The 115010-nt window shown below is 72.7% G+C and carries 112 protein-coding genes, 2 pseudogenes and 2 riboswitches (2 of these 116 running past the window's edge); of the genes and pseudogenes, 48 read left to right on the top strand and 66 right to left on the bottom strand.

Annotated features, from left to right (window positions below; all coding sequences use genetic code 11):
• Together OG218_RS19260 and OG218_RS19255 are read right to left on the bottom strand one after the other, a co-directional pair.
• A protein-coding gene (locus OG218_RS19260) for an adenosine deaminase (RefSeq protein WP_328294837.1) crosses the window boundary here: on the bottom strand, window positions 1–523 show its start. Its footprint begins 587 nt before the window's first position; the window shows 523 of its 1110 coding nt (coding positions 1–523); its start codon is at window positions 521–523; its stop codon lies off the left edge, out of view.
• A gap of 16 nt (window positions 524–539) precedes the next feature.
• The gene (locus OG218_RS19255) at window positions 540–1106 is read right to left on the bottom strand and encodes a helix-turn-helix domain-containing protein (protein WP_328294836.1); all 567 of its coding nucleotides are present in this window, start codon (window positions 1104–1106) and stop codon (window positions 540–542) included.
• A 39-nt stretch (window positions 1107–1145) separates the two neighbouring features.
• Here OG218_RS19255 and OG218_RS19250 point away from each other — a divergent pair, with 39 nt between their 5' ends.
• Complete coding sequence (locus tag OG218_RS19250; RefSeq protein ID WP_328294835.1) at window positions 1146–1676, top strand: GNAT family N-acetyltransferase; 531 nt, start codon at window positions 1146–1148, stop codon at window positions 1674–1676.
• On the opposite strand, the gene OG218_RS19245 is transcribed toward OG218_RS19250, so the two are convergent.
• Window positions 1591–2547, bottom strand: coding sequence for a DMT family transporter (locus tag OG218_RS19245; RefSeq protein ID WP_328294834.1), 957 nt, complete (start codon window positions 2545–2547; stop codon window positions 1591–1593). The genes OG218_RS19250 and OG218_RS19245 overlap by 86 nt on opposite strands.
• 72 nt (window positions 2548–2619) lie before the next feature.
• Here OG218_RS19245 and OG218_RS19240 point away from each other — a divergent pair, with 72 nt between their 5' ends.
• Genes OG218_RS19240 through OG218_RS19230 form a run of 3 tightly spaced genes read left to right on the top strand, consistent with a single transcriptional unit; the run spans window position 2620 to window position 5935 of the window.
• Entirely contained in the window at window positions 2620–3510 is an 891-nt protein-coding gene (locus OG218_RS19240) for a LysR family transcriptional regulator (protein WP_328294833.1), read from the top strand.
• A 33-nt stretch (window positions 3511–3543) separates the two neighbouring features.
• Window positions 3544–4926, top strand: a complete 1383-nt coding sequence (locus OG218_RS19235; RefSeq protein ID WP_328294832.1) for an MFS transporter — start codon at window positions 3544–3546, stop codon at window positions 4924–4926.
• Between the two features lie 43 nt (window positions 4927–4969).
• Window positions 4970–5935 (top strand): dioxygenase family protein, encoded by a 966-nt coding sequence (locus OG218_RS19230; RefSeq protein WP_328294831.1) that lies wholly within the window; start codon window positions 4970–4972, stop codon window positions 5933–5935.
• Here the strand turns inward: OG218_RS19230 and OG218_RS19225 are convergent.
• The 10 genes from OG218_RS19225 to OG218_RS19180 all read right to left on the bottom strand — a co-directional run bounded on the left by OG218_RS19225 (window position 5922) and on the right by OG218_RS19180 (window position 16474).
• Window positions 5922–6608, bottom strand: a complete 687-nt coding sequence (locus OG218_RS19225; protein WP_328294830.1) for a YidC/Oxa1 family membrane protein insertase — start codon at window positions 6606–6608, stop codon at window positions 5922–5924. The two genes, OG218_RS19230 and OG218_RS19225, sit on opposite strands and share 14 nt — an antisense overlap.
• Window positions 6609–6664: 56 nt before the next feature.
• Window positions 6665–6973, bottom strand: coding sequence for a hypothetical protein (locus OG218_RS19220; RefSeq protein ID WP_328294829.1), 309 nt, complete (start codon window positions 6971–6973; stop codon window positions 6665–6667).
• A 26-nt stretch (window positions 6974–6999) separates the two neighbouring features.
• Window positions 7000–8286: a thymidine phosphorylase gene (locus OG218_RS19215; protein ID WP_328294828.1), complete on the bottom strand. Its 1287-nt coding sequence runs from the start codon at window positions 8284–8286 to the stop codon at window positions 7000–7002.
• Window positions 8283–8693, bottom strand: a complete 411-nt coding sequence (locus tag OG218_RS19210) for a cytidine deaminase (protein ID WP_328294827.1) — start codon at window positions 8691–8693, stop codon at window positions 8283–8285. The genes OG218_RS19215 and OG218_RS19210 overlap by 4 nt, the downstream gene beginning before the upstream one ends.
• A complete protein-coding gene (locus OG218_RS19205) occupies window positions 8690–9985 on the bottom strand; it encodes an ABC transporter permease (protein ID WP_328294826.1) in 1296 nt (431 codons plus the stop codon). The genes OG218_RS19210 and OG218_RS19205 overlap by 4 nt, the downstream gene beginning before the upstream one ends.
• Window positions 9982–11199, bottom strand: a complete 1218-nt coding sequence (locus OG218_RS19200; protein ID WP_328294825.1) for an ABC transporter permease — start codon at window positions 11197–11199, stop codon at window positions 9982–9984. Before OG218_RS19200 ends, OG218_RS19205 begins: the two co-directional genes overlap by 4 nt.
• A complete protein-coding gene (locus OG218_RS19195; RefSeq protein WP_328294824.1) occupies window positions 11196–12716 on the bottom strand; it encodes an ABC transporter ATP-binding protein in 1521 nt (506 codons plus the stop codon). The genes OG218_RS19200 and OG218_RS19195 overlap by 4 nt, the downstream gene beginning before the upstream one ends.
• A gap of 37 nt (window positions 12717–12753) precedes the next feature.
• On the bottom strand, window positions 12754–13848 hold the full coding sequence (locus OG218_RS19190; RefSeq protein ID WP_328294823.1) for a BMP family lipoprotein: 1095 nt from the start codon (window positions 13846–13848) through the stop codon (window positions 12754–12756).
• Window positions 13849–13991: 143 nt separating this feature from the next.
• Window positions 13992–15239: an amidohydrolase gene (locus OG218_RS19185; protein WP_328294822.1), complete on the bottom strand. Its 1248-nt coding sequence runs from the start codon at window positions 15237–15239 to the stop codon at window positions 13992–13994.
• A gap of 50 nt (window positions 15240–15289) precedes the next feature.
• A complete protein-coding gene (locus tag OG218_RS19180) occupies window positions 15290–16474 on the bottom strand; it encodes a mannose-1-phosphate guanylyltransferase (RefSeq protein ID WP_328294821.1) in 1185 nt (394 codons plus the stop codon).
• 297 nt (window positions 16475–16771) lie between these two features.
• On the opposite strand from OG218_RS19180, the gene sdhC reads away from it, so the two are divergent.
• The 5 genes and pseudogenes from sdhC (at window position 16772) to OG218_RS19160 (ending at window position 20364) form a co-directional block, all read left to right on the top strand.
• A complete protein-coding gene (gene sdhC / locus OG218_RS19175; RefSeq protein ID WP_328294820.1) occupies window positions 16772–17191 on the top strand; it encodes a succinate dehydrogenase, cytochrome b556 subunit in 420 nt (139 codons plus the stop codon).
• 11 nt (window positions 17192–17202) lie between these two features.
• Entirely contained in the window at window positions 17203–17679 is a 477-nt protein-coding gene (locus tag OG218_RS19170) for a succinate dehydrogenase hydrophobic membrane anchor subunit (protein ID WP_328294819.1), read from the top strand.
• A gap of 13 nt (window positions 17680–17692) precedes the next feature.
• Window positions 17693–19034: pseudogene (locus OG218_RS19165) on the top strand (FAD-binding protein); the annotation flags it as partial.
• A gap of 83 nt (window positions 19035–19117) precedes the next feature.
• A pseudogene (locus tag OG218_RS26700) lies at window positions 19118–19525 on the top strand (succinate dehydrogenase/fumarate reductase flavoprotein subunit); the annotation flags it as partial.
• Complete coding sequence (locus OG218_RS19160) at window positions 19525–20364, top strand: succinate dehydrogenase iron-sulfur subunit (protein WP_328294817.1); 840 nt, start codon at window positions 19525–19527, stop codon at window positions 20362–20364. The pseudogene OG218_RS26700 and the gene OG218_RS19160, both read left to right, overlap by 1 nt.
• Before the next feature lie 54 nt (window positions 20365–20418).
• On the opposite strand, the gene OG218_RS19155 is transcribed toward OG218_RS19160, so the two are convergent.
• Window positions 20419–20985 carry a Uma2 family endonuclease gene (locus OG218_RS19155; RefSeq protein WP_328294816.1) on the bottom strand — a complete coding sequence of 189 codons (567 nt, stop codon included), beginning with the start codon at window positions 20983–20985 and terminating at the stop codon, window positions 20419–20421.
• A 196-nt stretch (window positions 20986–21181) separates the two neighbouring features.
• On the opposite strand from OG218_RS19155, the gene OG218_RS19150 reads away from it, so the two are divergent.
• Both OG218_RS19150 and OG218_RS19145 read left to right on the top strand, forming a co-directional pair.
• The gene (locus tag OG218_RS19150; RefSeq protein WP_328294815.1) at window positions 21182–22843 is read left to right on the top strand and encodes an ABC1 kinase family protein; all 1662 of its coding nucleotides are present in this window, start codon (window positions 21182–21184) and stop codon (window positions 22841–22843) included.
• Between the two features lie 130 nt (window positions 22844–22973).
• Window positions 22974–23879: an NADP-dependent oxidoreductase gene (locus OG218_RS19145; RefSeq protein WP_328294814.1), complete on the top strand. Its 906-nt coding sequence runs from the start codon at window positions 22974–22976 to the stop codon at window positions 23877–23879.
• A 75-nt stretch (window positions 23880–23954) separates the two neighbouring features.
• Here the strand turns inward: OG218_RS19145 and OG218_RS19140 are convergent, their stop codons facing one another.
• The 4 genes from OG218_RS19140 to OG218_RS19125 all read right to left on the bottom strand — a co-directional run bounded on the left by OG218_RS19140 (window position 23955) and on the right by OG218_RS19125 (window position 28191).
• Window positions 23955–24950 (bottom strand): TauD/TfdA family dioxygenase, encoded by a 996-nt coding sequence (locus tag OG218_RS19140; protein WP_328294813.1) that lies wholly within the window; start codon window positions 24948–24950, stop codon window positions 23955–23957.
• A 97-nt stretch (window positions 24951–25047) separates the two neighbouring features.
• Window positions 25048–26307, bottom strand: coding sequence for a formaldehyde dehydrogenase, glutathione-independent (fdhA, locus tag OG218_RS19135; RefSeq protein ID WP_328294812.1), 1260 nt, complete (start codon window positions 26305–26307; stop codon window positions 25048–25050).
• 49 nt (window positions 26308–26356) lie between these two features.
• Entirely contained in the window at window positions 26357–27739 is a 1383-nt protein-coding gene (locus OG218_RS19130; RefSeq protein ID WP_328294811.1) for an MFS transporter, read from the bottom strand.
• Window positions 27736–28191 carry a MarR family winged helix-turn-helix transcriptional regulator gene (locus OG218_RS19125; RefSeq protein ID WP_328294810.1) on the bottom strand — a complete coding sequence of 152 codons (456 nt, stop codon included), beginning with the start codon at window positions 28189–28191 and terminating at the stop codon, window positions 27736–27738. The genes OG218_RS19130 and OG218_RS19125 overlap by 4 nt, the downstream gene beginning before the upstream one ends.
• 62 nt (window positions 28192–28253) lie before the next feature.
• On the opposite strand from OG218_RS19125, the gene OG218_RS19120 reads away from it, so the two are divergent.
• The gene (locus OG218_RS19120) at window positions 28254–28883 is read left to right on the top strand and encodes an MBL fold metallo-hydrolase (RefSeq protein ID WP_328294809.1); all 630 of its coding nucleotides are present in this window, start codon (window positions 28254–28256) and stop codon (window positions 28881–28883) included.
• A gap of 44 nt (window positions 28884–28927) precedes the next feature.
• Here OG218_RS19120 and OG218_RS19115 read toward each other — a convergent pair whose 3' ends face one another.
• The 4 genes from OG218_RS19115 to trpS all read right to left on the bottom strand — a co-directional run bounded on the left by OG218_RS19115 (window position 28928) and on the right by trpS (window position 31982).
• Complete coding sequence (locus OG218_RS19115) at window positions 28928–29155, bottom strand: SCO4848 family membrane protein (RefSeq protein WP_328294808.1); 228 nt, start codon at window positions 29153–29155, stop codon at window positions 28928–28930.
• A 21-nt stretch (window positions 29156–29176) separates the two neighbouring features.
• Window positions 29177–30253, bottom strand: a complete 1077-nt coding sequence (locus tag OG218_RS19110) for a YihY/virulence factor BrkB family protein (protein ID WP_328294807.1) — start codon at window positions 30251–30253, stop codon at window positions 29177–29179.
• 164 nt (window positions 30254–30417) lie between these two features.
• Complete coding sequence (locus tag OG218_RS19105; protein WP_328294806.1) at window positions 30418–30930, bottom strand: 2'-5' RNA ligase family protein; 513 nt, start codon at window positions 30928–30930, stop codon at window positions 30418–30420.
• A 38-nt stretch (window positions 30931–30968) separates the two neighbouring features.
• The gene (trpS, locus tag OG218_RS19100; RefSeq protein ID WP_380259474.1) at window positions 30969–31982 is read right to left on the bottom strand and encodes a tryptophan--tRNA ligase; all 1014 of its coding nucleotides are present in this window, start codon (window positions 31980–31982) and stop codon (window positions 30969–30971) included.
• 135 nt (window positions 31983–32117) lie between these two features.
• On the opposite strand from trpS, the gene OG218_RS19095 reads away from it, so the two are divergent.
• The 5 genes from OG218_RS19095 to OG218_RS19075 all read left to right on the top strand — a co-directional run bounded on the left by OG218_RS19095 (window position 32118) and on the right by OG218_RS19075 (window position 37692).
• Window positions 32118–34139 (top strand): beta-galactosidase, encoded by a 2022-nt coding sequence (locus OG218_RS19095; RefSeq protein ID WP_328294804.1) that lies wholly within the window; start codon window positions 32118–32120, stop codon window positions 34137–34139.
• Window positions 34139–34927 carry a DeoR/GlpR family DNA-binding transcription regulator gene (locus tag OG218_RS19090; RefSeq protein WP_328294803.1) on the top strand — a complete coding sequence of 263 codons (789 nt, stop codon included), beginning with the start codon at window positions 34139–34141 and terminating at the stop codon, window positions 34925–34927. The genes OG218_RS19095 and OG218_RS19090 overlap by 1 nt, the downstream gene beginning before the upstream one ends.
• Window positions 34928–34956: 29 nt before the next feature.
• Window positions 34957–36057 carry a galactose-1-phosphate uridylyltransferase gene (gene galT / locus OG218_RS19085; RefSeq protein WP_442906530.1) on the top strand — a complete coding sequence of 367 codons (1101 nt, stop codon included), beginning with the start codon at window positions 34957–34959 and terminating at the stop codon, window positions 36055–36057.
• A complete protein-coding gene (gene galK / locus OG218_RS19080) occupies window positions 36054–37274 on the top strand; it encodes a galactokinase (protein WP_328294801.1) in 1221 nt (406 codons plus the stop codon). The genes galT and galK overlap by 4 nt, the downstream gene beginning before the upstream one ends.
• A gap of 175 nt (window positions 37275–37449) precedes the next feature.
• Window positions 37450–37692, top strand: coding sequence for a hypothetical protein (locus OG218_RS19075; protein WP_328294800.1), 243 nt, complete (start codon window positions 37450–37452; stop codon window positions 37690–37692).
• Window positions 37693–37709: 17 nt separating this feature from the next.
• On the opposite strand, the gene OG218_RS19070 is transcribed toward OG218_RS19075, so the two are convergent.
• Together OG218_RS19070 and OG218_RS19065 are read right to left on the bottom strand one after the other, a co-directional pair.
• The gene (locus OG218_RS19070; protein WP_328294799.1) at window positions 37710–38357 is read right to left on the bottom strand and encodes a response regulator transcription factor; all 648 of its coding nucleotides are present in this window, start codon (window positions 38355–38357) and stop codon (window positions 37710–37712) included.
• Window positions 38358–38373: 16 nt separating this feature from the next.
• The gene (locus OG218_RS19065) at window positions 38374–39555 is read right to left on the bottom strand and encodes a sensor histidine kinase (protein ID WP_328294798.1); all 1182 of its coding nucleotides are present in this window, start codon (window positions 39553–39555) and stop codon (window positions 38374–38376) included.
• A gap of 132 nt (window positions 39556–39687) precedes the next feature.
• On the opposite strand from OG218_RS19065, the gene OG218_RS19060 reads away from it, so the two are divergent.
• Complete coding sequence (locus OG218_RS19060) at window positions 39688–40152, top strand: hypothetical protein (protein WP_328294797.1); 465 nt, start codon at window positions 39688–39690, stop codon at window positions 40150–40152.
• Window positions 40153–40154: 2 nt separating this feature from the next.
• Here OG218_RS19060 and OG218_RS19055 read toward each other — a convergent pair whose 3' ends face one another.
• Genes OG218_RS19055 through OG218_RS19040 form a run of 4 tightly spaced genes read right to left on the bottom strand, consistent with a single transcriptional unit; the run spans window position 40155 to window position 43648 of the window.
• Window positions 40155–40892, bottom strand: a complete 738-nt coding sequence (locus OG218_RS19055; RefSeq protein ID WP_328294796.1) for an ABC transporter permease subunit — start codon at window positions 40890–40892, stop codon at window positions 40155–40157.
• The gene (locus OG218_RS19050; RefSeq protein WP_328294795.1) at window positions 40889–41827 is read right to left on the bottom strand and encodes an ABC transporter ATP-binding protein; all 939 of its coding nucleotides are present in this window, start codon (window positions 41825–41827) and stop codon (window positions 40889–40891) included. The genes OG218_RS19055 and OG218_RS19050 overlap by 4 nt, the downstream gene beginning before the upstream one ends.
• Complete coding sequence (locus OG218_RS19045) at window positions 41824–42708, bottom strand: hypothetical protein (protein ID WP_328294794.1); 885 nt, start codon at window positions 42706–42708, stop codon at window positions 41824–41826. Before OG218_RS19045 ends, OG218_RS19050 begins: the two co-directional genes overlap by 4 nt.
• A complete protein-coding gene (locus OG218_RS19040; RefSeq protein ID WP_328294793.1) occupies window positions 42701–43648 on the bottom strand; it encodes an ABC transporter ATP-binding protein in 948 nt (315 codons plus the stop codon). The genes OG218_RS19045 and OG218_RS19040 overlap by 8 nt, the downstream gene beginning before the upstream one ends.
• Before the next feature lie 82 nt (window positions 43649–43730).
• On the opposite strand from OG218_RS19040, the gene OG218_RS19035 reads away from it, so the two are divergent.
• Window positions 43731–45035: a dihydrolipoyl dehydrogenase family protein gene (locus OG218_RS19035; RefSeq protein ID WP_328294792.1), complete on the top strand. Its 1305-nt coding sequence runs from the start codon at window positions 43731–43733 to the stop codon at window positions 45033–45035.
• A gap of 17 nt (window positions 45036–45052) precedes the next feature.
• On the opposite strand, the gene OG218_RS19030 is transcribed toward OG218_RS19035, so the two are convergent.
• From OG218_RS19030 to OG218_RS18980, 11 genes are all read right to left on the bottom strand, one after another.
• Complete coding sequence (locus OG218_RS19030) at window positions 45053–45889, bottom strand: hypothetical protein (RefSeq protein WP_328294791.1); 837 nt, start codon at window positions 45887–45889, stop codon at window positions 45053–45055.
• Window positions 45886–46659 carry a heavy metal-binding domain-containing protein gene (locus OG218_RS19025; RefSeq protein ID WP_380162218.1) on the bottom strand — a complete coding sequence of 258 codons (774 nt, stop codon included), beginning with the start codon at window positions 46657–46659 and terminating at the stop codon, window positions 45886–45888. The genes OG218_RS19030 and OG218_RS19025 overlap by 4 nt, the downstream gene beginning before the upstream one ends.
• An 85-nt stretch (window positions 46660–46744) precedes the next feature.
• A complete protein-coding gene (locus tag OG218_RS19020; protein ID WP_328294789.1) occupies window positions 46745–47623 on the bottom strand; it encodes a heavy metal-binding domain-containing protein in 879 nt (292 codons plus the stop codon).
• A gap of 106 nt (window positions 47624–47729) precedes the next feature.
• A complete protein-coding gene (locus tag OG218_RS19015) occupies window positions 47730–48875 on the bottom strand; it encodes a bifunctional 2-methylcitrate synthase/citrate synthase (protein ID WP_328294788.1) in 1146 nt (381 codons plus the stop codon).
• 16 nt (window positions 48876–48891) lie between these two features.
• Window positions 48892–49803, bottom strand: coding sequence for a methylisocitrate lyase (gene prpB / locus OG218_RS19010; protein WP_328294787.1), 912 nt, complete (start codon window positions 49801–49803; stop codon window positions 48892–48894).
• A gap of 9 nt (window positions 49804–49812) precedes the next feature.
• A complete protein-coding gene (locus tag OG218_RS19005) occupies window positions 49813–51330 on the bottom strand; it encodes an MmgE/PrpD family protein (RefSeq protein ID WP_328294786.1) in 1518 nt (505 codons plus the stop codon).
• Window positions 51327–52010, bottom strand: coding sequence for a GntR family transcriptional regulator (locus tag OG218_RS19000; RefSeq protein WP_328294785.1), 684 nt, complete (start codon window positions 52008–52010; stop codon window positions 51327–51329). Before OG218_RS19000 ends, OG218_RS19005 begins: the two co-directional genes overlap by 4 nt.
• A gap of 61 nt (window positions 52011–52071) precedes the next feature.
• Window positions 52072–52896: an exodeoxyribonuclease III gene (locus OG218_RS18995; RefSeq protein ID WP_328294784.1), complete on the bottom strand. Its 825-nt coding sequence runs from the start codon at window positions 52894–52896 to the stop codon at window positions 52072–52074.
• Window positions 52897–52993: 97 nt separating this feature from the next.
• Window positions 52994–53881, bottom strand: coding sequence for a bifunctional methylenetetrahydrofolate dehydrogenase/methenyltetrahydrofolate cyclohydrolase (locus OG218_RS18990; protein WP_328294783.1), 888 nt, complete (start codon window positions 53879–53881; stop codon window positions 52994–52996).
• Entirely contained in the window at window positions 53878–55176 is a 1299-nt protein-coding gene (gene glyA / locus OG218_RS18985; protein ID WP_328294782.1) for a serine hydroxymethyltransferase, read from the bottom strand. Before glyA ends, OG218_RS18990 begins: the two co-directional genes overlap by 4 nt.
• A gap of 245 nt (window positions 55177–55421) precedes the next feature.
• Entirely contained in the window at window positions 55422–56555 is a 1134-nt protein-coding gene (locus OG218_RS18980; protein WP_328294781.1) for an isochorismate synthase, read from the bottom strand.
• Between the two features lie 24 nt (window positions 56556–56579).
• Between OG218_RS18980 and purU the strand changes: the two genes are divergently transcribed.
• Window positions 56580–57437 (top strand): formyltetrahydrofolate deformylase, encoded by an 858-nt coding sequence (gene purU / locus OG218_RS18975; RefSeq protein ID WP_328294780.1) that lies wholly within the window; start codon window positions 56580–56582, stop codon window positions 57435–57437.
• A 19-nt stretch (window positions 57438–57456) separates the two neighbouring features.
• Here the strand turns inward: purU and yidD are convergent, their stop codons facing one another.
• The gene (gene yidD / locus OG218_RS18970; RefSeq protein WP_328294779.1) at window positions 57457–57759 is read right to left on the bottom strand and encodes a membrane protein insertion efficiency factor YidD; all 303 of its coding nucleotides are present in this window, start codon (window positions 57757–57759) and stop codon (window positions 57457–57459) included.
• An 80-nt stretch (window positions 57760–57839) separates the two neighbouring features.
• Here yidD and OG218_RS18965 point away from each other — a divergent pair, with 80 nt between their 5' ends.
• Window positions 57840–58655 (top strand): PrsW family intramembrane metalloprotease, encoded by an 816-nt coding sequence (locus OG218_RS18965; protein WP_328294778.1) that lies wholly within the window; start codon window positions 57840–57842, stop codon window positions 58653–58655.
• Here the strand turns inward: OG218_RS18965 and corA are convergent.
• Window positions 58633–59763 (bottom strand): magnesium/cobalt transporter CorA, encoded by a 1131-nt coding sequence (gene corA / locus OG218_RS18960; RefSeq protein WP_380158251.1) that lies wholly within the window; start codon window positions 59761–59763, stop codon window positions 58633–58635. The two genes, OG218_RS18965 and corA, sit on opposite strands and share 23 nt — an antisense overlap.
• Window positions 59764–59897: 134 nt before the next feature.
• On the opposite strand from corA, the gene OG218_RS18955 reads away from it, so the two are divergent.
• Entirely contained in the window at window positions 59898–60947 is a 1050-nt protein-coding gene (locus OG218_RS18955; RefSeq protein WP_328294776.1) for an iron-siderophore ABC transporter substrate-binding protein, read from the top strand.
• 3 nt (window positions 60948–60950) lie between these two features.
• On the opposite strand, the gene OG218_RS18950 is transcribed toward OG218_RS18955, so the two are convergent.
• From OG218_RS18950 to OG218_RS18940, 3 genes are all read right to left on the bottom strand, one after another.
• Window positions 60951–61640 (bottom strand): tyrosine-protein phosphatase, encoded by a 690-nt coding sequence (locus OG218_RS18950; RefSeq protein ID WP_328294775.1) that lies wholly within the window; start codon window positions 61638–61640, stop codon window positions 60951–60953.
• Window positions 61637–62629 carry a nucleoside hydrolase gene (locus OG218_RS18945; protein ID WP_328294774.1) on the bottom strand — a complete coding sequence of 331 codons (993 nt, stop codon included), beginning with the start codon at window positions 62627–62629 and terminating at the stop codon, window positions 61637–61639. Before OG218_RS18945 ends, OG218_RS18950 begins: the two co-directional genes overlap by 4 nt.
• A 93-nt stretch (window positions 62630–62722) precedes the next feature.
• A complete protein-coding gene (locus tag OG218_RS18940) occupies window positions 62723–63937 on the bottom strand; it encodes an NADP-dependent isocitrate dehydrogenase (RefSeq protein WP_328294773.1) in 1215 nt (404 codons plus the stop codon).
• Window positions 63938–64053: 116 nt separating this feature from the next.
• On the opposite strand from OG218_RS18940, the gene OG218_RS18935 reads away from it, so the two are divergent.
• The 4 genes from OG218_RS18935 (at window position 64054) to OG218_RS18920 (ending at window position 69806) form a co-directional block, all read left to right on the top strand.
• A complete protein-coding gene (locus OG218_RS18935) occupies window positions 64054–65658 on the top strand; it encodes an acyl-CoA carboxylase subunit beta (protein ID WP_328294772.1) in 1605 nt (534 codons plus the stop codon).
• Window positions 65655–65906, top strand: coding sequence for an acyl-CoA carboxylase subunit epsilon (locus tag OG218_RS18930; protein WP_328294771.1), 252 nt, complete (start codon window positions 65655–65657; stop codon window positions 65904–65906). Before OG218_RS18935 ends, OG218_RS18930 begins: the two co-directional genes overlap by 4 nt.
• A 109-nt stretch (window positions 65907–66015) precedes the next feature.
• A complete protein-coding gene (locus tag OG218_RS18925) occupies window positions 66016–67155 on the top strand; it encodes a metallophosphoesterase family protein (protein WP_442906529.1) in 1140 nt (379 codons plus the stop codon).
• Complete coding sequence (locus tag OG218_RS18920; protein WP_328294769.1) at window positions 67152–69806, top strand: AAA family ATPase; 2655 nt, start codon at window positions 67152–67154, stop codon at window positions 69804–69806. The genes OG218_RS18925 and OG218_RS18920 overlap by 4 nt, the downstream gene beginning before the upstream one ends.
• Here OG218_RS18920 and idi read toward each other — a convergent pair.
• From idi to sfnG, 3 genes are all read right to left on the bottom strand, one after another.
• Window positions 69763–70308: an isopentenyl-diphosphate Delta-isomerase gene (idi, locus tag OG218_RS18915; RefSeq protein ID WP_328294768.1), complete on the bottom strand. Its 546-nt coding sequence runs from the start codon at window positions 70306–70308 to the stop codon at window positions 69763–69765. The two genes, OG218_RS18920 and idi, sit on opposite strands and share 44 nt — an antisense overlap.
• Before the next feature lie 19 nt (window positions 70309–70327).
• On the bottom strand, window positions 70328–71134 hold the full coding sequence (locus OG218_RS18910; RefSeq protein ID WP_328294767.1) for an N-acetylmuramoyl-L-alanine amidase: 807 nt from the start codon (window positions 71132–71134) through the stop codon (window positions 70328–70330).
• Window positions 71135–71280: 146 nt separating this feature from the next.
• A complete protein-coding gene (gene sfnG / locus OG218_RS18905) occupies window positions 71281–72426 on the bottom strand; it encodes a dimethylsulfone monooxygenase SfnG (protein ID WP_328294766.1) in 1146 nt (381 codons plus the stop codon).
• Window positions 72427–72435: 9 nt separating this feature from the next.
• Window positions 72436–72519: riboswitch (SAM riboswitch) on the bottom strand.
• Window positions 72520–72688: 169 nt separating this feature from the next.
• Window positions 72689–72799, top strand: a riboswitch (SAM riboswitch).
• 167 nt (window positions 72800–72966) lie between these two features.
• Here sfnG and OG218_RS18900 point away from each other — a divergent pair.
• The 3 genes from OG218_RS18900 to OG218_RS18890 are packed head-to-tail and all read left to right on the top strand — an operon-like array spanning window position 72967 to window position 75624.
• Complete coding sequence (locus OG218_RS18900; RefSeq protein WP_328294765.1) at window positions 72967–73962, top strand: methionine ABC transporter ATP-binding protein; 996 nt, start codon at window positions 72967–72969, stop codon at window positions 73960–73962.
• Window positions 73959–74720, top strand: coding sequence for a methionine ABC transporter permease (locus tag OG218_RS18895; RefSeq protein ID WP_328294764.1), 762 nt, complete (start codon window positions 73959–73961; stop codon window positions 74718–74720). Before OG218_RS18900 ends, OG218_RS18895 begins: the two co-directional genes overlap by 4 nt.
• Window positions 74710–75624 carry a MetQ/NlpA family ABC transporter substrate-binding protein gene (locus tag OG218_RS18890; protein ID WP_328294763.1) on the top strand — a complete coding sequence of 305 codons (915 nt, stop codon included), beginning with the start codon at window positions 74710–74712 and terminating at the stop codon, window positions 75622–75624. Before OG218_RS18895 ends, OG218_RS18890 begins: the two co-directional genes overlap by 11 nt.
• An 89-nt stretch (window positions 75625–75713) precedes the next feature.
• On the opposite strand, the gene OG218_RS18885 is transcribed toward OG218_RS18890, so the two are convergent.
• Genes OG218_RS18885 through purN form a run of 3 tightly spaced genes read right to left on the bottom strand, consistent with a single transcriptional unit; the run spans window position 75714 to window position 78195 of the window.
• Window positions 75714–75998, bottom strand: a complete 285-nt coding sequence (locus OG218_RS18885) for a DUF3017 domain-containing protein (protein ID WP_328294762.1) — start codon at window positions 75996–75998, stop codon at window positions 75714–75716.
• 22 nt (window positions 75999–76020) lie between these two features.
• Complete coding sequence (gene purH, locus OG218_RS18880) at window positions 76021–77601, bottom strand: bifunctional phosphoribosylaminoimidazolecarboxamide formyltransferase/IMP cyclohydrolase (RefSeq protein WP_328294761.1); 1581 nt, start codon at window positions 77599–77601, stop codon at window positions 76021–76023.
• An 18-nt stretch (window positions 77602–77619) separates the two neighbouring features.
• Window positions 77620–78195 carry a phosphoribosylglycinamide formyltransferase gene (gene purN / locus OG218_RS18875; RefSeq protein WP_328294760.1) on the bottom strand — a complete coding sequence of 192 codons (576 nt, stop codon included), beginning with the start codon at window positions 78193–78195 and terminating at the stop codon, window positions 77620–77622.
• Between the two features lie 47 nt (window positions 78196–78242).
• Here purN and OG218_RS18870 point away from each other — a divergent pair, with 47 nt between their 5' ends.
• Window positions 78243–78998, top strand: a complete 756-nt coding sequence (locus OG218_RS18870; protein ID WP_328294759.1) for a VOC family protein — start codon at window positions 78243–78245, stop codon at window positions 78996–78998.
• Here the strand turns inward: OG218_RS18870 and OG218_RS18865 are convergent, their stop codons facing one another.
• From OG218_RS18865 to OG218_RS18850, 4 genes are all read right to left on the bottom strand, one after another.
• Complete coding sequence (locus OG218_RS18865; RefSeq protein ID WP_328294758.1) at window positions 78999–80246, bottom strand: cell division protein PerM; 1248 nt, start codon at window positions 80244–80246, stop codon at window positions 78999–79001. It abuts the gene before it with no gap.
• 120 nt (window positions 80247–80366) lie between these two features.
• On the bottom strand, window positions 80367–81266 hold the full coding sequence (gene sucD, locus OG218_RS18860) for a succinate--CoA ligase subunit alpha (protein WP_328294757.1): 900 nt from the start codon (window positions 81264–81266) through the stop codon (window positions 80367–80369).
• 3 nt (window positions 81267–81269) lie between these two features.
• Window positions 81270–82442, bottom strand: coding sequence for an ADP-forming succinate--CoA ligase subunit beta (gene sucC, locus OG218_RS18855; protein ID WP_328294756.1), 1173 nt, complete (start codon window positions 82440–82442; stop codon window positions 81270–81272).
• 392 nt (window positions 82443–82834) lie between these two features.
• Window positions 82835–83347, bottom strand: a complete 513-nt coding sequence (locus tag OG218_RS18850; RefSeq protein ID WP_328294755.1) for a hypothetical protein — start codon at window positions 83345–83347, stop codon at window positions 82835–82837.
• Window positions 83348–83468: 121 nt separating this feature from the next.
• Here OG218_RS18850 and OG218_RS18845 point away from each other — a divergent pair, with 121 nt between their 5' ends.
• From OG218_RS18845 to OG218_RS18835, 3 genes are read left to right on the top strand one after another with little or no spacing between them, the layout of a single operon-like run.
• The gene (locus OG218_RS18845; RefSeq protein ID WP_328294754.1) at window positions 83469–84887 is read left to right on the top strand and encodes an aldehyde dehydrogenase (NADP(+)); all 1419 of its coding nucleotides are present in this window, start codon (window positions 83469–83471) and stop codon (window positions 84885–84887) included.
• Complete coding sequence (locus OG218_RS18840) at window positions 84884–86551, top strand: dihydroxyacetone kinase subunit DhaK (RefSeq protein ID WP_328294753.1); 1668 nt, start codon at window positions 84884–84886, stop codon at window positions 86549–86551. The genes OG218_RS18845 and OG218_RS18840 overlap by 4 nt, the downstream gene beginning before the upstream one ends.
• Window positions 86552–86560: 9 nt before the next feature.
• Window positions 86561–87490: an NAD-dependent epimerase/dehydratase family protein gene (locus tag OG218_RS18835; RefSeq protein WP_328294752.1), complete on the top strand. Its 930-nt coding sequence runs from the start codon at window positions 86561–86563 to the stop codon at window positions 87488–87490.
• A gap of 9 nt (window positions 87491–87499) precedes the next feature.
• Here the strand turns inward: OG218_RS18835 and OG218_RS18830 are convergent, their stop codons facing one another.
• Entirely contained in the window at window positions 87500–88126 is a 627-nt protein-coding gene (locus tag OG218_RS18830; protein WP_328294751.1) for a helix-turn-helix domain-containing protein, read from the bottom strand.
• Window positions 88123–89553, bottom strand: coding sequence for an APC family permease (locus OG218_RS18825; RefSeq protein WP_328294750.1), 1431 nt, complete (start codon window positions 89551–89553; stop codon window positions 88123–88125). Before OG218_RS18825 ends, OG218_RS18830 begins: the two co-directional genes overlap by 4 nt.
• 223 nt (window positions 89554–89776) lie before the next feature.
• Here OG218_RS18825 and OG218_RS18820 point away from each other — a divergent pair, with 223 nt between their 5' ends.
• The 7 genes from OG218_RS18820 (at window position 89777) to OG218_RS18790 (ending at window position 96858) form a co-directional block, all read left to right on the top strand.
• A complete protein-coding gene (locus OG218_RS18820; RefSeq protein WP_328294749.1) occupies window positions 89777–91288 on the top strand; it encodes an APC family permease in 1512 nt (503 codons plus the stop codon).
• Window positions 91285–93267, top strand: a complete 1983-nt coding sequence (locus tag OG218_RS18815) for a primary-amine oxidase (RefSeq protein WP_328294748.1) — start codon at window positions 91285–91287, stop codon at window positions 93265–93267. Before OG218_RS18820 ends, OG218_RS18815 begins: the two co-directional genes overlap by 4 nt.
• Window positions 93264–93728, top strand: coding sequence for a hypothetical protein (locus tag OG218_RS18810; RefSeq protein ID WP_328294747.1), 465 nt, complete (start codon window positions 93264–93266; stop codon window positions 93726–93728). The genes OG218_RS18815 and OG218_RS18810 overlap by 4 nt, the downstream gene beginning before the upstream one ends.
• Window positions 93725–94423, top strand: coding sequence for a GNAT family N-acetyltransferase (locus OG218_RS18805; RefSeq protein WP_328294746.1), 699 nt, complete (start codon window positions 93725–93727; stop codon window positions 94421–94423). The genes OG218_RS18810 and OG218_RS18805 overlap by 4 nt, the downstream gene beginning before the upstream one ends.
• 84 nt (window positions 94424–94507) lie before the next feature.
• On the top strand, window positions 94508–95128 hold the full coding sequence (locus OG218_RS18800; protein WP_328294745.1) for an L-threonylcarbamoyladenylate synthase: 621 nt from the start codon (window positions 94508–94510) through the stop codon (window positions 95126–95128).
• Window positions 95129–95317: 189 nt separating this feature from the next.
• Window positions 95318–95584, top strand: coding sequence for a GlsB/YeaQ/YmgE family stress response membrane protein (locus OG218_RS18795; RefSeq protein WP_328294744.1), 267 nt, complete (start codon window positions 95318–95320; stop codon window positions 95582–95584).
• A gap of 5 nt (window positions 95585–95589) precedes the next feature.
• Window positions 95590–96858, top strand: coding sequence for a cation:proton antiporter (locus OG218_RS18790; RefSeq protein ID WP_328294743.1), 1269 nt, complete (start codon window positions 95590–95592; stop codon window positions 96856–96858).
• Window positions 96859–96878: 20 nt separating this feature from the next.
• On the opposite strand, the gene OG218_RS18785 is transcribed toward OG218_RS18790, so the two are convergent.
• Together OG218_RS18785 and OG218_RS18780 are read right to left on the bottom strand one after the other, a co-directional pair.
• A complete protein-coding gene (locus OG218_RS18785; RefSeq protein ID WP_328294742.1) occupies window positions 96879–97361 on the bottom strand; it encodes a DUF427 domain-containing protein in 483 nt (160 codons plus the stop codon).
• Between the two features lie 26 nt (window positions 97362–97387).
• Window positions 97388–98242: a LysR family transcriptional regulator ArgP gene (locus OG218_RS18780; RefSeq protein WP_328294741.1), complete on the bottom strand. Its 855-nt coding sequence runs from the start codon at window positions 98240–98242 to the stop codon at window positions 97388–97390.
• A 71-nt stretch (window positions 98243–98313) separates the two neighbouring features.
• Here OG218_RS18780 and OG218_RS18775 point away from each other — a divergent pair, with 71 nt between their 5' ends.
• Window positions 98314–98916: a LysE/ArgO family amino acid transporter gene (locus OG218_RS18775; RefSeq protein ID WP_328294740.1), complete on the top strand. Its 603-nt coding sequence runs from the start codon at window positions 98314–98316 to the stop codon at window positions 98914–98916.
• On the opposite strand, the gene OG218_RS18770 is transcribed toward OG218_RS18775, so the two are convergent.
• Genes OG218_RS18770 through OG218_RS18750 form a run of 5 tightly spaced genes read right to left on the bottom strand, consistent with a single transcriptional unit; the run spans window position 98894 to window position 103877 of the window.
• Window positions 98894–99856, bottom strand: coding sequence for an N-acetylglucosamine kinase (locus OG218_RS18770; RefSeq protein ID WP_328294739.1), 963 nt, complete (start codon window positions 99854–99856; stop codon window positions 98894–98896). The two genes, OG218_RS18775 and OG218_RS18770, sit on opposite strands and share 23 nt — an antisense overlap.
• Window positions 99853–100740, bottom strand: a complete 888-nt coding sequence (locus OG218_RS18765) for a carbohydrate ABC transporter permease (RefSeq protein WP_380162222.1) — start codon at window positions 100738–100740, stop codon at window positions 99853–99855. The genes OG218_RS18770 and OG218_RS18765 overlap by 4 nt, the downstream gene beginning before the upstream one ends.
• Window positions 100741–100745: 5 nt before the next feature.
• Window positions 100746–101675 carry a carbohydrate ABC transporter permease gene (locus OG218_RS18760; protein WP_328294737.1) on the bottom strand — a complete coding sequence of 310 codons (930 nt, stop codon included), beginning with the start codon at window positions 101673–101675 and terminating at the stop codon, window positions 100746–100748.
• Complete coding sequence (gene ngcE / locus OG218_RS18755) at window positions 101672–103078, bottom strand: N-acetylglucosamine/diacetylchitobiose ABC transporter substrate-binding protein (RefSeq protein ID WP_328294736.1); 1407 nt, start codon at window positions 103076–103078, stop codon at window positions 101672–101674. The genes OG218_RS18760 and ngcE overlap by 4 nt, the downstream gene beginning before the upstream one ends.
• 31 nt (window positions 103079–103109) lie before the next feature.
• A complete protein-coding gene (locus tag OG218_RS18750; RefSeq protein ID WP_328294735.1) occupies window positions 103110–103877 on the bottom strand; it encodes a sugar isomerase domain-containing protein in 768 nt (255 codons plus the stop codon).
• A 226-nt stretch (window positions 103878–104103) separates the two neighbouring features.
• On the opposite strand from OG218_RS18750, the gene OG218_RS18745 reads away from it, so the two are divergent.
• A complete protein-coding gene (locus OG218_RS18745) occupies window positions 104104–105015 on the top strand; it encodes a MurR/RpiR family transcriptional regulator (protein ID WP_328294734.1) in 912 nt (303 codons plus the stop codon).
• Window positions 105012–106364 carry an alpha-L-fucosidase gene (locus OG218_RS18740; RefSeq protein ID WP_328294733.1) on the top strand — a complete coding sequence of 451 codons (1353 nt, stop codon included), beginning with the start codon at window positions 105012–105014 and terminating at the stop codon, window positions 106362–106364. Before OG218_RS18745 ends, OG218_RS18740 begins: the two co-directional genes overlap by 4 nt.
• A gap of 32 nt (window positions 106365–106396) precedes the next feature.
• Here the strand turns inward: OG218_RS18740 and OG218_RS18735 are convergent, their stop codons facing one another.
• Window positions 106397–106789: a PPOX class F420-dependent oxidoreductase gene (locus OG218_RS18735; RefSeq protein WP_328294732.1), complete on the bottom strand. Its 393-nt coding sequence runs from the start codon at window positions 106787–106789 to the stop codon at window positions 106397–106399.
• A gap of 2 nt (window positions 106790–106791) precedes the next feature.
• On the opposite strand from OG218_RS18735, the gene OG218_RS18730 reads away from it, so the two are divergent.
• The 3 genes from OG218_RS18730 to OG218_RS18720 are packed head-to-tail and all read left to right on the top strand — an operon-like array spanning window position 106792 to window position 108866.
• On the top strand, window positions 106792–107700 hold the full coding sequence (locus OG218_RS18730; RefSeq protein ID WP_328294731.1) for an acetamidase/formamidase family protein: 909 nt from the start codon (window positions 106792–106794) through the stop codon (window positions 107698–107700).
• Window positions 107701–107704: 4 nt separating this feature from the next.
• The gene (locus OG218_RS18725) at window positions 107705–108067 is read left to right on the top strand and encodes a hypothetical protein (protein WP_328294730.1); all 363 of its coding nucleotides are present in this window, start codon (window positions 107705–107707) and stop codon (window positions 108065–108067) included.
• 55 nt (window positions 108068–108122) lie between these two features.
• Complete coding sequence (locus OG218_RS18720; protein ID WP_328294729.1) at window positions 108123–108866, top strand: alpha/beta fold hydrolase; 744 nt, start codon at window positions 108123–108125, stop codon at window positions 108864–108866.
• On the opposite strand, the gene pcrA is transcribed toward OG218_RS18720, so the two are convergent.
• Window positions 108838–111180: a DNA helicase PcrA gene (pcrA, locus tag OG218_RS18715; RefSeq protein WP_328294728.1), complete on the bottom strand. Its 2343-nt coding sequence runs from the start codon at window positions 111178–111180 to the stop codon at window positions 108838–108840. The two genes, OG218_RS18720 and pcrA, sit on opposite strands and share 29 nt — an antisense overlap.
• 105 nt (window positions 111181–111285) lie before the next feature.
• Here pcrA and OG218_RS18710 point away from each other — a divergent pair, with 105 nt between their 5' ends.
• Window positions 111286–111867 (top strand): TetR/AcrR family transcriptional regulator, encoded by a 582-nt coding sequence (locus OG218_RS18710; protein WP_328294727.1) that lies wholly within the window; start codon window positions 111286–111288, stop codon window positions 111865–111867.
• A gap of 1 nt (window position 111868) precedes the next feature.
• Window positions 111869–114061, top strand: a complete 2193-nt coding sequence (locus OG218_RS18705) for an MMPL family transporter (RefSeq protein ID WP_328294726.1) — start codon at window positions 111869–111871, stop codon at window positions 114059–114061.
• A gap of 118 nt (window positions 114062–114179) precedes the next feature.
• Here OG218_RS18705 and OG218_RS18700 read toward each other — a convergent pair whose 3' ends face one another.
• Window positions 114180–115010 carry the 3' portion of an aminoglycoside phosphotransferase family protein gene (locus tag OG218_RS18700; protein WP_328294725.1) on the bottom strand. Its footprint extends 126 nt past the window's final position, so only the last 831 of its 957 coding nucleotides appear in the window; its start codon lies beyond the right edge, outside the window; the stop codon is at window positions 114180–114182.

The following is a 115010-nucleotide window of genomic DNA, read 5'->3' as shown; positions in this document are numbered from 1 at the left end:
CGCGGTGGCGCAGGGCGAGTTCGGCGATCTCGAGGCCGCGGTCGGCGTGCCGCATGGCGGTGACGAGGGTGCCGACCCGGATCGGCGTGCCCGCCTCGGCGGCGAGCTGCTCACCGCGGCGCATGCCCTCCTCGACGGCGACGACGACCTCGTCGAGGCTGAGGCCGCCCTGCAGGTGCTGCTCGGGGGCGTAGCGCAGCTCGCCGTAGACGACGCCGTCGGCGGCGAGGTCGAGGACGGCCTCGGTCGCGACCCGGGCCAGCGACTCGGCGTCCTGCATGACGGCGACGGTGTGGTCGAAGGTCTCGAGGTAGCGGACCAGCGTCCCGGAGTCCGCGGCGTCGCGGAACCAGGCACCGAGCTCCTCGGGGTCGGTGGTCGGCAGCCGGTGCCCGTTCGCGGCGGCGATCTCGACGATGGTCGCGGGCCGCAGCCCGCCGTCGAGGTGGTCGTGCAGCGACACCTTCGGCAGGGCGCGGAGGCGCTCGATGGTCGGGGGGGTGGTGCTCTCGGGAGTGCTCACCCCCCGATCGTGCCAGTCACGCACGGACCAGGCAGACCAGGTAGCGGCACGCGTCGTCGGAGTCGTTGACGTAGGCGCAGTCCTGCGCCGGCCCGAGTCGCAGGCAGTCCCCGGGGCCGAGGTCGTGGACCTGAGGGCCCTCCTCGAACCGCAACCGGCCGGCGAGGACCCAGACCTGGTGGTGGGTGCCGGCGTAGGTGGCGGCCGGGAACCCGATCCGCGCCCCCGGCGGCAGGTCCACCTCGATGAGTTCCAGCGGTCCGCCCGTGCCGGAGGTGACCGCGCGCCGGACGTAGCCGGTGGCCGGGTCCGTCCAGACCGGTTGCTCGTCACGGCGCGCGACCTGGCGCTCCTCCCCCTCCGCGCGCGCGACCAGTTGCGACAGCGTCAGCCCCAGCGCCCCCGCCAGTCGCCCCAGCAGGACCGCGGTCGGTTGGGCCGCACCGCGTTCCACCTTGGCGATCATCGCGCGGGAGACCCCGGACGCGTCCGCGAGCGCCGCGACCGAGAGCCCGCGGGCGCTGCGGACCGAACTCACCGTCCGGGCCAGGGAGTCCGCGAGGGACGTCGAGGGGTCAGCCATGCTGGATACCATAGTCACTGATGTGCGTACGATCGTCACATGCCTGAGCGTGTGATCCGCCCTGCGAGCGTCGCCGACGCGGCGGCCTGCGCCGCCGTCTACGCGCCCTACGTCCGCGACACCGCGATCACCTTCGAGCGGGAACCCCCCGACGCGGCCGAGGTGGCGCACCGGATCGAGAGCTACCGGGAGCGTCACGCCTGGCTGGTCCTCGAGGACGCGGGGGTGGTGACCGGCTACGCCTACGCCTCCCCCTACGCCGCCCGGGCCGCCTACGACTGGTCGTGCGAGGTGAGCGTCTACCTCGCGCCCGGCCTGCGCCGCAGCGGCGCCGGCCGGGCGCTCTACGGCGAGCTGTTCGCGACGCTGCGGGCGCGGGGTTTCCGGATGCTCGTGGCCGGCGTGACGCTGCCCAACGAGGCGAGCCTCGGCCTGCACCGGGCGCTGGGCTTCGAGGAGGTGGGCACGTTCCGGGGCATCGGGTTCAAGCTCGACCGGTGGTGGGACGTGGTCCGTCTGCAGCGACCACTGGGTGCGGGCCCGGCGGGGGTTCCGGAACCGCTGTCCTGACCCGGGCGAGGCGTTCCACGCGCTGACCCCAGGCCGTCCCGGCGAGGATGAGCACCGCCCCGAGCGCCCCGAGCGGGCCGAGCAGCTCACCGCCGAGCACGACCCCCACGAGCACGGCGAACAGGGGCTCGGTGCCGAGCAGCAGGCTCGCCCGCGCCGCCGACGTCCGGCGCACGGCCCAGCTCTGGGCCAGGAAGGCGAACACGCTGCAGCCCAGGGCGAGGTAGGCGATCCCCGCCCACTGCCCGGGCGAGGCGTGCGCCACCGCGCGGGACACCCCGCCCGGGTCCAGCACCGTGAACAGCACCGCCCCCAGCGCGGTCTGGACGAAGGTCAGCCCTCGCAGGTCCAGGTCGCGGGTGCGGGTGACCCGGCCGATGGCCGTCACGTGGGCGGCGCGGACGACGGCCGCCGCGAGGACCAGCAGGTCGCCGTGGTTCGGTACCCGGAACCCGCCGCCCCCGACGAGCAGGGCGACCCCGACGACGGCGACCAGGGCCGCCGCGAAGAACGCCGGCGGCAGCCAGGAGCGGCGCACGATCCCCTCGAACCCCGGGGTGAGCAGGATCGTCAGCGAGATCAGCAGACCGGCGTTGGTCGCGCTCGTCCCGGCGACGCCGTAGGTCTCGAGCGCGAGGATCGCCGCCTGCGAGAGCCCGAGGAGGACGCCGCAGCGCAGCTCCTCGCGCCCCAGCCGCGCGCGGGTCACGGCGACGACGACGGCGAGCGCCACCGCGGCCCCCGCGTAGCGCAGCGCGAGCAGGGGCAGGACCCCGGCGACGTCGAGGAGGACCTTGGCGGCGAGGTAGCTGGAGCCCCAGACGACGGCCACCCCCAGCAGGAGCAGGTCGACCCGGCGATCACGTGTCACGTGTCGATGGTCGGTGGTCGCAACAGTTCAGTCCAGACCCCAGTTGCTCACGGCAGGATTTAGCATCGCTTCATGGACGTGCGTCAGCTGACGATCCTGCGCGAGCTCTCCGAGCGGGGCAGCCTGGTGGCGGTGGCTCGTGCGCTGCACGTCACCCCGTCGGCGGTGTCGCAGCACCTGACGGCGCTGCAACGCACCTGCCCGACCCCCCTGACCGAGAAGCGCGGCCGGCGGCTGGCCCTGACCCCCGCGGGCGAGGCGCTCGCGGCGGCCGCGGTGGACGTCGCCGCGGCCCTGGACCGGGCGAACCGCGCCGTCGAGGACCACCTGGAGTCCCTCGACACCCCGGTCGCCGTCTGCGCGTTCAACTCCGTGGGGCTGGCCTGGTTCGGCCCGTTGCTGCGGGAGCTGAACGGTGCCCCACCCCTGCGCTGCACCGACGAGGACGTCGCCCAGCAGGACTTCCCGGGCCTCGTCGCCGACTACGACGTCGTCATCGCCCACCGTCCCGAGGCCGGTCCGCCGTGGCCGACCCGGCGGCTGCGCGTGGTGCCGCTGCTCACCGAACCGCTGCACGTCGCGCTCGCGGCGGACCACCCCCTCGCCGCGCGCGAGCGGCTCACCGTCGCCGACGTCGCGGACGAACGGTGGATCTCGGTCCACGAGGGTTTCCCGCTGGCCGGTGCGCTCGACGTCGTCGCCGCGGCGGCCCGCCGACCCCTCGACGTCGTCCACCGCATCAACGAGTTCTTCGTGTCGGCCGCGGTCGTGGCCTCGGGCGACGCACTGGCCCTGCTGCCGGCCCTGACCTCGCGGGCCGAACCCGGGGTGGTCCTGCGTCCCCTGGCCGACCTCACGCTCAACCGGCGCATCGACGCCCTGCTGCGCCCGGAGGCCCTGGCCCGTCGCGGGGTCGGGACCGTGCTCGACGCCCTGCGCGGACTGGCCACCCGGAGCGCTTGAGCTCCAGTGCGCTGGAGCACCTAACGTGACGACGTGACCACGAGCACCACCGCCACCCCGACCGCAGGGATCTTCTCCCGCACCTACCTGATCACCACCCTCGGGACGACGGCACTGGTGTTCCTGTCCGCCTTCGAGAGCCTCGCGGTGACCACCGTGATGCCCGTCGTGAGCGCCGACCTGGGCGGTCGCGGCGAGTACGCGACGGCGTTCGCCGCGACGCTCGCGGCGAGCGTCCTGGGGATGGTCGCCGCCGGGGGCTGGGCCGACCGGCGTGGCCCGGGGAAGCCGCTGCTGGCGGCGATCACGGTGTTCGCCGCCGGGCTGCTGGCGGCTTCCCTGGCCCCGACCATGGAGTTCTTCGTCGCGGCCCGGTTCCTGCAGGGGCTGGGGTCGGGCGGGATCAGCGTGACCCTGTACGTGACGGTCGCCCTGGTGTTCCCCCCGGCGTTGCGGCCGGCGGTGTTCGGGGCGTTCGCCTCGGCGTGGGTGCTGCCCTCCCTCGTCGGCCCGTTCCTGGCCGCGCTGGTGGCGCAGACGTTCGGCTGGCCGTGGGTGTTCTCCGGCGTCCTCGTCCTCGTGCTGGTCGCCGCGTCCGCGGTGCTGCCCGCCCTGCTGCGGGTCCCGGCCGCGGAAGGGTCCCGGGAGCCGTTGCCGCGCAGTCGCTTCGTCGCCGCCACCGGGGTGGCGGTGGCCGTCGTGGCGGTGAGTTCCGCGGGGGCCACCGGTCCCTGGCGGTGGCTGGTCGCCGCGGTCGCCCTCGGCGTGCTGGTCGTCGCGGTCCGCCCGCTGTTGCCGTCGGGAACCCTCACGGCCCACCGGGGACTCCCCGCGACGGTGCTGCTGCGCGGTCTGCTGGCCGCGACGTTCTTCAGCACCGAGGTCTACCTGCCGCTGATGCTGCACGAGAGGTTCGGGCTCCCGCTCTGGCTCGCGGGGGCGACGCTGACCGTCGCCGCGATCGCCTGGGCCTCGGCCTCGGCCGTCCAGGGCCGCCTCGGGCCGCGGCTCCCGCACGCGCGCGCCGTCCGGATCGGCACCGTCCTGCTGCTGGTCGGCGTCGTCGTCCAGGCCGTCGTCGCCGCGGTCACCCCAGGGGACGTCGTCGCCGGCGTGGCGTCCGCCCTGGGCTGGGCCTGCGCCGGGGCCGGGATGGGACTGGGTTTCCCCCGCACCACCGTCCTCGTGCTGGAGCAGTCGCCCACCGGCCAGGAGGGCGCGGGGTCGGCGGCGCTGACGATCTCCGACGCCGCCGGCGGCGGCACGGCGATGGCCTTGACCGGTCTGGTCTTCGCCGCCCTGGGCGCCGTCTCGGCGTGGGCGGGGTTCGCCGGGACCCTGACCGTGTGCGTCGTCTTCGCCGTCGTGGCCCTGCTCGTCGCCCGCCGGGTGCACGGTTCACAGGAAGCGCACTGACGCAGCACCGGATCCTCCTCGGTGGGCCCCCGACGGTGGAGGCATGAAGAACAACCTCCCCAGCTACGAGGGTCGTCCGCTCCCCCGCCCCGACGAGGACGTCGACGACCAGGGCCTCGCCTTCGACCTCACGACGATGATCGGCCGTCGTCGCGCGCTGGGGCTGCTGGGCCTCGGGGCCACCGGGCTCACCCTCGCCGCCTGCGGGAGCGACGACACCGCCGCGGCCGACACCACCACGAGCTCCTCGAGCGCCACCTCCGGCACGCTCACCGAGATCCCCGACGAGACGGCCGGCCCCTACCCGGGCGACGGCTCGAACGGCCCGGACGTCCTCGAGCAGAGCGGGGTCGTGCGCAGCGACATCCGGTCCAGCTTCGGGTCGAGCACGACCACCGCCGAGGGGGTGGCGATGACCCTGACCCTCAGCGTCGTCGACCTGGCCGGCGGGAACGTCCCGTTCGAGGGGGTGGCGGTCTACGTCTGGCACTGCGACCGCGACGGCGAGTACTCCCTCTACGCCGACTCCCTCACGAACGAGAACTACCTGCGTGGGGTCCAGGTCGCCGACGCCGACGGGAACGTGACCTTCACCAGCATCTACCCGGCCTGCTACTCCGGACGCTGGCCGCACGTCCACTTCGAGGTCTACCCGAGCGTCGACGACATCACGGACGTGGCGAACTGCATCGCCACCTCCCAGGTCGCGATGCCGGCCGGGGCGAACGAGGCGGTCTACGCCACCACCGGCTACGAGCAGTCGGTGAGCAACCTCGCCCAGGTGAGCCTGGACAGCGACAACGTCTTCGGCGACGACAGCGGCGCCACCCAGACGCCGACGTTCAGCGGGAACGTCACCAGCGGCTACGCCGTCGCGCTGACCGTCGGCGTCGACACGACGACGGAACCGACGGCGGGAACCATGGCCGGCAACGGGTCGGACACCTCCGGTCACCCCGACGGCGCCGGGGGTGGCGGAACCCCACCGACGATGGCTAGCGCCGCCTGACGAGCTGCCGGGCGATGAGTTGCTGGCCCGCCGTCCACGCCCCGGAGGTGGCCCAGTAGATCAGGACACCGATCGGGAAGTGCGCCGCCGAGAACACCACGACGACGGGGATCGCCACCAGCAGCGAGGTGGGGGTGGCGACCCCGGTGCTGCTGGCCCGCATCGTGACCACCTGCAGCGCAGCGGTCAACAGCAGCAGGACGACGGCGACGACCGTGGTCGCGGGGTCGGGGTCCTGGGTCAGGACCCCCGCCAACGGTGCCCCCGCCAGGGTCGCCGACCCGAACGAGGCGAGGGTGTCGCCGGATTCCAACGTCAGGGTGAGCGCGAGGAACACCGGCGACTGCAGCAACCCCGGCAGGCAGCCACCGAGGGGGTTCACCCCGGCGTCGCGGTGCAGGGTCGTGACCTCGCGCTGCATCGCCTGTCGCGAGGCCACGTCGGTGCGGCCGCGGTAGCGCTCCTGGACGGCGAGGACCTGCGGTCGCAGTGCGGCGGAACGGAGGGCGGACCGTTGCTGTGCCACGAACAACGGCAGCAGCAGGGTCCGGGCCAGGACGACGAGTCCGACGATCGCCAGCGGCCAGGGGGCGCCGAGGTCGTGCAGGTGGAGCAGGACGAAGGTGACGGCGTCCTCGACGGGACGCAGGATCGAGTGCAGGGTGTCGAGCACGGGGAACTCCGGAGGTCGCGGGAACGGGAGGCGTCGACTCCCGTGCGCGCGTCAGCTCAGCACGGGAGCGCGAGGACTCCGGGTGCCCGGGGCTGCGGGTTCCCCACCGCGGCCGGTGCGTTCTGCGGCAACGTGTCCGCGGGTTCGAGACGGGTCACCGGCGGCGACGGGATCACCGCGGCCAGCAGTTCGGCCACGACCCCCCGCAGGACGAGGAGGCCGACCACGACGCTCGAGGCGACCGCGACCGCGGTCCCCAGCAGCAACTGCTCGGACCCGCCCGCGAGGAGCAGGGCCGAGAGCAGCAGGGGCAGCACGATCAGCGCGGTCGAGAACCGCGCCGTCAGCTCCTGCTGCCCACCCACGCTCGCCACCCTACCCACGGCAGAGGTCAGGCGGTGATGCGTTCGTGGACCAGCGGAACCGTCGCGGGTTCGGCGGCCGAGACCGTGAAACCCCCGTCGAGGGCCTGCGTGGCCCAGTCGAAGCGGTCCGGGGTGTCGGTGTGCAGGGTCATGAGGCGCTGACCGGCGCGCACCCGGTCCCCGCGCACGGCGTGCAGCTCGACCCCCGCCCCGGCCTGCACGGCCTCCTCCCGGCGCGAGCGTCCCGCGCCGAGGCGCCAGGCGGCGACCCCGACGGCCAGCGCGTCGACGTCGAGGAAACCGTCGGCCGGCGCCAGCACGTCCTGGGTGTGCGCGGCGACCGGGAGGGGCGCGTCCGGGTCGCCGCCCTGGGCCGCGATCATCCGCCGCCAGGAGTCCATGGCGCGGCCGTCGGCGAGGGCGTCCGCGGGGTCCACCGCGTCGAGCCCGACGGCGGCGAGCATCTCGCGCGCCAGCACCAGGGTGAGCTCGACGAGGTCGGCCGGTCCTCCCCCGGCGAGCACCTCGAGGGACTCCCGGACCTCCAGCGCGTTGCCCGCCGTCCGGCCCAGGACCGTCGACATGTCGGTGACTACGGCGACCGTCCGCACCCCGGCGTCGGTGCCGAGCTCGACCATCGTGCGGGCCAGTTCGAGCGACTGCCCGAGTTCCTTCATGAAGGCGCCGGAGCCGGTCTTCACGTCCAGGACGAGGGCGCTGGTCCCCTCGGCGATCTTCTTGCTCATGATGGAGCTGGCGATGAGCGGGATGGCCTCGACGGTGCTGGTGACGTCGCGCAGGGCGTAGAGCTTCTTGTCCGCCGGGGCCAGGTCGCCCGTCGCCGCGCAGATCACGGCGCCGACGTCGACGAGCTGGTCGCGGATCTCGGCCAGGGTGAGCGAGGCCCGCCAGCCGGGGATCGCCTCGAGCTTGTCCAGGGTCCCGCCGGTGTGGCCGAGCCCACGACCGGACAACTGCGGGACGGCCGCGCCGCAGGCCGCGACGAGCGGCGCCAACGGCAACGTGACCTTGTCGCCGACCCCGCCCGTGGAGTGCTTGTCGACGCTGGGCCGGGGCAGGTCGGTGAAGTCGAGCCGGCTGCCCGAGTCGATCATCGCGTTCGTCCAGCGCGAGACCTCGGCGCGGTTCATCCCGTTGAGCAGGATCGCCATCGCCAGCGCGGACATCTGCTCCTCCGCGACCACCCCGTGGGTGTAGGCGTCGACGACCCAGTCGATCTGCGCGTCGGAGAGGACGCCCTTGTCGCGCTTGGTGCGGATGACGTCGACGGCGGCGAACTGCTGCTGGCTCACGGCTGGGCCTTCCGGGCGGGGTCGGTCAGGTCGTGCGGGCCGAACGCGTCGGGCAGCACCTGGGTCATCGGGACCACCCCGCGCGGGGAGTCGACGAGGAGGTCCGGTCCGCCGAACTCGTAGAGCAGCTGCCGGCACCGTCCGCACGGCATGAGGACGTTGCCCGCGCCGTCGACGCAGGCGAAGGCGACGAGCGTGCCGCCGCCGGTCATCTGCAACTGCCCGACCAGCGTGCACTCGGCGCACAACGTGACGCCGTAGGAGGCGTTCTCCACGTTGGCCCCGGACACGATCCGCCCGTCGTCGACGAGGGCGGCCGCGCCGACGGGGAAGTTCGAGTACGGCGAGTAGGAGTGCGCGAGCGCTTCGCGCGCGGCGGCCCGCAGGAGGTCGAAGTCAGGGTTCACGACGGGTACGGCTCCCCGGAGGCGGCGGGCGGACGGACGCGGCCGACGAAACCGGCGACGGCCAGGATCGTGGCGAGGTAGGGCAGCATCGAGAGGAAGCTCGAGGGCACGGTCCCCGGCGCGGTGATGATCCCGACGAGGGTCTGCAGCGCGGCGAAGAACCCGAACAGCAACGACGCCCCGACGGCACCCTTGGGGCTCCACCGGCCGAAGATGACGGCGGCCAGGGCGATGAACCCCTTGCCGGCCGACATGTTCTCGGTGAACGGCCCGATCGTCCCGATGGAGAGGTAGGCCCCGGCGAGACCGGCGATGCCCCCCGCCACCACGACGTTGACGTAGCGGACCCGCAGCACCGGGATGCCGACCGTGGCGGCCGCCTTGGGGTGCTCACCCACGGCCCGGGTGCGCAGTCCCCAGCGGGTGCGGAACAGGACGACCTGCAGCGCGACGATGACGACGTACATGGCGTAGACGAGGACGTTGGCCTGGAACAGCAGCGGCCCGAGCACGGGGATCTCGGCCAGGCCGGGGATCCGGACCGGGGAGAGCACCCCCGGGGAGTTGAAGCGCTGCGCGTCGGTCTGCATGAGCGCCTTGTACGCCCACCCCGTGAAACCGAGGGCGGCCGCGTTCAGAACGACCCCGAGGATCACCTGGTTCACCCGGTAGCGGATGGCGAAGACCGCCAGCAACCATCCGACGACGGCCCCGGCCAGCACCGCACCGACGACCCCGGCACCGAGGTTGCCGGCCATCGAACCGACGAGGGCACCGGCGAAGGCACCGGTCAGCATCTGCCCCTCGATGGCCACGTTCACGACACCGCTGCGTTCGCCGAGCACCCCGGCGAGGGCGCCGAGGATGAGCGGGGTGGCGAGGAAGACCGTCTGCTGGAGCAGCTTGACGACGTCCATCGACTGCGAGGACGCCCCGGACATGACCCAGCAGAGGAACGCGAGCACGAAGCACAGCAACGTGACGGCGATGACGACGGGACTGCGCCGCGCCCGGAAACCCCGCGCGAGCTGGTACAGCCCGAGCAGGACGACGACGACGCCCAGGACGACCGGCGTCAGCGTCCCGGGGACGGTGAGGTCGGGGAGTTCGACGGCCGAGCCGCCACCGAAGCGGAAGGTGGCGTCGGCCGCACCGGAACCGACCCCCCAGCCGAGGACCGTCACCAGACCGACGAGCACGAGCAGGGCTCCGGTGAGGACCCGTCGGCGCAGGCTGACGGGGGGTTCGACGCGCGCCAGTTCGACGACGGGCGCAGGGATCTCGACGCTCATCGGGTCCACCCTCCGGCCAGTTCCGAACCGACCCCGGCGCCACCGCCGGACTTCAGGCGGAACACCGCCCGGACCAGCGCCGGCGCGGCGATGAAGAGCACGACGAGGGCCTGCAGCACCCCGACGAGGTCGACGGGGACGCCGGTGGAGGACTGCATCTGCACCGACCCGGCCCGCAGACCGCCGAACAGGACGCCGGCCGCGATGACGCCGTAGGGGTTGTTGCGTCCCAGCAGCGCGACGGTGATGGCGTCGAAGCCGATGTTCCCGGCGACGCTGCTGGTCACGCTGCCCGTGACGCCGAGGACCTGCGTCGCGCCGGCGAGGCCCGCGAGGCCACCGGCCAGCGCCATGGACACGATCTGCAACCGACCGACGGGCATCCCGGCCGTGCGGGCCGCGTTGGGGTTCGCCCCCACCGCGCGCAGGCGGAACCCGAGGCGGGAGCGCTCGAAGAGCCACCACACGAAGACGGACGCGAGGACCGCGAGCACCAGGCCCAGGTTCACCCGCAGCGAGGAACCCAGCAGCGGCGGGAGTTCCGCGTTCGCGGCGACCTGCTCGGAGATGGCCTGCCCGTAGGGCGGGCGCTGGAAGCCGTGGACGCTGAGCAGGTAGTTCAGCAGGTTGATGGCGACGTAGTTCAGCATGATCGTCGTGATGACCTCGTGGGCGCCGGTCCGGGCCTTGAGCAGACCGACGACCCCACCCCAGACCAGTCCCCCGACGATCCCGCCCACCAGCGCGACCACCAGGTGCAGCACCACCGGCAGGTCCAGGGTGAAGCCCAACCAGGCGGCGAGGACCGCACCGAGGATGATCTGGCCCTGGGCGCCGATGTTGAACAACCCGACCCGGAAGGACAGCGCGACGGCGAGTCCGGCCAGGATCAGCGGGGTGGCGTTGACGAGCGTCTCGGAGAGCGGCCGCAACGCCGCGATCCCGGAGAAGCTCGGGTTGTAGACGGCCCCCTGCAGCAGCGCGACGTAGGCGTCGCGGACGGAGTACCAGACGTTGGAGAACAGGTCCCAGGGGTAGCTGAAGAAGTACCCCGCGCTGGCCCGGGTCGCTTCGTCACCGATGGCGATGAGCACCGCACCGACGAGAAGGGCACCGACGACGGCGAACACCGTCACCAGCCAGCTGCCACCCCAGTACAGGCGCCGTCGCCGCACCGGACCGTCGTCCCGGACGGTTTCCTTCTCCAACGTCACGACTGCCCTCCGGCGGGTTCGATGTGGGCGCCGGCCATCAGCAGACCCAGTTCCTCCTGCGTGGCCTCGGGGCCGACCTCGCCCGCGATCCGGCCGCGGTAGAGCACGACGATGCGGTCGGCCAGCGCCCGCACCTCGTCGAGTTCGGTCGAGACCAGCACCACGGCCGCACCGCGGTCGCGTTCGGCCACGATCCGCTGGTGCACGAACTCCTGGCTCCCGACGTCGACCCCGCGGGTCGGCTGCGCGACGACGAGCAGCTTCAGCTCGCGCGACATCTCCCGGGCCAGGACGACCTTCTGCTGGTTCCCGCCCGACAGCGTCGAGGCCGCGGCCTGCGGCGAGGGGGTCCGGATGTCGAACTCGCTGATCCGGTCGTCCGCGTTGCGCCGCACCGCGTCCCGGTCGACGGAGGGCCCGCTGGCGAAGGCGGGTGAGTCGACGAGGTCGAGGACGAGGTTCTCGGCGATGCTGAACGACCCGACGAGACCGTCGTGCAGGCGGTCCTCGGGGACGTAGCCGACGCCGAGGGCCAGGACGTCGGCGATGTCGCGCCCGGTGGTGTCGACGCCGGTGATGCGCAGCGATCCGGACTCGATGCGTTGCAGGCCGACGATGCTGCGGGTCAGTTCGGTCTGCCCGTTCCCGTCGACACCGGCGATCGCGAGGACCTCCCCGGCGCGCACGTCGAGGTCGATGCCGTCCAGCAGGACCGTCCCGGACGGGTCGACGACCCGCACCGAGGACATCGTCAGGACGCTCTCCCCGGGTTCGGCCGCAGCCTTCTCGACCCGCAGGCGCACCTCGCGGCCCACCATCAGCGCGGCGAGCTCCTCCGGCGACGCGCTGGGCGACGCCTCCCCGACGACCTTGCCGCGGCGGATGACGGTGATGCGGTCGGCGACGGCCTTGACCTCGCGCAGCTTGTGGGTGATGAAGACGATCGACGTCCCGGCGTCGGCGAGCTCGCGCATGACGCGCATGAGGTCGTCGGTCTCGGCCGGGGTGAGCACGGCGGTGGGTTCGTCGAGGACGAGGACCTTCGCGTCGCGCAGCAGGGCCTTGACGATCTCGACGCGTTGCTGGACGCCGACGGCGAGGTCGGCGACGAGGGTGTCGGCGGGGATCGCCAACCCGAACCGCTGCGAGGTCTCCTCGACGCGCTTGCGGGCCCGGCGCCGGTCCAGGAAACCCCCGCCGGTGGTGAGCTCCGCGCCGAGCACGATGTTCTCGGTGGCCGTGAACGTCGGGACGAGCATGAAGTGCTGGTGCACCATGCCGATCCCGGCGGCCATGGCGTCGCCCGGGGAGGTGAACTCCACGGGTTTCCCGTCGACGAGGATCTGGCCCTCGTCCGGGGTGTACAGGCCGTAGAGCACGTTCATCAACGTGCTCTTGCCGGCCCCGTTCTCGCCCAGCAGGGCGTGGATCTCACCCTCGCGGACGACGAGGTCGATGGAGTCGTTGGCGACGAGGGGCCCGAAGCGCTTCGTGATGCCCTTGAGTTCCAGTTGCACCTGCGGGTCGTTCCCCTCGTCGCCGTCGAACTCGCTGTCAGCTGGCCTTGATGGCGTTCGGCGAGGTGATCTCGATGCTGCCGTCGATGATGCCCTTCTTGACCGTGTCCAGCTCGGACTTGAGGTCCGCCGGGACCTGCGCGTCCCACTGGTTGAACGGCGCCAGGCCCGTGCCGTCGTTCTTGAGGTTCCCGACGTAGGCACCGGTCGGGACGGACCCGGAGGCCGACTTCGTGATGTAGTCGTTCACCGCGTCGGTGAGGTTCTTCGTCACCGAGGAGATGAAGTACTTGCAGTACTGCTCGGCGCTGACGCAGCCGTCGGTGTCGACCCAGATGAGGTTCAGCGAGCCGCCCGCGGCCTCGGCGGCCGCCCCCGCCCCCAGACCGGACTGGCCGGCGACGGGCATGACGATGTCGGCGCCCTGGGCGGCCATCGTCTCGGTGATCGAGCGGCCCGCGGCCTGGTCGACGAAGGAGTTCGAGAAGGTACCGGCGGAGGGGTTCTTCTCGTCCCAGCCGATGACCTTGACGGACTTCCCCTTCTGCTGGTTGTAGTACTGCACGCCTTCCCAGAAGCCGTCCATGTAGATGGTGACCGGCGGGATGTTCAGGCCGCCCCAGGTACCGACGGTGCCCGTCTTGGTCATCCCGGCAGCGAGGTAACCACCGAGGAACCCGCCCTCGGCGGTGTTGTACTCGAACCCGTAGACGTTGTCGGCGACGGGCGAGGAGTCGATCTCGGCGAACTTCTGGTCCTTGTTCTGCTCCGCGACCTCCTTGACGGCGTCCGACATGAGACCGCCGACGGCGACGATCGAGTCGCACTTGTTGCCGACCTCGGTGGTCAGGTTCGGGACGTAGTCGGCGTCGCTGTTGGAGGCGACGTAGCCGATCTCGATGTCCGGGTTCGCCTTGTTGGCGGCCTTGAAGCCGTCGTAGGAGGACTGGTTGAACGAGCGGTCGTCCACGCCACCGGTGTCGAGCACCATGCAGGCCTTGAACTTGGCGCCGCCGGCGCTGCTCGCGTCACCCGATCCCGTCGCGGCGTCCGGCCGACTACCGCAGGAGGCCAGCATCAGGGCGGCTGCGCCCAGGGCGGCCACCGGCGCGAGGCGGTGCAACGTCTTCATGGGGGTAGTCCTCCAGGTCGGGGGGTGACTCACGGGGGTGAGGCGGACGCCCGGAGCAGGACCGGCGAACGCGCGGCCATCGTAGTGGCCGAAATCCCCCTCCCCGTGCGCGCGAGCACGCAGGTTGTCCAGATCGAGACCTTTCAACCCGACAGACCGGCGGGCAGCGCCCGCTCCGAGGCCGCGGTGGTCGCCAGCACGCCGATCCCGACGGCGAGCGCCGCCTCGTCGGGCGCGTAGTCCCCGCGGTGCAGGTCGAACGTCGTGCCGCCGGGGGTGCGGGTCCCGAGGCGCACCATCGCGCCGGGGACGTGGTGCAGGTACCAGGCGAAGTCCTCGCCGCCCAGCGACTGCCGGGTGGGCAGGACGGCGTCGGTTCCGAGCAGGATCCGGGCGGCCTCGTCGAGGGCGGCGGTGGAGTGCACCTCGTTGTCGACGGGCGGGACGCCGCGGACGAGGTCGACCTCGGCGCGCACCGAGTAGGGCCGGACGAGGTCGGCGACGACGGACTCGACGAGTTCCCCGGCGTGCTGCCAGGCCTCGGTCTCCATGCAGCGCAACGTGCCTGCGGCGTAGCCCGCGGAGGGGACGGCGTTGGCGACGTCGCCGGCGTGCACGGCTCCCCAGGTGAGGTTCACGCCGGCGCGGGGGTCGACGCGGCGGGCGATGACGGCGGGGAGCTGCGTGACGACCTGACCGAGGGCGAAGACGAGGTCACCCGCGAGGTGCGGGCGGGAGGTGTGCCCGCCCGTGCCGTGCAGGCGGACGGTGACGTGGTCGCTGGCGGAGGTGATGGGGCCGGACTTGAGGCCGACGGTGCCGGCGTCCAGCGTGGGGTCGCAGTGCAGGCTGTAGATGGCCGAGACGCCCTCCAGCACACCGGTTCCGATGACCCCGAGGGCGCCGCCGGGCATGACCTCCTCGGCGGGCTGGAAGACGAGGCGCACCCCGTGCCGCAGATCACCCGTCCGGGCGAGGTCGGCGAGGACCAGTCCGGCGCCGAGCACCGACGCGGTGTGCACGTCGTGCCCGCAGGCGTGGGCCACGCCGGGAACGGTGGAGGCGTAGGGCAGACCGGTGGCCTCGGGGACGGGCAGGGCGTCCAGGTCGGCCCGCACGGCGAGCATCGGGCCGCTCGGGCCGATGTCGGCGATCAGCCCCGTCCCGGGCAGCAGCCGGACGGCGGCGCCGGCGGCCGTGAGGACCTCGGCGAGCCGGGCGGTCGTGCGGTGTTCCTGGTGGGCCAGCTCGGGGTGGGCGTGGATCTCGCGCCGCACCGCCCGCGCCGTGGGTTCGTGGGCGAGGACGAGGTCGGCGACGCGCACCGCGAGCCCCTCGGTCCGCCGGGTCGCGGAACCCGCGTCACTCGTGGCTTCGGTGTCGCTGGTCACGTCGGTCGACGCTACCCGCCGCCTTCCGCCCCCGCGTACCCCAGCCCCGCTCAGACGATGTGGTCGAGGCCGAGGTGCTTGGCCCGGGCGACGAGCTTCTTGACCTCCTGCGCCCGGGCGCGGGTGGTCACGAGCAGCGCGTCCGGGGTGTCGACGACGACGAGGTCGTCGACGCCGAGCAGCGCCACGACGCGGCCGTTGGCGGGCACGACGAGACCGCCCGCGACGCCCTCGGTGATGACGAGGTCGGGGTCGCCCAGGATCTTCGGCATGTCGACGTCGGCCGGCAGCAGTTCGGCGAGGGAGGAGAAGTCGCCGACGTCGTCCCAGCCGAAGGTGGCGGGCACGACGGCGACGCGGCCCGCCTCGGCGGCCGGCTCGGCCACGGCGTTGTCGATGGCGATGGAGGGCAGGGCCGCCCACTGCTCCTCGAGGACGGCGTCGCGCTGCGGGGTGTCCCAGGCGTCGGCGATGCGCATCAGACCGGAGTGCAGGGCGGGGGTGTGCGTGGCGAGGAGCTCCAGCAGGACGTCGGCGCGGGCCACGAACATCCCGCCGTTCCAGCGGTAGTCCCCGGTGGAGAGGTAGGCCGCAGCGGTGCGCGCGTCCGGCTTCTCCTTGAACTGCACGACGCGGCGCGCGTTCGGGGCGCCCTGCAGGCGCAGTCGCTTGCCGAGGCGGATGTAGCCGAAGCCGGTGGCCGGGTGCGAGGGCGCGATCCCGATGGTGACGACGAACCCGCGGCGGGCGGTGACCACGGCCTCCTCGACGGAGCTCTCGAAGTCGTCGCGGCCGGAGATGTTGTGGTCGGCGGCGAAGGAGCCGAGGACGGCGTCGGGGTTCCGGCGGACGAGGACGGCCGCGGCGAGACCGATGGCGGCGGCGGAGTCGCGCTGCATCGGTTCGCGCAGGATGTTCTCGGCCGGCAGGTCGGGCAGCTGCTCGGCGACGGCGTCGGCGTGGGAGCGGCCGGTGACGACGAGGGTGCGCGAGGCGTCGGTGAGCGGCAGCAACCGGTCCCAGGTCGACTGCAGCAGCGTGCGCCCGCGACCGGTCAGGTCGAGGAGGAACTTCGGCCGGTCACTGCGCGAGAGGGGCCACAACCGCGTGCCCGCCCCACCCGCCGGGACGACGGCGTGGAAGTCGGAGAGGTCGATCTGGCCGTCCTCGAGGTCGTCCTCCGACCACGACGCCGACCAGTTGGTGCCCGCTGTGCCCTGTCCCCCGTCAGTCATGGTCGGGAACCTACCGGTGCGCTCCGTCCGTCCACGCCGGAGAGCGGCGAACGGGTGAGGTCGTCCCCCGACAGGGCGCAGGAGGTCGACGGGACGCCCACGGGACCGCTAAGGTCAGGCTCTCCTCCGTGACCTGCGCCTCACGACGCTGTGAGTCCTTCGTCACAAAAGCTCCGCGAGTGCTCCCGCCGAGCAGTCGCTGCGCGGCAGCGCGCCTACAGTGGGTGGCAGGACGCCGCCGCCCGAGCGCCGAAGCCCGGGTGATCCGGCGTCGAGGAGCACTCGAGGAGGACGCTGGTGGCCACGAGCCTCACCCCACCCGGACAGGGCACGCCCACGGGGAGCAGGAAACCCGCAGGGACGCTCTACCGCGGCCGCGAAGGCATGTGGTCGTGGGTGATGCACCGGATCTCCGGTGTGCTCATCTTCTTCTTCCTCTTCGTGCACGTGCTCGACACCGCGACCGTGCGGGTCTCCCCCGAGGTCTACAACGGTGTGATCGGGCAGTACAAGAACCCCGTGATGGGCCTCGGCGAGGCCGGCCTCGTCGGCGCGGTCGTCTTCCACGCGCTCAACGGGATCCGCATCATCCTCGTGGACTTCTGGTCCGGCGGCACCAAGCACCAGCGGAAGCTGTTCTGGGGCGTCGTCGTGGTCTGGGTCCTGCTGATGGCCGGGTTCCTGCCCCGCCACCTGATCAACGTCTTCTCGCACTGAGGGATCGAACCGTGAGCGCAGAGCAGACCCCGGGTGGCAGCTACGCCCCCGCCCTGGAAACCCCCCGTTCCCCCTACAAGCGCAACAAGGCGACCCGGACCAACTGGGAGCTGTACGGCTGGCTGTTCATGCGGATGTCGGGCGTCGTCCTCCTCGTCCTGATCTTCGGCCACCTGTTCGTGAACCTGGTCATGGGCGAAGGCATCCACCAGGTCGACTGGGGTTTCGTGGCCGGCAAGTGGGCCAGCCCGTTCTGGCAGGTCTGGGACCTGCTGATGCTGTGGCTGGCGCAGCTGCACGGCACCAACGGCGTCCGCACCGTCATCAACGACTACGCCGAACGCGACTCCACGCGATTCTGGCTGAAGATGGCCCTCTACCTCGCGACGGTCATCGTCATCGTCGTCGGGACGCTGGTCATCTTCACCTTCGACCCCTGCGCCGACCCGACGCAGGCGCAGAGGTTCTCCTTCTGCGCGGCAAGCTGACCCGGAGGAACTCATGCAGACGCACCAGTTCGACGTCGTCATCGTCGGCGCCGGGGGCGCCGGAATGCGCGCCGCCCTCGAATCCGGCCAGCGCGCGCGCACGGCCGTGCTCACCAAGCTCTACCCGACGCGCTCGCACACCGGTGCGGCCCAGGGCGGCATGTGCGCCGCCCTGGCCAACGTCGAGGAGGACAACTGGGAGTGGCACACCTTCGACACCGTCAAGGGCGGTGACTACCTCGTCGACCAGGACGCGGCCGAGGTGATGTGCAAGGAGGCCATCGACGCGGTCCTCGACCTCGAGAAGATGGGCCTGCCCTTCAACCGCACGCCCGAGGGCAAGATCGACCAGCGCCGCTTCGGCGGGCACACCCGCGACCACGGCAAGTCCCCGGTGCGTCGCAGCTGCTTCGCCGCCGACCGCACCGGTCACATGATCCTGCAGACGCTGTACCAGCAGTGCGTGAAGCACGAGGTCGAGTTCTTCAACGAGTTCTACGTCCTCGACCTGCTGCTCGTGCCCGCCGACGAGGCGAAGACCGGCAGCGAGATCGAGGGCGCGGCCGACCAGCGCGGGTTGCAGACCCCGCCGACCATCGGCGTCCCGGGCGACAAGCGCATCGCCGGCGTCGTGGCCTACGAGCTCTCCACCGGGGAGATCCACGTGTTCCAGGCGAAGTCGGTCGTCCTCGCGACCGGTGGTGCGGGCAAGGTCTACAAGACGACCTCGAACGCGCACACCCTGACCGGGGACGGCATGGGCATCGCCTACCGCAGCGGTCTGCCGCTGGAGGACATGGAGTTCTTCCAGTTCCACCCGACCGGCCTCGCCGGTCTCGGGATCCTGCTCTCCGAGGCGGCCCGCGGTGAGGGCGGGATCCTCCGCAACGCCGACGGCGAGCGGTTCATGGAGCGCTACGCCCCCACCATCAAGGACCTCGCGCCCCGCGACATCGTCGCTCGGGCGATGGCCAACGAGGTGCGCGAGGGCCGCGGGGCCGGTCCGAACAAGGACTACGTCTACCTCGACCTGACCCACCTCGAACCCGCGCACATCGACGCGAAGCTGCCTGACATCACCGAGTTCGCCCGCACCTACCTCGGGGTCGAGCCCTACACCGAACCCGTTCCGGTCTACCCGACGGCGCACTACGCCATGGGCGGGGTGCCGACCAACGTCGACACCGAGGTGCTGCAGGACAACACCCGCGTCGTGCCGGGCCTCTACGCGGCCGGCGAGGTCGCGTGCGTCTCGGTGCACGGCTCGAACCGTCTCGGCACGAACTCGCTGCTGGACATCAACGTGTTCGGCAAGCGCGCGGGTATCGCCGCGGCGGAGTACGCGACGAAGGCCGAGTGGATCGCCGTCCCCGACGGCTCCGAGCTCCCGGTCATCAACTGGATGTCGGAGATGCGCGACCGCGCGCAGGGTGAACGCGTCTCGGACATCCGTCGTGAGCTGCAGGACACGATGGACGCCAACGCCCAGGTGTTCCGCACCGAGGCGACGCTGAAGCAGGCCCTCACCGACATCGACCGCCTGAAGGAGCGCTACTCGCGCGCCTCGGTGCAGGACAAGGGCAAGCGGTTCAACCTCGACCTGCTCGAGGGCCTCGAACTCGGGTTCCTGCTCGACCTCGCCGAGGCCATGTGCCTCGGGGCGCTGGAGCGCAAGGAGTCCCGCGGCGGTCACTTCCGCGAGGACTACCCCAACCGCGACGACGTGAACTACATGCGGCACACCATGGTCTACCGCGAGTACGCCGCCGACGGTTCCTACTCGACGCGACTGGACTTCAAGCCCGTGGTCCAGACCCGCTACCAGCCGATGGAGCGCAAGTACTGATGTCGACCTTCGAGACCAGCCCCGCCGAGACCAACGGCGAAGCGGGTCCGGCGAAGTCCGCCGAGACCGCACGCAGCGGTGGCGGCCGTCGGTCGCCCGTCGAGGGGCAGGGCGGGGCGGGCGAGGTCCCCTCGTTCTCCGTGACGGTCAAGATCCGCCGCTACGACCCGGACCTCGACGCGGAACCGCACTGGGAGTCCTACGACCTGACGATGCACGGCACCGACCGCGTGCTCGACGCCCTGCACAAGGTCAAGTGGGAGCAGGACGGTCGGCTGTCCTTCCGCCGCTCCTGCGCCCACGGGGTCTGCGGCTCCGACGCCATGCGCATCAACGGCCGCAACCGGCTGGCGTGCAAGACGTTGCTGAAGGACCTGAACATCGACAAGCCCATCCTGATCGAGCCGATCAAGGGTCTGCCGGTGGAGAAGGACCTCATCGTCGACATGGAACCGTTCTTCGCGGCCTACCGCGAGGTCATGCCGTTCCTCGTCACCAACGGGGCCGAGCCGACCCGGGAACGCATCCAGTCCCAGGCCGACCGCGAACGCTTCGACGACACCACCAAGTGCATCCTCTGCGCCGCGTGCACGTCGAGCTGCCCGGTCTTCTGGAACGACGGCCAGTACTTCGGGCCCGCCGCGATCGTCAACGCGCACCGCTTCATCTTCGACAGCCGCGACTCCGCCTCGGACCTGCGCCTGGAGATCCTCAACGACAAGGAAGGGGTGTGGCGCTGCCGCACCACCTTCAACTGCTCCGAGGCCTGCCCCCGGGGCATCCAGGTCACCAAGGCCATCGCCGAGGTCAAGCAGGCGCTCATCTCGCGCAAGCTCTGACCGACGCGACGAAGGGCCCGTCCCCCGCTGGGGACGGGCCCTTCGTCGTCGCCGTCAGCTGGGTTCTCTCGTGAGGTCGCCGAGCGTGACACCCGCCAGCAGACCCTCCCCCGGCGTCGAGGCCGTCATCCGCCACTGCAGCCGGTACTCGCCCCGCTCGAGCTCCCAGCAGGTCACTGCCTCGGCGCTCAGGTCGACGAGGAGGTAGCACGCGACACCGTGCGCCTCGTACAACTCCTTCTTCGAACCCCTGTCCCGAAGTTCGGTGGAGGGTGACGTCACCTCGACGGCCAGTCGGACGGACTCGGGCTCGTAGTGCAGGGCGGGTCGGGCGCCGGAGGCCACGAGCAGGTCCGGGATCACGTAGCGCTCCGGTCCCATCCTCGGGACCCGCACGCCGACACCGGTCTTGACCCGCACGTCCGGGGCGACCCGCCGGCCGAGCTCCGCGCGGAGGTTGTCGATCACGTCCTGGTGCACGACCGGAGGCGGTGGAGTCACGATGAGTTGCCCGTCCATGATCTCGTACCGGTAGCCGTCGTCGGGCAGGGTGAGCAGATCCTCGAACGCCCACTCGCGGTGGAGCACGCTGACGGCCACGTCGTCCATCTCAGCTGCCACGTCTGGATCCTCCCGTGCCAGTCCCTCATCACCAGCATCCCCTCACCCGCTGTCCCGGGACATCCGGCACGTGAGCCGGACGCCCCGGAGCTGCACGAGCCCGGGCCTCTGGTGCGGGAGAGCGTGCAGTGGGCGGTCGGCCCCCGATCGACGCCACGTAGAGTGCCGCGCAGGGCCACCCCGGGGGAGAGACCGAATGCGGCACCAGGACCGATACCTGCAGATCAGCCGGATCCTGTCCCGGCACGGTCTGGGGTACTTCATCGACGCGCTCGGCCTCGAGCGGTGGGTGCGCACCGACTGGGACCTCTTCGGGGGCCGCGCCCAGGAACGCGAGCGGCACACCCGGGCCGCGCACGTCCGCCTCGTCATGGAGGAACTGGGGCCGACCGCGGTGAAGATCGGCCAGATCCTCTCCACCCGTCCCGACCTGCTCTCCCCCGGCTTCCAGCACGAGCTGGAGAAGCTGCAGGACAGCGCCACCCCCGTTCCCTACGAGACGGTCCGCGACGCCGTGGAGGAGGAACTCGGGGCGCCGCCCGAGGAGCTGTTCGTGAACTTCAGCCGCGAACCGCTCGCCAGCGCCTCGATCGGGCAGGCCCACACCGCGGTCCTGGAGGACGGGACGCAGGTCGTGGTGAAGGTCCGCCGGCCCGGGGTGGTCGAGGAGGTCGAGGGCGACCTCGAGATCCTCCGCACCCTCGCCGTGCAGGCCTCGCGGCGGTGGACGGTGGCGGCCGACTACGACGTCGTCGGACTGGCGACGGACTTCGCCGACACCCTGCGCGCCGAACTCGACTACCTCGCCGAGGGCCACAACGCGGAACGGTTCGCCCGCAACTTCGAGGGCGACCCCGACATCCGGGTCCCGGCGGTCTACTGGGACACGACGACGTCGCGGGTCCTCACCCTCGAACGCCTGCACGGGGTCAAGATCAACGACGACGCCGCGCTCGCCGAGCACGGCATCGACCGGACGGAACTCGCCGCCCGCGCGACGCGCCTGCTCGCCGACATGGTCTTCGAGCACGGGTTCTTCCACGCCGACCCGCACCCGGGGAACTTCCTCATCGAACCCTCCGGGCGCATCGGGCTGCTCGACTACGGGATGGTCGGCGAGGTCGACGAACGCTCCCGGGAACAGCTGGCGATGCTGCTGGCGGCGTTCTCCCGGCGGGACCCCTCGCGCATCGCGGCGGCCTTCGCGACGATCGGCGTCACCGAGCACCGCGTCGACCGGGTCCGGCTCACCGCCGACTGCGCGCACCTGCTGCGGACCTACGAGGGTCTGCCGCTGGGGCGCATCTCCGTCAGCGACATCGTGCGCGACGTGCTGGAGATCCTCCGCCGCCACCACCTGGCGTTGCCGCGCAACCTCGCCCTCGTCGTGAAGATGATCGTCATGACCGAGGGGCTGGGGTCGAGCCTGGACCCCGACTTCCAGCTCGGGCGGGTCCTCAACCCCTACGCGCGCAGGCTCGTGGCCCGCCACTTCGACCCGCTGGCGATGGCGAAGCGGGTGCGCCAGGCCGGTCTCGACGTCGCCCAGCTCGGGGTGGAACTGCCCGGGCAGCTCGGCCGGCTGCTCGACGTCCTGGACCGGGACGGGATCTCGGTCTCGTTGCGCACCGACGAGCTGGACCCCCTGGTGGCGAGGCTCGAACGCATCGGCAACCGCGTCGTCGCCGGCCTCGTCGTCTCCGCCGGGATCGGGGCGCTGGCCACCGTCGGCTCCACCGACCCCGAACGCTTCAAACCCCACGAGACGAAGGTCGTCGCCGTGGGGGTGGCGGCCCTGGGCGCGCTGACGGGGTACCTCGGCTGGACCGCGAGGGGTCACCGCTCCCGACGACGCTGAGCCGTCCCGTCCCCGGTCCCGGACCGGGGACCCCGTCGCACCCTCGCGAAGCTCCGCTCCACATCCTCGCGGAGCTCCGCTCCACATCCTCGCGGAGCTCCGCTCCACACCGACCACGAAGGAGTTGACCGTGCGCGCAGTGCGCTTCCACCGCTACGGCGGACCCGAGGTCCTGCAGGTCGAGGAACTGCCGACCCCGCACCCCGGCCCCGGCGAGGTGGTCGTGGAGGTCCGGGCCGCCGGGATCAACCCGGGCGAGACCGCGATCCGCAGCGGGGCGATGAAGGACCTCTTCCCGGCGACGTTCCCGTCCGGCCAGGGCAGCGACCTCGCCGGCGTCGTCAGCGCCGTGGGCCCGGACGCCACCTGGTCGCCCGGCGATGAGGTCATGGGCTGGTCCTGGGCCCGTTCCAGCCAGGCGAGCCACGTCCTCGTGCCCGGCGACCAGCTGATCCCCAGACCCGCCGGGCTGAGCTGGGAGGTCGCGGGTTCCCTCTACGTGGCCGGGGTGACGGCCTTCGCCGCGGTGCGCGCCGTGGACCCGCAGCCGGGTGAGACGGTGGCGGTCTCCGCGGCGGCCGGCGGGGTCGGATCGCTCGTCGTGCAGCTCCTCACCCGCCGCGGCGCGAAGGTCCTGGGGATCGCGGGCCCGGCCAACGCCGACTGGTTGCGCACCCACGGCGCCGAACCCGTGGAGTACGGGGAGGGTCTGGCCGAGCGTCTGGAGGAGGACGTCCCCGACGCCTTCATCGACCTCTTCGGTCCCGACTACGTCCAGCTCGCCGTCGACCTGGGGATCCCGAAGCACCGCATCGAGACGATCATCTCCTTCGCCCTGGCCGCGGAACTCGGCGTCAAGGCCGAGGGCAGCGAGGGGGCCACGACGACGGGAATCCTCGGCGAGATCGCCGAACTCGTCGCCACCGGGAAGCTCGAGGTGGAGATCGCCGCGAGCTACCCGCTGGAGGAGGTGGGCGCCGCGTTCACCGAGCTGGAACGTCGGCACACCCGCGGCAAGATCGTCCTCCTCCCCTGACCTCCCCCTGCCAACTCCTGGGAGACTCTCCACCCTTCACAGCCTCCGGAAGAGTGGGGAATCTCCCAGAAGTCGTCAGGAGAAGCTGGCCTGCACGACGCGATTGCCGCCGGGGCGGGCGAAGCGCGAGCGACGCAGGTCGCGGACGACGAAGCCCCGGCTGATGAAGCGGTCGGTCCCGTCGAAGCGGGGGGTGAACGGCGAGCGACCGTGCATCGCGCGCAGGTTGTCGAGCATCAGCACGTCACCGGGCTGCAGGACGACGGCGTGGCGGTGCGCGACGTAGATCTCCAGGACCCGTTCGAGCAGCGCCTGCGCGCGCTTGGTGATGCCGTGCATGAGGTCCTGGTCCACGAGCATCGTCGGGTCGTCGACGTCACCGGTGAGGATCGAGAACGGGCCGCGGACCTCGCGGGTGTCGAGGAAGTCGGCGAAGGACTCGTCGACCAGCGTCGTCCAGAGCGGACGGAAGAGTTCCATGACGTCGGTCGGGTCGACGTGCTCGAGCAGGTCGAGCGCGCGGAAGGCGTAGGTCGAGGCGTCGGCGTCCCCGCGCAGGCAGCCGAGGACGACGTAGTCGGGACGCAGGCCGGAGAAGCACTGCTCGGTGTGCGCCTCGAGCTCCACCCGGGAGCCCTGCGACTGCTGCGTCGCGGCGAGCCTGGCGTTGGGGACCATGTCCTGCAGCAGGTGGCCGTGACCTTCGGCGGCGTAGCCGACCATGTGCCCGAGGGCGTGGCTGACGATGGCCTGCTGCTTGGCCAGCAGCGTCCGACCGCCGACACCGCCGGTGTTGTCGGCGGGGGTGGCCGGCAGGTCGCCGACCTCGAGGCCGCGCAGGACGAGCACCCCGGAGTCGGAACCGCGCTCCTCGAAGGCCCACAGCGTCTCGGCGACCTCCTGCGGGAGTTCCCGGGCCAGCAGGCGGGCCTGGCGACCGAAGGCCTCGGGCTCGGTCACGGGGTCGGCGCTCAGTCGCGACCCCAGCGCGGCCATCGCCGCCCGCTGCGTCGCCGGCAGCTCGAGGAAGGTCGGCACGGTGGCCGAGGAGTCGAGGAACAACGAGGACACGGTGGAGCTCCCATCATCGGCGCACTACGTGGTCACACCGTAGCGCGCCGATGGCGGGCAGTCTGCCTAGTTCACCTGCGCAGCACTGGACAGATTGTCAGCGCTTGATCATGCCGTGCGGGTCGATGACGAACTTCTGCGGCGCACCCGCGTCGAACTTCGCGTAGGCGTCGGGCGCCTCGTCCAGCGAGATCGCCGTCGCCCCGACGGCCTTCGCGATCTGCACCTTGTCGTGCAGGATCGCCATCATCAACCCCCGGTGGTACTTCATCACCGGGCACTGCCCCGTGGTGAAGGCCAGCGACTTCGCCCAGCCGGTGCCGAGGTCCAGCGACAGCGACCCCTTCTTGGCCGCCTCGTCGACCCCACCCGGGTCACCCGTGACGTAGAGCCCCGGGATGCCGAGCGACCCGCCCGCCGCGGTGACCTCCATGAGCGAGTTGAGCACCGTCGCGGGCGCCTCGGTGCCCGAACCGGCACCGTGGCCGCGCGCTTCGAAACCGACGGCGTCGATGCCGGAGTCGACCTCGGGGACGCCGAGGATCTGTTCGATCTGGTCCCGCGGGTCCCCCTTCGAGACGTCGACGGTCTCGCAGCCGAAGCTGCGGGCCCGTTCCAGCCGTTCGGGGTTGAGGTCGGCGACGATGACGACGGCCGCGCCCAGCAGCTGCGCGCCGACGGCGGCCGCGAGGCCCACCGGACCGGCGCCCGCGACGTAGACCGTCGACCCGACGCCCACCCCGGCGCTGACCGCGCCGTGGAAACCGGTCGGGAAGATGTCGGAGAGCATGGTCAGGTCGAGGATCTTCTCCATCGCCTGGTCCTTGTCGGGGAACTTCAGGCAGTTGAAGTCCGCGTAGGGCACCAGGACGTAGTCGGCCTGCCCGCCGACCCAGCCGCCCATGTCGACGTAGCCGTAGGCCGATCCGGGGCGGTCCGGGTTCACGTTGAGGCAGATGCCCGTCTTGCGTTCCTTGCAGTTGCGGCAGCGACCGCAGGCGATGTTGAACGGGACGGACACCAGGTCGCCGACCTCGAGGAACTCGACGTCGCGGCCCTTCTCGACGATCTCACCGGTGATCTCGTGGCCGAGGACGAGGTTCGGCGGGGCGGTGGTGCGCCCGCGGACCATGTGCTGGTCGGAACCGCAGATGTTGGTCGCCACCAGCTTGAGGATGACGCCGTGGTCGACCTTGCGCCCGACGTTGGCGGGGTTGACCCCGGGGCCGTCCTTCAGCTCGAAGGTCGGGTAGTCGATGGTCTGCACCTCGACCCGGCCGGGGCCGAGGTAGGCCACGGCGCGGTTGCCGGTCGGAGCAGACGTGCTGGTACCAGCAGAACTGTCGGTCGTGGTCACGGACTGAGCCCTTCTCACCGGCGCCGACATCGGTGTCGACGCGCTGCCCTCACCCAACCCCGGCAGGGGTGCGCCGCGCAAGGGTCCGGTCCCCCACGGCCAGCGCCAGTGCCCCGAGGCAGGACAGCGCGACGACCCAGCCCATGAGGTGCAGGCCGGCGTCGGTGGGCCGCTGCCCGAACACGAGACCGACGAGGGCGGAGGAGCCGATGGCCGCCAGGTAGACGAACGTGCGGGACAGCCCGGACGCGGCACCCGTCGTCTCCGGCGGCGCCTGCCGGTACATCGCCGCCTGGTTGGACACCGAGGCCAGTCCCTGCGCGATCCCGAAGCAGCCCGCGACGACGAGGAGGAACCCCACGGGCGAGCCCGCGTCGGTCAGCACGAGGAGCACTCCCCCCAGCGTCGGCAGCACCCCGGCCGCGACGAGCGGCGCCCGCAACCGGGTGGTCCGGGCGACCAGCACCGAGGCCAACCCCGCCAGCACCGCGGAGGGCAGCTGGAGCAGCCCCGCCCGTTCGCTGGAGAAACCCGCCACGTCCTGCAGCCACTGGCTGTACCCGTAGGTCATCGAGTAGAAGCCGAAGTACAGCAGCATCATCCGCAGGTAGGTGCGGGTGAGGGCCCCGTTGCGGCGCAGCATCCGCAGGTCGATGAACGGCGCCGTGCGACGGAGTTCCCAGCGGACCGTCAGCGCGCCCACCAGGACGGAACCCGCCAGCAGCCACCAGTACCCCGAGGCCAGGTCGAGCAGGAACACCAGCATCGTCGTGGTGGTGACGGCGAAACCCGCCATGCCCACGACGTCGAGGCGACCGGGATCGGCGAGGAGCCGGGAGGCCGGGCGGGTGTCGTCGCCCGGCAACCAGAGCCAGGACAGCACCAGGGCGATCCCCGCGAGCGGCACGTTGACGACGAAGACGGCCGGCCAGCCGAAGTAGCCGACGAGGAGACCCCCGAGGACGGGACCGACGGCCGTGGTCGCGAGCGCTGCGATCGACACCGCCGACAGCAGGGCCGGCGGGGTCGCGACCCCGGCGCGGGCGGACTGGTCGCGGATCATCGTCATGGCGCTCGGGTAGGCGGCCGAGGTCCCGATCCCGAGGAGGACGCGGGAGACGAGGACCCCCGCGAACGTCGCCGACACCAGCGGCACGATCCCCGCGACCACGACGACCACGAGGCCGAACAGGTAGGTCCGGCGTGGTCCGAACCGGTCGGCCAGCGTGCCCATGGTGGGCTGGGCGATGGAGCTCGCGAGGTAGAGACCGGCGACGAGCCAGACGACGGTGCTGGAGCCGACCCCGAGCGCGGTGGAGATGGGAACCAGCGCCACCGAGACCATGGTGGTGTTGACGGGGTTGAGGACGGGACCGATGAGCAGGGGGACGACGAACCGGGCGCTGAAAGGACTCGCGGAGGGCTGACTCACGCGTTGACCAGCGGCTCGTCGATCGCGCCACCCAGGTCGTCGACCAGTCGCGCGAGGACCGGGACGGCGCGGGCGAGGGTCTGCAGGTCCGCGTCCGACAGCCCGGCTCCCAGTCCGTCGGCGATGCGGCGAACCCGCCCCTCCCGATCGGCCAGCACCGCCGTACGTCCACGGGCGGTGAGGTCGAGCAGGATCTTGCGCCCGTCGACGGGGTGCGGGGCCGTGGCGAGGTAGCCGGCCTCCAGGAGTTCCTTGACGGTGACGGCCATCGTCTGCGGCCGGACCCGCCGCAGGGCGGCAAGGTCGGAGGACGTCATCGCACCCCGTCGGGCGAGCAGCCCGAGGACGGCGCCGGTGATGGGCGGCAACGTGTTCCCACCCTCGACGGAGCGGATGAGGGCCCCGGTGACGAGCCGGAGGTCGTGGGCGAGGTCCTCCACGTCGGGCTTCATGGCCTCGAGGTTACCCGAAGTCTTCAGTGCAACCTGAACAGGTTGTGCTGTAGGTTTCGACCATGGAGCTCACCAAGCACACCCACGCCACGGTCGTCCTCAGCAAGGACGGCTCTGCGCTGCTCATCGACCCGGGTGCCTACACCCCGAACACCCCGGAACTCCTCGCGGCCGCCGACGCCGTGCTCTACACCCACGACCACCCGGACCACGTGGACGCCGACGCGCTGAAGACCGCGCTCGCCGCCCGTCCGGAACTCCCCGTGTTCGGCCCGGCCGGCGTGCGCGAGTTCGTCGGCGACGACCGCGTGCAGGTCGTCGCCGCCGGCGACACCTTCACGGCGGCGGGTTTCGAGGTCGCCGTGTTCGGCGGGCAGCACGCCGTCATCCACGCGGACGTGCCGGTCATGGAGAACGTCGCCTTCCTCGTCGACGGCGACGTCTTCCACCCCGGCGACGCCTACGAGGTGCCGAACGTCCCGGTGAAGACGCTGCTGCTCCCCACCAGCGGCCCGTGGTCGAAGGTCGGCGAGGGCGTCGACTACCTGCGGGCCGTGAAGCCGCAGCGCGCCATCCAGATCCACGACCTCATGCTGTCCGAGACCGGTCAGCACAGCACCGCCCAGTTCATCGGCGACCTGGGCGGACTGCCCCTGGAGACCGTCCCGCTGGGGAGCACCGTCACCCTCTGACCGCCCGTTCGTGATCTTGCTGGGTCCACCAGCAAGATCACGCGTCAGGGGCGGCGGAGGCTGCGGAGGCTGCGGATGCCCAGGACCGCGATGGCCGTCCCCAGCACCAGGCTCACCACGACGAGCACCAGGTGGACGAGGAAGAAGGGCTGGGCGCCGTCGTCGAAGGACCGCGGGTCCGCCCAGATGTTCTTGAGGAACGTGGGCCAGATGATCCAGCTCCAGACGCCGAAGAGGACGAGGAACCAGCTGGAACGCTTCGACAGGACCACGTCCCGATCATCCCACCCCGGTCAGCGCCCCCGGCGCACGACCTTGAGGGCGGTGGCCCCGATCGCCCCGACGACGAGGCCGGAGACGAAGGGCATCCGGCCCTTGTGGTCGGCCGGTGCCTCCGGGCCGAGCGGGACCTGCAGGCGCGCCTGCGCCATCAGGTCCGGGTGCAGGGAACCCCTGTCCTCGGCCACGGTCGCGGCCCAGGCCGCGGCGAGCAGCACGACCCGCGCGATCAGCTGCATGAGGACGAGCAGCACGACGAACGTCGCGGCCGCCCCGAGGAACGCGTTGCCGGAGGCGCTGCGCCCCGCGATGGCCGTCCCGAACTGCTTGAGCAGGCCGATCCCGACCCCGCCGATCACCGCGCCCTGCAGCAGGTCACGCACGGGGAGGTTCGCGCCGGGCAGGATCCGGAACACCGCGAGGAAGGTCAGGGTGTCGATCGCCAGCGCGACGACGAAACCCACGATCGCGAGCAGCCAGCGCGACCACGTCGAGGGTTCGAAGCCGAACGCGTCGAGCAGCACCCCGCCCGCGCCGTTCGTGCCGACGACGGCGATGACGGAGAGCAGGACGCCGAACCCGATGACGACCATGCCGCCGAGGTCGCGCAGCTTCACGACCAGGAAGTTGCCGCCGCCGGCGTCCTCGCCGTAGATGGCCCGGACGCCCTGGCGCATGCCGTCGATCCAGCCGAGCCCGGTGAAGAGGGCGGTCACGGTGGAGATGACGAGACCCCAGGTCAGGGCGCTGCCGGAGAGGAAGTCGTCGATGTAGATGCCCTTGGCCCCGCCCGACGAGGCCGCGGCGGCCTCAGAGGTCCCGGTGTGGATGAGCCCCGGGAGGTAGCTGTCGAGCCCGCTGACCAGGTTCGAGGTGATGAAGTCCCGGAACTCCGGCACCCCGGTCATCACGAGCCCGATGATCGTCAGCGCCACCGCGAGCGCCGGGAAGATGGAGAAGAACGCGAAGTACGCGATCCCGCCCGCCAGCACGTTCCCCCGGGCGTCGCCGTACTTCTTGTAGACCCGCGCCGGCAGCGACCGCTGGACGGTGCTGACCGCGCTCTTGGCCTGATCGACGGCACCGCTCACCGGGAGGGACCCCTCACTGCTGGGACGTGACGCCCTCTCGGGGCGACCGGACGCCGTCGGCGCCGTCGTCGTGGAGGTTGAACCCTCTCACGGTGGTGGTCGCCACCTCGTCCCGCAACACGAGCCGCACCACGAGTCGCAGCACGAGTCGCAGCGGAGGGCACCTACTGCGGGAAGGTGAAGTCCTCGCGCGGGCGCCAGACCCCGTCGCCGCCGTGCTCGTAGAGGCTGAACCCCTTCACGGTGAAGGTCGCCTCCCAGTCCCGCAGCACGAGTTCGGCGCGGTCGAGGGAGGACTCCTCGACGTCGTGGGCGACGGTGACGTGGGGGTGGAAGGGGAAGGCGATCTCGTGCCGCAGCGGGCCGGTGCGGATCGCGGCCTGGAGCAGTTCGCACTCGGAGATGCCGCGGGCGAGCTGGACGAAGACGACGGGCGAGACGGGGCGGAAGGTCGCGGTGCCCCGCAGGTGCACCTCGAAGGGGGTCCCGGTGGCGGCGGTCGACGCGAGGTGGTCGCGGGCGGCGTCGAGGTCGGCGCAGGAGAGCTCGAAGGGCGGCAGCAGCGTGATGTGCGGCGGGATGGCGTGCGCGAGCGGGTCCCCGAACTTCTCCCGCCAGGCCGTCAGCTCGGCCGCGTGCGGTGCGGGGACGGGGATCGAGACCCCGATGGTCGCCACGTCACCACGCTGCGCTGCGTCGTCCCGTGCTGATCCGCTCACCGGCGCCGACCCACCAGGCCGACCCGGTCGTAGACCGTGGCCAGCGTGTCCTCGGCGATCTCGTTCGCGCGCGCAGCGCCGGAGGCGAGCAGTTCGTCGAGGGCGCCGGCGTCGGCCATGAGCTCCTGCGCACGGGTCCGGACCGGGCCCAGCACGTCGGTGACGACCTCGGCCAGCTCCTTCTTGAGGTCGCCGTAGCCGCGGCCGGCGAAGTCGGCCTCGAGCTCGGGGATCGACTTCCCGGACAGGGCGGAGTGGATCGAGAGCAGGTTGGAGACGCCGGCCTTCTCGACGGGGTCGAAGAGGACCTCGCGGCCGGTGTCGGTGACGGCGGAGCGGATCTTCTTCGCGGTGACCTTGGGGTCGTCCATGACGTCGACGATCCCGTTGGGCGAGGACGAGGACTTGCTCATCTTCGCGCCGGGTTCCTGCAGGTCGAAGATCTTCGCGGTCTCCTTGGGGATGAAGGGTTCCGGCACGGTGAACGTCTCGCCGAAGCGGGAGTTGAAGCGCTGGGCCAGGTTGCGGGTCAGCTCCAGGTGCTGGCGCTGGTCCTCACCGACGGGGACCTCCGCAGCCTGGTAGAGCAGGATGTCCGCGGCCATGAGGACCGGGTAGGTGAACAGCCCGACGGTGGTGCTGTCGGAGCCCTGCTTGGCCGACTTGTCCTTGAACTGCGTCATCCGCCCGGCCTCGCCGAAACCGGTGATGCACGACAGCACCCAGGCGAGCTGGGCGTGGGCGGGGACGTGGCTCTGGACGAAGAGGGCCGAGCGTTCGGGGTCGACGCCCGCAGCGATGTACTGGGCGGCCGTCCAGCGGGTCCGCTCGCGCAGCGCGGCCGGGTCCGGCCCGACGGTGAGGGCGTGCAGGTCGACGACGCAGTAGAGCGCGTCGTGGGTCTCCTGCAGGGCCACCCACTGCTTGAGGGCACCGAGGTAGTTGCCGAGGTGGAGCGACCCTGAGGTCGGCTGCATCCCCGACAGCAGTCGCGGGCGCGTACCTGCCATGACGGACATGACTCCATCCTGCCAGCCGCCGGGTGCCGGCCCGTCGCCCCACCCCCGTCCCCCACACGGAGGCTCGTGTGCGGTTGTGTGCGGTTCTGGTTGACCCGGGGTCGAGCGGGCGGGCATCCTCGGCGGGTGCAGCGATGGAGCGAGGGACCGTCCGGGCTGGTGTTCGGGTCCGACTACAACCCCGAGCAGTGGCCCGCCGAGGTCCGCGCGGACGACGTGCGGCTCATGCGGGAGGCCGGGGTGAACCTCGTCTCGGTCGGCATCTTCTCCTGGGGCCTGCTCGAGCCCGAACCGGACCGCTTCGACTTCGACTGGTTCGACGACGTCCTCGACGACCTGCACGCCGGCGGGATCGGCGTCTCCCTGGCGACCGCCACGGCCTCTCCCCCGGCCTGGCTGACCCAGCAGCACCCCGAGGTCCTCCCGGTGGACGCCGACGGCCGTCGCGTCACGTTCGGCAGCCGGCAGAGCTGGTGCCCGAGCTCGCCGGTCTACCGCGAACGGTCGCTGAAGCTGGTGCGGGCGCTGGCCGAACGCTACGGCGAGCACCCGGCGCTGCGGCTGTGGCACGTCAGCAACGAACTCGGCTGCCACAACGCCCGCTGCTACTGCGCCGTCAGCGCGACGGCGTTCCGGGGCTGGCTGGCCACGCGCTACGCCGACGTCGCCGCGCTGAACGCGGCCTGGGCGACGGCGTTCTGGAGCCAGCACTACACCTCCCTCGAGCAGGTCCAGGTCCCCGCGCACACCTCCTCCTTCCACAACCCGGCCCAGGCCCTGGACTTCGCCCGGTTCTGCTCCGACGAACTCCTCGGCCAGCACCTCGCCGAGAAGGAGGTCCTGCGCGCGATCACGCCGGACGTCCCCGTCACGACCAACTTCATGGTCGGTTCCCAGCTCAACCCGCTGGACTACGGGCGCTGGGCGCGCGAGCAGGACGTCGTCTCCAACGACCACTACCTGATCCACGGCGCCTACGACGACCCGCGCGGGGAACTCGCCTACGCCGCCGACCTGACCCGCGGCGCGGCGTCGGGGAACCCGTGGCTGCTCATGGAGCACTCGACCTCGGCCGTGAACTGGCAGCCGGTGAACGTCGCCAAGGCCGCCGGGGAGATGCTGCAGGACAGCCTGTCCCACGTCGCCCGCGGTGCGGACGGGATCTGTTTCTTCCAGTGGCGCCAGTCCGCCGGCGGGGCCGAGCAGTGGCACTCGGCCCTCGTCCCGCACGCGGGCGAGGACAGCGAACGCTTCCGCGAGGTCGTCGAGCTCGGTGCCGTCCTGGGCCGGCTCGGGGAACTGCGCGACTCCACCGTGACCAACGACGTGGCGATCCTCGTCGACTGGCAGAACGCCTGGGCCATGGAGTCGCCGACCCTGCCCTCGCAGCGGGTCGGGCACGCGGACCTCGCCCTGCGGGTCCACGGGTTGCTCCGGGCGGCCCACACGGGGGCCGACGTCGTCCCCGTGACCGCGCACCCCGACGACCTCGCCGCGGTGCTCTCGGGCTACCGGGTCCTCGTCGTCCCCACGCTCTACCTGTGCGACGACACCACGGCGGCCGCCGTGACCGCGGCCGCGGAGTCCGGGACCCACGTCCTGGTCACCTACTTCTCCGGGATCGTCGACGCCTCCGTCCGGGTCCGCCTCGGTGGCTACCCCGGGGCGTTCCGGGACCTGCTCGGCGTCCGGGTCGAGGAGTTCCACCCGCTCTCCGACGGGGTCGCCGGTGAACTCGACGACGGCACCGTCGGTGATGTCTGGGCCGAGATCGCGAGCGCGCACGACGACACCGAGGTCCTGGTCCGCTACGCCGACGGCGCCGCCGCCGGGTGCCCCGCCCTGACCCGTCGCGACCTGCCCTCGGGCGCGCACGCCTGGTACCTGGGCACCTCCCTCGACGACGAAGCCCTCGCCGGACTGCTGCGGACCGTCTGCACCGCAGCCGGGGTCACGCCCGTCGCCGAGGCCAGCGGGCCCGTCGACGTCGTCCGCCGGTCCTCCGCGGACGGCAGCTGGTTGTTCGCGCTGAACCACGGCGAGGAGGACGCCACGGTCGTCGTCCGGGGTTTCGACCTCGTCGGCGAGGTCGAGGTCGACGGCCTGGAACTCGAACCCGGTCAGAGCGCGGTCGTGCGGGAGGTCTGATGCTCGCCCACCAGCGCCAGGAACTCATCCTCGACGCCGTCCGCACCCACGGCGGCGTCCGGGTGGCCGACCTCGTCGAGCGTCTCGGCGTCTCGGAGATGACGGTGCGCCGCGACATCGGGGAACTGTCCCGGCGCGGGCTCGTCGCGCGCGTGCACGGCGGCGCCGCCGCGATCGGCCGGACCAGCGAGGAACCGGGTTTCGCGGCCAAGTCGAACCTGCGGCCGGACGCGAAGCGGGCCATCGCCCGGGCCGCCGCCGACCTCGTGCCCGACGGCGCCTCCGTGGGGTTGTCGGCGGGGACGACGACGGCCGAGGTCGCCCGCGAACTGCGCGACGTCTCCGACCTCACCGTCGTGACGAACTCCCCGCGGGTGGCCGACCTGCTGCACGACCCGGCCGACCACTCCCGCACGGTCATCCTGTCCGGCGGCACCCGCACCCCCTCCGACGCGCTCGTCGGCCCCGTCGCCCGCGCGGGTCTGCGCGGGTTGCACGTCGACGTGCTGTTCCTGGGGGTGCACGGCCTCGACGCCGCGGCCGGCCTGAGCACCCCGAACCTGACCGAGGCCGACACCAACCGGGCGCTGATGGACTGCGCCGCACAGGTCGTGGTCGTCGCCGACGCCTCGAAGTGGGGGGTCGTCGGTCTGACGTCGTTCGCCGCGCTCTCCGCGGTCGACGTCCTCGTCACCGACGACGCCCTGGACCCCTCGGCCCGTCCCGTCATCTCAGAACTCGTCGGCGAACTCGTGATCGCCGGCATCCCCCAGGAGGAGGACCAGTGAGCCACCCGTTCCGCAAGACGTCGACCACGATGGCCGACGGACGCGAACTCATCTACTTCGACGACACCGAACCGTGGTTGTCGGGGGAACGGGTGCGCGACGCCGTCGACCACCGTCCGCTGCCCCCCGCCGAGGAGACGGTGCGCGGCGGTTCCCAGGTGCGTTTCGACCCCCTGACGGGTGACTGGATCGCGATGGCCTCCCACCGCAACGACCGCACCCTCATGCCCCCGCCGGACCAGGACCCGTTGGCCCCCACCGTGCCCGGTGGTTTCCCCACCGAGATCGCCGACTCCAGCTACGACGTCGTCGCCTTCGAGAACCGGTTCCCGTCGTTCTCCAACCGGATCGGCGGCGAGAGCGGGTTCCTCGACGGGGAGGCCCTGTGGCCGACCCGTCCGGCGGCCGGACGCTGCGAGGTCGTCTGCTTCAGCTCCGACACCCACGGCTCGTTCGGCACCCTCGACCCGCGCCGGGCGCGCACGGTCCTCGAGGCGTGGATCGACCGCACCGAGGCCCTCAACGCGACCGAGGGCGTCGAGCAGGTGTTCGTCTTCGAGAACCGCGGCGAGGAGATCGGCGTCACGCTGCCGCACCCGCACGGTCAGATCTACGGCTACCCCTACCTGGCGCCGAAGATGGAGACCATGCTGCGCCGGGCCCGCGAGCACCGCGCGGCCACCGGCGGCAACCTGTTCCGCGACGTCCTCGACGCCGAACGTCGCGCCGGGTCGCGGGTCGTGTTCGAGACCGAGCACTTCACCGCCTACGTCCCCGCCGCGGCCCGCTGGCCCGTCGAGGTCCACCTCGCACCGCACCGCGACGTCCCCGACCTCCCGGCCCTGACCGAGGAGGAGCGTGACGACCTGGTCGCCGCGTACCTCGACCTGCTGGGCCGGCTCGACCGCTACTACCCCGACGACCACCCGCTGCCCTACATCGCGGGCTGGTACCAGGCTCCCGCGACCGAGGGGCGCGACGAGATGCGCCTGCACCTGCAGGTCTTCAGCGTGCTGCGCGGCCCCTCGAAGGTGAAGTTCCTCGCCGGGTCCGAATCGGCGATGGCGGCCTGGATCAACGACACGACGCCCGAGAAGGTGGCGGCCCGACTCCGTGAGGTTTCCCGATGAGCACCCCTGAGTTCTTCGACGCCGCCGACCGTCCGAGCACGGCGACCGCCCTGGCCAAGGAGTTCCGCGACGTCTTCGGCGACGAGCCCGAGGGCGTCTGGTCCGCCCCGGGCCGGGTGAACCTCATCGGCGAGCACGTCGACTACACCGGCGGTCTGTGCCTGCCGCTGGCCCTGCCGCACCGGACCTTCGTCGCGTTGCGCCCGCGCACCGACGGCGTCGTCCGGCTGCGTTCCCGGCAGGAGGACACCGTCGTCGAGCTCCCGCTCGCCGAGGTCGGCGCCGGGTCCCCGCAGGGCTGGGCGGCCTACGTCGCCGGGGTCCCGTGGGCGCTGGCGCAGAAGGAGTTCGCCGGGGGCCTGCTGACCGGAGGTTTCGACGCCCTGGTCGACGGCCACGTCCCCTACGGTTCGGGGTTGTCGTCCTCGGCCGCGCTGGAGTGCGCCGTCGCGGTGGCGCTCGGGGACCTCATCGGGGCCCCGCTGGACGACGCGGGACGAGCCGCACTGGCCGGGGCCTGCATGCTGGCCGAGAACGTCGTCGCCGGGGCGAACACCGGCGGGATGGACCAGGCCGCGTCGCTGCGCTGCCACGAGGGCGGCGCGATCCTGCTCGACACCCGCGACGACACCGTCTCCCAGGTCGCCCTCGACCTCGCCGGGGCCGGGCTCGCACTGCTCGTCGTCGACACCCGCGCCGAGCACTCCCACGCGGGCGGTGAGTACGGCAGGCGCCGCGCCAACGTCGAGCACGCAGCGGAACTCCTCGGCGTCCCCACGCTGCGCGAGGTCGACCCGGCCGCGCTGGGCGCCGCGCTGGAGCGCGTCGGCTCCGAACCCGACGGTGACGTGCTGCGCCGCCGGGTGAGGCACGCCGTCACCGAGATCGACCGGGTGCGCCGCACGGCGGAACTCCTGCACGAGGGGCGGGCCGGCGAGATCGGTGACCTGCTGAACGCGTCGCACGACTCGCTGCGCGACGACTACGAGGTCTCCTGCCGCGAACTCGACCTCACCGTCGACGTCGCCCGCGCCCACGGCGCCCTCGGCGCCCGCATGACCGGCGGCGGTTTCGGCGGGTCCGCGATCGCGCTCGTCGCGGCCGGGCGCGTGCAGGTCGTCGCGGAGGCCGTGGCCGCCGCGTTCGCCGAGCAGGGTCTGCGCGCCCCCCGGTTCCTCACCGCGCTCCCCTCCGAAGGCGCCGGCCGCGACCTCTGACCCCCCGGCCCGCGGAACAACACTTTCCGCCCTCACAGCCCCACCCCGCCGGGCGGAAACAACACTTTCCGCCCGGCGCGGGCCCGGGAGAGGGCGGGAAGTGTTGTTTCCGCGGGCGGGGCGGTGTTCACACCGCGTTCACCCACGGCGACGGTGCGACGGCCAAGCTGTGCGGGTGCTGTTCTGGTTGCTGCTGAGCGGGCTCGCCGCGGGCGGGGTGCTGTGGGTGTCGTGGTGGCTCAACCGCCGTGCGTGGCGCGGCGAGCAGGCCCGGTTCCGGCACTGGCTGCTGACCAACGGCATCGACCCCGGTTCGGCGCCGGTCGACCCGGCGGCCTGGCGCCTCGTCCTGACCCCCGACCTGTCGGCCACCGGCCGGTTCGTCCACGAGGTCGCCGCCGGCCCCACCCGGAGCTGACCGCCGGAGGCCTGACCTCAGACCAGCCCGGTGCGGTGGGCGTAGGCGACGGCCTGCGCGCGGTCCCGGGACCCGGTCTTGGCGAAGAGGTGGTTCACGTGGGTCTTGACCGTCGCCACCGAGACGACGAGTTCCCGGGCGATGTCGTGGTTGGACAACCCCTTGGCGATGAGGCGCAGCACGTCGGCCTCGCGCTCGGTCAGCCCGTCCGGTAGTTCCGCCGGCGCGCTCGGCGCCGGGTTTCCGGCCGCGGAGAGCAGCCGCGCCTGGACGTCGGCGTCCAGCACGACCTGGTTCGCGGCCGCCGCGTGCAGGGCCCGGGCGATGTCCGCACGGCCGGCGCTCTTGGTGAGGTAACCGCGCGCCCCCGCCTGCAGCGCACGGAGGATCGTCGCGTCGTCGACGTAGGTCGTGAGCACGACGACGGCCACGCCGGGCTGGGCGGCGACGATCCGCCGGGTCGCCTCGACCCCGTCGACGTTCGGCATCCCGAGGTCCATCAGGACCACGTCGGGGGTGTGCTCCCGCGCCCGCTCGACGGCCTGCGCCCCGTCGGAGGCGGTCGCCACGACCTCGAGGTCCGGCATCAGGTCCAGCAGGGCGACGAGGCCGTCGCGGACGATGGTCTGGTCGTCGGCGACGACCACACGCAGGGGGGAGCTCACCCGGACATCCTCCTCCTCACTGCGGCACCCGGGCCGTGACCCGCCACCCGCGCTCGTACGGACCGGCGGCCAGCGACCCGCCGGTGAGTTCGAGGCGCTCGCGCAGACCGGCCAGGCCGAAACCCCCGTCGACGCTGCCCGGTCGGCGCGCGTCGGGGTCCAGCGCACCGCGATCGGTGACGAGCAACGTGGTGCTCTCCTCGCCGTAGTCCAGGTCCAGCAGCACCGGTGACCCCGGCGCGTGCTTCGCGGCGTTGACCAGGGCCTCCTGCGCGGTCCGCAGCAGCGCCACCTCACCGGCCCCCAGCGGACGGGGCCGACCCTGCACGTCCAGCGTCACCTCGGTGCCGTTCTCCCGCGACCCGGCGGCCAGCGTCGCCAGCGAGTCCGGCAGCGGCGGGGAGTCGACGCGCAACGCGTGGACGGCCTTGCGGGTCTCCTCCAGTCCCGTCGTCGCCAGCTGGTGGGCGGTCCGGACCCGGTGCAGCGCAGCGTCCCGGGACTTCTCGTCGAGGTCCCCGGAGAGCAGCGCGTCGGCCACCTCGAGCTGGATGGCCAGCCCGCCGAGGGAGTGCGCGAGGACGTCGTGGACCTCACGGGCGATCCGCGCACGTTCCGCGAGCGCCGCACCACGGGCCTGTTCCGTCCGCGCCTGGTCGGAGGCGCGCAGGAGTTGCCGGGTCGCCTCCTCCTGGTCGCGGCGGCCGGCGCGGATCACCCCGCCGAACACCGCGGAGAGCAGACCCGCCGGGTAGCCCAGCACGGCCGACAACGGGAAACCCCCGGCGGCGAGCAGCCCCAGCTGGATGCCGGCCGTCCCGGCCGTGAACGACGCCACGGCACCGGCCACCCCGGTGTCGCGGCCGGCGGCGAGGCCCGCGATGACGGCCAGGACGAAGATCCAGCCCGCCTCGGTCCGCGCCGCGGCGTAGCCCGCGGACGCGGTCACCACCGAGAGCACCACGGTCACGACCACGGCCCGCCGGCCGACGACGGCCACGGTCCCGCGCATCGACAGCGGCTCGACGACCATCCACGCGATCCAGGCCAGCGAGGCGACGACCAGGGAGACGACGACGTCGGGCGAGGACGTCCAGGCGGTGCTCGGGAACGCCACGAGCAGCACGAGCACGACCAGCAGTTCCAGGGCCCGCAGCGGAACGGTGGTGCGCCGCCACATGGCGCGCAGAGCAGGCATGGCGACGACCCTAGGCCCCGCGTCGGGCCCCGTCCTCAACCCGCTCCTCCACCCGGACCTCCACCCCGGATCGACCCGGGATCGACCCCCGGGCCGATCCCGTGGGGGCCGCGCCCGAGCAGTGTGGAGGGCATGCCGACGACCCTGATCTCCGTCCTCGCCGCCCTCGCCGCCCTCGCCCTCGTCGTGGTCCGCCGCTCCCGTCCGCGGCCGGTCGCCGAGGAGGCCCTGCGCAAGCCGCTGATCCTCAGCGCGGTCGGGCTGTTCCTGCTGCGCGACACCCTCCTCGACGCCCCCGACGTCGCGTTCCTGGTCCTCACGGCGGTGCTCGCCCTCGGACTCGGCGCCGTCCGCGGCTCCGTCGTCCGGATCACCCAGCGCGGTCAGGCCCTGTTCACCAGCTGGGGACCGGCGTGCTTCGCGACCCTCGGCGCCCTGGTCGTGCTGCGCCTCGGCGTCGACGCCGGCGCCGTCGCCCTCGGAGTGGCCTCCACCACCGTCGGGCAGTCGGTGCTCTTCGCCCTCGGCCTCAGCCTGCTCGCCGAGTCGGCCGTCGTGGCCCACCGCACCGGCCGTCCCGCCCTCGCGCTGCGCTGACGTCAGCCGACGTCCATCTTCTGCAACCGCCAGCCCGCGAGGGCCACCGCGACGACGGCGATCCCCGCCAGCACCAGCGCCGAGGCCGTCACCCCGCCGGAGGCGACGGTGCCCAGGGGCACGTCGCCGGGGATGGCCAGCGAGGCCACCCGGCGCCCGTAGGACCCGATGGACAACCCCCGCAGGGCGGGGGCCAGACCGGCCAGGAACGTCTCCCAGAGCACGACGTAGGCCAGCCCCGCGAGCAGGCCGCGCCGGGTCAGCAGCGACAGCAGCACGAACACCCCGCAGTACGCGGCGGACGTCAGCACCGTCGCCAGCACGACCCCGCCGAGGACGCGCCCGACGGGCTGGTTCACCGAGATCCCCAGCACGACGCAGGCGATCACCGCCGGCAGGCAGACCACGACGGTCGAGGTCCACGCGGCCGCGAACCGGGCCAGGACGATCTGCCACCGCGGACGGGCGATCGCCCGCAGCAGCGGGAGCGTGCGCCCGTCCCGTTCGTCGCCGAAGGCGCCGATCGCCAGCACCAGCGCCACGATCGGCACCACCAGACCGGTGAGCAGGTTCCCGGTGAAGGTGTTCTGCACGCCGTAGCGGGACGGGACGCTGGTGATGCCGATGACGACGAACGCCACGACCGCCACCACCAGCGGCAGCGAGGCGAATCCCGCGGTCCGGCCGCGGAAGAGGATCCCCCGCAGGGAGAACCCGTAGAGACTGGTCGAGAAGTTCATCGTCCCGCTCCTCTCGCGGCCCGCACCAGGTGCGCGAACACGCTCTCCAGGTCCTCTCCGACCCCTTCGACCCGACGCAACGTCGTGCCCGACTCCCGGGCGAGACGCGGTACCGCCTCGGCCAGTGCCACCGCCCGCGGCGCCTCGACGAGGACCCCGGTGCGACCGGCGCCCTCCCGGCGCACCGACTCCACCAGACCCGCCGCGAGCAGCATCCCCGCGAGCTCCAGCACGCGGTCCCCCTCGAGGCGGACCGTGCGCGGCCGGTCGACGAGCAGTTCCCGGATCCCCGCGGGTTCACCCTCGGCGACGAGCCGGCCGTTGACGACGACCAGCACGCGGTGCGCCATCCGCTCGACCTCGGACAGGACGTGCGAACTCACCAGCACCGTCCGCCCCTCGGCACCGAGCGCCGCGAGGAGGTCGACGTCGGCCCGGCGCTGCGCCGGGTCCAGGCCGTTCAGCGGTTCGTCGAGCAGCAGCACCTGCGGGTCGTGCACGAGCGCCTGGGCGAGCTTCACCCGCTGGCGCATCCCCTTGGAGAACCCCCCGACCCGCCGGTCCGCGGCCTCGCTCAACCCGACGCGGTGCAGGACGTCCTGCGTGGCGGAGCGGGGGTCCCGCACCCCGCGTTGCCGGGCGAGGAACTCGATCTGGGTGCGGGCGCTGGCGTGGGCCCAGGTGGCCTCGCCGTCGGCGACGATCCCCAGCCCGCGGTGGACCTCGGGATCGCGGTGCGGGTCGCGGCCGAGGACCCGCACGGTCCCCTGACTCGGCCGGGTCCCCCCGGCCAGCACCTGCAGCGCGGTCGACTTGCCGGCCCCGTTGTGCCCGAGCAGCCCCGTGACGCCCGCGTCGATGTGCACGGTGACGTCGGAGAGGGCCACGGTGTCGCCGAACCACTTGCTGACCCCGTCGAACTCGATGGCGCTCACGCGTCGCTCCCCCGTGCGTAGCGACCGGCGAGGACCCCGAGTCCGCCGACGACCACGACCGTCCAGACCACCCAGGCCAGCGCGCCGGGGTTCGCCACGCTCAGCCCCACGATGGAGGCCGCCAACCGCACCGGCCCGCTCGAGGGGTCCAGCGACAACGGCCACTCGTCACCGGTCACCAGGGCGAGGACCCCGGTGAGCGCCGGGCCGACGAGGACCACCGCGAGGTACCCACCGACGGCGAACACCCGGCGCGAGGTCAGCGACCCGACCGCCAGACCCAGGCTGGTGTGGAACAGCACGACGATCGCCGCCGCGGCCACGATCTTCGGCAGGTCGCCGACGTGGTCGGAGAACCACGCGCCGGGGGCGTCGGCCGTCGCGATGGAACCGACGAACAGCACGAGCATCGGCCCCAGCACGATGATCGCGAGCAGCGAGACCGCGGCGAGGACGACCCCGGCGACGTACTCGAACCAGGACAACGCGGTGGCGAAGTACAGCGACAGCACCCGGTCGCGCCGGTCGCGGGTCAGCATCGAGGGGATCGACGTCGCCACGAAGGCCAGCAGTACGACCGAGTTCGTCGTCAGCAGTTGCGGGTAGCCGATGAGGTCGGTGGGCTGCACGTCGACCGCCGGGACGAGCAACGGGACGGCGACGACGGCCAGCGCCGGCAGGTAGGCCACGGCCAGCAGCAGGAAGGGCCAGATCTTCGCACTCGCACTGCGCCGCAACCCGAGCGGACGGCGGATACCGCTCGCCACGAAACTCCCCACCGCGGAACTGCGGGGTTTCAGCGCTCCGGAGTAGCGCGAGTAGCGGATGTCGTGCAGGACGGCACGGGGTGTCTCCTGCAGGACGTCACGCGGTTCAGCCACGGGGTCCCCCGCCCATCGCGTCGACGACGAGGTCCTCGAGACCCCGCGAGGCGGGCACCAGCCGTTCCACGCCCACCCCGAGTTCTGCGGCGAGGTCCCGCACCTGGTCCAGGGCCGCATCCGGGCTGGAACTCATGCCGATGTCTCCTGTCGTGGTGGGGGCGAGCTGCACCCCGTGCTGCGCGACCCGGGGTTCCAGGGCCGCGGCGAACGCGCCGACGTCACCGGTCACCCGCAGTTCCACCGCGCCCGACGGGTCGTGCCCGACGACGACGAGCCGTTGCGCGGCCAGGGTTCCCGAGCGCAGCACCACGACCTCGTCGCAGGTCCGTTCGATGTCGTCGAGGACGTGCGAACTGGCGATGACCCGGATGCCGAGTTCGAGCGACAACCGGCGCACGATGGCGAGCATCTCCTCGCGACCGGCCGGGTCGAGGCCGGAGGTGGGTTCGTCGAGCAGGACGAGGTCGGGTCCGTGGACGAGGGCCTGGGCGAGTTTCGTGCGTTGCTGCATGCCGAGGGAGTACGAACCGACCGGACGACGGCGTTCCTCCTCCAACCCCACCGCGAAGAGGACCTCGCTGGTGCGCCGGACTGCGTCACGACGACCCAGACCCCGCATCCGGGCGAGCTGGACGCAGACGTCCTGGGCGGACATGTCGGCCGGCAGGCACGGGTGCTCGGGCATGAACCCCACCCGGCGGCGGACCTCGTCGCGCTGGCGGACCGCGTCGAGGCCCAGCACCCGCACCGTCCCCGTGTCCGGGCGCGTCAACCCGAGGGCGGTGCGCAGCAACGTCGACTTCCCGGCCCCGTTGGCGCCCAGCAACCCGGTGGCCCCCGCGGTCAGCGACATCGTCAGACCGTCGAGGGCCTGGACGGTGCCGAACCGCTTGCCGACGTCGAGGCACTCCAGTCCCGGTGAACCCTGATCACTCACGCGCCCATCAGAGCACTCACAGCCACGCGGTGCGTCCTTCCTTCGACGCGCGGCGCGTCCATCCTTCGGGAACCATCACCGGGTGTTCACCAGCCAAGCGGACGTCTGCGTCATCGGTTCCGGGTCGGGCGGGAAGATGGTCGCCCAACGACTGGCCCGGGCCGGGCGGCGCGTGGTCCTCGTCGAACGCGGCTACGTCGGCGGGTTCTGCCCCTACGTGGCGTGCGTCCCGGCGAAGTCGCTGCTGCTCTCGGCTGCGGCCGGTCTCTCGTGGCCGGCGGCCCGGGCCCTGCGCGACGAGGCCGTCGGCGGCCGCGACGACTCCGGTGCGGCGAGGGGCCTCACGGACGACGGCGTCGAGATCGTCCGCGGCACCGCCCGGCTGGACGGACCGGGACGGGTGCTGGTGGAGGACGGGCCCACCACCCCGGCGAGGATCACGGCGAGGATCACGGCCAGGACCGTGGTCATCGGCACGGGCAGTTCCCCGGTCCGGCCCGAGCTGCCCGTCGACGTGGCGACGTGGACCTCGGAGGAGGCCCTGGCCGCGGACGAGCTCCCCGCGAGGTTGGCCGTCGTCGGCGGCGGACCGGTGGCCTGTGAACTCGCCCAGGCCTACGCCGGGCTCGGCTCCCGCGTGACGATGCTGGTGCGCGGTGAGCACCTGCTCTCCGGGGAACCGTCCTGGGTGGGTGAGGCCCTCGCCGACGTCCTGCGCGGCGACGGGGTCGACGTCCGGACCTCGACCTCCCTCGACGCACTCGCCGACCTCGACGTGGACCGCGTCCTGCTGGGCACCGGCCGGACCCCGACCACCTCCGGGCTGGGCCTGGACGAGGACTGGCTGACGTCCGCGGGGGCCGTGCGCACCGACGGGCGCTGCCGGGTGGTGGACGCCTCGGGTTCGCCGGTCGAGGGGTTGTTCGCCGTGGGCGACGTGACGGGCATCTCGCCGTACACCCACACCGCCAACCACCAGGCCCGGACGGTCGTCGACGAACTCCTCGGCCGGGGCCGTGACGCGGACTACTCCGCGATCCCCCGCGCGGTGTACACCCACCCGCCGGTGTTCAGCACCGGGGACACCAGCGGGGACGGTGCCCGCAGCGCGAGGTTCTCCGTCACCGAGGTGGAGCGGGCGAACCTGCTGGAGCTGTCGGCGCCGCGGGACCAGCGCCGGGCGCTGACCGGTGCGGTGGAACTCTTCGCCCGCGACGGGATCCTCGTCGGCGCGGCCTGCCTGGGCCCGGAGGCCGACTCCTGGGGTGCGGAACTCTCCCTCGCCGTCCGGGCCCGGCTCACCGTCGACCTCCTCGCCCACCACGTCAGGGCGTTCCCGACGTGGTCGGAGGCGGTCTTCCCGGCCCTGGAGGAACTGCAGGGCTGAACCCGGCGCGGGGACGCTCAGTCGGGCAGGTCGAGGCTGGACCCGGCGAAGCGGTCGGTGAGGAACAACCCGTTGACCACCAGGCCGGAGGCGTCCTCGAGCACCGCCGCGTCGTGCAGGCGGGTGACGGCCTCGAGCAGGACCCCGAGCTGGTCCAGCAGGAGCTGCTCGGCCGTTCCCGCACCGGGCAGGACGTGGTTGCGGGCCCACTCCGGCGGCAGGACGGCGAAGGCCCGCAACGTGTCCGGCAGGTAGTCCACCGCCGCGCTCCGCACCGCCAGCCGGGCCGGATCGACCGCCCCGCCGGCGACGCGCGGGAGCGTGTCCAGCAGGAGGTCCACGAGAGCCTGGACCAGCGGGAGCGCCGCGTCGGGCACCAGCCCCCGGGCCCGGGCGGGTAGGGACCGCAGACTGGCGATGACGTCCGCGGGGTCGACGAGCAACGCGTCGGCCGCCGGCGCCAGACCGAGGGCGGCGAGCGCACGGGCTGCGGCGGCGGAACTTCCCGCCGTGGTCGCCGTGAGGTCGGCCACCCCGGCGGCCAGCAGTTCGAGGAACTCCCCCACCGGGACGTCGCGGCGCGCGATCGTCACCCCCCGCACCACCCGCTGCGCCGTCGCCGTCAGCCCCTGACCCGCGACCTCCAGGCTCAGCAGGGCGGAGGGCAGGCTGAGCCGCAGCGACCGCGGGGGGCCGGGTCGCCCGGCCACCCGGTCCGCGAGCGAGCGGTGGCGTTCCACGACGAGGGTGCCCGCCGTCCCGGGCGGCAGCACCCGCGCCAGCGATCCGGCCAGACGTTCCAGGAACTCCGCCGCAGCGCCGGGTGTGCCGGGCAGCGCGAGAGGAGAACTCACCGCGGCCCGTCCGTCAGGGGCAGCACCAGGGACGGTTTGGCGATGGTGTGGTCCGCCCGCAACGGGCGGACGGCGGTGCCGATCGCGAAGAACTCCGTGGTGTGCCCGCCCCAGCGGTGCGGGAGGGACATCAGTTGGACGCCGACGATGCCCTCGGCCTGCAGCGCCTCGGCCTCGGCCTGCATGCGGCTCATCGCGAGCTCACGGGCGTCGTAGAGGGCTTCGGTGTACTGCTCGATCTCGACGTTGCTGCCGACGGTGCTCATCGAGGCGAGGACCCCGCGGTGGGCGATGTGGTAGACGCAGGTACCCATCACCAGGCCGAGCGGGGCGTAGCCGGCCTGCACGAGCGTCCAGAAGTCCTGTCCGGACAGGTCGGAGGTGAAGGGCAGCCCGTGCACGGTGCGCCAGGTCCCGCTGGGCGGCGGTTCGTCGGCGACGACGGCGGTGCCGATGGCCAGGAACTCCGCGAGGTCGTTGCCGTACTCCTTGAACTCGATCTCCAGGCGCACCCCCACGATGCCGTCGGCGCCGAGTTCCGCGGCCTCGGCCTCCATCCGCGTCATCGCGAGTTCCCGCGCGTGGTACATCGCCTGGGTGAGCTTGTCGAGTTCCATGTTCTTGCTCCAACGTCCGACCTGCAGCCCGACGTGGTAGACGCTGGAACCCAGCACGAGCCCGACGGGACGGAACCCGGCCTCGCGGACGAGCAGGAACTCGTTGACGCTGAGGTCGGAGGTGAACAGGGCCCGGCCGTGGTCACCGCGCATCCCCTTGAGGCGTTCACGCGCGTCGGGGGGCAGGTGGACGTCGGCGAGAGGGGGGACGTCGGATCCGGTGCTCACGGGGTGCTCCTCAACGGTTCAGGGGTAGGACGGTCAGGACGGCGGGGGCCCGCCCGGCGCCGGGGGGTCCCACCTCGGTGAGCAGGGTCCCGGTGAAGGAGGCCTCGGCGTGCAGGTCCTTCCCGTCGCCGCACTGGGTCTCGAAGGTCCCGAGGCGAACGTCGTCGACCACCACGTGGCCGCTCCCGTGGCGTCGGGCGTCGAGCGTCAGACCGCGGCGGGCGTCGGCGCGGGCGCGGGTGAGCAGTTCCGTCAGCCCGTCGACCTCGTTGCCGCTCCAGCTGCTCCGCTGCTGCATCATCAACGGGTCCTCGTGCTTCGTGGCGACCGAGAGGCCCCGCACCAGCGCCCGGGGGGCGAAACCCGACCCCAGCGCGGCCGCGACGTCCTCGGCGCTGAGTCCGGCGCACCAGAGCGTTCCCGGGGCCGTGCGGGCGAGCTCGCGGACCGCCGTCCCCCGTGCGGTGAACTCCACGGCGCTGCCGTCGAGGTGGGCGCGGGTGGTGCGGACCCCCACGACACCGTCGGCCCCGAGGGCGCGCGCCTCCGTCAGCATCCTCTCCAGCGCCCCGTGCCAGGCGGCGTCGACGGCGCGCACGTAGGGGCCCGAGCCGTTCCGGAGTCCGCCGGGGTCGCCGGTGGTCACGACCGGGCTCGTCCACCCCCAGACCCCGGGACCGGAGGTGGTCGCCCACGCACCGCAGAAACCCCCGCTCCAGCCGAGGTTCATGACCAGGCACCCGAACACCTCCCCCACCGGGGCCAGGCCCGCAGCCGCGACGGCGGCGGCGCCGGGTGCGGAGAGGAACGAGCCGGTGGCCCCGCCGGCCCGTTGCCGCTCGACGCGGGCCAGGGCTGCCGGGGGCAGGCCACCCGCCCAGGGACTCACGTGTTCGCCGTACCGGGCCGGAAGACCATCCACCCAGCCTAGGCAGGCGCCCGGCGAGGGCAAGCCTTTCCGCGGAACTCCCAGCCGATGCGCAGGAAACCCCCGGTCAGAGCGGCAGGTGCCGCTCGGCGGGACCGTCGTAGGCGGAGAGCGGGCGGATGAGGGAGTTCGCCGCGCGCTGCTCCACGACGTGCGCGGTCCAGCCGACGACCCGGGCCGCGACGAAGATCGGCGTGAACAGCGCGGTGTCGAAACCCATGAGGTGGTAGGCCGGTCCCGAGGGGTAGTCCAGGTTCGGCAGGATGTTCTTGGCCGAGGTCATCGCCTCTTCGAGCGCGTCGTAGAGGTCGAGGACGTCCTGGCGTCCCATCTCCCCCGCCAACACCTCCAGCGCGGCGTGCATGCTGGGCACCCGGGAGTCCCCGGACCGGTAGACCCGGTGACCGAAACCCATGATCTTGCGGCGCTGCGCCAATGCGGCGTCCAGCCACGCCCGCGCCCGGTCGCCGGACCCCTCGCCCAGGCCGATCTCCTCGAACACCTGCCAGACGGCCTCGTTCGCGCCACCGTGCAGCGGACCCTTGAGCGCGCCGATCGCGGCGACCACCGCGGAGTGCAGGTCGGACAACGTCGAGGTCACGACCCGGGCCGTGAACGTCGAGGCGTTGAAGGAGTGCTCGGCGTAGAGGACGAGGGACACCTCGAACGCGCGGACCACGCCCGCGTCGGGTTCCTCCCCGAACGTCATCCAGAGGAAGTTCGCCGCGTAGCCCAGGTCCTCGCGCGGCGGGACGGGTTCCAGACCGCGGGTGCGGCGCTGGGCGTGGGCGACGACGGCCGGCAGCGCCGCGAACAACCGCTGCGCCTTGGTGAACTCGACGTCGGGGTCCGAGTCCCCGGCCTGCGGGTCGAGGGCGCCGAGGACGCTGACCGCGGTCCGCAGGACGTCCATGGGGTGCGCGGTGCGCGGGAGTTCGTCGACGACGCGACGGACCCGTGCGTCCAGCGCCCGCCCCGCGCGCTCGGTGGCCGTGAAGGCCGCGAGTTCCTCACGGTCGGGCAGGTCACCGCGCCACAGCAACCAGGCGACCTCCTCGAACGAGCAGTGCTCGGCGAGTTCCTGGACGGGGTAACCCCGGTAGAGCAGCGAGTTCGTCGCGGGGTTGACCTTGGAGATCGCGGTGGTGTCGGCGACCACCCCGGCGAGTCCCTTGTGGATCTCGGGGGTGGTGGGGTCGGTGGTGGTCGTCATGGTCGGTTCCTCCGCGTCATCGCGATCGGTTGCCTTCGAGGCTGAAGTCGTAGATGCCCGAGTCGAACTCGCCGTACCCGGCGTAGTCGACGAGGTCGTACAGCTGCGCCCGGGTCTGCATCCCGGGCACCTGTCCTTCGAGGGAACCGGTCGCGACGAGGTCGTCGAGGGCCCGGTCGGCCGTGCCCATCGCCAGGCGCAGCAACGAGACCGGGTGGATGACGATCCGCACGCCGACGTCGCGCAACTGCTCGTGGGTGAAGAGGTCGCTGCGGCCGAACTCCGTCATGTTCGCGAGGATCGGGACGTCGACGGCCGCGCAGATCGCCTCGAACTCGGCGAGGTCCGCCATGGCCTCGGCGAAGATCGCGTCGGCCCCCGCGTCCGCGAGCTGCTTCGCCCGCTGCACGGCCGCGTCCATCCCCTCGACCCCGCGCACGTCGGTGCGGGCGACGACGAGGAAGTCCGGGTCGCGCCGGGCGTCGACGGCGGCCCGGATCCGGCGCACCGCCGTCGCCTCGTCGACGACGGCCTTGCCCTCGAGGTGCCCGCAGCGCTTCGGGTTCACCTGGTCCTCGACGTGCATCCCGGCGACCCCGGCGTCCTCCATGGTCTGGACGGTGCGGGCGACGTTGAGGGGTTCGCCGAAACCGGTGTCGGCGTCGACGAGGACGGGCAGGTCGGTGACCCGGGCGATCTGCGCGGACCGCCCCGCGACCTCGGTGAGCGTCGTGAGGCCGATGTCGGGCAACCCCAGGTCCGCGGCGAGCACGGCCCCGGACACGTACACCCCTTCGAACCCCTTGCGCTGGATCAGCCGGGCGGACAACGGGTTGAAGGCGCCCGGCAGTCTCAGCAGGTCACCGGAGGACAACGCCGCGCGGAAGGCCGCGCGTTTCGCCGTGGGGGTGGTGGTGGAGAACAGCACAGGGCCTCCTCAGAACAGACCGGTGGGGAGCGGGACCCCGGCGAGGTGACTCGCCGGGGCGGTGATGTTCAGCGCCCGGACCCCGGCGGCGTCGAGGTCCGAGAGTTCGGTCGCGAGCCGGGTGAACCGCTCGACCTCGGAGGGGTCGAGGACCCCCTCGGCCAGCGTGGAGAACTTCGCCGTGTACTGCTCCCGGGTGAAGGGGTGCGCCCCCAGCGGGTGCGCGTCGGCGACGGCGATCTCGGCGACGACGGTCGAACCGTCGGTGAGCGTCGCGACGAGGCGACCGCCGAACGCCTTCTCCGCCGGGTCGGTGGAGTGGTAGCGGGCGGTCCAGACGGGATCCTCCGTCGTCGACACCGTGCGCCACAGGGCGACCGTGTCGCGGCGCTGGGCCCGCTCGGGGGCGTAGGAGTCGGCGTGGTGCCAGGTCCCGTCCTGCAGGGCGACGGTGAAGATGTAGGGCACCGAGTGGTCCAGCGTCTCCCGGCTCGCCGTCGGGTCGTACTTCTGCGGGTCGTTCGCGCCGGACCCGATGACGACGTGGGTGTGGTGGCTGGTGTGCAGCACCATCGAGACCACGTTCGCCGGGTCGGCCAGTTCGGGGTGCTCGCGGTGCAACCGGCGGGCGAGGTCGATGATCGCCTGCGCCTGGTACTCCGCGGAGTGCTCCTTCGTGTAGGTGTCGAGGATCGCGCGCTTCGCCTCACCGGGTTCCGGCAGCGGCACCTCGTAGACCGCGTCCGGCCCGTCCAGCAGCCAGGCGATCACCCCGTCCTCGCCCTCGTAGATCGGTGACGGGCTCGTCTGCCCGCGCATCGCGCGGTCCACCGCCTCGACGGCGACCTTGCCCGCGAACGCCGGGGCGTGGGCCTTCCACGTCGAGATCGCACCCTTGCGGGACTGCCGCGTGGCCGTCGTCGTGTGCAGCGCCTGACCGATCGCCTGGTGGACGACCTCCTGGGACAACCCCAGCATCGTGCCGAGACCCGCCGCGACGGACGGCCCGAGGTGCGCGACGTGGTCGATCTTGTGCCGGTGCAACGAGATCGCCCGCACCAGGTCCACCTGCACCTCGTAGCCCGTGACGATCCCCCGCAGCAGGGCCGCCCCGTCGAGGCCGAGGTGCTGGGCCACTGCGACGAGGGCGGGGACGTTGTCGCCGGGGTGGGAGTACTCCGCGGCGAGGAACGTGTCGTGGAAGTCGAGTTCGCGGACCGCGACCCCGTTGGCCCAGGCCGCCCACTCCGGGGACACGGACTCACCGGTCCCCACGACGAGCGCCCCACGCCCCCCGCGCGAGGGCGGGTGGGCCAGCGCCTGGGACCGGGCCGCGACGACCGGCGCCCGCAGCAGCGAGGCCGCGGACACGGCCGCGTTGTCGAGGACCCGGTTCACGACCATCTCGGCCACGTCGTCCTCGACCGCGACCGGGTCGGTGGCGACCCGGGCCAACTGCCAGGCGAGTTCGTCCTCGCGGGCGAAGTCCTCGTCGCTGCGGTGGACCCTGACCTCGTGCTGCTTCACGCACTGACCTCTTCCTCGATGGATCCGTGCCGGAGCGCGGAGCTGAAGTGGGACCTGCTGCGGTGCAGGTGGACGTGCACGGCGTGGGCGGCCAGGTCGGCGTCCCCGAGAGCGATCGCCTCGGCGATGAGCTGGTGCTCGGCCGCTGCGGCCGACAACCGCGTCGGGTCGTGGCGGGCGAGGCGGCGGATGCGCACCAGGTGGGTGCGGACCGAGGCGAGCGCCTGCTGCAACCAGGGGTTGGCGACGGCGGCGTCGATGGCCTCGTCGAAGCGGGCCGTCAGCTCGTAGTAGCGGTCGAGACCCGCTTCGCCCGCCCCGAGCAGTTCGGGGGCCCGGGCGAACCCGCGGGCGAACTCCGCGAACTGGGCGGCGTCCCGGCGCTGGGCCGCGAGCCGCGCGGCCTTGACCTCCAGGGCCTCGCGCACGTCGTAGAGCTGCTCGACCGCGCCCGGGTCGAGGGGGGCCACGACGAGACCGCGACCCGGCAGTGGTTGCGCGAGACCGTCGGCGACGAGGCGGGCGAAGGCCTCGCGGACCGGGGTGCGCGACACCTCGAGGCGGACGCTCTGGTCCACCTCGGCGAGCGGCGCCCCCGGGGCCAGGACCCCGTCGAGGACGTCCTGACGGAGCCGGCCGTAGACCCGCTCCGTCGTCCCTCCCCGCCGCTGTGCATGCACACGAGCACCATGGACCCCCGATCTGCGGTCGTCAAGCACTCAGTGCATGCAGAAGCAGGCGTCAGGGCCCGTAGGTGGCGACGACCGGGGCGTGGTCGGAGAACCGCTCGGCGTAGGTCGCCGCGCGGTCGGTCTCGACGGAGGTCAGCCGCGCTGCGAGACCGGGGGTGACGAGCTGGTAGTCGATGCGCCAGCCGGTGTCGTTGTCGAAGGCCTGCCCGCGCCAGGACCACCAGGCGTACGGGCCGTCGACGTCACCGGCGACGCTGCGCTGGGTGTCGACCCAGCCGAGGGTGTCGAACCAGTGGTCGAAGTGGGCGCGCTCGTCCTCGAGGAACCCGGCCTTGTTCCGGTTGCCCTTCCAGTTCTTGATGTCGCGTGCGGTGTGCCCGACGTTCAGGTCACCCGCGACGAGAGCCTCCCGGCCAGTCTCCTGCGCGATCCGGCCGAGTTCGGCGAAGCGGACGTCCATGGCGTCGAGGAAGCGGTACTTGTCGTCCTGCTGGGGGGTTCCGACCTCGCCGGAGTGCACGTAGGCGCTGACGAAGGTCATCGGCCCGACGGCGGTGTCGACGTCGACCTCGATCCAGCGGCCGGAGGTCTCGAAGTGCGGGTCGTGGGCGAACCCGATGCGGACAGCGGTGAACTTCGCCCTCGACGCGATCGCCACCCCGGCGCGGCCCTTCGCGGCGGCCTCGGTGTGGGCGACGTGCGCGTAGCCCGGCAGGGCCTTGCGCAGTTCGTCGTCGGGGGCGCGGACCTCCTGCAGCAGCACGACGTCCGGGTCGCGACCCTCCAGCCAGGGGTGCATCCCGCGCCGGACGGCGGCGCGGACACCGTTGACGTTGATCGTCGCGACGGTGATCGACTTCTTCTTCCGAGGCACGCCGCGGACCCTACCCGCCCCCTCCGACACCAACTCCTGGGGAGCTTTCCACCCTTCCGAAGGCCAGGAAGGGTGGAAAGGCTCCCAGGAGTGGCGGTCAGCGGAGGCCGGCGGCGCGTTCGGCGGACTCGACCACGTTCGTCAGCAGCAGCGCGCGGGTCATCGGACCGACCCCACCGGGGTTGGGGGCCATGAACCCCGCGACCTCGGCGACGTCCAGGGCGATGTCGCCGGTCAGCCGGTTCTTGCCCGTCTCGGGGTCGAGCACGCGGGAGACGCCGACGTCGAGCACCGCGGCCCCCGGCTTGACGTCCTCCTTCGTGACCAGGCCCGGGACCCCGGCCGCGGCGACGATGACGTCGGCCCGCTTCAGGTGGCTCGCCAGGTCCCTGGTCCCGGTGTGGCACAACGTGACCGTCGCGTTGGGGTGGCGACGGGTCAGCAGCAGCCCGATGGGGCGACCGACCGTGACCCCGCGACCGACGACGACGACCTCGGCCCCGTCGAGCGGGACGTCGTGGCGCAGCAGCAGGTCGATGACCCCGCGCGGGGTGCAGGGCAGCGGGGAGGTGATCTCCTCGCGCACCCGCAGCACCAGACGACCGAGGTTCGTGGGGTGCAGCCCGTCGGCGTCCTTGTCGGGGTCGACCATCTCGAGCACGCGGTTGGCGTCGATGCCGTCGGGGAGCGGCAGTTGGACGATGAACCCCGTGCACTCCGGGTTCGCGTTCAGCTGGGCGATCTCGGACTCGATCTCGGCCTGCGTCGCCGTGGCCGGCAGCTGGACCTGGATCGAGGCGATGCCGACCTCGGCGCAGTCGCGGTGCTTGCCGCGGACGTAGCTGGCCGACCCCGGGTCGTCGCCGACCAGGACCGTGCCCAGGCCGGGGACGATGCCGTGCTCGCGCAGCACGGCGACGCGTTCGGCGAGGTCCGCCTTCACCGCCGCCGCGGCGGCCTTGCCGTCGAGGACCGTCGCCGTCACAGGAAGCCCTTGTTCGACGGGTAGAGCGGGAACTCGGCGGTCAGCTTCGCGACCCGGGCGCGCAGGGCGTCCGCGTCGAACTCCGGCTTGAGCGCGAGCGCGATGACGTCGGCCACCTCGGTGAACTCCGCCGCCCCGAAACCACGGGTCGCGAGCGCCGGGGTGCCGATCCGCAGGCCGGAGGTGACCATCGGCGGACGCGGGTCGAAGGGCACCGCGTTGCGGTTGACGGTGATGCCGACCTCGTGGAGACGGTCCTCGGCCTGCTGGCCGTCGAGCTGGGAGTCGCGCAGGTCGACGAGCACGAGGTGGACGTCGGTGCCGCCGGTGAGGACGGACACGCCGGCCTCCTTCGCGTCGGCCGCGGTGAGGCGCTCGGCGACGATCTTGGCGCCCTCGAGGGTGCGGCGCTGACGCTCGGCGAACTCCTCGGAGCCCGCGACCTTGAAGGCGACGGCCTTCGCGGCGATGACGTGCATCAGCGGGCCACCCTGCTGGCCCGGGAAGACCGCGGAGTCGATCTTCTTCGCGAACTCCTGCTTGGTCAGGATGAGACCCGAGCGGGGGCCGGCGAGGGTCTTGTGGACCGTGGTGGTCACGACGTCGGCGTACGGGACGGGCGAGGGGTGCAGACCGGCCGCGACGAGGCCGGCGAAGTGCGCCATGTCGACCATGAGGTGGGCGCCGACCTCGTCGGCGATGGAGCGGAAGGCTGCGAAGTCGAGCTGGCGGGGGTAGGCCGACCAGCCCGCGATGATCAGCTTGGGCCGGGCCTGCAGCGCCGTGGCGCGCACGACGTCCATGTCGACGCGGAACGTCGTCGGGTCCACCCCGTAGGAGGAGACGTCGTACATGCGGCCCGAGAAGTTGATCTTCATGCCGTGCGTGAGGTGGCCGCCGTGGGCCAGCTCGAGGCCGAGGATGCCGTCGCCGCCGCGGATGAAGGCGTGCATGGCGGCCGCGTTGGCGGTGGCGCCGGAGTGCGGCTGGACGTTGGCGTGCTCGGCGCCGAAGAGGGCCTTGGCGCGGTCGCGCGCGAGGTCCTCGGCGACGTCGACGTGCTCGCAGCCGCCGTAGTAGCGCTTGCCGGGGTAGCCCTCGGCGTACTTGTTGGTGAGGACGGACCCCTGTGCCTCGAGGACGGAGCGCGGGGCGAAGTTCTCGCTGGCGATCATCTCGAGGGTGTCGCGCTGACGGCCGAGTTCGGCGTCGAGCACGGCGGCGATCTCCGGGTCGACCTCGGAGAGGGGGCGGTCGGTCACACCCTGGCTGGTGATGGGCTGGACGTCGGTCACGTTCGCTCCTCGTACGGCGGCGGTGGTCGCGACGCGAGGCCCAGGCGGACGACCCCGTGAACGGCGGGACCCGCCCGTTCGGACGGTGCCCGTGGCCGCTCCCCGGTGGTGACCCACCCAGCGCCAGTCGCGGCCGTGCTCAGGTTAGCCCAGGACGGGCGGTGCATGGGCCGCGGAAACAACACTCTCCGCCCCTCACGGGCCTGTCTCGAGGGCGGAAAGTGTTGTTTCCGCAGGGAGGTCGGTCAGCGCGGGATGGCGGAGTCGAGGACGGTGCGCATCTTGGCGGCGGTCTCCGCGACCTCGAGGTCGGGGTCGGAGCCCTGCACGATCCCGGCGCCGCCGAAGACCCGCAGCCGACGGCCGCTGACCTCGGCGCAGCGCACGGCGACGACCCACTCGCCGTCCCCGTGCACGTCCTGCCAGCCGACGGCCCCGGCGTAGCACCCGCGGTCCAGACCCTCGACCTCGTCGATCACCCGCATGGCCGCCGCCCGCGGGGAACCACCCACCGCGGGGGTGGGGTGCAGGGCCGAGACGAGGTCCACGGAGGTGGTGGCGGTGTCGTTGAGCAGCGCGCTGATCCGGGTCGCGAGGTGCCACACGGCCGGGGTGGCCATGAGCTCCGGCTCGGGGGTGGTGATGGTGCGGCAGAACGGCGTCAGCGCCTCGACGATGGCGTCGACGACGAAGGCGTGCTCGCGGCGGTCCTTGTCGGAGACCATCAGGGCGTCGGCCCGGCGCACGTCCTCGTCGGGTTCCGGGGAGCGCGGGATCGACCCCGCCAGCGGGCGCAGCAGCACGCTCGGGCCCCGGCGCCGCAGCAGCAGCTCCGGACTGGCGCCGACGAGCCACCGGGCCTGGCTGTCGGCGGGGTCGTCGAGGGGGACGGCGAGCGTCGTGGCGGCGGGGTTGCGGGCGACGAGCTCGGCGACGAGCTCGGGCACCGACCAGTCGTCGAGGGCTTCGAGTTCGAGGGTCCGGGCCAGCACGACCTTGTCGACCTCGCCCTCGGCGATGCGCCCCAGGGCGGTCCGCACGGCGTCGGCGTAGCCGGAGGGTGAGGGGCGGGGACGGCTGCGCGCGACGGTGACCTTCCGGCGGCCACCGGCGAGCGGCAGTTGCAGCGGGCCCGGGGTCGTCTCCCCGACGCCGAGGCGCAGGGCCCCGGGCGTGCGCAGGTCGAAGGGGACGGCGCCGGCGACGATGACCCCGGCGGGAGCGCCCTCGAGGGCCGCGACGGTGCGCCGGAGCTGTTCCAGTCCGCTGACGCCGGGGACGAGCGGCCGGGGTCCGCTCTGGACCAGGGTGGACTTCTCGCCGGAGAAGACGGTGGCCCCTGCGCGCACCGCGAGAGCTGCCGCCTCGGGTTCTGACACGTCTGCAGCCTAGGCTCACGTGTCGTGAGCACGCGCCCGAGGGTCCTGACCCTGTCCTGTCCCGACCGCCCCGGCATCGTCCACGCCGTGACGGGAGCCCTCGTCGCCCTCGACGCCAACATCACCGAGAGCCAGCAGTACGGGGACCCCGACACGGGCCTGTTCAACATGCGGGTCGCCTTCGACGCCGCCGCCGGCGAGGAGGCGCTGCGCGCCAACCTCGAGGTGGTCGCGGCGCGGTTCGGGCTGACCTGGAAGCTCTCGGCCGCCGACGAGCCCATGCGCACGCTGGTGATGTGCTCCAAGCAGGGCCACTGCCTCAACGACCTGCTCTTCCGCCACCGTTCGGGCGGTCTGCCCATCGAGATCGCGGCGGTCGTCTCCAACCACACCGACCTGGCCCCGCTGGCGGAGTTCTACGGGATCCCGTTCGTGCACGTCCCGGTCACCACGGGCGACCCGGCCTCGAAGGAGGCGGGCGAGGCGCGGCTGCTGGAGCTCGTCGAGGAACTCGACGTGGAACTCGTCGTGCTGGCCCGGTACATGCAGATCCTGTCGGACAACCTGTGCCGCAACCTCTCCGGCAAGGCCATCAACATCCACCACTCGTTCCTGCCGAGCTTCAAGGGCGCCAGGCCGTACCACCAGGCGCACGCCCGCGGCGTGAAGATCATCGGGGCGACGGCGCACTACGTGACGGCCGACCTCGACGAGGGCCCGATCATCGAGCAGGAGATCGAGCGCGTCGACCACCGCCACTCCGCGAACGAGCTGGTGCGCCAGGGGCAGGACGTCGAGGCGCGGACGCTGGCCCGCGCGGTGCGCTGGCACGCCGAGCACCGCGTGCTGATGGACGGCAACCGGACCGTGGTCTTCCGCTAGGACTGCGGGGACCGCCGGGTCAGCGCCCCCGGCCGCCGAAGCGGAAGGGGATGGGGATCGGGCCGATGCAGCAGACGCCGCTGGTCTCCATCGGGGCGAGCAGCGCCACGGCGCGGTAGCAGGCGAGGAAGCGGACCGCGCTCGGCAGGACCGACCGCAGCACCCCGTCGCGGTGCACGTGCTCGCGCACGGCCACCGAGCAGGAGGCCCCGCCGTGGACGAGGCGGTGCGCGCAGGAGTAGCCCTTGCGCGGCGACAGGCTGCGCTGGTACCCCACGATGGCGGTCTCGACGAGTCGTCGGGGGACGCTCAGCAGCTCCACGGCGCCACGCTAGGACGGTTCGCCGCGGGCGGCGCGTCCACCGGGAGGCGGTTCCGGGCGACCTGCGCCACCGTGGGTCCGTGAGCGGAACCACCACCTCCCCGCCGTCCTCCCGAGTGCGCCGCGCGGCCTGGCTCGGGGTCCTCGTGGGCGGGGTCGTGGCCTACGTCGTCCTGCTCGACGTCATGGTCCGCACGCAGAACCTGAACTACTTCCCGTCGCTGCTGCTCGTCGGCGCGATCACCGTCCCCATGACGGTGCTCGTCTTCGCCGAGAGCGGGGGCCGGCGGATCCCCGTCCGCGGCGGGGTCGTCGCGGCGACCGCGATCGCCGGCGGCATCGTGGGCACGGTGGCAGCCGGGGTCCTGGAGTACCGGGCGGAGCGCGAGCTCGGCGCGGGGGCGATGCTCCTGGTGGGCTTCATCGAGGAGGCCGCGAAGCTCGTCGTCCCCCTCCTCGTGCTGCTGGTGACCCGCCCGCGCGACCCCCGCGGCGGGATCGTGGTGGGCGTGGCCTCCGGGATGGGCTTCGCCGCGCTGGAGACCATGGGGTACGGGTTCCAGGAACTGCTGCGGGCCGGGAACCTCGCCGCCGTCGAGGACACCCTGCTGCTGCGGGCCCTGCTCTCCCCCGCCGGGCACGTGGCCTGGACCGGGCTCACGGTCGCGATGCTGTGGCGCGTGCCGACGGCGGCGCACCGGGGCCGGGCCCTCGTGAAGTTCGTCGGGGCCTACCTCGCGGCCGTCGTCCTGCACACCGTCTGGGACGACTCCAGCGCCCTGTCCGTCCACGTCGTCGTCGTGGTGGTGAGCGTCACCGTGCTGCTGGTCCTCACCCACCGGGCCCACGTCGACCGGGCCCCGCGGGACCGCCTCACAGCCAGCCGCGCCGCTTGAAGATCGTGTAGAGGGTAACGCTGAGCGCCAGCATCAGCAGCAGCGCCAAGGGGTAGCCGAGGACCCAGTTCAGCTCCGGCATGTGCGTGAAGTTCATGCCGTAGACGCCGCCGACGAGACTGGGCGCGAACAGGATCGCCGCCCAGGACGAGATCTTCTTGACCTCCTCGCTCTGGGCGTAGCTGGCCTCCGTCAGCGAGCGCATCTCCTCGTTCTGGCGCTGTCCGACGAGGGTCGCGTTCACGGTGAGGATGTCGCGCAACTGGCTGCGGTAGTTCTCCAGCCGTTCCACGGCGACGGTCACGTGGTCGGCCACGTCGCGCAGGTAGCGCTGCAGCTCCTCGTCGACGCGGTACTTCTGGAACCCGCCGCTGAGCCCGGCCAGGATCGCCGGCAACGGGGTGACCGCGCGCTGGAAGTCCGAGACCTCCTGGGAGAGCTCGTAGATGCGCCGGGACACCGTCGGGTCGCCCGTGAAGACCTGGGTCTCGATCTCGTCGATGTCGTTCTCCAGGCCGTGCAGCACCGGCCCGTACCCGTCGACGACGGCGTCGAGGATCGCGTAGAGGATCGCCTCGGTCCCCCGGCCCAGCAGTTCCGGGTCGGCCTCCATGCGGCGGCGCACGTCGGAGAGGCTCGGGGACTCGCTGTGGCGCACGGTGATGAGGAAGTCGCGGCCGATGAAGAGGTGCAGCTCGCCGAACTCCACCTCCTCGCGCTCGTCGAGGTAGCGGGCGGCCCGCAGCACGACGAACAACGTCGCGCCGTAGCGCTCCAGCTTGGGCCGCTGGTGGGCCAGGACGGCGTCCTCGACGGCGAGTTCGTGCAGGTCGAACTCCGCGGCGAGGGTGTTCAGCTCCTCCTCGGCGGGGCGGTAGAGCCCCATCCACGCGATGCGACCCTCCTCCTCGCGCAACGAGGTCAGGGTGCCGGCGAGGTCGCGCGGCGAGGCCACCCGCTCGCCGTGGAGGTAGACGCCGCTGTCGACGAGGCTGCTGCCCCGGGTCTCGGCCTTCGCGGGGATCGCCCCGTCGAGGGAGAGGTTGCGTGAGGGAGGGGCCATCCCACGACGTCCCATCGACGGCAACGACAGTCGGCGCTTGGCCATGGCGGACCTCCGGCGTTCCCCCGGCCTCGCGACCGGGACGTGTGGTGCAGCAGCAGCCAGTGTGCCGCCCCCGGGCTCCCCACGGTCCCGGGCCCTGACCGGGGTCAGACTGTGGTGAGGCTAACCTCCAGGACATGACGCTCCCCTCCTCCCTCAGCCGTCGAACCCTGCTGGGTGCCGGCGGCGGGGTCGCCGGACTGTGGGCGCTCGCGGGCTGCAGCACCGACGAGTCGACCGCCGGCGCCCCCGCCCCCGCGTCCACCGCCTCCGGGGTGACGGGGACCTGGGTGACGCCCCGCGCCCTGCCCGACGGCTGGGGCAGCGGCGAGGACGACGGGGTGTTCCCGCGCACCGTCGTCCACGCCCTGGGTTCGACCGTCATCGCGACCGCCCCCACCCGGGTCGCCGTCCTCTCGACCGGGCAGGTGGACGCGGCGCTGACCCTCGGGGTCGTCCCCGCCGGCTCCACCGCGGGCGACGGTGCGGACCGGGTCCCGGACTACCTCTTCGACGCGTTCCCGGAGGACCGGGCCGTGCTCGAGCAGGTCGCGGACCTGGGCGTCCGCACCGAACCGAGCCTGGAGGCGCTGGCGGTCCTCGCCCCGGACCTGATCCTCGTGAACTCCGCGGCCAAGGACGCCGAGCAGCTCCTGGGCACGCTGTCGGCGATCGCCCCGACGGTCGTCACCCGGGGCACGGGGCTGTACTGGAAGCAGGACTTCCAGCTGCTCGCCGACGCCCTCGGCCGGCGGCAGCAGGCGCAGCGCTGGCTCACCGACCACCAGGACCGGGCCGCCGGTCTCGGGGCCCGCCTCTCCCCCGTCCCCACCGTCTCCTTCCTGCGCAGGAACGGTGACCGGACCCGGGTGTTCGGCGTCGCCTCGTTCAGCGGTTCGGTGGCCGAGGACGCGGGCCTGGGCCGGCCGCCGACGCAGAGCTTCACCGACGACACGTCCCGCGACCTCAGTCCCGAGCAGTTGCCCCTCGCCGACGCGGACTGGTTGTTCTTCGGCGTGCAGGGCGGCGACGCGACGGAACTGACCTCGCTGCCGTTGTGGGACCCGCTGCCCGTCGTGACCGCCGGGAGGGCCGTCGAGGTCGACGACGACGCGTTCTACCTCAACACCGGCCCCACGGCCGCGCGGCTGGTGCTGGACGAGCTCGAGGCCACGCTCCCGGCGTGACCCTCAGGCCAGCAGCCGTTCTCGCAGCCGGTCGAGCAGGTCGCCGGCCGCGCCGTGGGCCAGGGCCCAGCCCGCGGTGCCGCCCGCGTGCGCGTCCCACACGTCGAGGACCGCCGCCAGCGCCTCCACGGGGGCCGTGAAGTACTCCGCCGGCAGCGTCGAGAGGTCGGCCCCCGCGGGCAGCGGCGAGCTCGCCAGCAGCCGGCGCATCACCTCGGGCATCGCCTGGGTGGTCAGGGCGAAGTCGGCCAGCACGGCCTCGCGGGGCACGTCGAGCAACCGCAGCACCAGCGCGACCACCAGTCCGGTGCGGTCCTTGCCCGCGGCGCAGTGCACGAGCACCGGAGCGGGCTCGGCGGCGACGAGCGCCACGGCCCGCAGCAGCCCGGTCCCGGGTTCCAGCATCGAGTGGTAGACCTCGACCAGGGGACGACGGCGCTGCGCGTTGGCGCCCGGGTCCCCCGCGTGGTCGAGCAGCGCGACGTGGTGCACCCCCGCCCCGGGCAGCGGGTGCGGGCCGGCGGGGATCTCCGCGGCCGAGCGCAGGTCGAGCACGGTCGCCGGCGGCCAGCTCGTCACCTCGCGCGGCGGACCGTCCCCCGCCAGGGGCTGGGCGCTGCGCCACAGCACGTCCGGGCGCAGCCGCGCGTCGGCGTGGGCGACGTCGCGCAGGTTCGCAACCTGCTCGCTCACCGGGCGACCCCGTGCGCCAGCCCGGTGACGAACTCGGCCAGGAAGGCGTCGCGGTCCACGTCGGTGACCGCCGTGGCCGGCGCGAGGGCGATCTCGCGGGGCAGGGCCGGCGGCGTGCCGTCCGGGAGTTCGAGCAGTCGGGCCCGGGTCGCGAAGCCGTTGCTGGTGACGGCCGCGGGGGCGCTCACCCGACGGGTGACGAGCTCGGGGTGGATCAGGACCGCGGCGGCGAGCGGGTCGTGGACGGGGGCGACGCGACGGCCCCACTCGTGGACGTAGAAGCGGTAGTAGGCGTCGAGGACGTCGGCCGCGAAGGTGCCCCACGCGGTACCGGCGTGCCGCAGCGACGAGGTCATCGCCTCGTCGAGGACGACCGTGCCGGTGACGTCGACGCCGACCATCGTGACGGTGTCGTCGGCGGGACGGGCGGCGCTGAACAGGACGTGCGCGGCGTCGCCGTCGTTCTGGATGTTCGCGTCGATCATCAGCGAGCGGCCGAGCGGCTGGTACGGACCGGAACCGCCCATGATCGTGACGCTGCGGACCTTGAACAGCAGGTCGGGGTCCTCGCGCAGGGCGAGGGCGAGGTTGGTCAGCGGCCCGAGGGCGAGGACGTCGTAGCGGCCGGGCGCCTCGTCGGCGAGCGCCACGATCTGCTGCGCCGCAGTGCGTTGCGTGGTCCGCGGGTCGGGACGCTCGAACCCCAGGTCGCCGAGGCCGTCGTCGCCGTGGACGTAGCCGGCGATGTGCGCCTCGCCCCGCAACGGTCCCGCGGCGCCCCGGGAGAGCGGGACGTCCGCCAGGCCCGCCAGCCGCAGGACGTGGGCGGCGTTGCGCAGCGAGTCCTCGACGTGGCAGTTGCCGTAGACGGTCGTGACCGCGGCGATGTCGGCCCGCGGTGACCCCGCGAGGTGCAGCAGGGCCAGGGCGTCGTCGAGGCCTGTGTCGGTGTCGACGATCACCTGGCGACGTTCGGGGGTCTCGGTCACCGGCCGAGTCTCCCAGAACGACTTCTGGGGAGATTCCCACCCTTCCCGCGGTGCGGAAAGGTGGAAAGCTCCCCAGAAGTTGAGAGGCGGGACTCAGGCGAGGCGGGACGCGAGGTTCTCGTCGAGCGAACCGAGGAACTCCTCGGTCGTCTGCCAGGCCTGCTCGGGGCCGACGAGGGCCGCGAGGTCCTTGGTCATCTTGCCGCTCTCGACGGTCTTGATGACGACGTCCTCGAGGGTCTCGGAGAACCCGATGAGCTCGGGGGTCGAGTCCAGCAGACCGCGGTGGGCGAGGCCCCGGGTCCAGGCGTAGATCGACGCGATCGGGTTCGTCGACGTCGGCTTGCCCTGCTGGTGCTGGCGGTAGTGACGGGTCACGGTGCCGTGCGCCGCTTCGGCCTCGACGACGGAGCCGTCCGGGGTCGAGAGGACCGACGTCATGAGCCCGAGCGAACCGAAACCCTGTGCGACGGTGTCGGACTGGACGTCGCCGTCGTAGTTCTTGCAGGCCCAGACGTAGCCGCCCTCCCACTTCAGGGACGCGGCGACCATGTCGTCGATGAGGCGGTGCTCGTAGGTGATGCCGGCCTCGGCGAACTTGTCCTTGAACTCGTTCTGGAAGACCTCTTCGAAGATGTCCTTGAACCGGCCGTCGTAGGCCTTGAGGATCGTGTTCTTCGTCGACAGGTACACCGGGTAGTTGCGCGAGAGCCCGTAGTTCAGGGACGCGCGGGCGAAGTCGACGATCGAGGCGTCGAGGTTGTACATCGAGAGCGAGACGCCGGCCCCGGGGGCCTGGAAGACCTCGTGCTCGATGGGCTCCGAGCCGTCCGTGGGCGTGAAGGTCACCGTGAGGGTGCCCGCGCTCGGGAACGTGAAGTCGGTGGCGCGGTACTGGTCGCCGTAGGCGTGACGGCCGATGATGATCGGCTTCGTCCAGCCCGGCACCAGGCGCGGGATGTTGGAGATGATGATCGGCTCGCGGAAGATGACCCCGCCGAGGATGTTGCGGATCGTCCCGTTCGGGGACCGCCACATCTTCTTGAGGCCAAACTCCTCCACGCGCGCCTCGTCCGGCGTGATCGTCGCGCACTTCACGCCGACGCCCGCCTTCTGGATGGCGTGGGCCGCGTCGATCGTCACCTGGTCGTCGGTCGCGTCGCGGTGCTCGACGCCGAGGTCGTAGTACTCCAGGTCGACGTCGAGGTACGGGTGGATCAGGCGGTCCTTGATGAACTGCCAGATGATCCGGGTCATCTCGTCGCCGTCGAGCTCGACGACCGGTCCCTGAACCTTGATCTTGGCCACTGTGCTGTCCCCTCCGACTTCACCCGGCTGCATGGAGCTCTTTCTCGACGTCAAGCTACCGGTCCCCGCCCGCGTCCCTGCCACGGCACCCCCGCGGTCCCGTACGCTGCCGCCCCGTGAGCAGTCTCGAGACCCCCCACGACCTGCGGACGACGGCGGGTCAGGTCGCGGCGCTGCACGACCGGACCGACGCGGCCGTGCACGCCGCCGACGAACGTGCCGCCGCGAAGCAGCACCCGCGGGGCAAGAAGACCGCCCGCGAGCGCATCGCGGCGCTGGTGGACGAGGACTCCTTCGTCGAGCGCGGCGGCTTCGTCCGCAGCCGCTCGACGGCCTTCGGGATGGCGGCCAAGCACGTCGACGGCGACGGGGTCGTGACCGGCTACGCGACGGTCGACGGTCGTCCCGTCTGCGTCTACGCCCAGGACTTCACGGCCTTCGGCGGGTCGCTGGGCGAGGAGCACGGCGCCAAGATCGCGGAGCTGCAGGACTTCGCCGCGACGACGGGCTGCCCCGTCATCGGCATCAACGACGGCGGCGGCGCGCGCATCCAGGAGGGGGTCGCCTCCCTCGTGCAGTACGCCCGGATCTTCCGCCGCAACGTGCACGCCTCGGGCGTCGTCCCGCAGATCTCGCTCATCCTCGGCCCCTCGGCCGGCGGCGCCGTCTACTCCCCCGCCCTCACCGACATCACCGTGATGGTCGAGGAGACCTCGCACATGTTCGTGACCGGCCCGGACGTGATCCGCACGGTCACCGGCGAGGACGTCGGCTTCGAGGAGCTCGGCGGCGGGCGCACCCACGCGACCCGTTCCGGCGTCGCGCACCACCTGGCGGAGTCCGAGGACGACGCGATCGCCTACGTGCGCGAGCTCCTGTCCTTCCTGCCCTCGAACAACCTCTCAGAGGCGCCGCTGCTGCCGGCCGAGCACGTCCGCGGCCTGCAGGTCGACGAGGAGGACCTGTTCCTGGACGAGATCGTCCCGAACTCCCCCAACCAGCCCTACGACATGACGGCGGTGCTGGCCGCCGTCCTCGACGACGGCGAGTTCCTCCAGGTCCACGAACTCTTCGCCCCCAACGTCCTCACCGGTTTCGGCCGGGTCGAGGGCCGTCCCGTCGGCATCGTCGCGAACCAGCCCTCCCAGCTCGCGGGGACCCTGGACATCGACGCCTCCGAGAAGGCCGCCCGGTTCGTCCGGTTGTGCGACGCGTTCAACGTCCCCGTCCTCACCTTCGTCGACGTCCCTGGCTTCCTGCCCGGCACCGACCAGGAGTGGAACGGCATCATCCGCCGCGGTGCGAAACTCCTCTACGCCTACGCCGAGGCGACGGTCCCGCTGGTCACGGTCATCACCCGCAAGGCCTACGGCGGCGCGTACATCGTCATGGGCAGCAAGGAGATGGGCGCCGACGTGTGCCTGGCCTGGCCGAGCGCGCAGATCGCCGTCATGGGCGCCCAGGGGGCGGTGAACATCCTGCACCGCAGCACGTTGAAGGAGACCGCGGAGGCCGGTGGGGACGTCGAGGCGAAGCGCCGCGAACTCGTCGACGACTACGAGCTGCAGCTGGCCAACCCCTACGTCGCCGCCGAACGCGGCTACGTCGACGGGGTGATCGCACCGAGCGAGACGCGGGTCCAGGTCGTCCGGGCCCTGCGGGCGCTGGCCACGAAGCGCGCGACGCTGCCGGCCAAGAAGCACGGGAACATCCCGCTGTGACCGACAACGACCCGCAGGCCGTCCGGGAACTGCTGACCGCGCTGCGCATCGAGCGCGGCCACCCAGAGCCGGAGGAACTCGCGGCGCTGACCGTCGTCCTGACGTCGCGGTTGTCGCAGCCGTCCGCACCGGAGGGGTTTCCCCCGGTCCCGGCGCCGCGCTCGCGCTGGGCCGACCCGCGTCACGTGCTCGGCCTGCCGCCGGTGCCCGGCCGGGGCAGCTGGCGGGCCAGCGCCCTCCCCCGCTGAGGGGTGGCGGCGCGTCTGCGGGGTCGTGTCGGAGCCCTGACCTACCGTCGTGCCCATGGCGTCGAACGGGAACTCCGACAGCGCGGTCAGGGTGGGCGCGGTGCGTGAGGTGCGCTTCGTGCACACCGCGGACTGGCAGCTGGGCATGACCCGGCACTTCCTCGACGCCGACGCCCAGCCCCGCTACACCGCCGCCCGCATCGACGCCCTGCACCGCATCGCCGAGGTGGCCCGTGAGCACGGGGCCGAGTTCGTCGTCGTCTGCGGTGACGTCCTGGAGTCCAACGCCGTCGGGCCGCGGGTCCTGTCCCGCACGCTGGAGGCCCTGCGCGCGTTCAGCGACGTCGGGGTCCCCGTCTACCTCCTCCCCGGCAACCACGACCCGCTCGACGCGAGCTCGCTGCTCGCCTCCCCCGCCGTCCGCGACACCCCCGGCGTGCACGTCCTCGACACCGCCGGCCCGCTCGAGGTCCGCCCGGGCGTCGAGCTCGTCGCGGCCCCCTGGACCTCCAAGCACCCGACCGGGGACCTGCTCGCGCAGGCCACCGAGGGCCTCGTCGCCGACGGCACCCTGCGCATCGTCGTCGGGCACGGCGCGGTCGACGAGCTCTCCCCCGACCGCGACGACCCGGCGCGCATCGCGCTGGCCCCCCTCGAGGAGGCGATCGCCGACGGGCGCATCCACTACGTCGCCCTGGGCGACCGGCACTCCACGACGCAGGTCGGACGGTCCGGGGCGGTCTGGTACGCGGGCACCCAGGAGGTCACCGACCGGCTGGAGACCGACCCGGGCAACGTCCTCGTCGTCGAGGTCGGCGACGCCTCCCCGCCGAAGGTCGAACCCGTCCGGGTGGGGCGCTGGGCGTTCCCCCACGTCCGCGCCGAACTGGACTCCTCGAACGACGTCGAGGCCCTGCGCCGGCAGCTGGAGGCTTTGCCCGCCAAGGACCGCACCGTCGTCACCCTCAGCCTCACGGGCACCCTCACCGTGGGGGCGAAGGCGACGCTGGACGACCTGCTGGCCGTGCAGGGTGACCTGCTGGCCGGGGTGCAGCACTGGGAGCGCCACAGCGACCTCGTCGTGCGCGCCGACGCCGACGAGCTCGCCGACCTCGGCATCGGCGGGTTCGCCGACGCGGCGGTCGCGGAGCTCTCCGCGCTCGCCCAGGGCGACGGCCCGGACGCCGAGGCCGCGCGCGACGCGCTGTCGCTGGTGTTCCGCCTGGCCGGCGGAGGGACCCGCGCGTGAGGCTCCACCGCCTGGTGCTCGACGACTTCCGCGGGGTCGGGCACCGCGAGCTGACCCTGCCCGACACCGGGATCGTCGTCCTCGAGGGCGCGAACGAGGTCGGGAAGTCCTCGATGCTCGAGGCGCTCGACATGCTGCTCACCGAGAAGCACTCCTCGAAGAAGGCGTCCGTCCTCGCGGTGAAACCCGTGCACCGCGACGCCCCGAGCGCCGTCGAGGCCGAGATCAGCACCGGCCCCTACCGCTTCACGCTGCGCAAGCAGTGGCACAGCCGGCCCGCGACCACGCTCACCGTCCACCGCCCGCGGCTGGAGCAGCTGACGGGGGACGACGCGCACCGCCGCGTCCGCGACATCCTCACCGAGACCCTGGACACGCGGCTCTGGGACGCGCTGCGGATGCTGCAGGGCGCCTCCCTCGACGCGAGCCTCAGCGGCAGTTCCGCGCTCGCCGCCGCCCTCGACGCGGCCGCCGGTTCCGGCGAGGACCACGACGGGGACGGGGCGCAGACCCTGCTCGACGCCGTCGGCGAGCGCTACGCGGAGTTCTGGACGAGCACGGGGCGTCCGACCTCCCGGCACCGCACGTGCGCGAACGAACTCGCCGAGGCGCGCGTCGCGGCCACGCACGCCCGGGAAGCCCTCGACCTCGTCGCCGAGGACTCGCGCGAGCACGCCGAACTCAGCGCCGCCCGCCGGACGCTCCAGACCGAGGTGGAGGCCACGACCGCGGAGGCGGAGTCGCTGGTGCAGCTCGTCGCCGACCTCGGCGAGCGGCGCTCGAAGCTCCTCGGGGCCCGCACCCGCGCCGAGCACACCGCTCGCGCCCGGGCCGAGGTCGCCGGCGCGCAGGAGCGTCGCTCGCGTGCGGTCGCGGACGTGCACGCCCGGGCGCTCGCGGTCGAGCAGGAGACCACCCGTCTCGCCACCCTGACCCAGGAGGCCGAGCGCGCCCGGGCGGTCGCGACCACCGCCGTGAGCACCGCCACCGAGGCCGCGCAGGCCGCCGACGACGCCCAGGACGCCGCCGACACGGCCCAGGACACGCTGCGCCGCAGTCAGGACGGCGCGACGCTGCGGCAGGTGCGCCGGCGGCTCGCCGCCGTCACCACCGCCGCGGAGGAGGTCCGGGCGGCCACGGAGGCGCTCGCCCGGCACCGGGTGGACGCCGCCGCGGTGCGCGCTCTCGAGGTCGCCGCCGACACGGCCGGCGGGTTGCGCGCCCGCGCCGAGGCCGTCGCCGCCCGGGTCGTCGTCGAGGCCACCGCCGTCGAGGTCCTCGTGGACGGCGTCCCCGTCCCGGCCGGCACCGTGGCCGAGCTCTCCGCGACACGGCCGCTGGAGATCGACGTCGCGGGTTTCGCCGCCGTCCGGGTGCTGCCCGGTGCGGACACCGGTCCCCTGGCCGAGGACCTGGAACGCGCCGAGCGGGACCTCGCGGCGCGGCTGGACGACGTCGGCGTCGAGGACGTCGCCGCCGCCCGGGCCGCCCACGAGGAGCGCCGCAGCGCGCAGAGCGCCCTCGACCTGGCCCGCGCGCACCTGACCCAGCTGAGCGCGGAGGCCGGTGCGGACGAGCTGCGCGCCGAGGTCGACCGGCTCGCGGCCGTCCTGGTGACCGGCGACGGTGAGGTCCCCGACCTGGCTGCGGCCCGGACGCTGGAGGCCGAGACCCGGGAGACGTCGCTGCGCAGCCGCCGCGCGGCCCGAGAGGCCGCCACGACGGCGGCCGCGGCCGCCCGGCACGCCGACGCCCTGGCCGGTGAGCTCGCCACCCGCACGGCCGCTCTCGAGGTCGCCCGCACCGAGGTCGAGGGGGCCGCGCTCCGGCTCGAGCAGTCCCGCGCCGAGCAGGACGACGACGCGCTGGCCCGGGCCCTGACCGCCGCGGACACCGCCGCGGACACCACGGCGGCGGAGGTCGCGGACCTCGAGGCCGACCTCGCGGCCCGCGACGCCGACGCGACCCTGCGGCGGGCGCAGCAGGTCCAGTCCAGGCTCACCGACCTGGTGGGACGGCGCGACGTGCTCACCAGCGACCTGCTGCGGCTGGAGGCCCGGCTCTCCGTCATGGGCGGTGAGGCCCGCCAGGAGGTCTGGGACGAGGCGGAGTCCCGCGTCGCCCGCCTCGAGGGGGAACTCGAGAGCCTCACCCGGCGGGCGGCCGCGGCCCGGTTGCTGCGCGACACCCTGGAACGTCACCGCGGGGTGTTGCGGCGCCGCTACGTGTCACCGTTCGCCGACCGGCTCGAGGAACTCGGCCGCACCGTCTACGGCGAGAGCTTCCGCATCGGCCTCGACGACGAACTGCGCATCCTCGACCGCACGCTGGAGGGTTGCACCGTCCCCTACGAGCAGTTGTCGACGGGTGCGCGCGAACAGCTCGCCGTGCTGACCCGGTTGGCGTGCGCGACGCTCGTCGACCCCGCCGACGGGGTTCCCGTCGTCCTCGACGACGCCCTCGGCCACTCCGATCCGCTGCGGCTGCAACGGCTCGGGGTGGTCTTCGAACGGGTCGCACCCTCGACCCAGGTCCTGCTGCTCACCCCCGGCCCGGGGGTGCACACGTCCATCGCGGGGGCGACCGTCATCCGCCTGGACCCGGAGGTCAGCGGGGGAACTGCTCCCACTGCCACAGCATCCACGGGCTGAACGGCGAGGGGTCCGCGGCGATCTGCTCGCGGAGCTCGTCGAGGTGGACCCAGCGGAACTCGTCGACCTCGTCCGGGTCAGGGACCAGGTCCCCCGACCCGGTGGCGATGCGCGCGGTGAAGACGGGGCAGACCTCGTTCTCGACGGTGCCGTCCGCCATGACCGCGCGGTAGCGGAAGCTCGGCAGCAGCGACGTCACGCCCTCCACCTCGATCCCGAGCTCCTGGACGGAGCGGCGGACCACGGCGTCCGCGGGCTCCTCCCCCGGACCGGGGTGACCGCAGAAGGAGTTGGTCCAGACCCCCGGCCAGGTGCGCTTCGTCGCTGCCCGCCGGGTCAGCAGGGTGCGCCCGGCGTCGTCGAGCAGCCAGCACGAGAAGGCCAGGTGCAGCGGCGTCGAGGTGTGGTGGACCTGGGACTTCAGCGCGGTCCCGCACGGTGTGCCGTCCTCGGTCAGCAGGACCACGAGTTCGGTCAGATCGGCGGTCGGTGCGAGGGTCACCCCCGAACGGTAAACGGTCTCAGGACCCGTTGCGAGCAAGGAAGGCCGTGACACCGTCGGCGATTCCCCGGGCTGCGGTGGCCCGGAAGTCCGGGTCCGAGACGAGGGTGGCCTCCTCGGCGTTGCGCATGTTGGCCGACTCCAGCAGCGCCGACGGCGTCCGCGCGAGGTTGAGCCCGGCGAGGTCGGAACGCCGGGTCAGCCCCGGTTCGACGAGGTCGCCGAGGTAGTCGGCCCGGGGCAGGCCGGTGGCCGTCCCGAAGGACGCGAGCAGGTCCCGCGCCGCGACGTCGGAGGCGGCCAGCACGGCCGCGTTGCCGCCGTCGGGGGCGAGCGCGGGCTCGACGACGTGGAACCCGCGGGCGCTCGCCGCGGCCCCGTCGGCGTGGATGGAGACCGTGAGCGCCGCACCGGCGGCGGTGGCGATGGCGGCACGGGCGTCGACGCAGGGCCCGACGCCGGTGTCGTCGTCGCGGGTCAGCACGACGGTGACGCCCCGGGCCCGCAGCAGGTGGGCGGTGCGCAGGGCGACGTCGAAGGCGTAGGCGTGCTCGGGGTAGCCGGCGTCGGTGCTGGTCCCGGTCGTGTTGCAGGGCTTCTCGAAGCCGCCCGCGGGCACCAGCGCGTCGATCGCTGCGGGGTTCGCGGCGTTCCCGCCGTTGTGGCCGGGGTCGAGCACGACGACGGGTGCAGGGGTGCTCGGCGAGGGGGCCGCCACTCGGACCTCCGCGCTCGCGGTGGGTGCGGGTGCGGGCGCAGGCGGCGCGGAACACGCGCTCACCAGCACCGCGACGGTGGTCGCGAGGAGTCCCGGTCGGCACCGCACGGCCCCAGCGTGTCACGGACGGCCTGGGTGGTCTTCAGCCACGGCGGTGCACGAGGTGAGCTTCCACTCCCGCGAGTGGTCGCAGCGACGGCATCACCGCCTTCCTGGTGGCGCAGCTCTGAGGCGCCCGGCTCCGGGGCGCAGCGTCAGGCGGGGACCGGGGTGGTCGCCGCGACGACGGCCTCGTCGAGTTCCGCGCCGAGGTCCAGGTCCTCACCCGCGACGAGGCGGGCCTCGAGTTCGCGCACCTTCGGGATGACGAGCTCGCCGAACGCCTCGACCTCCTCCTTGACGTGCAGGAAGCCGAGCAGCAGCAGGTCCACCCCGACGAGGCGGTAGGCCAGGATGCGGCGGGCGACCTCGTCGGGCGTCCCGACCAGACCGGTGCGGAAACCGTCGTTGTACTGGACGAGGTCGCGGAACTCGCTGTCGGCCCACATGCCCTTGCCGTCCCTGGTGGAGTTCCCGGCCTCCTGGACGGCGGCGCCGAAACCTTCGACCTTGGTGCGGTCGGCCTTGGCGATGATCTCCTCGAGGACGGCCTCGGCCTCGTCGCGGGTGTCGCGGACGACGGCGAAACCGTTGAGCCCGAACCGCACCGAGCGGCCGTTGCCGGCGGCGAGGGCGCTGACCTCGCGCACCCCGGCGGCGGCGGCGGCGATCGACTTGCCGTTCATGAAGTACCAGTCGCTGACCCGGCCGGCCATCGCCTGCGCGGCAGTCGAGTTGCCTCCCTGGAACAGTTCCGGCTGCACCTTGGGCTGCGGGCGGAAGGTGATGTCCTCGGCGTTGAAGAACTCACCCTGCTGGCTGTAACCGTCCTCGGTCCACACCCCGCGCAGCAGGGCGATGAACTCCTCGGACTGGCGGTAGCGGTCGTCGTGCTCGTGCCAGGTGACCCCGAGCTGGGTCGCCTCGTTCTTGAACCAGCCGGAGACGACGTTCAGCGCGAGGCGGTTGTCGGTGAGTTCCTGGGTGGTCGCTGCGAACTTCGCGAGGACCCCGGGGTGCCAGAAGAAGGGGTGCACCGCGGCGATGACCTTGAGCTTCTGCGTCGCCAGCAGCAGGGCGAGGGAGAACGACGTCGACTCGTGCTGCGCGTCCGCCCCGTAGGAGGCGAGGTAGCGGACCTGGGTCAGGGCGTACTCGAAACCGACGCGTTCGGCGGCCTGGGCGACGGCGACGTTGTAGGCCGGGTCGTGGCTGGTGCGCTGCTCGATCGTGGAGACGACCAGGCCGCCCGACACGTTCGGGACCCAGTAGGCGAACTTCAGCGGCTCGTTGACGGACATGGTGGTGCTCCTCCATCGGTCCTGGCGGTAGCACCCGGGTTCGGGTTGCTGCGGCGTCGTCGAGCCAGATCTCTCGGCCGCTCTGGATGGTCCTGCGAACTGTAACGCCTCGTCGGCGGCCCCGCAGCGACTCGGGCCGGCCCGGCACCGGAGGGGTCCGGCGCAAGCCGTTGCGCACGAACGATTTCGAAGCCGGGTGCGGATATCCGGTACCTTCCCGAACCGCTTGACGGACCCCGGTTCGGCTGTCACTGTCGAATCAGGTCATGAGTACCAGCGCGAAGCCCCGGCTCGCTGGTCGGCAACCCTCCTTCCGTCGTGGGGTGCTCCGGGTGATGACCCGACCCGCGGGTGTCGCGGGTAAGGACGTTGAAGGAGACGCACGTGTCCCACCAGACCTGTCGACGCTGAGCGTCCGCACTCCCCGCTGAACACCCCGGGCCACCCCGTCCGGCGGTCCCCCCTGCGCCGGTCCGCCCGACGCTCCCCCGCCGCGCCCTCGCGCGCCCCACGCCGCCCTGGAGACGACGTGATCGAGCCATGATCGAGCTGAGACAGCTCACCAAGACCTACGGGAGCACCACCGTCCTCGACCGCCTCGACCTGCTCGTCCCCGCCGGCAGCATCACCGCCGTCGTCGGGCCGAGCGGGGCCGGCAAGAGCACCCTCGCCCAGTGCGTGACGCTGCTGACCCGGCCCACGTCGGGTTCCGTGCTCGTCGGCGGCCAGGACCTGACCCACCTCGGGGAGGGACGGCTGCGCGAAGCCCGTCGCCGCATCGGCACGATCTTCCAGTCCGACGGGCTGCAGACCCGGCGCACCGCCGCCCAGAACGTGGAACTCCCGTTGCGCTACCTCGGGGTCGTCCCCCGCGAGCGGCGTGCCCGGGTCGCCGAGCTGCTGGAGCGGGTGGGTCTGGCCGACCTGGCCGGCCGCTACCCGCACGAGCTCTCCGGCGGTCAGCGCCAGCGCGTCGGGATCGCCCGCGCCCTGGCCCTGCGCCCGAGCGTGCTGCTCTCCGACGAGGCGACCTCCGGGCTGGACCCGCGCTCGACGGCCTCGATCGTGGCGCTGCTGCGCGAACTGCGCGACGACCTCGGGCTGTCCATCCTGTTCATCACCCACGAGATGGACACGGTCGTCGAGGTCGCGGACTCCGTGGCCCGACTCGAGCACGGCCGCATCGTCGAGTCGGCGCCCCTGCTGGACGTCCTGCGCGACCCGGGGTCGCCCGTCGGGGCCGCGCTGCTGCCCCGACGGGCGGTCGCCACCGATCCCCGGCTCGTCACCTGGACGGTGCACTACCGCGGCGACGACGTGCCGGCGGACTGGCTGACCAGCACGGCCCGCGAACTCGGTCACGACCTCGCCCTGCTCGGCGCCTCCGTGAGTGCCGTCACCGGGCGGACCGTCGGGCACGCCACCCTCGGGGTGCCGGACTCGGTGGACCCCGCGCGGCTGATCGCCGCCCTCGAGCGACGGGGACTGCACACCCGCGCCACCGAGGCGCCCTCGACCCTGGAGCTGGTCCCGTGAGCCCCGCCGCCCTCCCGCTGGCCTCGAACCTGGACACGCCCCTGCCGCAGATCCCGGCGCTCGTCCTGCCCGCCCTCGGCGACACCCTGCTGATGGTCGGCATCGTCATGGCCCTGGTCGTGCTGCTCGGGGTCCCGCTGGGGGTCCTGCTGCACAACCTCGCCCCGGACGGGTTGCTGGAGAACCGCCCGGCCCACCGCGTCCTCGGCTGGGTGGTCAGCACCGGGCGGTCCCTGCCGTTCCTGGTGCTGATGGCGGCGCTCGTGCCGTTCACCCGGTTCGTCACGGGTACGAACATCGGCATCCGGGCGGCCGTCGTGCCGATGGTCCTGGCCGGCACCGCGTTCTTCGCCCGCATCGTGGAGAACTCGCTGCGCTCGGTGCCCCCGTCGGTGGTCGCCGTCGCGAAGGCCTCGGGAGCCTCTCCGCTGCAGGTCATCACGAGTGTGCAACTGTCCGAGGCGCTGCCCTCGATCATCGGCGGCCTCACCATCAACACCATCGCGATGATCGAGTACTCGGCCATCGCCGGGACGATCGGCGCCCCCGGGGTCGGCTACCTCGCCATCACCTACGGGTACCAGCGCTTCGACCACGCCGTGATGATCGCGACCATCGTCGTCCTCGTCGCCCTGGTCGCCTCCGTGCAACTCCTCGGCGACGCCCTGGCCCGCCTCGCGGACCCGCGCGCCCGTCGCCGCAGCGCCGCCCCCACGAACTCCCCCACCGCAGACCTGGAGAACTCCCTTGTCCACTGAGACCCGCCCCGACGCCAAGCCCGCCGACGACCACGGTTTCGAGGTCCGCCGCCGACGACTGTGGCCGTTCGTGGCCGGCGGTGCCGTCGTCCTGCTCGGGATCGCCGCCGCGGTCGTCGTGCCCCGTCTCGGCGGCGAGGACAGCGCCAACACCCAGGCGGGCGCCACCCTCTACGTCGCGACCGCCGAGGGCAACGCCCGCGAGGAGGCCCTCATCGACTACATCGCGAAGGACGTCGCCCCCGCGCACGGCATCCACGTCGAGTTCAAGGCCCTGGCCGACAGCAACACCATCAACCGCGCGGTGAACGACGGCGAGGTCGCGGGCACGATCTACCAGCACAAGCTGTGGCTGGGTCAGGTCCTGCAGGCCAACCCGGGGTTCCAGGAGACCGCGGCGACGCCGGTCTTCCGGTGGGGTTTCGGCCTGTGGTCCTCGAAGTGGAAGACGCCGGCGGAGATCCCGCAGGGCGGCACGATCTCGCTGTACTCCGACCCGGCGAACGAGTCGCAGGGGTTGTTCGTCCTGGAGAAGGCGGGGCTCATCACCCTCGAACCGGGGACGGACATCGGGACGGCGACCGTCGACGACATCGCCGAGAACCCCAAGGGCCTGCAGTTCACGCTGCTGGACTTCGGCGCGCAGTCCCGCGCCCTGCCCGACCTCGACGCCGCCGTCGGCTACACCGAGTACTACCTCGCGGCCAAGATCCCGATCGAGCAGCAGATCTTCGCGCCCGCCGCCCCGGACGAGTTCGCGGGCCAGCTCACGGTGGGCACGAAGTGGATCGACACCGAGAACGTCAAGGCGCTCATCGCGACGTTCCAGGACCCGAAGGTCCAGGAGTACCTCTCGAACGACGCCGACGTGAAGGGTGTCCTGCTGCCCCTCGACGCCACCTGAGCCAGGCGCCCACAGCAGTGATGCACCCTTGCGTCGACACGCCGGCGGCCACCGCCTGGACGTCGGCGTGTCGACGCGAGGCTGCAGAACTACTGCGGGGTCGGCACCAGCCCGGCCAGCACGAGGCAGGCCACCGCCAGCACCAGCAGGATGGCGACGTCCACCGGGCGGGAGCGGACCGCGAGCGATCCGGCCACCCGCACCGGCAGGACGAGGCGCAGCACGGCGGCGACCGCGAGGTCGGCGCCGAGCAGCACCCCGCCCGACGTCGGCCCCGCGAGCAGGGTCAGCCCCAGGGCCAGCACGACCCCGCCGACGAGGGTCAGCAGGACCGCGTTGCCCGGGGTGGGAACCCGCTCGGGAGCCTGGGTCATGGATCGACGCTACCGGGGTCGCTCAGTGCGCGAAGTGGCGCGCGCCGGTGAAGTACATGGTGATCCCGGCCTTCGTGGCGGCCTCGACGACCTCGGCGTCCCGGATCGACCCGCCGGGCTGCACGATGGCGCGCACCCCGGCGTCGATGAGGATCTGCGCCCCGTCAGCGAAGGGGAAGAACGCGTCGGAGGCGGCGACGGAACCGGTGGCCCGCTCCACGCCGGCGCGTTCCACGGCCAGCTTGCAGGAGTCGACGCGGTTGACCTGACCCATGCCGACACCGACGGAGGCGCCGTCCTTGGCCAGCAGGATCGCGTTCGAGCGCACCGAACGCACTGCGCGCCAGGCGAACTCGAGGTCGGCCAGGACCTCGGGCGAGGCGGCCTCGCCGGCGGCGAGGGTCCAGTTCGCGGGGGCGTCGCCCTCGGCGTCGATGAGGTCGAGGCTCTGCACGAGCACCCCGCCGGACACCATGCGCCACTCCTGCGGGCGGCGGCCGTAGCCCTCCGGCAGCTGCAGCAGCCGGACGTTCTTCTTGGCCTGCAGCACCTCCAGCGCCTCGGGCTCGAAGCCCGGGGCGATGACGACCTCGGTGAACACCGGCGCGACCTGGGCGGCCATGGCCGCGGTCACGACGCGGTTGGCGGCGATGACCCCGCCGTAGGCGGAGACCGGGTCGCAGGCGTGCGCCTTGGCGTGGGCGTCGGCGACGTCGGAACCGGTCGCGATGCCGCACGGGTTGGCGTGCTTGATCACCGCGACGGCGGGGCCGGCGAGGTCGAACGCGGCGCGCAGGGCGGCGTCGGCGTCGACGTAGTTGTTGTAGGACATGGCCTTGCCGTGCAGCTGGACGGCCTGCGCGATGCCCGGTCCGGCGGTCGGGTCGGCGTAGACGGCGGCCTGCTGGTGCGGGTTCTCGCCGTAGCGCAGGACGGCGCTGCGTTCCAGCGCCATCCCCGTCACCGCGGGCCAGCCCTCGTCGTCGGCGGCCAGCGTCTGCTGCGCGAACCAGCCGGCCACGGCCGTGTCGTAGGCGGCGGTGTGCGCGAACGCGGCCGCGGCCAGGCGCTTGCGGTCGCTCAGGTCGAACCCCCCGTCGGCGACGGCCTTCAGCACGTCGGCGTAGCGGGCGGGGTCGACGACGACGGCGACACTCGGGTGGTTCTTCGCGGCCGCACGGACCATCGACGGCCCGCCGATGTCGATCTGCTCGACGACCTCGTCGTAGCCGGCGCCCGAGGCGACGGTCGCGGCGAAGGGGTAGAGGTTCACGACGACGAGGTCGAAGGGTTCGACGTCGAGCTCGGCCAGCTGGCGCACGTGGTCGGGCAGCCGGCGGTCGGCGAGGATCCCCGCGTGCACCCGCGGGTGCAGGGTCTTGACCCGGCCGTCGAGGCACTCGGGGAACCCGGTGAGCTCCTCGACGGGGGTGACGGGCACGCCGGCGGCGGCGATGCGCGAGGCCGTCGAACCGGTGGAGACGATCGCGACACCCGCGGCGTGCAGCCCCTGGGCGAGTTCCTCCAGGCCGCTCTTGTCGTAGACGCTGACCAGCGCGCGCTTGACGGGGACCTGGCGTGCCTCGCGGGTTTCCGGTGCCATCGGCGGGATGCCGTCCTCTCAGGGGTGGGTGGTGAGCGTGCGGGCCAGTCGGCCCACGACGTCGACGAGCAGCTCGCGCTCGTGGCTCTTGATGCGTTCGTGCAGGGAGTGCTCGTTGTCGCCGTCCAGGACGCGGACCGCGACCTGGTCGAGGATGGGGCCGGTGTCCACGCCGGAGTCGACGAGGTGCACGGTGCACCCGGTGACCTTCACCCCGTGCGCGAGCGCGTCGCGGACGCCGTGGGCACCGGGGAAGGACGGCAGCAGCGCGGGGTGGGTGTTGACCATGCGCCCGCCGAACGCCTCGACCATGGGCGCTCCGAGGATGCGCATGAACCCGGCGAGCACGACGAGGTCGGGGGCGCGACGGGCGACCTCGGCGGTCAGCGCCGCGTCCCAGGCGGGGCGGTCGGCGAAGTCGGCGGGGGCGACGGTGAACGTGTCGGCCCCGGCGGCGGCGGCCCGCTCCAGCGCGGGCACCCCGAGCTTGTCCGAGCCCACGGCGACGATCTCGTAGGCGGGGTCGCCGGCGTCGAGGAGCGCCTGCAGGGTCGAGCCCGATCCGGAGGCGAGGACGACCACTCGTACGGGCACGTGGCGAGACTCTAGCCGTCGCGGTCGCCGGGGAAGAAACTCGTGGCATGACCCTGCGCACGCACCCCTGGCCCGCCGGCGTCCCGGCCCGGGCGGACCTCGCGACCGACGACCCCGGGGCGGCGGCGACCTTCTACGGGGCGGTCCTCGGGTGGACCGTCGTCGGGCACCGTCCCGACGGCTCCCCGCTGCTCGGGGTGGACGGCGCCGTCGCCGCGGAAGCCGGCCCGGCCACCACCTCCGGCTGGACGCTGTCCATCGCGACCACGGACCTCGACGCGACCGTGGCCGCCGTCACGGCCGCGGGCGGGTCGGTCCTGAGCGGGCCGGGCGACGTCGACGACGCGGGACGCTCGGCGGTGGTCGCCGATCCCACCGGGGCCGTCGTCGGGTTGTGGGAGGCCGGGACCCGCATCGGCGCGAGCTGGGTCAACGCCCCGGGCGGTCTGAACTGGGAGGACCTGCGCTCGTCCGACCCGGCGCTCTCCCGGGAGTTCTACGCCGCCGTGTTCGGCTGGACCTTCCGGGAGCTCTTCGACGGCTACGCCATCGCGGCCAACGTCGACGCGCCGCACCCGATCGGTGGCGTCGGCCCGCTCTGGGGTTCGGCGCCCGGGTGGCTGGTGTACTTCGGCGTCCCCGACGTCGACGCCGCCGTGCGGGCCGCGCTCGCGGGGGGCGGTGAGGTCGTGCACGCGGCCCACGACAGCGACTTCGGCCGGATGGCGCAGGTGCGCGACCCGTGGGGTGCGGGGTTCGCCGTCTTCACCCCGCTCCCCGGTGCGCCGCAGCCGGACCGCTGATCAGAGCAGCTTGCGGGGTGCTCCACCGCCGGCGTCGGGCATCGTCACGACGACCTTCGTCCCGCGCCAGGCCGTCCAGGCGCGGCCGAGCAGGACGGCGATCAGGGCTCCGGCGGCGACCTCTCCGCCGGCCGCGGCTCCGGTGAGCAGGGCGTCGGGTCCGAGGTCGGCCATGCGGCCGTGACCGAGCGCTCCCCCGGCGAAGAAGCCCAGGCCGGCGACCAGGACCCCGGTCCCCGCACCGGTCAGCAGCGCGGCGCCGCAGCGCGTCAGGAGCCCGTGGACGGGACGCCCGCGACGGCTCTGCAGCACCCAGGCGACAGCACCGACGAGGACCGGCACCGCGACGACGGCCCACGCCCACGCCGGGGTGACGCCGGGGGTCGGCAGGGCGCCGAGGACGGGCACGGTCGGCAGGGTGTCGAGCGTCGTCCCCCCGGGCGCGACCGACGTCCCGGTCCCGACGGCGAAGCCGACGCCGGTGGCCCAGGACAGGCCCCAGACCGCGAACGTGGGCAACAGCAGGGCCTGTGCGAGGGTCAGGAGCAGCCCGCCGAACACCCCCGGGTCCAGCGCCTCGTGCAGGGCGAGGACCTCGCTGCGACCGTGCACGAGGGCCACGGCGACGAGCAGCGCACCGGTCCCGACGAGTCCCGCGCAGGCGGCCACGGCCGGACGCAGGGCGGCCACCACGACGGCGGGGACGGCCGCGGGCAGGGCGGGACGGTGCGCCCAGAGGGCCACGAGCGCGCCGAGCGCGGCGACGAGGAACCCACCGAGCAGCGACATCGACAGCGACGCCGCCCCGACCCCGCTGCGCGAGACCAGGGCCAGCAGGACGGCGAACACGGCGTAGCCGCCGGCGAAGACCCCGAGACCCCGCCAGAACGGGACGTCACGTTCGGCCTCGAGCTGGTCGCGCAGCCACATCCGGACCGCACGCCGGGAGGAGAGGACCGCGAGCACGGTGAGCCCCAGCGGGGCGATCCCGACGCTGCCCCCGACGATCGCGACGGAACTGCCGTGCGCGAGCAGCCAGAGGTCGGCCCCGACCCGGGCCACGGCGGCCAGGGAGGAGGTGGAGCGCACCGAGGCGATCCACCCCAGGACGCACAGCACCACCATCGGCACGAGCAGGGTCAGCACCGCGCGCACGGACGCGGTGAGCAGGGGCAGCAGGTCCGCCGGGGTGGTCCTGGGGACCTTGGCGGAGCGGCGAGCGGCGGAGGTGTCGGTGGGCGTGGACATCACCACCGATGCTCCCCCGGCGGGGGGTCGAACCGCGGGACCGACACCCGCGGGGTCGAGACCGTCGGCTCCACGCCCCCGATCGGGCGGAGGGTGGAGCCGACGTCCGTGCGGGAGGCCTCAGAGGGCCTTGAAGATCTCCCGGGCCAGGTTGGCGGTCTCGGACGGGGTCTTCCCGACCTTCACCCCGGCCGCCTCGAGGGCGTCCTGCTTGGCCTGGGCGGTGCCCGCGGAGCCGGAGACGATGGCGCCGGCGTGGCCCATCGTCTTGCCCTCGGGGGCGGTGAAGCCGGCGACGTAGCCGACGACCGGCTTCGTCACGTTGGCCTCGATGAACTTCGCGGCGCGTTCCTCGGCGTCGCCACCGATCTCACCGATCATCACGATGACGTCGGTGTCCGGGTCGTCCTGGAACGCCTGGAGGGCGTCGATGTGCGTGGTCCCGATGACCGGGTCGCCCCCGATGCCGACGGCGGAGGAGAAGCCGATGTCGCGCAGCTCGTACATCATCTGGTAGGTCAGCGTCCCCGACTTCGAGACCAGCCCGATGCGTCCGGGCGGGGTGATGTCGGCCGGGATGATGCCGACGTTCGACTTGCCGGGGCTGATGAGGCCGGGGCAGTTCGGCCCGATCAGCCGCGTCGTGCCCGAGGCGGCCGCGAGCGCGTAGAACTCCGCCGAGTCGTGCACCGGGACACCCTCGGTGATGACGACGACGAGGGGGGTCTCGGCCTCGATGGCCTCGACCACGGCGCCCTTGGTGAACTTCGCCGGGACGAAGATGACGGTGACGTCGGCGCCGGTGGCCTCACGGGCCTCACCGACGGAGGAGAACACCGGGACCTGGACGGGCGAGCCGTCCGCCCCGGTGAACTCGACGGACTGACCGCCCTTGCCGGGGGTCACCCCGCCGACGATCTGCGTGCCGGAGGTCAGCATCCGCTGGGTGTGCTTGCGTCCCTCGGACCCGGTCATCCCCTGCACGAGGACCTTGGAGTCGGAGTTGATGAAGATCGACATCGTTCAGGCCCCCACGTTCGCCAGCTCGGCGGCCTTGTCGGCCGCACCGTCCATCGTGTCCACGACCGTCACGAGGGGGTGGGCCGCCTCCGCGAGGATGCGGCGCCCCTCCTCGACGTTGTTGCCGTCGAGGCGGACGACGAGGGGTTTGGTGGCCTCGTCGCCGAGGATCCCCAGCGCCGAGACGATGCCCTTGGCGACCTCGTCGCAGGCCGTGATGCCGCCGAAGACGTTGACGAACACGCTCTTGACCTGCGTGTCGTTGAGGATGACGTCGAGGCCGTTGGCCATGACCTGGGCGGAGGCACCGCCGCCGATGTCGAGGAAGTTCGCCGGCTTCACCCCGCCGTGCTTCTCCCCCGCGTAGGCGACGACGTCGAGGGTCGACATGACCAGCCCGGCGCCGTTGCCGATGATGCCGACCGCACCGTCGAGCTTGACGTAGTTGAGGTTGAGCGCCTTCGCCTTGGCCTCCAACGGGTCCGCCGCGGCGGCGTCGACCAGTTCGAGGTGGGCGGGGTGGCGGAAGTCGGCGTTCTCGTCCAGCGTCACCTTGCCGTCGAGGGCGACGATGTCGCCGGACTCGGTGCGCACCAGCGGGTTCACCTCGACGAGCGTGGCGTCCTCGGCGGTGAAGACCGCCCAGAGCTTCACGAACACGTCGGCGACCTTCTCCCGCAGCTCCTCCGGGAACCCGGCGGCCTCCGCGATCTCGGCGGCCTTCGCGGCGTCGATGCCGGTCAGCGCGTCGACGGCGACCCGGGCCAGCGCCTCGGGGCGCTCCACCGCGAGCTGCTCGATCTCCACGCCGCCCTCGACGCTGGCCATCGCCAGGTAGGTGCGGTTGGAGCGGTCGAGCAGCACCGAGAAGTAGAACTCCTCGGCGATCTTCGCGCCCTCGGCGATCATCACCTGGTGGACGGTGTGTCCCTTGATGTCCATCCCGAGGATCTCGCCGGCCTTCTCGGCCGTCTCCTCGGGGCTGTGGGCGAGCTTGACGCCGCCGGCCTTGCCGCGGCCGCCGACCTTCACCTGCGCCTTCACCACGACCGTGCCGCCACCCATCGCCTCGGCGGCCGCCCGGGCCTCCTCGGGGGTGGTGGCGACCTTGCCGTCCAGCACGGGTACGCCGTGCGCCGCGAAGAGGTCGCGCGCCTGGTACTCGAAGAGGTCCACCAGTGTTCTCCGTCTTCCTCGTCTTCGGTCGGAAGTTGAACTGACGTGCCGGACGGGCACCTCTCCAGGGTCACTGGTCGGGCGTCCTTCGTCGGCCGGCACCGGGCGTTCAGCACCCTAGCCCCGGGGCCGGCAGCGCTCGCGACCAGGGCGGGAGACCCCCGTCACAGCGGTGATCAACCTCCGCCGGGCAGGACGCGGACGCCCCCGACGCCGTCGCGCGGGCGGCGGGGCAGCCACAGGAGCGAGAAGCCGACGAGGGCCACGGCCCGAGCCGCAGGGTCACTCCCGGTGCTCGCCCGGCGGGACGACCCGCACCCGGACCGTGCCCGCGAACTCGTCGACGAGCGTGGCGAGCTGGTTCCCGTGGGCGAGGGCGATCCAGGTGGAGCTCAGCACCACCCGGCCGGGGACCCCGTCGGGCGCACCAGCACGTCGACCCCCTCGGTGACCGGGGACTCCCCCTCCTGCGGGACGACGACGGAGCGGACCCGCAGCGCCGGCCCCGCGGGCAGCACGACCTCGCGGACGTCGGCGCGCGGGTCGACGCCGGGGATCCCGACGCCGAACCGTTCCTCGGCCCAGGCCGTGAAGTCGTCCTCGGGCCGGGCCAGGACGTCGAGCCACACCGGGGTCGGGTCCTCGGGGTGGCCCACGTGGGCGAAGGCCACCCCGCCCCGGTCGCGGATGAGGTCGCGGGCCCAGCGGGTGACGGCGGCGAGCGGCGCTGCGGCGGCGTCGACCGCGGCGCGGTCCACGGTCTCCCCGGCGAGTTCGAGGTCCTCCGCGAGGAAGCGGTGGACGGCCAGGGCGTACTCCCGGGCGTCGAAGTCCTCGTCGAGGTTGATCGCGACCCAGCCCGCAGGCGCCTCGACGACCAGTTCCAGTTCGACGACGTCGTCCACGTCGGTACCCCTTCCCGTCGGCGGGCAGTGCACCACGTCGTCCAGCGCGGTGTCGCCGCGACCGTGTCGGCTACGGACCCCGTTCGCGGCGCTCCGACGACCGCGCCAGGATGGCGACACCATGGACACCACAGCTGCCGACCTCGAAACCGTGCTCGCCACCGCCGCCGCCGCACGACGTCCGCTGGCCCGCACCACCCCCGCCTGGCGCGCCGACGCGCTCGACGCCGTCGCCCGGGCCCTGGAGGACGCCCGGACCGAACTGGTGGCGCTCGCCGCCGCCGAGTCGCACCTGCCGCAACCCCGGCTGAACGGGGAACTGACCCGCACCGCCTTCCAGGCCCGGCTCTTCGCCTCCGGCCTGCGCGACGGCTCGCTCGTCCCCGCCACCGTCGACCACGCCGACCCGGACTGGGGCATGGGCCCGCGTCCCGACATCCGGCGGACGGTCGTGCCGATCGGTCCCGTCCTCGTCTTCGCCGCCAGCAACTTCCCGTTCGCGTTCAGCGTCTTCGGCGGCGACTCCGCCTCGGCGTTCGCGGCGGGTTGTCCCGTCGTCGTGAAGGTGCACCCCGGTCACCCCGAGCTGTCCCGCCGCACGGCGGACCTCGTCGTCGGGGCCCTGCGGGCGGCCGGTGCCCCGGACGGTTCCTTCGCCCTCGTCGAGGGGGTCGACGCCTCCGTCGCGGCGTTGCGCGACCCGCGCGTCAAGGCTGCGGGTTTTACCGGGTCGCTGCGCGGCGGGCGGGCGTTGTTCGACATCGCGACCTCCCGGCCCGACCCCATCCCCTTCTACGGCGAACTCGGCAGCGTCAACCCCGTCGTCGTCACCCCGTCGGCCTGGGCGCAACGGCCCGCCGACATCGCGCAGGGGTGGGCGGGTTCGCTCACCCTGGGTGCCGGGCAGTTCTGCACCAACCCCGGCGTCGTCCTGGTCCCCGACGTCGACGCCTTCACCGCCGCGGTCGAACTCCCGGTCCCCGGCCCGATGCTCAACCCCGCCATCGTCGAGGGTTTCGCCCGCAGCACGGACGAACTGCGCTCCCAGCCCGGGGTCGGCACGGCCCTGCAGGGCGAGCCCAGCGCCGAAGGCGTCCGGGCCGAGGTCCTCACCACCTCGGCGGCGGAGGTCCTCGAGAACCCCCACGTCCTCGACATCGAGGCGTTCGGCCCCGCCGGCCTCGTCGTCGGGTACTCCTCGCCGGAGGAACTCCTGCAGGTCCTCGACGTCTTCCCCGGCCAGCTCACGGGGTCCGTGCACGCCGCGGACGACGACCAGCTCGCCGCCGAGGTGGCCCTGGTCCTCGCCGACCACGTCGGCCGGGTGGTCTGGAACGACTGGCCGACCGGCGTCACCGTCGCCGCCGCCCAGCAGCACGGCGGTCCCTACCCCGCCACGACCGCGCCGTTGTCGACGTCGGTGGGTACGGCCGCGATCGAGCGGTGGCAGCGTCCCGTGGCCTTCCAGGGGGTTCCCACCGCCGCCCTCCCCGCGCAGCTGCGCGACGGGGAACAGACCGAGGACCGGAGGAACCCGTGAGCACCCGCCCCGACCAGTTCAGCACCGGCGACGACCCGATCGCCTCGGCGCTCGCCGGTTTCGCCCGCGCCCACGGCGCCACCGTCCGGGTCAGCCTCGACCCGGCCTACGTGGTCGCCGCCGACCCCGCACCGACCCGTCGGGTGGCGCTCGTCTCGGGCGGGGGTTCGGGCCACGAACCGCTGCACACGGGTTTCGTGGGCCGGGGCGGGTTGGACGCCGCGATCCCCGGTCAGGTGTTCGCCTCCCCGCACAACCAGCAGATCTTCGCCGGTGCCCGCGCGGCCGCCCTGCCCGGCGGTGTCCTGCTGGTCGTGAAGAACTACACCGGGGACGTCATCAACTTCCGCATCGCCGCGGAACGACTGCGCGCCGAGGGGATCGACGTCGAGACGGTCCTCGTCGACGACGACCTCGCGACCGAGAACGAGGCGGCGGAGACCGGCCGGCGGGGAACCGGGGCGACGGTCCTCGTCGAGAAGGTCCTCGCCGCCGCGGCCGATTCCGGGGCGTCGCTCGCCGACCTCGCCGACCTCGGCCGCCGCGTCGTCGCGGCCTCCCGCAGCCTCGCCGTCGCCTCCCGGGCGCACACCGCTCCCGGCGGGACCGGACCCGCGTTCGACCTGCCCGCCGGGCAGTTGGAGTACGGGGTCGGGATCCACGGCGAACGGGCGGTCTCCACCATCGACCGGCCCGGCAGCGAGGAGGTCGTGGACCGCATGCTGCAGGAACTCCTCGCCGCGGTCCCCGCCACCCCCACCGGGTACGCGGTCCTGGTGAACGGTCTCGGCGCCGCGACCGGGCTGGAGGTCTACTCGGTGCTGGACCGGGTGGCGCGGGGACTGGACGAGCGGGGTCTCACGCTGGCGGCGGCACTGGCCGGGACCTACGTGGCGGCCCTGGACATGCGGGGTTTCTCGATCACCCTGACGGCCCTGGAACCCGGGTGGGTCGAGCACCTGGCCGCCCCCACGGCCACCCCCGCGCTGCCCAGCACCGAACCCGTGGGCACCGTGGTCGCGGCGGCGGCGCAGGCCGACACCGGTGGACGCGAGGTCCGCGACGACCCGTTCCTCACCGCGCTCGGCCGTCTCGTGAGCGCGGCGAAACCCGAACTGACCCGCCTGGACCAGGTCACCGGCGACGGCGACTTCGGCGACAACCTCGACGGCGGGACCCGCACGGCCCTCGCCTCGCGCGTGGCCGAGGACGAACCGCAACCGGGGCTGCGCGCGGTGGAGCAGGCGTTCCTCGACCACGTCGGGGGTTCCAGCGGCCCGCTCTACGGGTTGCTCTTCCAGAACCTGCGCACCGCGCTGACCGACGGTTCGGGCGTGGACGCCGTGCGCGCCGGGCTGCGTTCCGCGCTCGAGGCCGTGCAGCGCGTCGGTGGTGCCCGCCCGGGCGACCGGACGATGGCGGACACCCTGCACGCGGCCGCGAACTCGAGCGGTGACGCCGCGGACCTGCTGCGGGCCGCGGTGGAGGGGGCGGCCGCGACGGCCGACCTGCTGCCCCGCCGGGGCCGCGCGAGCTACCTGGGCGAACGTGCCCTCGGAACCCCCGACCCCGGCGCCGTCGGGGTCGCGATCGTGCTCGCCGCGCTCGTCGAGGTCATCGACCCGACGGTCGACGCGGCCGCACTCGTCAACCCCTGGACCTGAGGAGCAACCGTGCACGTCGTCGTCACCGGGGCCACCGGCCACATCGGCAGCTACCTCGTCCCGCGCCTGGTGCGGGCCGGGCACCGGGTGAGCGCGGTGACCCGCGGAACCCGCGAGCCCTACCACCCCGACCCGGCCTGGGAACAGGTCGACCGGGTCGTCCTCGACCGCGACGCCGACACCTTCGGCGCGGACCTCGTGGACCTGCGACCCGACGCCGTCGTCGACCTGGTCTGCTTCACCCCGGACTCCGCGCGCCGGCTGGTCGAGGCGTTGCGCCCGACCGGCGCGTTCCTGGCCCACTGCGGCACGATCTGGGTCCACGGCCGGGCGGCGTTCTCGCCGTTGCGCGAGGACGACCCCCGCGAGCCGTTCGGGGAGTACGGGACGCAGAAGAACGCGATCGAGGAACTGCTGCTCGCCGAGACCCGTTCCGGCGGGCTGCGGAGCACCGTCCTGCACCCCGGCCACATCAGCGGCCCGGGCTGGCCCGTCATCACCCCGCTGGGCAACCTCGACCCCGCCGTGTGGGAGCAGCTGTCGAGCGGCGGGGAACTCCTCGTCCCCGGACTCGGGCTGGAGACCATGCACCACGTCCACGCCGACGACGTGGCCCAGGGGTTCGAGCTCGCCGTGGCGAACCCGGAGGCCGCCGTCGGTGAGAGCTTCCACGTCGTCTCCGACCGGGCGCTGACGGCGCGCGGTTTCGCCGAGGCCGCCGCGGGGTGGTGGGGCCGGAGCGCGAACCTGCGGTTCGTGAGCTGGGAGGAGTTCCGCGGGGCCTACGGCGAGCACGCCGACGCGAGCTGGGAGCACCTGTCCCGCAGCCACTCCGCCAGCACCGGGAAGGCCCGGCGCCTCCTCGGCTACTCCCCCGGGTTCAGCTCGCTGGAGACGGCCCGCTCGGCGGTGGAGGCGATGGGTCTGCTGCCCGGCTGAGCCCCGGTCTCAACCCAGCAGCGGTCCGAGCGCCTTCGCGACCCCGTGCAGGCGCGAGGCGTAGCCGGCGACCCCGATCGTCGCGGTCGTCGGGCAGGTCGCGAGCAGGACGGCGACGAGTTCGTCGTCGGGGTTGCGCACCGCGACGGCGAGCGCCGTGAGCCCGCGGACGGGGTCGTCGTCGTACCGGCACTCGGCGCAGCCGGCGAGGACCTCGGCCACGGCCGACCCGAGCGGGGCGGGACCGCCGTGGCCGACGGGCAGGCCCACGTCGGGGTCGGCGTCGGCCACCCGGACGAGGCCGCCGCGGACGACGAGCAGGTGCACGGCCGCCCGGACCCCGCTGCGCAGGTGACGGAGTTCCTCGCGGACGGCGCTCACCAGAGCGACCGGGGCGGCCGCGTCGACGAGCGCGCCGACCCGCGCTCCCAGGGCGAAGCCCGAGAGGTCGGGCATCCGGACGAGCAGTTCCTCGGCCACCAGGAGGTTCAGCAGCCGGTAGGCCGTCGCCCGGGGGATCCCGGTCGCCGCGGCCAGTTCCGCGGCGCTGACCCCCGGTCCGGCGTGGGCGACGGCCTCGAGCAGGTGCACGGCCGAGGTGATCGCCTTCGGCTGGCGTCCGGTGAGGTCGCTCACGACAGCACGTCCCGCCGGACGGTCTCGTCGTAGAGGCCGATCCCGGCGACCAGCGACGGCCGCCGCACCCGCAGCACGACGGCCCGCACGACGCCGAGGCCCAGCAGCGCGGACGCGGTGAGCACCCACCCGCCCCCGGCGGACACGGCCCACGCCGTGCAGGCCCCGAGGACCGCGACCAGCGCGAGCGAGGCGACGACGGCGACCACCACCGGCGGCGCGGTCAGTTCCCCGATGCGGTGCAGGAAGAACGGTGCCGCGAGGCAGACCAGGACGTAGCCGCCGACGTAGCCGCAGGTGCCGACGACGAGCAGACCCCGCAGCGTGTCGGCCGGGGAGACCCCGAGCAGCAGGACCCCTGCGGGGACCGCCACGGCGAGGGCCGTCGCGACGACCACGGCGAGGGCAGGGGTCCCGCGCGGTCCCGTGCGCCCGAGCGCACGGGGGACGACCCCTTCGCGGCTCATCGTGAACACGAGTCGCACCAGGGCGGTGAGCGACCCGGAGGCGCACCCGACGAAGGAGGCGAGGATCCCGAGTTCGAGGACGGCGGCGAGCGTCGGGTCGGCGAGCACCGACACTGCGGCGGCCAGCGGGAGCGGTACCCCGCCGAGCCCCGGGGTGCCCGCGAAGACGACGGCCTGCGCGGCGGCGGCGAGGACGTAGAGCAGGCCGGAGGTCAGCGCGGTCCAGCGGACCACCCGGGGCACGACGGAGAGCGGTCGACGGCTCTCGCTGGCCAGCGACCCGGCGCTCTCGAAACCGACGAAGGCCGTGACCGCCAGCAGCAGACCCTGTCCGCCGGGACCGAACGGGTGTCCCCCGCCGTCGAGGACGACGGAGGGGTGCGGGACGCCGTACCGGGAGAACGCCGCGGCGAGTGCGATCCCCAGGACCACGACGACGATCGAGATCGAGACGACCTCCAGGGCCAGTCCCAGCCGGGCCGAGACCCCCGCCCCCCGGACCGAGAAACCCGCGACGAGAACTCCGAGCAGCGTGATCGTGAGAACGACGGGAACCGGTCCGGAAACCCCGGGCGCCACCTTCTCCATGAGCGCGACGCCGGAGGTCGCCGCCCCCGTCAACGCCCCCGCGACGAGGAACCCGTACCCCACGACGAGGGCACCTCCCGCGATGGTGGCCGCCGTCCCGCCGAGCCCCTTGGCGGTGAAGGAGTACAGCGAACCCGGGGCGACCATCCGCCGGCTGAACTGCCCGACGGAGGAACTCACGAGGAGCACGACGACGGTGGCCGCGAGGTAGGCCAGGGCCGAGGGCGGGGCACCGGCGAGGGCGAACGCCTGCCCCGGCGAGGTGGCCATCGCGGCGGCGGGTGCGGTGGCTGCGACGGACTGCGCGAGCACCTCGAGCGGGCCGAGGCGTCGACGGCGCAACCCGGTGACCGGGGAGGTGGGACGCAGCACCGGTACCGTCACGAGGACCTCACGAGGGCACCGTGCCCGGCCCGTGTTTCGTCGGTGTTGCGCGGGTGTTTCGCCTCGTGCGCGGCGAACGGGACGGCGGGCGAGATCCCGTCCCGATCGGTGGAACCCCTCGTCACACGCGGGCAACGTCGTGGAAACCGGAGCCCGCGAGGATCGGTGCGGGCGGTCGGCCGACCGCCCGCAGGCCCTCCTGAGGAGCGTCATGGCGTCCACGACGAACAGCACCGTTGCGCCCCCGGTCGAGGAACGTCGGCTGAGCGGGAAGCTCGGCGTCGGCTCGATCGTCTTCATGGTCGTCGCGGCGGCGGCCCCGCTGACCGTCGTCGGCGGCAGCGTCCCGATCGGCATCAGCATCGGCAACGGCGCCGGGTACCCCGCGATGTACGCGATCGGCGCGGTCATCCTGTTCTTCTTCGCCGTGGGTTTCGTGGCGATGACCCGCTACGTCCCGAACGCCGGTGCGTTCTACACCTACATCGGCGCCGGCCTCGGCCGGCTGCACGGCCTCGGCGGTTCGTTCCTCGCCCTGCTGACCTACCAGACCATCCAGGCCGCGGTGTACGGCTACCTCGGTGCGGCGCTGGGTGGGGTCGTGCACGACGACCTCGGCGGGCCCGACCTCCCCTGGTGGGTGTGGGCGGGTCTCTCGATCGCCGTCGTCGGGTTGCTCGGGTTCCGCCACATCGACCTCTCCAGCAAGGTCCTCGGCGTCCTGCTCGTCGCGGAGATCGGGATCGTCCTCGTGGTCGACGCGGGCGTCGTCCTCTCCGGCGGCGGGGACGAGGGTTTCTCGACCGCGTCGATCACCCCGTCCGGGATCGCGTCCGGCGCCCCCGGCATCGGCCTGATGTTCGCCCTCGCCGGGTTCATCGGGTTCGAGTGCACCGCGGTCTTCCGCGACGAGGCGCGCGACCCCGACAAGACCATCCCCCGCGCGACCTACGCCTCGCTGGCCCTCATCGGGGTCTTCTACACGCTGTCCGCGTGGTCGATCGTCTCGGCCTGGGGCGACCAGGGGGCGGTCGCGGAGGCGGGCAGCGACCCCGAGGGCATGGTCGTGCGGACCGCGACCGACTACGTGGGTAGGGTCGCCGGCGACGTGGTCCAGGCGCTGCTGCTGACCAGCCTCTTCGCCTGCGTGCTGTCCTTCCACAACGTCATCAACCGCTACGTGTTCTCCATGGCCAACACGGGCGTCCTGCCGCGCTCGTGGGGGCGCAGCCACCACCGCCACCACTCCCCGCACGTCGCCTCGCTGCTGCAGACGGGGGCCTCGGTCGTCCTCGTCGCGGTCTTCGTCGCGGCCGGCCTGGACCCGATCCTGCAGGTCTACACGTGGATGTCGGGCGTCGCGACGCTCGGGTTCATCCTGCTGATGCTGCTGACCTGCGTCGCCGTCCTGGTGTTCTTCGCGCGCAACCGCGTCGACAACCGCGTCTGGAACACCAGGGTCGCCCCGGCCGTCGGGGTCGTGGGGCTCGGTTTCACCGCCTACCTCACGGCGACGAACTTCGGGTTGCTCGTCGGCGGGTGGACCGTCGGCGCCGTCTTCCTCGTCCTGACGATCGCCTCCTACCTCGTGGGCCCGCTCGTCGGAGCGCTCAAACCCAGCGCCGACCCGATGGCCGTCTCCGAGTTCGAAGCCGCCCTCGACGCGGGTGCCGAGGTGCCCGCGCAGATCCGTTCCACGTCCGCCACGGAGGACCACGCATGAGCCTGCTCGACACCCCCACCGACCTCTCGCTGACCTCGGGTCCGGACCACCCCCTCGACCGCCTGAGCGCGGGCGAGATCGACGCGACCCGCGAACTGCTGGCCGACACCCTGACCCCGACGACGCGGTTCGCCTACCTCGGGCTGCTGGAACCCCCCAAGGCCGAGGTCCTCGCGTTCTCCCCCGGCGACCCGATCTCGCGGACCGTCCGAGCGCTGCTGCTGGACACCGCGACCGGCGTCGGGCGCGACGTGCGGATCTCGCTGTCGGAGCACCGGGTCCTCTCCGACCACACCGTCGACGGCCCGACGCAGGGACACGTCCCGATCCTCGAGGAGGAGTTCGCGGCGATCGACCCGATCGTCGCGGTCGACGAACGCTGGGTCGCCGCCCTCGCCGCCCGTGGCCTCACCGTCTCCGACGTCGTGACCGTCCCGCTCTCGGCCGGTCACTACGACGACATCCCCGCGACCGACCCGGGCGCCTCCCGCATCATGCGGGTGTTCGCGTTCCAGCAGCCGGACGCGCAGGCGCTGCCCTGGGCGCACCCCGTCGACGGGGTCGTCGCCTACGTCGACCTCTCCGCCCAGAAGGTCCTGCACGTCCTGGACCACCAGCGGTTCACCGTCCCGCAGCAGACGGGGAACTGGAACGAGGCCCCGCACGCCCAGCCGGAACGCACCGACCTCAAACCCATCTCGATCACCCAACCCGAGGGTCCGAGCTTCTCCGTCGACGGCGACGTCGTCACCTGGCAGGGCTGGAAGGTCCGGGTCGGTTTCGACCCGCGGGAGGGGCTGACCCTGCACCAGCTCTCCGTCGCCGACGTCACCGGACCGGACCCGGAGGCCCGTCGCGACGTGGTGTACCGGGCCTCGATCGCGGAGATGGTCGTGCCCTACGCCGACCCGTCGCCGGTGCGGTTCTGGCAGAACTACTTCGACACCGGCGAGTACCTCTTCGGCCGGTTCGTGAACTCCCTCGCGCTGGGCTGCGACTGCCTCGGCGAGATCCACTACTTCGACGCCGTGATGGCCGACGAGACCGGTCACCCGAAGGACGTGCAGAACGCGATCTGCCTGCACGAGGAGGACTACGGGGTGCTCTGGAAGCACTCCGACATGTTCAACGGCATGAACGAGACCCGCCGTCAGCGCCGGTTGGTGATCTCCTTCTTCACCACCATCGGGAACTACGACTACGGGTTCTACTGGTACCTCTACCTCGACGGCACCATCGAGCTCGAGGCCAAGGCCACCGGGGTCGTGTTCACCGCCGCCTACCCCGAGGAGGGGTTGGAGTTCTCCACCGAGATCGCCCCCGGTCTGGCCGCACCGTTCCACCAGCACCTCTTCTCGGCCCGGCTCGACATGATGGTCGACGGCCTCGCGAACGCCGTCGAGGAGGTCGACGCGGTGCGGGTCCCCCGCGGCGAGGGGAACCCCTACGGCAACGCGTTCGCCCGCAAGGCGACCCGGCTGACGAGCGAGGCCCACGCCCAGCGCGAGGCCAACGGCGCCGCGGGCCGGGTGTGGCACGTGCTGAACACCGAGCGGAAGAACGCGCTGGGACAGCCCACCGGCTACGCCCTGCACCCCGAGCACCAGCCGCTGCTGCTGGCCGACGAGACGAGTTCGGTCCACGACCGGGCGACGTTCGGCACGAAGCACCTGTGGGTGACGCAGTACGACCCGGAGGAGCGCTACCCGGCGGGGGACCTGGTGAACCAGAACCCGGGCGGGGCCGGGTTGCCCGCGTTCGTCGCGGGTGACCGCGACCTCGACGGCCAGGACCTGGTCCTGTGGCACACGTTCGGGTTGACGCACTTCCCCCGCCCGGAGGACTGGCCGATCATGCCGGTCGACTACGCGGGGTTCACCCTGAAGCCGGTCGGGTTCTTCGACCGCAACCCCGCGCTCGGCGTGCCGGTGGCGAAGCCCTCCCACGGGTCGGGCGGAGGGGGATGCTGCACCTCGTGAACCGTCCACGCTCCGCGACCCACCGGGAGGCCCACGCCTCCCGGTGGGTCGCGGTGACCGGGGTGGTCGCAGCGGTCCTGCACGTGCCGCTGGCGATCGCCCACGCGGGAGCCTCCCTCCCCCTGGCGGGGGTGCTGCTGGTGATGTCGCTGGTCTGCCTGCCGTGCGCGGGCCACCTGTGGCGCAGCCCGTCCCCCCGGACGTGGGCCCTGGTCGCCGCTGTCGGCACGGTGGTGCTGCTGACCCACGCGGCCCTGCTGGTGACCCCCGCCGGCGGCTCCGCGTCGGTCCTCTCCCTCCGCGGGCACGCCGGCCACACCACGACCCTCGCCGATCCCTGGCACTCGCCCGTCCTGCTCGCGCTGGTGTCGGTCCTCACGCTGGCCCAGGTCGCGACGTGCCTCCACCTCCTGACCGGCCGGCCCCACCTCCTGCGGGGGCGTGGAACGATGCTTGGGTGACGCAGCACCACCCCCTCGACAACCCCGTCTGGTCGTCGTTGGCGACGACCCACGCCCACCTCGCCGAGGGGACGGGCGACGGCCGGCGGTTCCCGGTGGACGTGTCCCCCTTCTCCGGGGTCGCCGACCAGGGCGACCCCCGGGGCTGGCACGACCTCGCCGACGTCGCCGGTCCGGGCGTCCTGCTCCTCGTCCCCGCCCTGGCCGTGACGCCGCCGGAGGGTTTCACGGTGACGGCCCGCCTCCCGGGCGTGCAGCTGGTGGCGACCGACGCGCTGCGGACCGAACCCTCGCCGCACGCCGTGGAACTGGGCGACCAGGACGTCGACGACATGCTCGACCTGGTCTCGCGCACGCAACCCGGCCCGTTCGGGCGGCGGACCCGACTGCTGGGCCGCTACCTCGGGATCCGGGAGGACGGCCGGCTGCTGGCCCTGGCCGGCGAACGCCTGCACCCCACCGGGGCGACCGAGATCAGCGCCGTCTGCACCGATCCGAGCGCCCGCGGCCGCGGGCTGGCGACGTCGCTGGTCCGGGCCGTCGCCCAGGGCGTCCGCGACCGCGGCGAGCTCCCCTTCCTGCACGCCGCCGCGCACAACACCGGCGCGATCCGGCTCTACGAGAGCCTGGGTTTCGCCCTGCGACGGACGCTCGACTTCGCCACCGTCCGCACCCCCGGGACGCCCGCTCCCTGAACGAGCGGGAGGCGGCGGTGGGTGCAGGCCCGTGTCCACCACGGCACGGCGGTGACCCGGACCGCACTCCTCTAGAGTCGGGTCATGGCGCGTTTCGTGGAGGTCCACCCCGAGAACCCGCAACCCCGGTCGATCGCGCAACTCGCGGCGGTGCTGCGGGAGGACGGCCTCATCGCCTACCCGACGGACTCCTGCTACGCGCTGGGTTGCCGCCTCGACAGCCACACCGGCGCCGACCGCATCCGTCGCATCCGGCAGCTGGACGACAAGCACCACTTCACGCTGATCTGCTCGGACTTCGCCCAGCTCGGGCAGTTCGTGCACCTCGACAACGCGCAGTTCCGCGCCATCAAGGCCGCGACGCCGAACCCGTACACGTTCATCCTGCCGGCGACCAAGGAGGTCCCCCGGCGGTTCGCGCACCCCAAGAAGAAGACCGTGGGCGTCCGGATCCCGGACCACCGGTTCGTGCGGGCGCTGCTCACGGAACTCGGCGAACCCCTGCTCTCCAGCACCCTGCTGCTGCCCGGCCACGAGGAACCCCTGACCGACGGCTGGACGATCAAGGAGGAACTCGACCACGTCGTCGACGCGGTGGTCGACGCCGGTGAGTGCGGGACGTCGCCGACGACCGTCGTGGACTGGTCGGAGGGATATCCCGAGGTCGTCCGGGTCGGAGCCGGCGACCCCGACCGCTTCTCCTGAGGGCGCTTCCCACTGCTCCCTTCAGCTGTGTTCGGCTCGTGACCGAGTGTGTCCCAGGTGGAACGAACGCCGGTCCGGCGGGCGATCACGGCCAATTCGTGACACGGTTCGGCCGCGCCGCGGAAGCGAAGACCGTTTCCGCGTCGGGTCCACAGCATCCCGTGGGCTGAACTGATCTTGGAGGAACACATGACCATCACCGGCATCATCACGGCCATCGTCGTCGGGCTCATCATCGGAGCGCTCGCGCGCCTGGTCCTGCCCGGCCGCCAGAACATCTCGATCCTGCTGACGATCGTCGTCGGTATCGTCGCCGCCCTGATCGGCACCGCCATCGCCCGCGGCACCGGCGTGGCCGACACCAAGGGCTTCGACTGGATCGAACTGATCTTCCAGGTGGTCATCGCGGCCATCGGCGTCTCGATCGTCGGGTCGCTCCGCGGCCGTCGTCGCTGACCCAGGTGCTGTCGCCGGTCCTCTTCACCCTCGCGGGGGCCAGTGCCCTCGTTGCGGCCCTGCTGCCGCGGGTGGTGGACCGGCTCCCGGTCAACCTGCCGATGGCCTTCCTCGGGGCCGGGGTCCTGCTGGGCCTCGTCCCGGGGTTGCCGTCGGTCGACCCGCTGAAGCACCGCGAGGCCACCCAGCACGTCACCGAGCTGGTCGTGATCATCTCGTTGATGGGGGCGGGTCTCGCTCTCGACCGAGCCGTCGGGTGGCGCCGTTGGGCGTCCACCTGGCGGCTCCTCGCCGTGGCGATGCCGCTGACGATCGCGGCCGTCGCGTGGGCGGGGTGGCTGGCCGGTCTGCCGATGGCCGCGGCCCTGCTGCTGGGCGCGGCCCTCGCCCCCACCGACCCCGTCCTCGCCAGTGACGTCCAGGTCGGGGAACCCGCCGACGAGGACAACACCGAGGACGAGGTCCGCTTCGCCCTGACCAGCGAGGCCGGCCTGAACGACGGTGCGGCCTTCCCGATCGTGCACCTCGCCGTCGTCCTCGCGGGCACGGGACTGTCCGTCGTGGCGCTGCGCGACTGGTTCCTCGAGGACGTCGCCCTCCGCGGCGTCGTCGGCGTGGCCTCCGGCCTGCTCATCGGCTGGGTCCTGGGGCGGCTGTTCTTTCACTCCCCGCTCCCGTCGCTGCGCCTGGCCGACAACGCCGAGGGGTTCACCGCGCTCGCCGTGACCTTCCTGGCCTACGGGGTCACCGAACTCGTCCACGGCTACGGCTTCGTCGCGGTCTTCGTGGCCGCCTGCACCATCCGCTCCGCCGAACGGGCCCACGGGGCGCACAAGGTGGCGCACGAGTTCGTCGAGCAGATCGAGCGGATGCTCACGTCGTGGCTGCTGCTGCTGCTCGGGGCGGCCCTCACCGACGGGTTGCTGGCTGCCCTCACGTGGCGCCTGGCCCTGGTCGGCGTGCTGCTCATCGTCGTGATCCGCCCCGTCGTGGGGTATCTCAGCCTGGCCCGCACCGCCGGCGGACCCCGCGAGCGCTGGGTCATCGGGAGCTTCGGGGTCCGCGGCATCGGCTCGTTGTTCTACCTCGCCTACGCCCTCGGGGAGGGCGAGTTCCCCGGCGAGGAGCTCTGGGCCGCAGTCGGTTTCACCATCGCCCTGTCGGTCTTCGTCCACGGCCTCACGGCCGGCCCGATCGTGCGCAGGCTCGACGCGGCGAGGTTCCGCCACGCCCCCACCGACCACCGCGGGGACGTCGCGGGCACCCACCTCTGACGGGTCACCCGATCACTCGATCACCAGCCCATGGTGCCCGGTGCGCCCTTGAAGGGGCCCGTCACCTCGGAGCTGATCCACCCGCCGTAGAAGTCGCCCTCCTGCGCCAGCACCTCCTCGTCGTCGAGCAGGCAGCGCACCCCGGAGGGGTAGAACGCCAGCGCGCCGGTCAGGGCCTCGAAACCCGGGGTCGGCCGCGGGTAGGTCCAGGCGGCGCGGGGTCGCAGCACCTGCCCGTCCGCGCCGAGCAGGTCCACGTAGGACGCCTGCCCCTTCCACTCGCACCACGACCTGCCGTCCCCGGGGGCGATCGCGTCGGCGGGCACCGCGTCCCGTGCGACGTAGTACGTCGGCGGGTGCGAGGTCTCCAGGACCCGCCACGCTCGCCCCTCCTCGGGAGCCACGTCGACGAGGAGCCGACCCTCGGGGTCGTGGATCCGCACCCGTCGCGTCGCGACTTCCAGGCGCGGCGGACGGGGGTAGGCCCAGCAGGATTCGCTCACCCGCACAGCGTGCGGCCGGGACGGGATCAGCGCCAGGCAGCGAGGACGGCGTCGCCGAGCCGGTCCAGCGACGGGGAGCGGATTTTCCACCGCTGCCAGTGCAGGACGACGTCGACCCCGCCGCCGGGCGCGAGGTCGACGAGCTCCCCCGCCCCGGCGGCCCCGATCTGCGCCGGGAGCAGCATCCCCCAGCCGAAGCCCCGCCGGACGGCCTCGCCGAAGTCCGCCGTCGCCGGGACGTGGTGACGGGGCGGGAGGGGGTACCCGAACCCGCGCAACCAGTCGTCCTGCAGGTCGTCGTCGCGGTCGAAGACCACCACGGGCGCCCGCGCCAGCGCGTCCCGGTCGACCCCGCCGGGGAACCACCGGCGGGCGAAGTCCACCGACGCGCAGGGTTGGTAGTGCACGGACCCGAGGCGGGTGACCGAGCACCCCGCGACCGCTTCGGCCTGCGCGGTGACGGCCGCGACGACGCTGCCGTCGCGCAGCAGTTCGCTGGTGCGTTCCTGGTCCTCGCGGCGCAGGTCGAAGCAGAAGTCCCCCGCCAGCGGGGCGATGGCCGCGAGGAACCAGGTCGCGAGCGAGTCCGCGTTGACCGCGACGGGCAGCACGGGCATCCCGGACGCCTCGCCGAGTTCGCGTCCCGCGTCCGCGGCGAGCAGTTCGACCTCGCGCGCCAGCCGCAGCACCGTCCGGCCGGCCACGGTCGGGACGACGGGTTTCGAGCGCACGAGCAGCACCCGGCCGGCCGAGGACTCCAGCGCCCGGATCCGCTGGCTCACGGCCGAGGGGGTCACGTGCAGCGCACGGGCGGCGGCTTCGAACGTGCCCTCGGCGACGGCCGCCGCCAGCGCCCGCAGCTGTCCGAGGTCGAGGTCCACGAACAGCGATGCTAATGCCGGTGAAGGATCCTGAGCTGGAGTCGTCGGGCTCGGCTCTCTAGCGTCGGAGGGTGCTCACGTTCCTGGCCGGAACCCTCTTCGGCCTCTCCCTCATCGTCGCCATCGGCGCCCAGAACACCCTCGTGATCAAACAGGGGATCCGCGGGGAGCACGTCGGGGCGGTCGTCGCGGTCTGCGTAGCCAGCGACGTCGTCCTCATCGCCGCGGGCGTCGGCGGCGCCGGGGCCCTCCTCACCCGCTCCCCCGACGTCCTCCAGGTCGTGCGGTGGGTCGGCGCGGCGTTCCTCTTCGCCTACGCCGCCTTCGCGCTGCGCCGGGCCTGGCGCCCCGGCGCCCTGCGCGCCGACACCACGGGGGAACCTGCGCGCCTCAGCACCGTGCTCGCCACGACCGCCGCCCTCACCTGGCTGAACCCGCACGTCTACCTCGACACGGTGGTCCTGCTCGGGTCGGTCGCCGCCACCCACGGCGGGGCGCGCTGGTGGTTCGCCGCCGGCGCGATGCTCGCGAGCCTGGTGTGGTTCACCGTCCTGGGTCACGGGGCGAGACTGCTGCGACCGCTCTTCGCCCGTCCCGCCGCCTGGCGGGTACTGGACCTCGGGGTGGCGCTGATCATGACGGTCCTCGCGGTCAGCCTGCTGCGAGCGCCGTGAGCTGCTCACGCAAACGCGTCGGGGGGTGCCCGAGTTCGCGCAGCGCGAGGACGGCGGCGCCCAGCAGCCCGTCGTCGGCGCCGGCGACCTGCCGCCCGGCCAGCGCACGCTGCAACGCCTCCGACCGGCCGGTGCGCTCGATGCCCAACCGCCAGACGCTGCCGCCGACGACGAGGGGTCCCGGCCCGGCGACGGCGTCGAGCAGCGTGGCCAGTTCGCCCTGCGCGCCCGACACGATCCCCGCCGCCACCCGGTCCCCCGCCCCGGCGGCCGCGAAGCAGACCGGGGCGAGGCGGGCCAGGCCGACGGGGTCCTGGGCGTAGACGAGGTCCACGAGTTCGCCGAGCACGTACGGGCGCCCCTCGCGCGGGCGGCGGTCGTCGTCGAGCCCGAACGTCTCCAACGTCGCGCCGAGTAGTTCCGTCGCGGGTCCGGTGCCGTCGAGGGCGGCGGCGACGGCCCGGGCCACCCGCCGCCCGATCCAGAACCCCGACCCGGCGTCCCCCAGCAGCCAGCCGTTGCCGCCGACGACGCGGCCGAGGTCCCCGTCGACGACCCGCGCCGCGACGGAACCCGTCCCGGCGATCAGGCCCGCCCCGGAGTCCTCGACGGCCGCGGAGTAGTACATCGCGAGCAGGTCGGAGGCCCGGCGGAACCGCGCGTGCGGCGCCAGGTCGAGGACCCGCCGCAGGTCCTCGAACGCCACCACGCGCTCGGAACCCGCCGCGGCCAGCACCGCCGACACGACCTCCCCGGGCCCCGCCTGCGCGAGAGCCGACGAAGCGGCGCTGCGCACCGCCGCCAGCGCGGCGGCAGCGCCGACGGCGGTCGGGTTCCCCGGCCCTGCCACCGCCCGCCCGCAGGGACGTCCGTCGAGGGTGGCGACGAGGGCGCGGGTCGAACTGCCACCGGCATCGAGCGCGAGCAGGAACCGCGTCACTTGAGCCCGCCCGCGGACGCGGCCCCCTGCAACCGTCGCTGGAAGATCAGGTAGACGACCAGCACCGGCACGATGGTCGTGACCGCCCCGGCGAACAAGGCGCCGAAGTCCACGTCGTAGCCCGCCGCGGAGGCGAAGGACGCCATCCCCTGGGTGAGGACGTAGTTCTGCCGGTCCGAGTTCAGCACCACCGGCAGCAGGTACTGGTTCCAGAGCCCGACGAAGTTGAGGATCGCGACCGACGCCATGCCGGGCCCGGCCATCGGGAGCATGACCTGGAAGAACGTGCGCCACTCGCTCGCCCCGTCGATGGAGGCCGCCTCGGCGATCTCGCCGGGGAGCTCCTCGAAGAAGCTGGTGAGGAAGAACACCGTGAACGGGTAGGCGTAGGTGGCATAGCTGATGATCAAACCAGGCAGGGTGTTGAGGACACCCAGCTGGCGCAGGATGAAGAACAACGGGACGACCGCGAGGAACACCGGGAAGGTGAGACCCGCGACGACCAGGTAGCGGATCAGCGTGCGGCCGCGGAACTGGAACCGGGCCAGCACGTAGGCCGACATGGACCCCATGACCATGGTCAGCACCAGCGCGCACGACACCACGATCACGGAGTTCAGGAAGTAGGTCCCGATACCCGCGGTCCGCCAGGCGTTGACGTAGTTCTGGAACTGCCACTCCTGCGGCAGCGAGAACGGTGACGCGAAGATCTCGTTCGTCGTCTTGAAGCTGGAGACGATGGTCCAGAGCAGCGGTACCAGGACGAGCAGGGACCAGATCCCCAGCACGGTGTGCGAGCTGACGGCGACGGCGCGCTCCCCGCGCCCCGTCCCGCGGACCGGTCGGGCCGTGGGCGCCGGCTGGACCCGCGGGCGCTGCGTCACCCCGCTCACGCGCGCTTCTCCCGCCACCGGGCGACGCCGAACACCAGACCGGTGAAGGCGAACGTCACCAGCGCCAGGACGACGCCCATGGCGCAGGCCAGCCCGAAGCGGCCGTCCTTGAACGCGGTGCTGAAGATCTGCTGGGTGATGACCAGGGTCGAGTTCGCCGGACCGCCGTCGGGGTTCAGCGCGGCCAGGAACACGAACGCGTCGAGGGCGAAGATCCCGAGGTAGACGTAGGCCGTGCGCAGCGCGCCCGAGATCCCCGGTGCGGCGATGAACACCGCCGTGCGGAAGCGGCCCGCGCCGTCGAGGCGGGCGGCCTCGAACGTCTCGGCCGGGATCCCGCGGATCGCCGCGACGAAGAGGACCATGTAGAAGCCGACGAACGTCCACACGATGACGGCGACGGTGGCGGGCATCGCCGTCGAGGAACGGCCCAGCCAGGCGAACTTGTCGAAGCGCTCGAGGCCGAGTCCGGTGAGGACGCCGTTCAGCAACCCGGCACTCGGGTCGTAGACGCGGCCCCAGATGATGCCGATGACGATCGCGGGCACGACGTAGGGGAAGAAGGACACGATCCGGTAGAACGACGACCCCGACAGTCCCCGCACGGCCCCGGTAGAGGACCCGCCGAACGTCAGCAGGCAGGCGAGGGCGAAGCTCAGCACCAGGGTGACGATCGGCACCACCACGAGGAGCACGAGGCTGTTGCCGACGGCCTTGAGGAACAGGTCGTCCTGCGCCAGGTGCACGTAGTTGTCGAGGCCGATGAACTGCTGGGTCGAGGTGAACCCCGACCACGAGGTCAGCGAGTACCAGGCGGCCTGGGTGAACGGGTAGAGCACGAAGGCCAGGTAGAGCGCGACGGGGATCCCGAGGAACACCACCATCAGGCTGACGCGGTCGAACGTCAGCCTGCGGCGGGTCCTCACGAGACCTTGACCTTGACCACGGAGTCGTCCGCGCGGGTGTCGTCGAACTGCTTCTGCAGGCCGCTGGTGAGACCGGCGGCGTCGAGCTCACCCGAGAGGAAGCTGTTCCAGAGGACGTTGTTCTGGCTGGTGAAGCCGTAGATGTCGTTGAAGTTGAACGTGAAGGTGTTCTCGCCGGCCGCGTCGAGCATGGCGATCTGGGACGCCAGGGCCGTGGAACCGAAGGCGTCCGCGGGGACGGTGCCCTTGACGATGGTCGAGGAGAGCTTGGCCTTGGCGAAGTTGGTGGCGCCCTCCTTCGACAGCATCAGCCGCAGCGTCTCCATGCCGCCGGCCTTGTTCTTCGCCTGGCTCGGGACGACGAACGGCTCCCCGGCGCTGGCGTGGAAGGACTCCGCCGGCATCGCCGCCCCGCTCGACACCGCGGGCGCGGGACACCCGGTCATCTGGAAGTCCGCAGCGGTCTGGCTCTTCATCTCGTTCTCGATCCAGGACCCGGAGGGGTAGAGCACCGCCTGCTGTCCCTGGGTCCACTGCGCCTGCGCGGCGGTGAACTGTGTCCCGGCGCCGCCCGGGAGGAAGTACCCGGCCTGCACGGCCTGCTCCATCTTCGCGAACACCGCCTGCACGACGGGGTGGCTCCAGGCGTCGGCGTCGAGGTTGCCCAGCTTGACGCGGACCTCGTCGCCGCCCTCCTTGATCGCCGACTCGACGGCGAGGGTGAGGTAGTAGGACGCGGCCTCCTTGCCCCAGCAGAAGAGGTACTTGCCCGCCGTCTTGGCCTGGGCGCCCAGCGCGAGGACGTCGTCCCACGTCGTCGGGGCCTTCCAGCCGTTGGCGTCGAACAGCGACTTGGAGTACCAGAGGCCGTAGACCGTGAGGACGTAGTTCAGCTGGACGAGGCGACCGTCGTAGTAGCCGTCGTCGAGCATCCCCGGGTAGAGGGTGTCGGCGATGACGTCGCCCTCGGTGTTCTTGGCCTTGGTGAGCGGGGCGAGGTCCTCGAGCTGCTTCGCGATGGTCGCGAGGCCGATGGCGTTCGCCCCGGAGTTGTCGAGGAGGTCCGGCGGGTTGCCGCCGACGAAGCGCGGCTGCATCTGCTGGGAGATCTGGGTGGAGGGGGCGACGGTGAGCTTGCCCCCCTTGTGCAGGTCGGCGTACGCGGCGGCGACGGCGCTGACGTAGTCCGTGCCGTACCCGCCGTCGAAGATGACGGCCTCGACGGCGGCGCCCTCGCCGACGCCGAAGGGGTTCGTGTCGCTGACCTCACCGGTGGGGGCGGAGTCGGCGGGGGTGTCGCTGCCGCCGCCGGCGGCGCAGGCGCTCAGGCCGACGGGCACGAGGGTGCCGGCCAGGACCAGACCCAGGAACCGGCGACGCTGGAACAACGGGGACTCGCTCACGGTGCTTCCTCTCGGACTGCGGACGATGGGTTCAAGCGCTGCGGCGCAGACGGTCTCCGTACCTCGCCTCGAAGGTGAGGTTGCGGTCGTGCCCACCGGGGACGTTGGCCGAGACGTAGAGGGGGGCCTCCTCGCCGCGGGCGGTGAGGGTCGCGACGGTGCCGATGGTCAGCAGTTGGGCGATGTAGCCGGAGGTGAGCGAGGACACCGCACCGACGGTGACGTCCCCGACGGAGTCGAGCGTCGCGTCGCCGAAGGGGGCGAGGTTGTCGATGACGACGTCGGCGATCTCGGCGAGGCGCTTCCCGCTGGGGTGCTGGGGTTGCACGGCGTGGGTGTGGGCCAGGCTGGTGACCGCGATCACCGGGTGGCCGTGCTCCTGGGCCAGCAGGGCGAGCCCGACGACGGAACCGTTGACCCCGGAGTTGGAGGCGATGACGAAGACGTCGCGGGGGTCGCGGACCACGGTCGCGAACACGTCCCGGGCGATGTTCGGGTCGCGTTCCAGCGGGGGTTCCCCCGTGAGTTCGGCGATCGCGTGGTTCCCGACGAGCGCCGCGTCGCGCAGGGCGACCTTGTTCGTCGGGATCAACCCGCCCGCCCGGCCGGCGATCTCCATGGCGAACCCCTCGGAGTGCCCGGTGCCGAAGGCCTGGACCACCCCGCCGGTGGAGATGCAGGTGCTGAGCAGGTCGACCGCTGCGTCGAGACCACCGGAACCGGCGAGCGCGGAGAGCGTCTCGAGACGGGACACCACTTCCCGCTGGAACTCGTCGACGTGTTGCGGGAAGGCTGCCACAGCGGAACTCCTGGGTCGGTGATTCAGCGAGTCGACATCGGGTGGATGAATGTTTCATCCACGGAGGTGGTGAAGTCAAGGGCTTCCCGTCACATCCTGGTTACGTTCGTGTTGCGTGGCAGGCTGTGTGATCGGACACCGGAGATCCCGAGCCGCACCGGGATCCGCTGCTACTCTCCGTCGCACGACCGTGCTGGTGCATCGGTCAACCAGTGGAGAACCGGAGGTGACGGTGTCGACCCACGGTCCCGACCCGGCCCAGCGCATCCTCGCCGTCCACGCGGAACTGCCGCCGTCGTTGCGCAAGGTCGCCGACTTCGTGCTCGCCGAACCCGAGGCGGTCGAGCGCTGCTCCGCGGCGGAACTCGCGCGTCGCGCGGGGACCTCGCAGGCCGCGGTCACCCGCTTCTGCCAGACCATCGGGCTCGAGGGGTACCAGGGACTCGTCCTGCTGCTGGCCCGCGAACAGGGACGCCGCGCCGGCGACCCCGTCTGGGGCGGCGCCGAGGTGGGGCCGGACATCCTCCCCCACGACGACCTCGAACGGGTCGTCGCGGTCGTCGCGGCCGCGGACGTCCGCAGCCTGCAGGACACCGCCCGCCGCCTCGACCTGGTCGCGCTGGAACGGGCGGCGCAGGCCGTGGCCCGGGCACGTCGCGTCGACGTGTACGGCGTGGGCGGTAGCGCGGCGATGGCCGCGGAGACGGACTCGCGGTTGTTCGGCATCGGCGTTCCGGTGCGGAACTGGACCGAGGTCCACGCGGCGACCACGTCGGCGGCGCTGCTCACCCCGGCCGACGTCGTCATCGCCGTCTCGGTGTCCGGCGCCACCCGGGAGGTCGTGGAACCCGCCGCCCTGGCCGCCCGGCGCGGGGCCACCACGATCGCCGTCACCGGTGAACCCGGGTCCCCCCTGGCCCGCTCCGCCGACGTGGTGCTCACCGTCGCACCGGGCGGGACGACCTTCCGCGAGGGTCCCTTCGCGGCCCGGCACGCCCAGTTGTTCGTCATCGACTGCCTCTACGTGCGGGTCGCGCAACTCACCTACGACCGGGCGAGCGCCGCCCGGGCGCTGACCCACCACATCCCCGAGGACCACGCCGTCCGCCCCGCCCGACCCCGGCGGCGGACAGGATGAGCCTCGACCTGCGCTACCTCGCCGGCGTCCGTCCCTCCGCCCGGCAGCGGCGCTGGCAGGAACTGGAGTTCTACGGCTTCGTCCACTTCGGCATGAACACCGTGACCGACCGCGAGTGGGGGCTCGGCCACGAGGATCCGGCGCTGTTCGACCCCGCCCACGTCGACGCGGACGGCTGGGTCACGGCGATGGCGGCCGCCGGGATGCGCGGGGTGGTCCTGACGGCCAAGCACCACGACGGGTTCTGCCTGTGGCCCAGCGCCCACACCGCCCACTCCGTCGCCGCCAGCCCGTGGCGCAGGGGTGGTGGTGATCTGGTCGCCGAGGTCGCCTCCGCGTGCGCCGCGCACGGTCTGGCGTTCGGCGTCTACCTCTCCCCGTGGGACCGCACCGACGCCCGGTACGGCACGGGCACCGACTACGACGACTACTTCGTCGCCCAGCTCACGGAACTGCTCACCGGCTACGGCGAGGTGTTCTGCGTCTGGCTCGACGGCGCCGACGGCGAGGGTCCGGACGGACGGAGGCAGTCCTACGACTGGGACCGCTACCACCGGGTGATCCGTGCCCTGCAACCGGACGCGGTCATCAGCGTCTGCGGTCCCGACGTCCGCTGGTGCGGGAACGAGGCCGGGCAGACCCGTCCGGACGAGTGGAGCGTCGTCCCCCACGAACTCCGCGACGCCGAACGGGTCGCGTCCCGCTCGCAGCGGGCCGACGACGGCGGGTTCTCCCGGGCGGTCCGCTCCGACGAGGTCGACCTCGGCAGCCGCGCCGCGTTGGAGGGTTACGCCGGTGAGTGCGTCTGGTACCCCGCCGAGGTGAACACCTCCATCCGGCCCGGCTGGTTCCACCACCCGAGCGAGGACGGGCAGGTGCGCGGCGCGGCGGAACTGTTCGACCTGTGGCGGGCCGCGGTCGGCGGGAACGCGGGTTTCCTGCTCAACGTCCCCCCGCGCGCCGACGGCGTGCTGGCGGTCCCCGACGTGGCGTCCCTGCACGGGCTGGGTGAGCTCATCCGCGCCCACCGGGCCGCCGACCGTTCCGGTGAGGCCGTGGTCTCGACCTCCGACGCCGACGGGAGGCCCCGGACCACGCTGACCTTCGCCGCCCCGCTGCGGCTGCGTTCGGTGGACCTCGCCGAGGACCTCGACCACGGTCAGCGCATCGAGGGGTTCACGGTGGAACTGTCGCTGTCCGGGCAGGTCGTGTGGCGGGGCGGCGCCGGTGTCGTCGGTCACCTGCGGATCCTCGACGTCCCGGACGTGCTCGCCGACCGGGTCGAGGTGGTGCTCGAACGGTTCCGCGCGCGACCGGTCCTGGCGGGGATCCGGACGACCACCGCCTGAGCCGGGCCGCCCGTCCCGACGAGGACGACGCGTCAGCCGACGGCGTGGATCCGGTCGGCGGCGATCGTCAGGACGACGCGCACCTGGTCGCGGCCCCCGAACCACGGGTAGGGGGCGCCCAGGTACTTCTGCGACAGCGCCTCGATGCTCTCCACTCCTCCCTCCGTGGTCGACGCCACGACGTGGCCGCGCACGAAGAAGTAGCGACTCGGGTTCGCCGGATCGGCCACGGTGACCGCGACCCGGCCGTCCCGCTCGACGTTGCGCAGCTTCTGGAAGCCCTGCACGGTGTTGATGACGATGTTCGTCCCGTCCGTGTCGACCCAGGTCTGGGTGAGCTGGGGCGAGCCGTCGGGCATCGTCGTCGCGAGGTAGCAGGTGGCGCGTTCACGGAGCAGGACGAGCAGTTCGGGGGGAAGATCCATGCGTGGACGCTACCCCGACCGACGTCTTCGACCCCGCCCTCGAACCGGCGCTCGTCGTCGACGACGGCGAACGCTTCACCGTCGAGGCGCTCGACGCCTGCGGCTACCTCCGGCGACCGGAACACCCCGGGGCCCCCACGCCCCGTCGCCTCGAGGGCGCCCGCGGGCACTGCCTCGTCGGGCCGGTCTCCGTGCGGGGTGCGCGCCCGGGGGACGTCCTGGCCGTCACCCTGCACTCGATCACCACGTCGGGGTGGGGGTGGACGTCCGCCGGCGCGGTGGACAGCCCGCTGAACGTGCGCCTGGGCATCACGGAGCGCGCGGACCTGTTGTGGGACATCGACGACGACGCGCGCACGGCGACGAACCAGCTGGGGTTCACGGTGGACACCGCCCCCTTCCTCGGCGTCATCGGCACGACCCCGGCCGAACCGGGCCAGCACTCGACGACCCCGCCGCGCCCCGGGCACGGCGGCAACATCGACTGCCGCTCCCTCGTCGCCGGCTCGACGTTGTTCCTGCCCGTCCACGTCCCCGGCGCGTTGCTCTGCCTCGGCGACGGGCACGCGGCCCAGGGCGACGGCGAGGTCTGCGGGACGGCCGTGGAGTGCGGCACGACCACCGACCTCACGGTCTCCGTCGTCGCGGTGCCCGCCCTACCCTCCGTGCACGCCACGACCCCGACCGAGCGGCTGACCTTCGGCTTCGACGCGGACCTCAACGCCGCGACGGACGCGGCGCTCGACGACATGGTGACGTGGGTCGCCGCGGAACTCGACCTCGACCGGTCGACGACGTTCGCCCTGCTCAGCGCCTGCGTGGACCTGCGCATCACCCAGGTCGCGAACGAGACGTGGGGCGTGCACGCGGCGCTGCGACACGATGCCCTCCGGCGCACCCACCCCAGCTAGGAGGGTGCTCGAGGCCGGATCCCGCCGCAGGAACCAGCCCGCGCCCCCGCACGTCGTCTGCGAGGCGCTGCTCGCTCCGGACCGCGACCCGCACCGCCCCTGGCTGGAGCTGCTCCACGACGAGCAGCGACCCGAGGTCCTGACCGTCGACGCGCCCCACCTCCTCGTGTGGTCGTCGCTGTGGCCCGTCCGACCCGACGCGCGGCTCCGCTTCGAGCTGCCGTGGGACGCGGCTCACCAGGGGACGGACCTGCGGTGGACCCTGCTGGTCGAGGACCAGCTCCCCGAGCCGTCGTCGCTGGGGCACCTGCGTCGCCGGGTGAACCAGCTGATCAACGCGAACCTGCGGTACACGTTCGGGCAGTAGCCCGCAGCGCCGCTCCGACGCGCCGGTCACCCGTTCCGCCCCGAGGATGGGCGCTGTGAGCACCACTGTCGTCTGTCTGCACGCCCTCGGGTCGAGCCGCCTCGCCTTCGACGCGCTGGCCGCGGAACTCGGTCCGGAGTTCGAGCTCCGCGCGCTCGACCTGCCGGGTTTCGGCGACGCACCGGTGGAACTCGGGACCTCGGTACGGGCGATGGCCGACCACGTCGTGCAGCGGCTCTCGGCGGTGGACGACGACTGGATCCTGCTGGGGCACAGCATGGGCGGGAAGATCGCATCCGTCGTCGCGGCGCGGGCGCTCGCCGGGGAACTCCCACCCCCTTCGGGGGTGCTCCTGCTCGCCGGCTCCCCGCCGGTCCCCGAGCCGATGGCGGAGGAACGCCGGGCGCTCATGCTGTCCTGGGTGCAGGACGGCCCGCTGGACGCCGCCGCCGCCAGTGAGTTCGTCGCGACGAACGTGGGCGGACCCCTGGAACTCGCGGCCGCGGAACGCGCCGTCACCGACCTGCTCCGCTCCTCCCCGCTGGCCTGGCGGAACTGGCTGGAGTTCGGGTCGCGGGAGGACTGGTCCGAGCGGGTCGGGGTCCTCGACCTGCCCGCGGTCCTCGTGGCGGGCGGTGCGGACGGTGACCTGGGCGAGAACGCCCAGCGGGAGCTGAACGGGGTGGCCTACCCCCGGGCGACGTTCGTGACGTTGCCCGGGGCGGGTCACCTGCTGCCGCTGGAACGTCCCCGCGAGGTGGCGTCCGTGGTCAGAGCTTCTCGACCGGCGCGTACCTGAGCAGCAGCCGTTTCGTCCCCTCGGACCGGAAGTCGATGTGCGCGATGGTCTTGTCGCCCTCGCCCTCCATGCGCACGACGGTGCCGAGGCCGAAGGAGTCGTGCGTCACCCGGTCGCCGGGGTTCAGGGTGATGACCGGCCGGTTGCCGGCGGAACGCACCCCCGGGCGTTGGGAGATCCGCGACGCGGCGCTCGGGGAGGCGACGTTCTGGAACGCCGACTGCGCACGCTTCCACTCGACCAGCGTCGCGGGGACCTCGTCGAGGAACCGTGACGGCGGGTACTGCTGCGGTGCGCCCCAGGCGCTCCGGACGGCCGAGCGGGACAGGTAGAGCCGTTCGCGCGCCCGGGTCAGGCCGACGTAGGCGAGGCGACGTTCCTCGGCCAGCTGGTCGGGGTCCCCGAGGGAGCGCATGTGCGGGAAGGTCCCGTCCTCCATGCCGGTGAGGAACACGACGGGGAACTCCAGCCCCTTCGCCGTGTGCAGCGTCATGAGCGTCACGACACCGTCGTCCTCGGCACCGGCAGGGATCTGGTCGGCGTCGGCCACGAGGGAGACGCGTTCCAGGAAGTCCGAGAGGGTCCCCTCGGGGTTGTCCTCGGAGAACTCCTCGGCCACCGCGACGAGTTCGGAGAGGTTCTCCACCCGGGACTCGTCCTGCGGGTCCGAGCTCGCCCGGAGTTCGGCGAGGTAACCGCTCTGCTCCAGGATCGCCTCGAGCACCACGGAGGGGGCGGCCCCCGACTCCGCCAGCGTGCGCAGGTCGTGGATCAGCTGGGCGAAACCCTGGATCGCGTTCAGGGAGCGCGACACCAGACCGATCGCCTCGTCGGCGCGGTCCAGCGCGGCGTTGAAGCCGATCCGCTCGCGTTCGGCCAGCACCACGATCGCGGCCTCGGCCCGTTCGCCGATCCCGCGCTTGGGGGTGTTGAGGACGCGGCGCATGTTCACCGTGTCGTCGGGGTTGTCGAGGACGCGCAGGTAGGCGACGGCGTCCTTGACCTCCCTGCGCTCGTAGAAGCGCGTCCCGCCGACCACCTTGTAGGGCAGCCCGGTGCGGATGAAGACCTCCTCCAGCGAACGCGACTGCGCGTTCGTCCGGTAGAAGACGGCGACGTCCTTGTACTTCAGCGATCCCGCGTCGTGGAGGCGGTCGACCTCCTCGGCGACGAAGGCGGCTTCGTCGTGCTCGTCGTCGGCGACGTACCCGACGATCTGCTCCCCCGCGCCCGAGGCCGTCCAGAGGTTCTTCGGCCGGCGGTCGTCGTTGAGCTTGATGACCTCGTTGGCCGCGGTCAGGATGTTCTGCGTCGAGCGGTAGTTCTGCTCCAGCAGCACCGTCGTCGCGTCCGGGTAGTCCTGCTCGAACTCGACGATGTTGCGGATCGTCGCGCCGCGGAAGGCGTAGATCGACTGGTCCGCGTCACCGACGACGGTCAGCTCCCCGCGCGGGACGGGGCCCTCACCGGTGCCGACGAGTTCCTTCACCAGCATGTACTGCGCGTGGTTGGTGTCCTGGTACTCGTCGACCAGCACGTGGCGGAAGCGTCGGCGGTAGTGCTCCGCGACGTCCGGGAAGGCCTGCAGGAGGTGCACCGTGGACATGATCAGGTCGTCGAAGTCCATGGCGTTGGCCTGGCGCAGCCGCTGCTGGTACATCCGGTAGGCCTTCGCGAGGACGCGTTCGGTCTCGTTGCCGCTCTCGGAGTTCGCCCGGTCGAAGAAGGTCTCCTCGTCGACGAGCTCGTTCTTGAGGTTCGACACCATCGTCGACATCGCCCGCGGCGCGTGCTTCTTCGGGTCCAGCTGCAGCTCGCGGCCGACCATCGCCATGAGCCGCTGGGAGTCGGCGGAGTCGTAGATCGAGAACGACGTCCGCATCCCCAGGTGCTGGGCCTCGCGGCGCAGGATGCGCACGCAGGCGGAGTGGAAGGTCGAGACCCACATGCTGCGGGACCCCATCCCCACGTTCACACCGACCTGGTCGCCCACCAGGGCGGCCACGCGTTCGCGCATCTCGGCGGCGGCCTTGTTGGTGAAGGTGATCGCGAGGACCTGCCCGGCGGTGGCACGGCCCTCGGCGAGCAGGTAGGCGATGCGGTGGGTCAGGACCCGCGTCTTGCCCGAGCCGGCGCCCGCGACGATCAGCAGCGGAGACCCCGCGTGCACGACGGCCTGGTGCTGCTGCGGGTTCAGCCCCTCGAGCAGGGCAGCCGGGTCCGCCCCCCGGCGCGGGGTCGGCGCGGTCCTGCCGCCGTTCGGGTCGCCGCTCGAGGAGGGGCCCAGCGGGAGGTCGTCGAAGAGAGTGCTCATCGTGGGTCAAGGGTAGGCCTCACCTCCGACACGACCCACCGCCCGCGATGGACCGAACCGGTCCTTGTGCGACCGACTCGGTCCACACCGGTCTACAGTGGTCGGGTGCCCCGGTTGACGAAGGAACAGATCGACGAGGAGATCCTCGAGGCGGCGGCGGCGCTGTTCGCCCGCCACGGGATCGAGCAGACCTCGGTGCAGCGGGTGGCCGACGCGGTCGGCTACTCCAAGACCGGTCTGCTGCACCGCTTCCCGAGCAAGGAGGCGCTGGAGGAGGCGACCGTGGCGCACACGGTCGGGCACTTCGAGCGCATCGCCACCCAGGTGACGGACCTCCCGACCGGTCCCGGGCGCGACCGGACCGTGGTCGAAGCCCTCGTCGCCCTCGCCGAGCGACGTCCCGGGCTCGTCTCCTTCATGCTGACGACGATCAGCCAGGGGGCGCTGTCCTCCGACCGGTTGGACCACCTCGGCGAGGTGCTGTTCCGCTCCTTCGGCACGGAGATCGTCAAGAGCGAGCAACCGCCCAGCGCCGCCGTCCTGGACCGCGGCGTGCGGATCACCACCGCCGTCAGCGGGCTCGCCGTCACCTCGCTCGCCTTCCGCGACCTCGACGCCGCGACCGTCCGCCCCCACCTGATCACCGCTGCGCTCGCCGCGCTCGGGCACACCGCCGAGGAGAACTGAGATGGCGACCTTCCTGCACCGCCTCGGAGCCGGCGCGTTCCGCCGCCGCGGCCTCGTCGTGGCCGTCTGGGTCCTGCTCCTCGCCCTGACCGGGGTCGGCGCCGCCACCCTGTCGGGGAAGACGGTGAACTCCTTCGAGATCCCCGGCCAGGAGTCGACGACCGCGCTGCGCCTCATCGGGGAGGAGTTCGGCGACACCGCGAACGGCGGATCGGCCCAGGTCGTCTTCGAGGTGCCCGAGGGTCAGCAGATCACCTCGGCGGAGAACTCGGCGAAGGTCCTCGCCGCCATCCAGGAGCTCAACGGCCTCGACGGGGTCGCGGGCGCGAGCAACCCGCTCGACGCCGCGAACCCCGTCGTCTCCCCCGACCTGCGCGCCGCCTACAGCACGGTCAGCTACCCGGTGCAGGCGTCGGAGGTCACCGCGTCCGAACGCGAGGAACTGCTCGCCGCCGTCGCGCACGCCCGGGCCGCGGGCCTGGACGCGGAGGTGACGGGCGAGGTCACGCAGGGGGTCTCCGAACTCGGCGGACCCGCCGAGGTCATCGGTGTCGTCGTCGCGCTCGTCGTCCTCGCCATCACCTACGGCTCGCTCGTCGCCGCGGGGATGAACCTGCTGACGGCCGTCGTCGGCGTCGGGATCGGCGCGCTCGGGATCACCACCCTCACGGGTTTCGTCGACCTGCAGTCCACGACGCCGATCCTCGCGATCATGCTGGGCCTCGCCGTCGGCATCGACTACGCGCTGTTCATCGTCACCCGCTTCCGGCAGGAACTCCTCGACGGGCGCAGCGTGGCCGAGGCCGTCCCGCTGGCCGTGGGGACCGCGGGGTCGGCGGTCCTGACCGCCGGGGTGACCGTGGTCATCGCGCTCGCCGGTCTCGCCGTGGCCGGCATCCCGTTCCTCACCGAGATGGGGATCGCCGCCGCCGCGACGGTCGTCGTCGCGGTGCTCATCGCCCTCACCCTCGTCCCCGCGGCGCTCGGGTTCGTCGGGCTGCGGGCGCTGCCGCGCTCGGCCCGCAAGGCCCTCGAGCACAGCGGCGGCCGCCACGTGGCGCCACCGCACGTCCCGGACGGCACCGAACGCACGGGGCTGTTCGCGACGTGGGGTCGGACCGTGACGACCCGGCGCTGGGTCAGCCTGGTGCTGGCCGTCGTGGCCCTCGGGGTCGTCGCGATCCCGGTCACCTCGATGCAGACCACGTTGAGCACCGCGTGGCCCGACGGCAGCACCCAGGCGAAGGCGCAGCAGATCCTCTCCGACCGCTTCGGCGCGGGGGTCAGCGGACCGATCGTCGTCCTCGTCCACGGCGACGGGGAGGGAGCCGGCGTGGTCGACCGCGCGACCGCGCTGAGCACGGAACTCCGCGCGCTGCCGGGAGTCGCCTTCGCCGCACCGCCCACCCCGAACCGGGACGGGAGCGCCGCCCTCGTCACCGTCGTCCCCACCACCGCCCCGGACGACACGGCCACCACCGACCTCGTGCACCGGATGCGCGACCTCATCGCCGGGGACCCCTCGGGAACCACCGCCTACGTCACCGGCCAGACCGCGGTGAGCGTCGACGTCTCCAGCACGCTGTCCGACGCACTGCCGGTGTACCTCGTGCTGGTCGTCGGGCTCGCGTTCGTCCTGCTGGTGCTGGTCTTCCGCTCGATCCTGGTGCCCGTCGTCGGGGTCCTGGGGTTCCTCCTGACCATCGGCGCCGCGCTCGGCGCGACGACCGCGGTGTTCCAGTGGGGCTGGCTGAAGCAGATCGTGCGGGCCGAGAGCACCGGCCCCCTGCTGAGCCTCGCGCCGATCATCGTCGTCGGGATCCTCTTCGGCCTCGCGATGGACTACCAGGTGTTCCTGGTCTCCCGGATGCACGAGGCGCACGCCCACGGCGCCGATCCCGTGCAGGCCGTCCGCACCGGGTTCCGGCAGGCGGCACCCGTCGTGGTGGCCGCCGCGGCGATCATGTTCGCGGTGTTCGCGGGGTTCGTCCCGCAGGGCGACTCGACGATCAAACCCATCGCCTTCGCGCTGGCCGTCGGGATCCTCGCCGACGCCGTGGTCGTCCGGATGGTCGCGGTGCCGGCGGCGTTGTCGTTGCTCGGCCGGGCGGCGTGGTGGATGCCGCGGTGGTTGCGGTGGTTGCCGACCCTCGACGTCGAGGGCACGGCCCTGACGGCGAGGTCGGCTGCGTGAGCGGTCGCTGGCGGCCCCTCTGTGCCTGGGACCTGCCCGGCGGATCGCGAACAGCCGTGATCCTGCCCAGATCGCGGGATGACCGTGAGGTCGTCAGCCCATGCGCGCCTGCAAGGGCTCAGCTGGTGACCCCGTACTCGGTGAGGATCGCGTCGAGGACGCGCTGAGCCCCGGCGGCTGCTCCTGCATCCTCGTCGAGGACTCCGACGTAGGTGGCCAGGGTCTTCCACAGCGCCCAGCCGCGCCCTCGAGCCCACGTACCTTCGTCGACGTCCATCCGGTCGCGGAAGGCCACCCGGGCTGCGGTGCCCAGCAACGTCCACGCCCCGGCGAGGTCGCAGGCGGGGTCACCGACCCCGCAGGTGCCGAAGTCGATGACCGCACCCAGCCGGCCCTCACGCAGCAGCAGGTTGCCGGCAGCGATGTCGCCGTGGAACCAGACCGGCACGCGGTTCCACCGTGCGTCGAGCGCACTGGCCCACACGGCGCGGGCCAACTCGACGTCGATGTCCACGTCGGGGCGACCCTCGAGGGTCTGCAGCGCGTTCTGGGTCGTCGCGTCGTAGGTGCGCAGCGTGCCGCCGCGGAACCAGTTGTGCGTGCCGGGAGCCGGCCCGTCGGTGGGGTCGATCTGCTGCAAGGCGGTGAGGAAGTCGGCGAGGTCGAGGGCGAAGCGGACCGGGTCGCCCTCAGCGCCGATGCCGCCGTCAGCGATGCGGTCGGCGGTCACCGGGTCCCCGGGCAGCCACCGGTACACCGACCAGGCGAAGGGGTAGCCGTGGCCGGGTCGGCCTCGTGCCAGCGGAGTGGAGATGGGCAACGGGAGCTGCGTTGCGAGGCGGGGCAACCAGCGGTGCTCCTTGTCCACGGCGAGGGCGTACTCGGTGGCACTGGGCAGGCGCACCGACATGTCCGAACCGAGGTGGAAGGTGAAGTTGTCCCAGCCGCC

The sequence above is a fragment of the Kineococcus sp. NBC_00420 genome (genome assembly GCF_036021035.1).
Taxonomy (GTDB): domain Bacteria; phylum Actinomycetota; class Actinomycetes; order Actinomycetales; family Kineococcaceae; genus Kineococcus.
Note: the sequence above shows the minus strand (reverse complement) of the source record. Positions and strands in the feature narration are given on the sequence as shown.

Excerpts from the sequence above, each read along its gene's own strand:
- OG218_RS18795 (WP_328294744.1), top strand. The coding sequence starts at position 95,318 with ATGACCATCACCGGCATCATCACGGCCATCGTCGTCGGGCTCATCATC.
- OG218_RS18845 (WP_328294754.1), top strand. The coding sequence starts at position 83,469 with ATGGACACCACAGCTGCCGACCTCGAAACCGTGCTCGCCACCGCCGCC.
- trpS (WP_380259474.1), bottom strand. The coding sequence starts at position 31,982 with ATGGCAGGTACGCGCCCGCGACTGCTGTCGGGGATGCAGCCGACCTCA.
- OG218_RS19015 (WP_328294788.1), bottom strand. The coding sequence starts at position 48,875 with ATGACGACCACCACCGACCCCACCACCCCCGAGATCCACAAGGGACTC.
- OG218_RS19120 (WP_328294809.1), top strand. The coding sequence starts at position 28,254 with ATGGAGCTCACCAAGCACACCCACGCCACGGTCGTCCTCAGCAAGGAC.
- OG218_RS18870 (WP_328294759.1), top strand. The coding sequence starts at position 78,243 with ATGACCCTGCGCACGCACCCCTGGCCCGCCGGCGTCCCGGCCCGGGCG.
- OG218_RS19190 (WP_328294823.1), bottom strand. The coding sequence starts at position 13,848 with ATGAAGACGTTGCACCGCCTCGCGCCGGTGGCCGCCCTGGGCGCAGCC.
- OG218_RS19160 (WP_328294817.1), top strand. The coding sequence starts at position 19,525 with ATGTCGACCTTCGAGACCAGCCCCGCCGAGACCAACGGCGAAGCGGGT.
- galK (WP_328294801.1), top strand. The coding sequence starts at position 36,054 with ATGAGCACCCCTGAGTTCTTCGACGCCGCCGACCGTCCGAGCACGGCG.
- OG218_RS18815 (WP_328294748.1), top strand. The coding sequence starts at position 91,285 with ATGAGCCTGCTCGACACCCCCACCGACCTCTCGCTGACCTCGGGTCCG.
- OG218_RS19060 (WP_328294797.1), top strand. The coding sequence starts at position 39,688 with ATGCCGACGACCCTGATCTCCGTCCTCGCCGCCCTCGCCGCCCTCGCC.
- sfnG (WP_328294766.1), bottom strand. The coding sequence starts at position 72,426 with ATGTCCGTCAACGAGCCGCTGAAGTTCGCCTACTGGGTCCCGAACGTG.
- sucD (WP_328294757.1), bottom strand. The coding sequence starts at position 81,266 with ATGTCGATCTTCATCAACTCCGACTCCAAGGTCCTCGTGCAGGGGATG.
- OG218_RS19255 (WP_328294836.1), bottom strand. The coding sequence starts at position 1,106 with ATGGCTGACCCCTCGACGTCCCTCGCGGACTCCCTGGCCCGGACGGTG.
- OG218_RS18735 (WP_328294732.1), bottom strand. The coding sequence starts at position 106,789 with ATGGATCTTCCCCCCGAACTGCTCGTCCTGCTCCGTGAACGCGCCACC.
- OG218_RS19125 (WP_328294810.1), bottom strand. The coding sequence starts at position 28,191 with ATGAAGCCCGACGTGGAGGACCTCGCCCACGACCTCCGGCTCGTCACC.
- OG218_RS19150 (WP_328294815.1), top strand. The coding sequence starts at position 21,182 with ATGCGGCACCAGGACCGATACCTGCAGATCAGCCGGATCCTGTCCCGG.
- OG218_RS19025 (WP_380162218.1), bottom strand. The coding sequence starts at position 46,659 with ATGCGCGGTGACCACGGCCGGGCCCTGTTCACCTCCGACCTCAGCGTC.
- OG218_RS18820 (WP_328294749.1), top strand. The coding sequence starts at position 89,777 with ATGGCGTCCACGACGAACAGCACCGTTGCGCCCCCGGTCGAGGAACGT.
- OG218_RS18800 (WP_328294745.1), top strand. The coding sequence starts at position 94,508 with ATGGCGCGTTTCGTGGAGGTCCACCCCGAGAACCCGCAACCCCGGTCG.
- OG218_RS18705 (WP_328294726.1), top strand. The coding sequence starts at position 111,869 with ATGGCGACCTTCCTGCACCGCCTCGGAGCCGGCGCGTTCCGCCGCCGC.
- OG218_RS19180 (WP_328294821.1), bottom strand. The coding sequence starts at position 16,474 with ATGACTGACGGGGGACAGGGCACAGCGGGCACCAACTGGTCGGCGTCG.
- OG218_RS19090 (WP_328294803.1), top strand. The coding sequence starts at position 34,139 with ATGCTCGCCCACCAGCGCCAGGAACTCATCCTCGACGCCGTCCGCACC.
- OG218_RS19250 (WP_328294835.1), top strand. The coding sequence starts at position 1,146 with ATGCCTGAGCGTGTGATCCGCCCTGCGAGCGTCGCCGACGCGGCGGCC.
- OG218_RS18900 (WP_328294765.1), top strand. The coding sequence starts at position 72,967 with ATGATCGAGCTGAGACAGCTCACCAAGACCTACGGGAGCACCACCGTC.
- OG218_RS18740 (WP_328294733.1), top strand. The coding sequence starts at position 105,012 with ATGAGCCTCGACCTGCGCTACCTCGCCGGCGTCCGTCCCTCCGCCCGG.
- OG218_RS19230 (WP_328294831.1), top strand. The coding sequence starts at position 4,970 with ATGAAGAACAACCTCCCCAGCTACGAGGGTCGTCCGCTCCCCCGCCCC.
- OG218_RS19240 (WP_328294833.1), top strand. The coding sequence starts at position 2,620 with ATGGACGTGCGTCAGCTGACGATCCTGCGCGAGCTCTCCGAGCGGGGC.
- OG218_RS18955 (WP_328294776.1), top strand. The coding sequence starts at position 59,898 with ATGACGCTCCCCTCCTCCCTCAGCCGTCGAACCCTGCTGGGTGCCGGC.
- OG218_RS19055 (WP_328294796.1), bottom strand. The coding sequence starts at position 40,892 with ATGAACTTCTCGACCAGTCTCTACGGGTTCTCCCTGCGGGGGATCCTC.
- corA (WP_380158251.1), bottom strand. The coding sequence starts at position 59,763 with ATGGCCAAGCGCCGACTGTCGTTGCCGTCGATGGGACGTCGTGGGATG.
- OG218_RS19065 (WP_328294798.1), bottom strand. The coding sequence starts at position 39,555 with ATGCCTGCTCTGCGCGCCATGTGGCGGCGCACCACCGTTCCGCTGCGG.
- purH (WP_328294761.1), bottom strand. The coding sequence starts at position 77,601 with ATGGCACCGGAAACCCGCGAGGCACGCCAGGTCCCCGTCAAGCGCGCG.
- OG218_RS18865 (WP_328294758.1), bottom strand. The coding sequence starts at position 80,246 with ATGTCCACGCCCACCGACACCTCCGCCGCTCGCCGCTCCGCCAAGGTC.
- OG218_RS19205 (WP_328294826.1), bottom strand. The coding sequence starts at position 9,985 with ATGAGCGTCGAGATCCCTGCGCCCGTCGTCGAACTGGCGCGCGTCGAA.
- OG218_RS18885 (WP_328294762.1), bottom strand. The coding sequence starts at position 75,998 with ATGACCCAGGCTCCCGAGCGGGTTCCCACCCCGGGCAACGCGGTCCTG.
- galT (WP_442906530.1), top strand. The coding sequence starts at position 34,957 with ATGGCCGACGGACGCGAACTCATCTACTTCGACGACACCGAACCGTGG.
- pcrA (WP_328294728.1), bottom strand. The coding sequence starts at position 111,180 with ATGAGCACTCTCTTCGACGACCTCCCGCTGGGCCCCTCCTCGAGCGGC.